The 115,343-nt window shown below is 33.7% G+C and carries 102 protein-coding genes, 1 tRNA gene and 1 pseudogene (1 of these 104 running past the window's edge); 29 read left to right on the top strand and 75 right to left on the bottom strand.

Going from position 1 to position 115,343, the window contains the following annotated elements; genetic code table 11:
• The 11 genes from mraY to A9G07_RS08460 form a co-directional block, all read right to left on the bottom strand.
• A protein-coding gene (mraY, locus tag A9G07_RS08510) for a phospho-N-acetylmuramoyl-pentapeptide-transferase (RefSeq protein ID WP_065734813.1) crosses the window boundary here: on the bottom strand, positions 1 to 930 show its 5' portion. The gene continues 153 nt to the left of window position 1, outside the view; the window shows 930 of its 1,083 coding nt (coding positions 1–930); its start codon is at positions 928 to 930; its stop codon lies beyond the left edge, outside the window.
• A gap of 5 nt (positions 931 to 935) precedes the next feature.
• Positions 936 to 2,300 (bottom strand): UDP-N-acetylmuramoyl-tripeptide--D-alanyl-D-alanine ligase, encoded by a 1,365-nt coding sequence (gene murF, locus A9G07_RS08505; protein ID WP_065734812.1) that lies wholly within the window; start codon positions 2,298 to 2,300, stop codon positions 936 to 938.
• Positions 2,297 to 3,844, bottom strand: a complete 1,548-nt coding sequence (gene murE / locus A9G07_RS08500; RefSeq protein WP_065734811.1) for a UDP-N-acetylmuramoyl-L-alanyl-D-glutamate--2,6-diaminopimelate ligase — start codon at positions 3,842 to 3,844, stop codon at positions 2,297 to 2,299. The genes murF and murE overlap by 4 nt, the downstream gene beginning before the upstream one ends.
• 13 nt (positions 3,845 to 3,857) lie before the next feature.
• Positions 3,858 to 5,630: a peptidoglycan glycosyltransferase FtsI gene (gene ftsI / locus A9G07_RS08495; protein WP_081299465.1), complete on the bottom strand. Its 1,773-nt coding sequence runs from the start codon at positions 5,628 to 5,630 to the stop codon at positions 3,858 to 3,860.
• Positions 5,630 to 6,004: a cell division protein FtsL gene (gene ftsL / locus A9G07_RS08490; RefSeq protein ID WP_065734810.1), complete on the bottom strand. Its 375-nt coding sequence runs from the start codon at positions 6,002 to 6,004 to the stop codon at positions 5,630 to 5,632. Before ftsL ends, ftsI begins: the two co-directional genes overlap by 1 nt.
• Positions 5,997 to 6,938 (bottom strand): 16S rRNA (cytosine(1402)-N(4))-methyltransferase RsmH, encoded by a 942-nt coding sequence (gene rsmH, locus A9G07_RS08485; RefSeq protein ID WP_141673911.1) that lies wholly within the window; start codon positions 6,936 to 6,938, stop codon positions 5,997 to 5,999. The genes ftsL and rsmH overlap by 8 nt, the downstream gene beginning before the upstream one ends.
• A gap of 9 nt (positions 6,939 to 6,947) precedes the next feature.
• A complete protein-coding gene (gene mraZ / locus A9G07_RS08480; protein ID WP_065562331.1) occupies positions 6,948 to 7,394 on the bottom strand; it encodes a division/cell wall cluster transcriptional repressor MraZ in 447 nt (148 codons plus the stop codon).
• A 376-nt stretch (positions 7,395 to 7,770) separates the two neighbouring features.
• Positions 7,771 to 8,469: a 6-phosphogluconolactonase gene (pgl, locus tag A9G07_RS08475; protein WP_065734809.1), complete on the bottom strand. Its 699-nt coding sequence runs from the start codon at positions 8,467 to 8,469 to the stop codon at positions 7,771 to 7,773.
• A gap of 14 nt (positions 8,470 to 8,483) precedes the next feature.
• Positions 8,484 to 9,944, bottom strand: a complete 1,461-nt coding sequence (zwf, locus tag A9G07_RS08470; RefSeq protein WP_065734808.1) for a glucose-6-phosphate dehydrogenase — start codon at positions 9,942 to 9,944, stop codon at positions 8,484 to 8,486.
• Positions 9,945 to 10,135: 191 nt separating this feature from the next.
• The gene (gene rplY / locus A9G07_RS08465; protein WP_065562334.1) at positions 10,136 to 10,420 is read right to left on the bottom strand and encodes a 50S ribosomal protein L25; all 285 of its coding nucleotides are present in this window, start codon (positions 10,418 to 10,420) and stop codon (positions 10,136 to 10,138) included.
• Positions 10,421 to 10,606: 186 nt separating this feature from the next.
• The gene (locus tag A9G07_RS08460) at positions 10,607 to 11,479 is read right to left on the bottom strand and encodes a D-hexose-6-phosphate mutarotase (protein WP_065562335.1); all 873 of its coding nucleotides are present in this window, start codon (positions 11,477 to 11,479) and stop codon (positions 10,607 to 10,609) included.
• Between the two features lie 175 nt (positions 11,480 to 11,654).
• Here A9G07_RS08460 and hemW point away from each other — a divergent pair, with 175 nt between their 5' ends.
• Positions 11,655 to 12,788 (top strand): radical SAM family heme chaperone HemW, encoded by a 1,134-nt coding sequence (gene hemW, locus A9G07_RS08455; protein ID WP_065734807.1) that lies wholly within the window; start codon positions 11,655 to 11,657, stop codon positions 12,786 to 12,788.
• A gap of 199 nt (positions 12,789 to 12,987) precedes the next feature.
• Here the strand turns inward: hemW and A9G07_RS08450 are convergent, their stop codons facing one another.
• The 15 genes from A9G07_RS08450 to rpsU all read right to left on the bottom strand — a co-directional run bounded on the left by A9G07_RS08450 (position 12,988) and on the right by rpsU (position 30,367).
• Positions 12,988 to 13,953 (bottom strand): sugar kinase, encoded by a 966-nt coding sequence (locus A9G07_RS08450; RefSeq protein ID WP_065734806.1) that lies wholly within the window; start codon positions 13,951 to 13,953, stop codon positions 12,988 to 12,990.
• Between the two features lie 5 nt (positions 13,954 to 13,958).
• On the bottom strand, positions 13,959 to 14,792 hold the full coding sequence (locus A9G07_RS08445) for a DeoR/GlpR family DNA-binding transcription regulator (protein ID WP_065734805.1): 834 nt from the start codon (positions 14,790 to 14,792) through the stop codon (positions 13,959 to 13,961).
• Positions 14,793 to 15,018: 226 nt separating this feature from the next.
• Positions 15,019 to 16,128: a bifunctional diaminohydroxyphosphoribosylaminopyrimidine deaminase/5-amino-6-(5-phosphoribosylamino)uracil reductase RibD gene (gene ribD / locus A9G07_RS08440; RefSeq protein WP_065734832.1), complete on the bottom strand. Its 1,110-nt coding sequence runs from the start codon at positions 16,126 to 16,128 to the stop codon at positions 15,019 to 15,021.
• A gap of 14 nt (positions 16,129 to 16,142) precedes the next feature.
• Positions 16,143 to 16,595, bottom strand: coding sequence for a transcriptional regulator NrdR (nrdR, locus tag A9G07_RS08435; protein WP_034882816.1), 453 nt, complete (start codon positions 16,593 to 16,595; stop codon positions 16,143 to 16,145).
• A gap of 154 nt (positions 16,596 to 16,749) precedes the next feature.
• Positions 16,750 to 18,039, bottom strand: coding sequence for a threonine synthase (gene thrC, locus A9G07_RS08430; protein WP_065734804.1), 1,290 nt, complete (start codon positions 18,037 to 18,039; stop codon positions 16,750 to 16,752).
• 70 nt (positions 18,040 to 18,109) lie between these two features.
• Positions 18,110 to 19,048: a homoserine kinase gene (thrB, locus tag A9G07_RS08425; protein ID WP_065734803.1), complete on the bottom strand. Its 939-nt coding sequence runs from the start codon at positions 19,046 to 19,048 to the stop codon at positions 18,110 to 18,112.
• On the bottom strand, positions 19,049 to 21,505 hold the full coding sequence (thrA, locus tag A9G07_RS08420) for a bifunctional aspartate kinase/homoserine dehydrogenase I (RefSeq protein ID WP_065734802.1): 2,457 nt from the start codon (positions 21,503 to 21,505) through the stop codon (positions 19,049 to 19,051). It abuts the gene before it with no gap.
• Between the two features lie 318 nt (positions 21,506 to 21,823).
• Entirely contained in the window at positions 21,824 to 22,153 is a 330-nt protein-coding gene (locus tag A9G07_RS08415) for a hypothetical protein (RefSeq protein ID WP_065562343.1), read from the bottom strand.
• A 139-nt stretch (positions 22,154 to 22,292) separates the two neighbouring features.
• Entirely contained in the window at positions 22,293 to 23,045 is a 753-nt protein-coding gene (locus A9G07_RS08410) for an SDR family oxidoreductase (RefSeq protein ID WP_065734801.1), read from the bottom strand.
• Positions 23,046 to 23,204: 159 nt separating this feature from the next.
• Positions 23,205 to 23,657 (bottom strand): universal stress protein UspA, encoded by a 453-nt coding sequence (gene uspA, locus A9G07_RS08405; RefSeq protein WP_065562345.1) that lies wholly within the window; start codon positions 23,655 to 23,657, stop codon positions 23,205 to 23,207.
• A gap of 64 nt (positions 23,658 to 23,721) precedes the next feature.
• Positions 23,722 to 25,236: an inorganic phosphate transporter PitA gene (gene pitA, locus A9G07_RS08400; protein ID WP_065562346.1), complete on the bottom strand. Its 1,515-nt coding sequence runs from the start codon at positions 25,234 to 25,236 to the stop codon at positions 23,722 to 23,724.
• A gap of 68 nt (positions 25,237 to 25,304) precedes the next feature.
• The gene (locus tag A9G07_RS08395) at positions 25,305 to 26,276 is read right to left on the bottom strand and encodes a bile acid:sodium symporter family protein (protein ID WP_065734831.1); all 972 of its coding nucleotides are present in this window, start codon (positions 26,274 to 26,276) and stop codon (positions 25,305 to 25,307) included.
• Positions 26,277 to 26,338: 62 nt separating this feature from the next.
• Positions 26,339 to 28,177, bottom strand: a complete 1,839-nt coding sequence (gene rpoD / locus A9G07_RS08390; RefSeq protein WP_065562347.1) for an RNA polymerase sigma factor RpoD — start codon at positions 28,175 to 28,177, stop codon at positions 26,339 to 26,341.
• An 81-nt stretch (positions 28,178 to 28,258) separates the two neighbouring features.
• Positions 28,259 to 30,037 (bottom strand): DNA primase, encoded by a 1,779-nt coding sequence (dnaG, locus tag A9G07_RS08385; RefSeq protein ID WP_065734800.1) that lies wholly within the window; start codon positions 30,035 to 30,037, stop codon positions 28,259 to 28,261.
• A gap of 114 nt (positions 30,038 to 30,151) precedes the next feature.
• A complete protein-coding gene (gene rpsU / locus A9G07_RS08380) occupies positions 30,152 to 30,367 on the bottom strand; it encodes a 30S ribosomal protein S21 (RefSeq protein WP_034882800.1) in 216 nt (71 codons plus the stop codon).
• A gap of 181 nt (positions 30,368 to 30,548) precedes the next feature.
• Here rpsU and hemB point away from each other — a divergent pair, with 181 nt between their 5' ends.
• On the top strand, positions 30,549 to 31,565 hold the full coding sequence (hemB, locus tag A9G07_RS08375; RefSeq protein ID WP_065734799.1) for a porphobilinogen synthase: 1,017 nt from the start codon (positions 30,549 to 30,551) through the stop codon (positions 31,563 to 31,565).
• Between the two features lie 306 nt (positions 31,566 to 31,871).
• The gene (locus A9G07_RS08370; RefSeq protein WP_065562350.1) at positions 31,872 to 32,744 is read left to right on the top strand and encodes a hypothetical protein; all 873 of its coding nucleotides are present in this window, start codon (positions 31,872 to 31,874) and stop codon (positions 32,742 to 32,744) included.
• Between the two features lie 28 nt (positions 32,745 to 32,772).
• On the opposite strand, the gene nudC is transcribed toward A9G07_RS08370, so the two are convergent.
• The 6 genes from nudC to epmB all read right to left on the bottom strand — a co-directional run bounded on the left by nudC (position 32,773) and on the right by epmB (position 37,232).
• The gene (nudC, locus tag A9G07_RS08365) at positions 32,773 to 33,573 is read right to left on the bottom strand and encodes an NAD(+) diphosphatase (RefSeq protein ID WP_065562351.1); all 801 of its coding nucleotides are present in this window, start codon (positions 33,571 to 33,573) and stop codon (positions 32,773 to 32,775) included.
• Positions 33,574 to 33,634: 61 nt separating this feature from the next.
• A complete protein-coding gene (gene yidC / locus A9G07_RS08360) occupies positions 33,635 to 35,263 on the bottom strand; it encodes a membrane protein insertase YidC (RefSeq protein WP_065734798.1) in 1,629 nt (542 codons plus the stop codon).
• On the bottom strand, positions 35,263 to 35,583 hold the full coding sequence (gene yidD / locus A9G07_RS08355; RefSeq protein WP_081303400.1) for a membrane protein insertion efficiency factor YidD: 321 nt from the start codon (positions 35,581 to 35,583) through the stop codon (positions 35,263 to 35,265). Before yidD ends, yidC begins: the two co-directional genes overlap by 1 nt.
• Positions 35,556 to 35,906 carry a ribonuclease P protein component gene (gene rnpA / locus A9G07_RS08350; protein WP_065562353.1) on the bottom strand — a complete coding sequence of 117 codons (351 nt, stop codon included), beginning with the start codon at positions 35,904 to 35,906 and terminating at the stop codon, positions 35,556 to 35,558. The genes yidD and rnpA overlap by 28 nt, the downstream gene beginning before the upstream one ends.
• 11 nt (positions 35,907 to 35,917) lie before the next feature.
• On the bottom strand, positions 35,918 to 36,058 hold the full coding sequence (rpmH, locus tag A9G07_RS08345; RefSeq protein WP_025314679.1) for a 50S ribosomal protein L34: 141 nt from the start codon (positions 36,056 to 36,058) through the stop codon (positions 35,918 to 35,920).
• Between the two features lie 148 nt (positions 36,059 to 36,206).
• Positions 36,207 to 37,232 (bottom strand): EF-P beta-lysylation protein EpmB, encoded by a 1,026-nt coding sequence (gene epmB / locus A9G07_RS08340; RefSeq protein ID WP_065562354.1) that lies wholly within the window; start codon positions 37,230 to 37,232, stop codon positions 36,207 to 36,209.
• A gap of 32 nt (positions 37,233 to 37,264) precedes the next feature.
• On the opposite strand from epmB, the gene efp reads away from it, so the two are divergent.
• Positions 37,265 to 37,831, top strand: a complete 567-nt coding sequence (gene efp / locus A9G07_RS08335; protein ID WP_034882790.1) for an elongation factor P — start codon at positions 37,265 to 37,267, stop codon at positions 37,829 to 37,831.
• A gap of 160 nt (positions 37,832 to 37,991) precedes the next feature.
• On the opposite strand, the gene trmL is transcribed toward efp, so the two are convergent.
• From trmL to thiI, 4 genes are all read right to left on the bottom strand, one after another.
• Positions 37,992 to 38,477, bottom strand: coding sequence for a tRNA (uridine(34)/cytosine(34)/5-carboxymethylaminomethyluridine(34)-2'-O)-methyltransferase TrmL (gene trmL, locus A9G07_RS08330; protein WP_141673912.1), 486 nt, complete (start codon positions 38,475 to 38,477; stop codon positions 37,992 to 37,994).
• Between the two features lie 18 nt (positions 38,478 to 38,495).
• Complete coding sequence (cpxA, locus tag A9G07_RS08325) at positions 38,496 to 39,869, bottom strand: envelope stress sensor histidine kinase CpxA (protein ID WP_141677497.1); 1,374 nt, start codon at positions 39,867 to 39,869, stop codon at positions 38,496 to 38,498.
• Between the two features lie 31 nt (positions 39,870 to 39,900).
• Positions 39,901 to 40,620, bottom strand: coding sequence for a response regulator (locus tag A9G07_RS08320; RefSeq protein WP_065734796.1), 720 nt, complete (start codon positions 40,618 to 40,620; stop codon positions 39,901 to 39,903).
• 126 nt (positions 40,621 to 40,746) lie between these two features.
• Entirely contained in the window at positions 40,747 to 42,195 is a 1,449-nt protein-coding gene (thiI, locus tag A9G07_RS08315) for a tRNA uracil 4-sulfurtransferase ThiI (protein ID WP_065734795.1), read from the bottom strand.
• Between the two features lie 175 nt (positions 42,196 to 42,370).
• On the opposite strand from thiI, the gene secG reads away from it, so the two are divergent.
• The 12 genes and pseudogenes from secG (at position 42,371) to A9G07_RS08260 (ending at position 50,540) form a co-directional block, all read left to right on the top strand.
• On the top strand, positions 42,371 to 42,757 hold the full coding sequence (gene secG, locus A9G07_RS12145; protein WP_065734794.1) for a preprotein translocase subunit SecG: 387 nt from the start codon (positions 42,371 to 42,373) through the stop codon (positions 42,755 to 42,757).
• Between the two features lie 7 nt (positions 42,758 to 42,764).
• Positions 42,765 to 42,850 (top strand) — tRNA-Leu (locus A9G07_RS08305).
• A 186-nt stretch (positions 42,851 to 43,036) separates the two neighbouring features.
• The gene (locus A9G07_RS12220) at positions 43,037 to 43,381 is read left to right on the top strand and encodes an integrase arm-type DNA-binding domain-containing protein (protein ID WP_065734793.1); all 345 of its coding nucleotides are present in this window, start codon (positions 43,037 to 43,039) and stop codon (positions 43,379 to 43,381) included.
• Positions 43,375 to 43,650, top strand: a pseudogene (locus A9G07_RS12215) (integrase); the annotation flags it as partial. The gene A9G07_RS12220 and the pseudogene A9G07_RS12215, both read left to right, overlap by 7 nt.
• 818 nt (positions 43,651 to 44,468) lie before the next feature.
• Complete coding sequence (locus A9G07_RS08290; RefSeq protein WP_065734791.1) at positions 44,469 to 45,425, top strand: hypothetical protein; 957 nt, start codon at positions 44,469 to 44,471, stop codon at positions 45,423 to 45,425.
• A 135-nt stretch (positions 45,426 to 45,560) separates the two neighbouring features.
• Positions 45,561 to 46,196 (top strand): hypothetical protein, encoded by a 636-nt coding sequence (locus tag A9G07_RS08285; RefSeq protein ID WP_065734790.1) that lies wholly within the window; start codon positions 45,561 to 45,563, stop codon positions 46,194 to 46,196.
• Positions 46,197 to 46,580: 384 nt separating this feature from the next.
• Positions 46,581 to 46,781, top strand: coding sequence for a helix-turn-helix transcriptional regulator (locus A9G07_RS08280; RefSeq protein WP_065734789.1), 201 nt, complete (start codon positions 46,581 to 46,583; stop codon positions 46,779 to 46,781).
• Between the two features lie 219 nt (positions 46,782 to 47,000).
• The gene (locus tag A9G07_RS08275) at positions 47,001 to 47,771 is read left to right on the top strand and encodes an antA/AntB antirepressor family protein (protein ID WP_065734788.1); all 771 of its coding nucleotides are present in this window, start codon (positions 47,001 to 47,003) and stop codon (positions 47,769 to 47,771) included.
• 222 nt (positions 47,772 to 47,993) lie between these two features.
• Entirely contained in the window at positions 47,994 to 48,365 is a 372-nt protein-coding gene (locus A9G07_RS08270) for a toprim domain-containing protein (RefSeq protein ID WP_065734787.1), read from the top strand.
• Between the two features lie 264 nt (positions 48,366 to 48,629).
• Positions 48,630 to 48,797 (top strand): primase-like DNA-binding domain-containing protein, encoded by a 168-nt coding sequence (locus A9G07_RS12210; RefSeq protein WP_081303399.1) that lies wholly within the window; start codon positions 48,630 to 48,632, stop codon positions 48,795 to 48,797.
• A 94-nt stretch (positions 48,798 to 48,891) separates the two neighbouring features.
• Positions 48,892 to 49,308, top strand: a complete 417-nt coding sequence (locus A9G07_RS08265; protein ID WP_065734786.1) for a hypothetical protein — start codon at positions 48,892 to 48,894, stop codon at positions 49,306 to 49,308.
• Between the two features lie 788 nt (positions 49,309 to 50,096).
• Complete coding sequence (locus A9G07_RS08260; protein ID WP_065734785.1) at positions 50,097 to 50,540, top strand: hypothetical protein; 444 nt, start codon at positions 50,097 to 50,099, stop codon at positions 50,538 to 50,540.
• A gap of 365 nt (positions 50,541 to 50,905) precedes the next feature.
• Here the strand turns inward: A9G07_RS08260 and mukB are convergent, their stop codons facing one another.
• From mukB to mukF, 3 genes are read right to left on the bottom strand one after another with little or no spacing between them, the layout of a single operon-like run.
• The gene (gene mukB, locus A9G07_RS08255) at positions 50,906 to 55,324 is read right to left on the bottom strand and encodes a chromosome partition protein MukB (RefSeq protein WP_065734829.1); all 4,419 of its coding nucleotides are present in this window, start codon (positions 55,322 to 55,324) and stop codon (positions 50,906 to 50,908) included.
• A gap of 2 nt (positions 55,325 to 55,326) precedes the next feature.
• Positions 55,327 to 56,052 carry a chromosome partition protein MukE gene (gene mukE / locus A9G07_RS08250; protein ID WP_065734828.1) on the bottom strand — a complete coding sequence of 242 codons (726 nt, stop codon included), beginning with the start codon at positions 56,050 to 56,052 and terminating at the stop codon, positions 55,327 to 55,329.
• 43 nt (positions 56,053 to 56,095) lie between these two features.
• Positions 56,096 to 57,418 carry a chromosome partition protein MukF gene (mukF, locus tag A9G07_RS08245; protein WP_065562362.1) on the bottom strand — a complete coding sequence of 441 codons (1,323 nt, stop codon included), beginning with the start codon at positions 57,416 to 57,418 and terminating at the stop codon, positions 56,096 to 56,098.
• A gap of 292 nt (positions 57,419 to 57,710) precedes the next feature.
• Here mukF and A9G07_RS08240 point away from each other — a divergent pair, with 292 nt between their 5' ends.
• Positions 57,711 to 58,436 (top strand): DUF4198 domain-containing protein, encoded by a 726-nt coding sequence (locus tag A9G07_RS08240; protein WP_065734784.1) that lies wholly within the window; start codon positions 57,711 to 57,713, stop codon positions 58,434 to 58,436.
• Positions 58,437 to 58,485: 49 nt separating this feature from the next.
• Here the strand turns inward: A9G07_RS08240 and uriT are convergent, their stop codons facing one another.
• On the bottom strand, positions 58,486 to 59,874 hold the full coding sequence (gene uriT, locus A9G07_RS08235) for a uridine transporter UriT (RefSeq protein ID WP_065734783.1): 1,389 nt from the start codon (positions 59,872 to 59,874) through the stop codon (positions 58,486 to 58,488).
• A 569-nt stretch (positions 59,875 to 60,443) separates the two neighbouring features.
• Here uriT and pntA point away from each other — a divergent pair.
• Together pntA and pntB are read left to right on the top strand one after the other, a co-directional pair.
• Positions 60,444 to 61,976: a Re/Si-specific NAD(P)(+) transhydrogenase subunit alpha gene (pntA, locus tag A9G07_RS08230; RefSeq protein WP_065734782.1), complete on the top strand. Its 1,533-nt coding sequence runs from the start codon at positions 60,444 to 60,446 to the stop codon at positions 61,974 to 61,976.
• Positions 61,977 to 61,991: 15 nt separating this feature from the next.
• Complete coding sequence (gene pntB, locus A9G07_RS08225; RefSeq protein WP_065562366.1) at positions 61,992 to 63,386, top strand: Re/Si-specific NAD(P)(+) transhydrogenase subunit beta; 1,395 nt, start codon at positions 61,992 to 61,994, stop codon at positions 63,384 to 63,386.
• 66 nt (positions 63,387 to 63,452) lie between these two features.
• On the opposite strand, the gene A9G07_RS08220 is transcribed toward pntB, so the two are convergent.
• The 3 genes from A9G07_RS08220 to oxyR form a co-directional block, all read right to left on the bottom strand.
• Positions 63,453 to 64,481 carry an alpha/beta hydrolase family protein gene (locus A9G07_RS08220; RefSeq protein ID WP_065734781.1) on the bottom strand — a complete coding sequence of 343 codons (1,029 nt, stop codon included), beginning with the start codon at positions 64,479 to 64,481 and terminating at the stop codon, positions 63,453 to 63,455.
• A gap of 99 nt (positions 64,482 to 64,580) precedes the next feature.
• Complete coding sequence (gene fabR / locus A9G07_RS08215; RefSeq protein ID WP_065562367.1) at positions 64,581 to 65,225, bottom strand: HTH-type transcriptional repressor FabR; 645 nt, start codon at positions 65,223 to 65,225, stop codon at positions 64,581 to 64,583.
• Positions 65,226 to 65,256: 31 nt separating this feature from the next.
• A complete protein-coding gene (gene oxyR, locus A9G07_RS08210) occupies positions 65,257 to 66,180 on the bottom strand; it encodes a DNA-binding transcriptional regulator OxyR (protein ID WP_065734780.1) in 924 nt (307 codons plus the stop codon).
• A 410-nt stretch (positions 66,181 to 66,590) separates the two neighbouring features.
• Between oxyR and pcnB the strand changes: the two genes are divergently transcribed.
• The 6 genes from pcnB (at position 66,591) to sppA (ending at position 75,181) form a co-directional block, all read left to right on the top strand.
• Positions 66,591 to 67,892 (top strand): polynucleotide adenylyltransferase PcnB, encoded by a 1,302-nt coding sequence (pcnB, locus tag A9G07_RS08205; RefSeq protein ID WP_065734779.1) that lies wholly within the window; start codon positions 66,591 to 66,593, stop codon positions 67,890 to 67,892.
• Between the two features lie 74 nt (positions 67,893 to 67,966).
• Positions 67,967 to 70,348 carry an LPS assembly protein LptD gene (lptD, locus tag A9G07_RS08200; RefSeq protein ID WP_065734778.1) on the top strand — a complete coding sequence of 794 codons (2,382 nt, stop codon included), beginning with the start codon at positions 67,967 to 67,969 and terminating at the stop codon, positions 70,346 to 70,348.
• 62 nt (positions 70,349 to 70,410) lie between these two features.
• Positions 70,411 to 71,724 (top strand): peptidylprolyl isomerase SurA, encoded by a 1,314-nt coding sequence (gene surA / locus A9G07_RS08195; protein WP_065562371.1) that lies wholly within the window; start codon positions 70,411 to 70,413, stop codon positions 71,722 to 71,724.
• Positions 71,717 to 72,514: a 16S rRNA (adenine(1518)-N(6)/adenine(1519)-N(6))-dimethyltransferase RsmA gene (gene rsmA, locus A9G07_RS08190; protein ID WP_065734777.1), complete on the top strand. Its 798-nt coding sequence runs from the start codon at positions 71,717 to 71,719 to the stop codon at positions 72,512 to 72,514. Before surA ends, rsmA begins: the two co-directional genes overlap by 8 nt.
• Positions 72,515 to 72,518: 4 nt before the next feature.
• Positions 72,519 to 73,331: a bis(5'-nucleosyl)-tetraphosphatase (symmetrical) ApaH gene (apaH, locus tag A9G07_RS08185; protein ID WP_065734776.1), complete on the top strand. Its 813-nt coding sequence runs from the start codon at positions 72,519 to 72,521 to the stop codon at positions 73,329 to 73,331.
• A gap of 32 nt (positions 73,332 to 73,363) precedes the next feature.
• Positions 73,364 to 75,181 carry a signal peptide peptidase SppA gene (gene sppA / locus A9G07_RS08180; RefSeq protein ID WP_065734775.1) on the top strand — a complete coding sequence of 606 codons (1,818 nt, stop codon included), beginning with the start codon at positions 73,364 to 73,366 and terminating at the stop codon, positions 75,179 to 75,181.
• A 27-nt stretch (positions 75,182 to 75,208) separates the two neighbouring features.
• Here the strand turns inward: sppA and A9G07_RS08175 are convergent, their stop codons facing one another.
• From A9G07_RS08175 to moaC, 4 genes are all read right to left on the bottom strand, one after another.
• On the bottom strand, positions 75,209 to 77,023 hold the full coding sequence (locus tag A9G07_RS08175) for a sulfatase-like hydrolase/transferase (RefSeq protein ID WP_065734774.1): 1,815 nt from the start codon (positions 77,021 to 77,023) through the stop codon (positions 75,209 to 75,211).
• Between the two features lie 192 nt (positions 77,024 to 77,215).
• On the bottom strand, positions 77,216 to 77,659 hold the full coding sequence (gene moaE / locus A9G07_RS08170) for a molybdopterin synthase catalytic subunit MoaE (protein WP_256122116.1): 444 nt from the start codon (positions 77,657 to 77,659) through the stop codon (positions 77,216 to 77,218).
• Between the two features lie 4 nt (positions 77,660 to 77,663).
• Positions 77,664 to 77,909 (bottom strand): molybdopterin synthase sulfur carrier subunit, encoded by a 246-nt coding sequence (gene moaD / locus A9G07_RS08165; protein WP_065734772.1) that lies wholly within the window; start codon positions 77,907 to 77,909, stop codon positions 77,664 to 77,666.
• Positions 77,910 to 77,913: 4 nt separating this feature from the next.
• The gene (moaC, locus tag A9G07_RS08160) at positions 77,914 to 78,399 is read right to left on the bottom strand and encodes a cyclic pyranopterin monophosphate synthase MoaC (protein WP_065734771.1); all 486 of its coding nucleotides are present in this window, start codon (positions 78,397 to 78,399) and stop codon (positions 77,914 to 77,916) included.
• Between the two features lie 188 nt (positions 78,400 to 78,587).
• On the opposite strand from moaC, the gene priA reads away from it, so the two are divergent.
• Positions 78,588 to 80,744 carry a primosomal protein N' gene (priA, locus tag A9G07_RS08155; protein WP_065734770.1) on the top strand — a complete coding sequence of 719 codons (2,157 nt, stop codon included), beginning with the start codon at positions 78,588 to 78,590 and terminating at the stop codon, positions 80,742 to 80,744.
• Between the two features lie 45 nt (positions 80,745 to 80,789).
• Here priA and A9G07_RS08150 read toward each other — a convergent pair whose 3' ends face one another.
• The 21 genes from A9G07_RS08150 to accD all read right to left on the bottom strand — a co-directional run bounded on the left by A9G07_RS08150 (position 80,790) and on the right by accD (position 106,400).
• Complete coding sequence (locus A9G07_RS08150) at positions 80,790 to 81,101, bottom strand: ComEA family DNA-binding protein (protein WP_065734769.1); 312 nt, start codon at positions 81,099 to 81,101, stop codon at positions 80,790 to 80,792.
• Between the two features lie 152 nt (positions 81,102 to 81,253).
• Positions 81,254 to 83,125 (bottom strand): SurA N-terminal domain-containing protein, encoded by a 1,872-nt coding sequence (locus A9G07_RS08145; protein ID WP_081303397.1) that lies wholly within the window; start codon positions 83,123 to 83,125, stop codon positions 81,254 to 81,256.
• Between the two features lie 127 nt (positions 83,126 to 83,252).
• Positions 83,253 to 85,688 (bottom strand): endopeptidase La, encoded by a 2,436-nt coding sequence (gene lon / locus A9G07_RS08140; RefSeq protein WP_065734767.1) that lies wholly within the window; start codon positions 85,686 to 85,688, stop codon positions 83,253 to 83,255.
• A 163-nt stretch (positions 85,689 to 85,851) separates the two neighbouring features.
• On the bottom strand, positions 85,852 to 87,117 hold the full coding sequence (gene clpX / locus A9G07_RS08135; RefSeq protein WP_065734766.1) for an ATP-dependent protease ATP-binding subunit ClpX: 1,266 nt from the start codon (positions 87,115 to 87,117) through the stop codon (positions 85,852 to 85,854).
• A 19-nt stretch (positions 87,118 to 87,136) separates the two neighbouring features.
• Positions 87,137 to 87,739 carry an ATP-dependent Clp endopeptidase proteolytic subunit ClpP gene (gene clpP, locus A9G07_RS08130; RefSeq protein WP_305054763.1) on the bottom strand — a complete coding sequence of 201 codons (603 nt, stop codon included), beginning with the start codon at positions 87,737 to 87,739 and terminating at the stop codon, positions 87,137 to 87,139.
• A gap of 89 nt (positions 87,740 to 87,828) precedes the next feature.
• Positions 87,829 to 89,130, bottom strand: a complete 1,302-nt coding sequence (tig, locus tag A9G07_RS08125; RefSeq protein ID WP_065734764.1) for a trigger factor — start codon at positions 89,128 to 89,130, stop codon at positions 87,829 to 87,831.
• A gap of 105 nt (positions 89,131 to 89,235) precedes the next feature.
• Positions 89,236 to 90,264, bottom strand: coding sequence for a UDP-3-O-(3-hydroxymyristoyl)glucosamine N-acyltransferase (gene lpxD, locus A9G07_RS08120; protein ID WP_065734763.1), 1,029 nt, complete (start codon positions 90,262 to 90,264; stop codon positions 89,236 to 89,238).
• Positions 90,264 to 90,752: an OmpH family outer membrane protein gene (locus A9G07_RS08115; protein ID WP_065734762.1), complete on the bottom strand. Its 489-nt coding sequence runs from the start codon at positions 90,750 to 90,752 to the stop codon at positions 90,264 to 90,266. Before A9G07_RS08115 ends, lpxD begins: the two co-directional genes overlap by 1 nt.
• A gap of 41 nt (positions 90,753 to 90,793) precedes the next feature.
• The gene (bamA, locus tag A9G07_RS08110; protein WP_065734761.1) at positions 90,794 to 93,223 is read right to left on the bottom strand and encodes an outer membrane protein assembly factor BamA; all 2,430 of its coding nucleotides are present in this window, start codon (positions 93,221 to 93,223) and stop codon (positions 90,794 to 90,796) included.
• 25 nt (positions 93,224 to 93,248) lie between these two features.
• A complete protein-coding gene (gene rseP, locus A9G07_RS08105) occupies positions 93,249 to 94,559 on the bottom strand; it encodes an RIP metalloprotease RseP (protein ID WP_176713958.1) in 1,311 nt (436 codons plus the stop codon).
• A gap of 13 nt (positions 94,560 to 94,572) precedes the next feature.
• The gene (locus A9G07_RS08100; protein ID WP_065734760.1) at positions 94,573 to 95,409 is read right to left on the bottom strand and encodes a phosphatidate cytidylyltransferase; all 837 of its coding nucleotides are present in this window, start codon (positions 95,407 to 95,409) and stop codon (positions 94,573 to 94,575) included.
• The gene (locus tag A9G07_RS08095; RefSeq protein ID WP_065734759.1) at positions 95,403 to 96,128 is read right to left on the bottom strand and encodes an isoprenyl transferase; all 726 of its coding nucleotides are present in this window, start codon (positions 96,126 to 96,128) and stop codon (positions 95,403 to 95,405) included. Before A9G07_RS08095 ends, A9G07_RS08100 begins: the two co-directional genes overlap by 7 nt.
• A 47-nt stretch (positions 96,129 to 96,175) precedes the next feature.
• Positions 96,176 to 96,808, bottom strand: coding sequence for a cAMP-activated global transcriptional regulator CRP (gene crp, locus A9G07_RS08090; protein WP_034903327.1), 633 nt, complete (start codon positions 96,806 to 96,808; stop codon positions 96,176 to 96,178).
• A gap of 85 nt (positions 96,809 to 96,893) precedes the next feature.
• Positions 96,894 to 97,100 (bottom strand): YheU family protein, encoded by a 207-nt coding sequence (locus tag A9G07_RS08085; protein ID WP_065734758.1) that lies wholly within the window; start codon positions 97,098 to 97,100, stop codon positions 96,894 to 96,896.
• Positions 97,101 to 97,226: 126 nt separating this feature from the next.
• On the bottom strand, positions 97,227 to 98,333 hold the full coding sequence (locus A9G07_RS08080; RefSeq protein ID WP_065734757.1) for a hypothetical protein: 1,107 nt from the start codon (positions 98,331 to 98,333) through the stop codon (positions 97,227 to 97,229).
• Between the two features lie 117 nt (positions 98,334 to 98,450).
• The gene (locus A9G07_RS08075; RefSeq protein WP_065734756.1) at positions 98,451 to 101,126 is read right to left on the bottom strand and encodes an inverse autotransporter beta domain-containing protein; all 2,676 of its coding nucleotides are present in this window, start codon (positions 101,124 to 101,126) and stop codon (positions 98,451 to 98,453) included.
• A gap of 457 nt (positions 101,127 to 101,583) precedes the next feature.
• Complete coding sequence (gene purF / locus A9G07_RS08070) at positions 101,584 to 103,098, bottom strand: amidophosphoribosyltransferase (RefSeq protein WP_065734755.1); 1,515 nt, start codon at positions 103,096 to 103,098, stop codon at positions 101,584 to 101,586.
• 18 nt (positions 103,099 to 103,116) lie between these two features.
• Positions 103,117 to 103,602, bottom strand: coding sequence for a CvpA family protein (locus tag A9G07_RS08065; RefSeq protein WP_065562475.1), 486 nt, complete (start codon positions 103,600 to 103,602; stop codon positions 103,117 to 103,119).
• 70 nt (positions 103,603 to 103,672) lie between these two features.
• Complete coding sequence (locus A9G07_RS08060; RefSeq protein WP_065734754.1) at positions 103,673 to 104,227, bottom strand: SPOR domain-containing protein; 555 nt, start codon at positions 104,225 to 104,227, stop codon at positions 103,673 to 103,675.
• Complete coding sequence (folC, locus tag A9G07_RS08055; protein WP_442903364.1) at positions 104,217 to 105,506, bottom strand: bifunctional tetrahydrofolate synthase/dihydrofolate synthase; 1,290 nt, start codon at positions 105,504 to 105,506, stop codon at positions 104,217 to 104,219. Before folC ends, A9G07_RS08060 begins: the two co-directional genes overlap by 11 nt.
• A gap of 3 nt (positions 105,507 to 105,509) precedes the next feature.
• Positions 105,510 to 106,400 (bottom strand): acetyl-CoA carboxylase, carboxyltransferase subunit beta, encoded by an 891-nt coding sequence (gene accD, locus A9G07_RS08050; protein ID WP_065734752.1) that lies wholly within the window; start codon positions 106,398 to 106,400, stop codon positions 105,510 to 105,512.
• Positions 106,401 to 106,707: 307 nt separating this feature from the next.
• Here accD and tmaR point away from each other — a divergent pair, with 307 nt between their 5' ends.
• Positions 106,708 to 107,028 (top strand): PTS system regulator TmaR, encoded by a 321-nt coding sequence (tmaR, locus tag A9G07_RS08045; RefSeq protein WP_065562399.1) that lies wholly within the window; start codon positions 106,708 to 106,710, stop codon positions 107,026 to 107,028.
• Between the two features lie 62 nt (positions 107,029 to 107,090).
• Here the strand turns inward: tmaR and yciH are convergent, their stop codons facing one another.
• The 7 genes from yciH to tmk are packed head-to-tail and all read right to left on the bottom strand — an operon-like array spanning position 107,091 to position 113,714.
• Entirely contained in the window at positions 107,091 to 107,411 is a 321-nt protein-coding gene (gene yciH, locus A9G07_RS08040; RefSeq protein ID WP_065562400.1) for a stress response translation initiation inhibitor YciH, read from the bottom strand.
• Between the two features lie 5 nt (positions 107,412 to 107,416).
• The gene (gene pyrF, locus A9G07_RS08035; protein WP_065734751.1) at positions 107,417 to 108,121 is read right to left on the bottom strand and encodes an orotidine-5'-phosphate decarboxylase; all 705 of its coding nucleotides are present in this window, start codon (positions 108,119 to 108,121) and stop codon (positions 107,417 to 107,419) included.
• Positions 108,122 to 108,151: 30 nt separating this feature from the next.
• Positions 108,152 to 109,327, bottom strand: coding sequence for a hypothetical protein (locus tag A9G07_RS08030; RefSeq protein WP_065734750.1), 1,176 nt, complete (start codon positions 109,325 to 109,327; stop codon positions 108,152 to 108,154).
• On the bottom strand, positions 109,320 to 110,606 hold the full coding sequence (locus tag A9G07_RS08025; RefSeq protein WP_065734749.1) for an SGNH/GDSL hydrolase family protein: 1,287 nt from the start codon (positions 110,604 to 110,606) through the stop codon (positions 109,320 to 109,322). The genes A9G07_RS08030 and A9G07_RS08025 overlap by 8 nt, the downstream gene beginning before the upstream one ends.
• Positions 110,607 to 110,624: 18 nt before the next feature.
• Complete coding sequence (locus tag A9G07_RS08020) at positions 110,625 to 112,025, bottom strand: MBOAT family O-acyltransferase (RefSeq protein WP_065734748.1); 1,401 nt, start codon at positions 112,023 to 112,025, stop codon at positions 110,625 to 110,627.
• A gap of 58 nt (positions 112,026 to 112,083) precedes the next feature.
• Positions 112,084 to 113,076, bottom strand: coding sequence for a DNA polymerase III subunit delta' (gene holB / locus A9G07_RS08015; protein ID WP_065734826.1), 993 nt, complete (start codon positions 113,074 to 113,076; stop codon positions 112,084 to 112,086).
• A gap of 11 nt (positions 113,077 to 113,087) precedes the next feature.
• Positions 113,088 to 113,714, bottom strand: a complete 627-nt coding sequence (gene tmk / locus A9G07_RS08010) for a dTMP kinase (RefSeq protein ID WP_065562405.1) — start codon at positions 113,712 to 113,714, stop codon at positions 113,088 to 113,090.
• A 485-nt stretch (positions 113,715 to 114,199) separates the two neighbouring features.
• Here tmk and A9G07_RS08005 point away from each other — a divergent pair, with 485 nt between their 5' ends.
• Together A9G07_RS08005 and A9G07_RS08000 are read left to right on the top strand one after the other, a co-directional pair.
• Positions 114,200 to 114,685 carry a hypothetical protein gene (locus A9G07_RS08005; RefSeq protein WP_218060044.1) on the top strand — a complete coding sequence of 162 codons (486 nt, stop codon included), beginning with the start codon at positions 114,200 to 114,202 and terminating at the stop codon, positions 114,683 to 114,685.
• A 99-nt stretch (positions 114,686 to 114,784) separates the two neighbouring features.
• Positions 114,785 to 115,315, top strand: a complete 531-nt coding sequence (locus A9G07_RS08000; protein WP_065734746.1) for a hypothetical protein — start codon at positions 114,785 to 114,787, stop codon at positions 115,313 to 115,315.
• Positions 115,316 to 115,343: the final 28 nt, after the last annotated feature.

The raw sequence follows: 115,343 nt of genomic DNA, 5'->3' as shown, positions 1-115,343 counted from the left end.
CGAGCCTACTTGTAAAATTACGGATAATGTCTCTATAACAAAAATTCCACCCATTACTAATAATAAAAATTCTTGTCTCAGTAGTACTGAGATAATCCCAAACACACCACCTAAAGCTAACGAGCCTACATCACCCATAAAAACCATCGCCGGATAGGTGTTAAACCATAGAAAGCCAAGACCTGCACCAATGATTGCAGTACAAACAATCATTAGTTCGCCACTAAATTTGATATATGGAATATGTAAATATGCAGCAAAGTTAACATTACCTGTCGCCCAAGCAACAAGAGCAAAACCAGCAGCTACAAACACAGTTGGCATAATTGCTAGGCCATCTAAACCGTCAGTAAGATTTACTGCATTACCTGCACCAACAATAACCACATAAGTCAGTAAAATGAACCATAACCCTAATTGCGGCATAACATCTTTGAAAAAAGGAACAACTAATACTGTTACGGAACTATCTTTCCCATATGCATAAAGACCAAAAGCCACAATTAATGCAATAACTGACTGCCAAAAATATTTCCACCTAGCAATTAAACCCGCAGTATTTTTACGGATAACTTTTAAATAATCATCAGCGAACCCAACAAGACCATAACCAAGTAAAACAAATAAGGTTACCCAAACATAAGGATTTCGTAGATCTGCCCATAGAAAAACAGAAAACGAAATAGAAGCTAAAATAAGCGTTCCACCCATTGTTGGTGTTCCCTTCTTACTTAAATGAGATTCAGGACCATCGTGGCGAATAACTTGACCAATTTGTAATTTTTGAAGCCAATCAATTACTTTTTGCCCCATAATTAACGAAATTGCCAATGATGTTAATAACGCAAGAATAGCCCTTACCGTTAGATAAGAAATAACATTAAAAAAAGTAAAATATTTAACTAAATATTCTGATATCCACACCAACATAATTTTTAATCCTGACCTGTTTTTAATTGAATTTCTGTGATTAGTTCTTCCATTCTTGCACTACGTGAACCTTTAACTAACATAGTTAAGTTTGGATATTTTTGTAATAACGCTAACAAAAACTCCACTGCTTTATGTTTATCAACGAAATGGTGTCCAACACCACTAAATTGACTAATCAATTCGCTTAAATCACCAACACTGACAACACAATCAATTTTTTGTTGTTTAGCTAATTCACCAATTTGTTGATGATAATTTTTTGCGTTATGTCCCAATTCCGCCATATCACCTACAACTAAAACTCGATAACCTGGTTGAGTTGCTAAAACATTAATAGCAGCCGACATTGACCCAACATTAGCATTATAGGAATCATCCCAAATTAATTGAGTTTGATTTAATTTAATTGGGTAAAGACGCCCTTTCACAGATTTCGACGTTGCTAATCCCTTCTTAACTTCTATTAAAGTTGCACCTACTGATATTGCTAAAGCTGCAGCAGCAATTGCATTAGATACATTATGCTCACCAACTAATGGTAAGGTGATTTCACTCTCACCAATTGGTGTGCACAATGTGAAAATAGTCTGATCCATTACTTTTATATTACTAGCATAAAAATCAGCAGAAGAATTATGTAAAGAAAAGGTCCAAACAGTTTTATTATTTAGCTCTTTTAACCAATTATCAGAACAACTATCTAAATTAATAATCGTGATGCCGTTTTCTGAAAGCCCTTCAAAGATTTCACCTTTAGCTGTTGCTACCCCTTCAAGTGAACCAAAACCTTCAATATGAGCTAAAGCAATATTATTAATGAGTGCACTATTTGGTTTAACTAAACGAGTGGTATAAGCAATTTCACCAATATGATTTGCACCCAGTTCAATAACTGCAAATTGATCTTGCTTTGATAATCTTAATAACGTTAATGGAACTCCAATATCATTATTAAAATTACCTTGAGTATAAAGTGTTTCACCACACTGCTGTAAAATAGTAGCAGTCATTTCTTTCACAGATGTTTTACCTGATGAACCCGTCAACGCGACAATTTTAGCTGAGCTTTGATCTCGCACAAATGAAGCGATTTGACCTAATGCTAAATGGGTATCATTTACTACTATTTGAGGAATATCATCGTCGAGTTTGTGATTAGCAATTACCAAACAAGCTCCATCTTTAATAGCTTGTTTAGCAAATAAATGACCATCAAATTTATCACCCACTAATGCAATAAATAGTGATTTATGAGTAATTTTTCGTGAATCAGTACAAATTTCTTCAATAGTTAATCTCTCATCTTGAATATGATAAGAAGTCCCATTAACTATTTTTTCAACTTGCTTAATATCTAAAGGAATCATGATTGATTCTCTACTCCTAAAATCTGTTTTACGGTTTCTTGATCTGAATAATGATGCTTTGTTATACCTATAATCTGATAATCTTCATGTCCTTTCCCAGCTATTAGAATAACATCATCAGGTTTGGCTTGAGCTAGGGTCTTTGTGATAGCTTCAACTCTATCAGTAATAACTTGTGTATTTTTAACGTCAGTTAGCCCTTCTTGTATATCATGAATAATTTTTATTTCATCTTCAGTACGAGGATTATCATTAGTTAATACAATTTTATCGGCAAACTGTTCAGCAACTTCCCCCATTAATGGTCTTTTACCTGTATCTCTATCGCCTCCACAGCCAAAAATCACCCATAATTTACCTTTGCAATGAATGCGGCTTGCTTGTAATGCTTTTTGTAGAGCGTCAGGTGTATGGGCATAATCAATGATTACCGTTGGGCTATTTTTCACGTGTATCACTTCCATGCGACCACATATTGGCTTAAGATACGATGCCATATTGACTACTGCAAAAAATGGATAATCAAGTGTTAGTAATGTTGCGATTGCTAATAGTAAATTTGATACATTAAATTCACCTAGTAATCGGCTATGAATAATGGCATTACCCCAACTTGATTCCATATAAATTTCGGCACCTTTATCATGATATTCAATCATTGACACACCAACAAAAGGGTTGTCCATCATCTTCAAGCGTCGCAATGACTTAGGTTGGCATGATACTGCAGTCGCTTTTGATAATTTATCAATCCAACGTCGTCCATAAGCATCATCATAATTAATAATGGGTTTTCCTGAACTAGCTACCTGCTTTTCTTTTTCATCAGAACTAAATAGCGACCATTTTGCCTTAGCATATCTATTCATCGTTTTATGATAGTCAAGATGATCTCGGCTTAGATTAATAAATACTGTCGCTGCACAATGTAATTCTTTTACCCGATTCATCGATAACCCATGGGAAGAAATTTCCATTGCCACAACTTGAACACGTTTTGCTACAAAATCAGCTAGATAAGACTGAACTTCTACAGCAGATAAAGTTGTGTTTGGCGAGGGTTCGAGATGATTGTAAACACCATTACCAATCGTGCCTAACAATGCGGATTTTTTATTTAATAAAGTTGCACATTGTGCAATCAACTGCGTAATTGTCGTTTTACCGTTTGTCCCTGTTACTCCAATTACAGATAAATGTTTAGAAGGCGAATGATAAAAATCAGCTGCAATTTTTGATAATTTTTGAGAAAGTTGAAACACACTTATTTGTGGAATAACTTTCTCGTCTTTTTGATTTAGGTAATCAATTTTCAAATCATTTGATTTTCTGTTTGTTTCAGTTAGAACAAGTACAGCACCTGATGAAATTGCTTGAGGAATAAAATCTTTACCATTAACGGTATACCCTTTAATAGCTACAAACACATCTCCTTTTTGCACTTTCCGACTATCAATTACTAATTGATTAAGCGGGAAATCATCTACTGGTAGTTGATTCCCACCTAATAAGTTATATAAAGTTTTAAATGTGCTTGTTGCCATTATTTATTACCTATTAATATACAATCATTTGACCATCAACTTGACGATCTGGTTTTACATTCATTGTTCTAAGAACTCCCCCCATAATACGGCTAAAAACAGGGGCTGAAACAGAACCACCATAATATTGCCCAGCTTTTGGATTATCGATAACAACAACCAGTGAATATTTAGGTCCTGTTGCTGGTGCAATACCAGCGGTATAAGCTAAATATTGATTAACATATCGTCCACCAGATAGTTTTTTAGCTGTACCCGTTTTAACACCTACACTATATCCAGGGACAGAAGCTTTGGTACCACCTCCAGTCACAGCAACCGCTTCCATTAATTGCACTACTGTTTTAGCTGTTTTTTCAGCTACAACACGTTTACCTTCTACTGGCTCGTTAATTTTTAATATTGAAACAGGTCGATAAACACCATAGCTACCGATAGTTGCATAAGCCCTAGCTAGCTGTAGTGGGGTAACACTTAATCCATAACCAAAAGAAAACGTCGCTCTTTCTATATCAGCCCATTTTCTTGTTCTATCAGCAGCAATTGAACCACTCACTTCTCCACCTAAACCGAGTTCAGTTGGTTGTCCTAACCCAAAACGGCTATAAAACTCAACAAGGTCACCTGATTGCATTTGTAAAGCTAACTTACTCACACCGACGTTACTTGATTTTTCAAGGATACCAGCCAAATTTAGGGCTTTTTGATAAGACACATCTTTGATTTCATAACGATTTACCAAAAAAGGTCTAGTATCAATAACCGTGTTTAAATCAGCTATTTTTTTCTCTAATGCAGCCATAACAACTAAAGGTTTAACTGTTGAACCTGGCTCAAATGCATCTGTTATCGCTCGATTTCGTAATAAACTATAATCAATTGAAGATCGATTATTCGGGTTATAGGATGGACTGGTTGCCATGGCCAATATTTCACCCGTGTGAACATCAATTAAAACAGCTGTGCCACTATCAGCTTTGTTAAATTCCACAGCTTGACTAAGTTCACTGTAAACGAGCGATTGTAAACGTTCATCAATACTTAATGTCAAATCAGAAGCAACTTCACTTTCAGTCCTTTCTAATTCTTCTATAACTCTACCAACGCGATCTCGCCTAACAACACGTTGTCCTGATTCACCAATCAGCCATTTATTAAAGCTTTTTTCAATTCCTTCTGAACCTTTTTCCGTTCCATTTTCATCAATGTCAGTTAAACCGATTAATTGTGCTATATTTTCAGCTGCTGGATAATAACGTTTAGATGTTTTGGCAAACGAAATACCAGGTAATTTTAATTGTTTCAAATAATCCGATATTGTTGGTGTAATTTGTTTAGACAAATAAACAAAACGCATTGATGGATTACTCAATTTTTGCTCTAGTGTCGACATTGGAATATTCAATGTCTTTGCTAATCCTTGCCAACGGATATCATTAGGATCAACTCCGCCTTTTTGTACAACAATTTTCGGATCAGCCCAAACATCATACATAGGTACACTAACAGCCAATGCTCTGCCATTACGATCCGTAATCATTGCTCGAGGTGCACTCATTTCTTGATGACGAATTGAGCGTTTATTGGCTTCAGCAATTAACTTATCAGGTTCTATTATTTGTAAAATTGCCAATCGGACAAGTAAACCAATAATTGCTAAAATAATAAAACCATAAACAATATAAAATCGAGTGAGGGTAAAAATTTGTTTTTTACTATTTAATTTATTCCCTTTATTCGACTTTGTAGTATGTTTTACATTATCTCTTTTATTAGCAAACTTCATTATTTACTCTTTATCACAATAACGGTTTCATTTTGCGGTGTCACATATGACATGCCCAATTGATTTTTAGCTTTATCTTCAACACGTTTTGGATCAGCAAGTACATTTTCCTCAATAACTAAATTACGCCATTCACTTTCTAAAACATCTTGTTCGAGTAATAATTGTTCACGTTCAAATAATTGTTTACGGACTTGCTGGGTTATAACTAATACAGCTCCAGCAGAAATAATAATAAAAACCAATAACAATAATGAAATTTTTTGATGGCCGAGCAAATCACTAAGGATTAATCCAAATAAACTTTTGCTGGGTCTTTTTTGATTGTGTATATCTACACTTTTTCTTTGATAAATTTCATTGTTACTATTCATTTTTCCTTTCTGCTATCCTTAATATCGCGCTTCGAGAACGCGGGTTACCATATATTTCATTATTGCTTGGCTTAATTTTGCCAAGTGATTTTAATTTAGCATCACCATATTGTTTAATTTGTTGTTCTGTTAATGGTAAGCCAGCTGGTAAATTAGGACCTTTACTCTGTTTATTTATAAATTGTTTAACAATTCTATCTTCTAATGAATGAAAACTAATAACTGCAAGTCTTCCTTGAGCAGCAAGCACTGACAAACTGCTATTTAAGGCTTGCTCAACTTCTTCCAATTCACTATTTATATAAATGCGAATAGCTTGGAACGAGCGTGTTGCTGGGTGTTTATTTTTGTCTTTTTTCGGTGTTGCTTTTTCAATTAGATTTGCTAATTCTAATGTACGAGTAATTGGTGAAACTTTATTCTGTTCCACAATTGCACGTGCAATCCTTTTGGCAAACTTTTCTTCCCCAAAAGTTTTTAAAACCCATGCGATATCATTTTCATCACTATTTAGTAACCACTCACTTGCAGTTACACCTTTACGGTTATTCATCCGCATATCAAGTGGTCCATCTCGCATAAAAGAAAATCCTCTTTCAGGATCATCTAATTGTGGAGATGAAACCCCCAGATCTAATAAAAAGCCATCAATATTACCTAACAACCCTAAATCATTGATATATTGATGTACATTCGAAAACTCTCCTCGAATAAAAGTAAACCTAGGATCGGTTATATTAAGTGCGGCTTGTTCAGCACGTTCATCTCGGTCAATTGCAATTAGTTTCCCTTGTTCGCCCAATTGTTCAAGAATTAACCTAGAATGACCACCACGCCCAAAAGTACCATCAATATAAATACCGTTTTTTTTTATATTTAATGCAGCCACAGCTTCATTTAACAAAACAGTTTTATGTTGATAATCCATCTTTATTTACTCTTATTAAATTGTTAGACTTTTTAAATTTTCTGATAAGTTTTCAACATCTGTTGATAATGTGGCAATGTCATCACTAATTTGTTGATACCAAATTGCTTCATCCCATATCTCAAATTTATTAGATTGGCCAACAAACATGGTATGTTTTTCTAGTTTTGCATAAGTACGTAAAGTTGGTGGAAGTAAAATACGTCCTGCATTATCTAAATTACATTCCGTTGCATAACCTAATAATAGTCTTTTAATTCTTCGTTCTGCTTCAACAACTGTTGATAATGTTGATAGCTGTAATTCAATTTTTTGCCATTCAGTCATTGAATAAAGTGTCAAACAGGGGTGATATAAACCAATGGTACAAACTAAACCATCAGGCAAAAATTCACGATAACGAGTAGGGATTGCTATTCGCCCTTTGCTATCTAAATTGACTGAAATTGCACCACTAAACATGAAAGCACCGTAATTGTTAATTTTTATTGTTTTTAAATTATTAAAAAATCAATACGTTAATTAAAAACCTATTTTTTACCACTTAACCCCACTTTTTACCACAAAAGTTACAAAAATAATAGATATTTAATCAATTAATTTCTAACAATTTAAGAAATTAATAAGATAATAAGTGAGCACTAACAAATTAAGTGAAGCGCTTAGAAATGGTAAGACGAAATTATTAACAGTGTTTATTAATATCCGAAACAAACCAATAATAAAAAAAGTCACAAATAATCAATTTATTAATGATTAAAAATAGCTCAATAGGTGTTTTAATATAAGACCAGAAATGAGAGCTTTGCCAGTAAAACTGGCAAAGTTGATTGTTCAGTTAAGATGCTGTCCAAAAACCAATTACATTGACTTTGTTTTGTTGCAGTATTGCACGAATTGGCATTTGATTAATATCATCTCCCTTTTCTGCTTGTTGTAATACCTGCATTTTGCTTTCTCCAACTAAATGCAGATAGATATTTTGACTATCTAAAATAGTTGGTAATGTTAAAGTAATGCGGTCTAATGGAGCCGTCAATGGAGTCATTCCAACAACTTTGCGACCTGATTTCATATCCAAACCAGCCCGCAAATTTGCCGCACCAGGGAAAAGTGAGGCTGTATGACCATCTTCTCCCATTCCTAAGATTAAAACATCTAAAGGCATAGGAATTTTATTTAAAATTTTGTCTGTAATTTCTGCACCATCAAATGGATTATCACAACTATTTTTTAAACCTACAAAATTGGCCAATTTAGCTTTATTTTGTAATAAGTAAGTTAACACTAATTTTTCATTACTAGCATCATCGGTATCATCTACCCATCTATCATCTACTAATGTAATAAAAACATTGTGCCAATCTAAATCTTGTTGGCTTAATAGTTTAAATAATGGAATAGGTGTTTTACCACCTGATACAGCAATAGAAGCATGTCCCTTTTTATCAATAGCTTGTTTCAAATCTTTGACAATATAAGCAGCTAAATCTTCAATTAATAATTGACTATTTGGATATTTTTTTAATGTAAACATATTGTTAAATTCCTCTATTCAAACTCATGCCATGAATGACCATCTTTAGTTATCAAAGCAACCGAAGCGACAGGCCCCCAAGTACCAGCAGGATAAGTTTTAGGTGGTTCATTATCTAATTTCCAGGCACTAATAATTGAATCAACCCATTTCCAAGCTGCCTCTACTTCATCTCGATGAACAAATAATGCTTGTCTTCCTCGCATCACTTCAAGTAACAACCGCTCATAAGCATCAGCACTTTGTTGATGAAAAGTTTCACTAAAACTTAAATCTAACTTAGTCGTTTGTAAATTATGTGTACTGTCTAATCCTGGCACCTTATTTAAAATCTCAATATCCATACCTTCATCTGGCTGTAGACGAATTGTTAGTTTATTCTGCGGTAGTTCAGAATAAGACTCACTAAATAAATTAAGGGGTAAAGATTTAAAATAAACTACTACTTCAGAACACTTGCTTGGTAAACGTTTGCCGGTTCGTAAATAAAAAGGCACACCCGCCCAACGCCAATTATCAATATCAACTCGAATAGCAACAAATGTTTCCGTATTACTTTGTTTGTTTGCACCATCTTCTTCTAAATAACCAGGAACATTGATACCATTAACAAACCCTGCAGTATATTGTCCTCTAACAACTTTTTCACGGATATTTGCTTTATTAATTGGACGTAATGCATTAAGTACAGCAATCTTTTCTCTACGCAAGCTATTATCTTCAAGATTTGCAGGTGGAGACATGGCAATCATCGTCAGAATTTGTAATAAATGGTTTTGCACCATATCACGCATTTGACCCGCTTTATCAAAATAACCCCAGCGACCTTCAATTCCTACTTGTTCTGCAACAGTGATTTCAACATGATCAATAGAATTTCTATCCCAAAGCGAAGCAAATACAGGATTAGCGAAACGAAGTGCGAGTAAATTTAAAACTGACTCTTTTCCTAAGTAATGGTCGATACGATAAACTTGTGATTCACTGAAAAATTTTGCAACTGAATCATTAATTTCCTTTGATGATTGCAGATCAAAACCTAGTGGTTTTTCCATTACAATTCTATTTTGAGCCTGATTTAAACCTGCTTCAGCTAACCCTTGGCAAATCGTACCAAAGGCATTGGGATGCATCGCAAAATAGAAAATAGCAGGATGTGACTTTTCAAGCTTATCTTTTAATAAATTAAAACCGGCAATGTCATTAACATCTAATTTATGAAAGTTAAGGCGTTGGCTAAAACGTTGCCAAATACTTTCATCTAGTGGTTCAGTCATAAATGTGGTTAACGCATCTTTTGCAACCCCAGTGTAAGCGGCTTGATCCCAATCAGCTCGACCTACACCTAAAATTTTTGTCTGCTTTGGCAACTTTCCATATTTTTCTAATTGATATAGAGACGGTAAGAGTTTGCGCCTTGTTAAATCCCCTTTAGCGCCAAAAATTACCAAATCGCAAGCTGGGATATCAGACATGAGTTTCTCCTAAAATGGTGTAATCTACAATTTATTTTATTATGTTTGATACCAATATACATCAAGTTAATAGAATAAATTATAACAATAGGTATTTGTCGTTTTAAGACTATAGTAAAAAATAAAAGGTCACCATTTAGGTGACCTTTTATTTAAAGATATTGTTGAATGATTTTTCAACAAACATATGATTATGCGCGTACAAAATCCATGTGAACTAATTTTGGTTTAAATGGATGACGTTGTACTGCTTGCACTTTAGCTTTAACTGCTTTACCGTCAATTTCAATAGTTAGTACTTCAGAATAAAACTCTGGTTTTTCTTGCATATTGAAAATTTGATTGTGATCTAACACAATAGAAATTGCAGGTTCTGTTCCACCATAAACAATTGCTGGGAACTGACCAGCGTGACGCAGGCGGCGGCTCGCACCCTTACCATGCTCTTTTCTAACTTCTGCTTTAAATTTAAACATATTGATTTCTCTTGTTTATTCTAAATAAAAAACCAATTACAGGCGACCCAGTAGTTGGCTATAAAATTGATGCTCTAAAAAGCGCTAAGGATTATAAAGTGTTATGATTGTAAACGCAATCAAATAATCAGTTTAATAAAGATATAGTCTTATATTGATTGCGTTTGCAATATCAAAACCTAATGATTAAATAACTTCAATCTTAAATCCATATGTTGATTTCTGTATTGGCGATAATTTTAACGCCTTATTAATACGACACGTTTCAACACATACCATAGATTGATATTCTTCATCAGCAAAATCCGCCATTGCTTTAGCTTTATCTATCCAAGGATTCCAAGTAACAACATCACTTGCATTAACATTAGTTAATTTAATTGTTCGTTTACCATCGGTAATAAGGATTGAGTCATCCGCATGGGTATAAATGCGATCAACCTCTTGATTAAAGGTAAGTTGCCCTGAAATTGATGGTTTATTTTCAACTGCTAAGCGTTCTTGATAAGAATCGCCTAAACCTTTAACAGTGACATCATTAATATTATTAACTTCAAAATAAGTATGTAATGCACTTGTTGCTTCGAAATCCCCAGTGCAAGATAAATTCACTTCACACGTTTGTCCAACATGAATGGTTAACCAAGCTTGGAAAGGTTTTGTGAAAAACTGTTCTGTTTGCTGATTATTAGTTAATGATAAAGTTAAATTCACTCCATTATTATCTTCTTTGCAAGAATCTAATTTCCATTCAACCAGACGCGCAAAACCATGCATAGGATCACCCAATTTACCAAACCATGGCCAACAAATTGGTACTCCCCCTCTAATTGCAACTTCCTTTTTAAAGTTAGCTTTTTGACTTAACCAAATAACCGGTGTCGGTTCTGTTGAAGGTTGCCAAAATAAAAGATGAGCACCTTGTAACGATACTGCTGCTGAACACGTTTTATGTTTAATCACTATGACAGGCAATTCACCAAATGTACATTGATTAACTGATGCACTCACTGATGTACTTGATAAATCACTATCTAAAATCTGCTTAATAATACTCATATTTACTCCTAACTATCTAATTTGCTTGGCGAACATCGTCTTTAGTCATTAATTGTACGCGCATTATTCGAATTATAAAAACGGAATAAAAGCTTTTTTTACTAAATTGGAGTAATATAGCCAGCTATTTCTTATCAGTTGCTGACACTTTTTTTAAAAATTTGAGGAAAGGTATATGGTTCAATATAAAATCCCGTTGAGTTTATATATACATATGCCATGGTGTGTACAAAAGTGTCCATATTGTGATTTTAATTCACATAACATGAAGAAAACGCCCGATTATTCAGCATATATAAATCATTTAATTAATGATTTAAAACAAGACGTCGTGCTTTCAAATGATCGTTCTATTGACTCTATTTTTATTGGTGGAGGTACACCCAGTCTTTTCTCCGCGGAGTTAATTAATAAATTATTAATGAGTATAAATAAAATTATACCAATTAATCACGACGCAGAAATAACAATTGAAGCCAATCCTAATTCAGTTGATGTAGAAAGATTTAAGGGATATCAACAAGCTGGAATTAATCGAATATCAATTGGTGTACAAAGCTTTCAAGCAGATAAGCTTGCAAAATTAGGACGAGTTCATAATCCGCAAGAAGCAATAGATGCTGGAAAATTAGCACAAAATTTAAAGTTAAAAAGCTTTAATATAGATTTAATGCATGGCTTACCTAATCAAACAGTATGTGATGCATTGAGTGATCTAAAACAGGCAATAGAAATTGCACCGCCACATTTATCTTGGTATCAACTTACAATAGAACCTAACACTTTATTTGGTTCTAAACCGCCTGTTTTACCTGATGATGATATGTTATGGGATATTTATCAACAAGGCCATCAATTATTAACTAAGCATGGTTACCTACAATATGAAACATCTGCTTATGCAAAGGCCAATTATCAATGCCAACATAATTTAAATTATTGGCGGTTTGGTGATTATATCGGTATTGGTTGTGGTGCTCATGGAAAATTAACCCAAAATGATGGCACAATTATTCGCACCGTAAAAACAAAACATCCTAAAGGATATTTAGAAGGACGTTATTTGGAACAATCTTATACTGTCCCTAAAGATGAGTTAGCATTTGAATTTTTTATGAATAGATTTAGATTATTTGAAGCGACACCTAAATCCGAATTTGAACAACGAACTTTTTTACCTTTACACTCTATTGATAAGCAGATATCGACTGCTATTGAAAAAAAATATTTGATTGATAACAACCAATGCTGGCAAATCACAGAGCATGGGAAATTATTTTTAAATTCATTACTTGAAATATTCTTATAACGAAATCAGTTAAAAGATTTACTATTTATTAACAAAACAAATACTAACAATTTAACTAAACCTACGCATATCTTAACTAAAATTTATCTGAAAAGAGTGCATAATATGTACAACAATGCATTTATTTCATTGTTTTCCTATTCCTTATGTTTTCCCAATAACATTGTTATTGGGATTTTTTTTAGGGTTTGAAATAAGATTAATTATTTATATTTTCCGATAAGAATTTTTCAATCGCGATAAGGGATGATGTTCCTTCCATTGGTCCTTTATAAGATGAAGACAACGCATAACAAGCATTTGCATACATTAAAGCCTGTTCAGCACTAAATCCTGACAGTAGTAAACTCACAAAAGTTGCATCGAAGCAGTAATCAGCACCCGAATGGTCAATCGCATCAATACTAAAACCCTTAGAATAAATTGTATTAATATTATTTTTATCATCGCAACAATAATAATTCGCACCATCACTGCCTTTCTTCACCACGAGATGTTTGATACCTTTCTCCAATAAAGCTTTAATCGTTTCTTCATCACTTTCATTATTTTCAGAAAAATACCTAACTTGTGTTTCATTAATCAACATGATATCGGTAAATTCTAATATATAACTAAAAGACTGTTCTATCTCACGAATCTCAGACATTTCTTTATGGAAATTAGGATCAAAAGAAACAGTTCCACCATGGCTTTTAATAAAATTTATTACTTTGCACATCGCATCAATGGCTCGAAATGAATAAAGTGATGAACCCATAATATGTAAATGATTGCAGTCTTTTAATAAAGCTTCATTCACATGATCAAATGAAATTAAGCCACAGGCACTATTTAAAACGTTATAAATTAAACTTCGCTCTTTTGGACCAATTTGCGTTGAAAATGCGCTAGCTGTTTTTACTTTATTGTGAGAAGTGATCCCATTAACATTAACCCCATCTTGTTTAAGTCGGTTAATGCACATTTTTCCAAAAGGATCTTTTCCTACACAACTTAAAAAGATAACTGGAAAACCTAATTTGGCAACTTGATTTGCAAAGATAGCCGGGGCTCCACTAGGGTATGGTCCAATATATTCATTTGTATAATCAAACCGTTGATTGAATTCCTTAGCAACAAATTCAACAAACAATTCGCCCATTGTACAAATTTTAACATCCATGTTAATTAGGCCTCCAATGCATTATGGTAAGTCACAGAATATTTACTTGTTGTATGTTGTTTAAAATTAGAATTAAGCAATAGTTGATGATATTCATTAACAGCGGAGCGGGATAAAATAATAACATCCATGTTTTTTAATTTACCAATAGTATGATTATCATTACTGCTGATTCTTGGTGGTAAAATACCGATAGAATGATCTGAACTTTTTAATATCTGTTGATAAAGTTCTTGATGTTCAATATCTTGAATAGCTAAATAATTGTTAGTATTAATAGCTGCGAATTCGAATATAAAATGTGATATTGGGAATTGCGTTAATATAGATGATGAAAAGTTAGGATGCTGTAGTACATTACCATTTATTAAAAAACCACCAACAAGAATCACTTCTGCATCTGAGAATTCTCTAACCAGTTTCGCGTTATTAATATCATTTAAAATAACTGTTAATGATTTTTTATTATGCAGAAAAGGAATCAATTTTCGAATCAAATGACCATGACTTAAAAAAATTGTATCACCATCTTTAATATAATTTAGACAAGTTTTTACTAAATTAACATCACTATTATCAGTATTAAGATATGATGCCAAACGACTTGGATACACACTATTTGAATTGCTAATAAAATCTTCAGGCGAAATATAGATTGCTCGCCCAAAAAAACGTTTTAAATACCCTTGATGTTCTAAATATGTTAAATCCTGACGAATAGTTACATGAGAAACTTGTAGCATGTCAGATAACTCATCAACTTTTATTTCTCCATTTTTGCGCACAATCGCAGCAATTTCCAATCGCCGCTTTAATTGTGCCGAAGATACTTTAGCCATTTCACATCCTATGTTAAAAGATAAATACCTAACTCAAAAACAGATAAAATTTATCATACAAGTTGTAAACGATAAACCCTAGAAAGGAACTGAACCGATTAAGTAGTGTAAAAATATACTCAGTTTGTACTTTATTTTTAAATTACAGAGATATAGTTAATCGTTAAAATAGAATATTAACAACTCAAAAATTGTTAAATAGCACAATATATTTAAATAAAAGTTATCAAAAAACCCCGTTCCTCAACATTATTTTCAGATCATCTCCCACCATTTCAACAGATTCAAATCGGAACTGAGGTGCTAACGAAAGTTTTTGTAAGTGAGGTAATACAAACATATCTTGTGCATTATGACCAAGTAATTTAGGTGCATAATAGATGATTAACTCATCCACGAGATTTTGCTCAATTAGCGCACCGGCTAAATGAGATCCAGCTTCAACCCATACAGAATTTATTTGCTGCTTGGCTAATATGGATAATAATTCTAATAAGTCGACTTGATGACTGTTTGATGATTCAATGATAAGTTTTGTATTTGGTGATGATATTAGAACATTTTGTTTTCTAACCAACCAAGTTTCACCAGGCTGATTAAAGATATTTTCATCACCCGTCATTTGATTCTTGCTATCGATTATCACTCGTATAGGTTGACGAATTTCGGTAGAAGGGTAAATTTCTTTAATTGAATCAGGTAATTCATTATATCTAACCGTTAAACTCGCATTATCTTCCTGAACTGTTTTTCTGGTACTTAAGATACAACTTGCCTGAGCTCTATATTGCTGAACATCTTGTCTTGCCGCAACGGAGGTTATCCATTTACTTTCGCCTGATGCCATAGCTATTTTACCATCTAAAGAAACTGCCATTTTTAGTTGTACAAATGGCAAACCTGTTCGCATCCGTTTTAAAAAGCCTTTATTAATGGCTTCGGCTTGATCAGCTAACACGCCAACACAAACTTCAATGCCTGCATCAGTTAATCTCTTTATACCTTGTCCAGCGACATTAGGATTAGGATCCTGCATAGCAATAACAACTCGTTTAATTCCCGATTTAACCAGTGCATCTGCGCAAGGAGGCGTTCTTCCATAATGACTGCAAGGCTCTAGCGTTACATAAGCCGTAGCATCTTTAGCTTCATCACCAGCCATTTTTAATGCATAGACTTCTGCATGAGGTAAACCAGCTTTCATATGAAAACCTTTACCAATGATGTGATCATTTTTAACAATGATACAACCGACATTAGGATTAGGGGTAGTAGTGAAGCGACCAAGTTTAGCAAGCTCAATAGCTTGCTGCATATAAAATTGATCTTTATTCATAGTCATAATGAGGATTACTTTTGTTGTAACTTAGCAATTTCATTACTGAATTGTTCAATATCATCAAAGCTAAAATAGACAGATGCGAAACGAATATAGGCAACTTTATCGAGATTTTTAAGCTCTTCAATAACAAAATTACCAATTAATTTGGCCGGTACTTCCCTTTCTCCTGTTGCTCTCAGTTTCGATTTAATTCGAGTAATTGCATCTTCAATTGCATCAAAACTAACAGGGCGTTTTTCTAGTGCTCGTTTTATACCATTGCGGAGTTTATCTTCATTGAAAGGTTCGCGAACTTTATTGCTTTTAATAACATTAGGCATAATTAATTCAGCCACTTCAAATGTCGTAAAACGTTCATTACATTCGACACATTGTCGACGACGACGAACCTGAAACCCTTCACCAACTAAACGAGAATCAATAACTTTTGTATCATCTGCATTACAAAACGGACAGTGCATAAATATATCCTGATAACGTTTTAACTTACATTACAATAGCCGAAATTAGCCATTTAAACAAGTTATCAACAAAGTAATATAAACTAGCTCTATTAATTAACTTGTAATTCAAAAAAGCTAAAAACCGTCACCAATCTGGTGGCGGGAATTGAATTTACCATGTCAATGAGATTAAGAAATCACGTAATTTATTAAAATCATCAGGCATATGGTGAGAAAGTAAAGGCATATCAGCTCGTTCAGCCAGAGGTTGTGGTAGTGAGATTGATCGGCCAAGGATATCCTCAACTACTTCTTTAAACTTAGCTGGATGAGCTGTACCCAAAAATAAACCGTACTCTCCTTCTTGCAACTGGTCTCGTAATGCACGATAAGCAATAGCACCATGAGGCTCGGATAAATATCCTTTTTTATCTAATTCCTGAACCGTTTCTACGGAAACGGCATCAGAAACAGCAGCATGCCCTAATGATTTCAGTACCCAACCTTCTCGTTTATAAATTTCTTCGATTCTTGGCCAGTTGTTTGGCTGACTAACATCCATAGCATTTGATAATGTTGCCACAGTTTTATGGGGTTCCCATTTTCCTGTTTCTAAATAACGTGGAACCGTATCATTAGCATTAGTAGCAGCAATAAAGCGTTTAATTGGTAACCCCATCGTTTTAGCTAGTAAACCAGCAGTTAAATCACCAAAATTACCACTTGGTACTGAGATAACTAATTGTTCGCGTTGTTTTGGCGTAAGCTGTGCATAAGCCTCAAAATAATAGCAAATTTGAGCTAAAAGCCGACTGATATTAATCGAGTTAGCTGAGTTTAAACCAATTGTAGTTTTTAGCTCTTCATCATCAAACGCTTTTTTAACTAAAGCTTGGCAGGCATCAAAATCACTTTGAATAGCAATTGTGTGAATGTTATCGCCTAAAGTACAAAATAGTTTTTCTTGTAACGGACTAATTTTTCCTTCCGGATATAAAATCACTACACGAATATTGGGTAAGTGATAAAACGCATGGGCAACAGCAGCACCAGTATCACCAGAGGTTGCTGTTAAGATAGTAATCTTTTTATCTGCTGCCACCTGGACTAAAGCCTGAGCCATAAAGCGTCCACCAAAGTCTTTGAATGCTAATGTTGGGCCATGATAAAGTTCTAATGTTCCAATATCATCCTCTACTGATTTAACTGGAGCTGGAAATTGGAATGCGTTTTGCACTAATCGATGCATATCATTATCGCTAATTTCTTTGCCAATAAACGCCGATAAGATTTTGGCACTACGTGTGATAAAGTCCATTTTTAAAAGTGCTTCTATTTCTGCAGATGAAAATTTTGGCAATTGTTCTGGAAAAAATAGACCTTGTTCTTTCCCTAAACCTTGTTGTACCGCCTGCGCGAAACTAACTTGCTCTGAATGATCTTTTAAGTTATACAGTTTCATAATGTGTTCCAATTCTTTTATGCTTTAATTGTTTTCTTATTGATTTAATATTATTGTTTTGTTTAATAACTTAAATCTCTCTTGCACCTTGTGGATCTATTTTACAAATATGAGTAAAACCTTCTTCATTTTGTAGATAAGAACTTTTTAACAACGACTCAATCTGCTGTGCAGTTTCAAGGTTGTCTGCCACCACAAACATCGTCGGCCCTGAGCCTGATATACCCGATGCTAGTGCACCAAGTTGTTTGACCTTTCTTTGTGTTTCATCGAAATTAGGTAGCAATTGTTTACGATAAGGTTCTGCAATATTATCAATTAACATTGCTGCTGCAAGTTTTGGTTGTTTAGTATAACAAGCATGTAAAAAACCACCTACGTAACGACCGTGCGCGACACAATCGGCTTTTTGATATTGAGCTGGTAATATTGCTCGAGCTTCAGCTGTAGAAACTTTAATACCAGGATAAGCCATCACCCAATACCAATTTTCAAAATGAGGTATTGACTCACTTATAATGCCCATTTCGTCGAGAATAAGTTGCATTCCACCTAAATAGCAAGGAGCAACATTATCATAATGCACACTACCAGAAATGCAGCCTTCAAGTTCGCCCATCATGGAGAGCAATTCAAATTTATTAAATGGTTCATTAAAAAACTTATTTAACGCAACAAAAGCACCAACAACAGAGCAAGCGCTTGAACCTAATCCAGAACCAATAGGCATGTTTTTTTCAAGCGTCATTTTTATCGGTAATGTTTTCCCCATGGCTTTACAAAAACGCTGCCAACATTGATAAACAATATTTAATTTGGGATCCTTTGGTAAATTTTTAACAAATTGACCTTGGCTGGTAAAGCTAAACTCAGTTGCAGACTCGATAGTAATACAGTCACCCAACATCGCACCACTAATTGGATTGATTGCTGCACCTAAAATATCAAAGCCAACACTAATATTTGCCATTGATGCAGGTGCATACACAGTTAATGATTTTTGACTCATTTAGCCTCCAATTTTTCCAGATGTGGTTCGTAAAATATCGGCAAACACACCCGCAGCTGTAACGTCATTACCAGCACCATAACCACGTAATACTAATGGAATTGGTTGATAGTACCTAGTATAAAATGCTAAAGCATTTTCACCATTTTTAACTTTATAAAGTGGATCATCATTATCAACAGATTCTATCTTAACGCTACATTGGTTTCCATCAATACTACCAACATAACGTAACACTTTTCCTTCTTTAGCTGCCTTTTCTGATTTTTCTTTAAATTGAGCGTCTAATTGTGGTAGTTTTGCCATAAATTCATCGATACTACCTTTAGAATATTCAGCTGGTAATACTGACTCCACTTTAATTTGATCAAGTTCTAGTTGTAATCCCGCCTCCCGAGCTAAAATTAATAGCTTTCTTGCGACATCTGTTCCTGACAAGTCATCTCTAGGATCAGGCTCGGTAAAACCTTTTTCTTTCGCTAATTTAGTTGCTTCTGACAATGACATACCTTCGTCTAACTTACCAAAAATGAAAGACAATGATCCAGATAAAATCCCTGAAAACTTGATTAATTCATCACCCGCATTAAGCAGATTTTGTAAATTTTCTATCACAGGTAAACCTGCACCAACGTTAGTATCATATTGAAATTTTCGCTTACTATTAGCTGCTTCTTGCCGTAAACGATGGTAATAAGCCATCGAACTTGTATTGGCTTTCTTATTTGGCGTTACAACATGAAATCCATTAGCTAAAAAATCGACGTATTTATCTGATACATCGCTACTTGAAGTACAATCGACTAAAATTGGATTGAGGAGCCGGTTATTTTTGGCAAAATCAATAATGCTATTTAGAGTATAATTGGTCTCGCTTTGTTTTATTTGATCGCGCCAATTTGTTAAATCAATACCATCCCGATTAAGTACAGCGTGTTTGGAATTAAATAAACCACAAACACGTAAATCGATTTGTTTGTTTTTAAGCCATTTTTGTTGCCGACCAATTTGATCAACCAATGCACCACCAACACCACCAACACCAATAACAAACACATCTAACATTTTGTCAGTACCAAATAGCATTTGATGCGTCACACGTACACCCATTACGGCAACATCATTATCAACAACGACCGAGATTGAGCGTTCCGATGAGCCTTGAGCAATTGCTACGATATTAATATTGGCTCGGGCTAATGCAGTAAAGAAATTAGCCGATAAACCACGTAAAGTACGCATACCATCACCAACAACTGAGATAATTGCTAATTTTTCGATAACTTCAATTGGTTCAAGTAAGCCATCTTTTAACTCTAAGTAAAATTCTTCACTTAGTGCCTCTTCAGCTCGGTAGAGTTCAGTTTGAGGCACACAAAAACTAATACTATATTCAGATGATGATTGCGTAATAAGTACCACAGAAATACCAGCATAAGACATAGCGGAAAAAACCCGCGCTGACATACCTACCATGCCTTTTAATCCTGGACCTGATACATTAATCATAGCCATGTTATTTAAATTAGTGATACCTTTTACTGGTGTTGAGCTATCAACAACATTAGCGCCGATTAACGTGCCTGCTGCATCTGGATTATTAGTATTTTTAATTAAACATGGAATTTGAAATTGAGCGATAGGTAAAATTGTTCTTGGATGAAGCACTTTTGCACCAAAATACGATAGTTCCATAGCTTCTTGATAAGACATCGTTTTTAGTAATTTAGCATCAGGGACAATTCGAGGATCACAAGTATAAACTCCGTCAACATCAGTCCAAATTTCGCAGCTGTTGGCACGTAAACACGCTGCTAATACTGAAGCTGAATAATCAGAGCCATTACGTCCAAGAACAACTAATTCTCCTTTTTCATTACCAGCGGTAAACCCTGGCATCAAAATTATATTTTCTGGAGGTATATGCATTTCACTGATTCGATGCGATGACTCGACAATATCAACTGTAGACTCTAGATAGTCCCCCTCAGCAATCAGCATTGCCACAGGGTTAATAACTGTTACAGCATGACCTTTCGCTTTAAGCAATTCTTGCATAATTGCAATCGAAAGTTTTTCACCTCTACAAATGATACTTGCATTAATACTATCCGGACATTGACCTAATAGCCGAATACCTTCTAATAGTTGTTTAACGTTATTTAACTCACTTAGAGCAAACTTTTTCATTTCTTCATAGGCAAAATTAGGTACCGCTTTCGAAATACCTTCTAGTAAGTCTGCAAAGATTTTTTCAGCATCGTAGATATTAGTTTGTATATCTTGTTTTGCAATGGTTTTTTCAACCATTGCCACTAGATGATTAGTAATTTTAGCTGGTGCAGATAAAACCGTTGCCGTTTGTTCTTGTTTAGCATTATTTTCAATAATCTCTGCTACACGCAAAAAACGTTCTGCGTTGGCAACAGATGTTCCTCCAAATTTTAAAACTTTCATATCACACCTTACTTATTTTTCTAACTTATGCCAATGATAATTCAAAATGCAATTTTTAAAAAATACTGATAAAACTAATATTTTGAATTCTTTTTACTTTAATTTCTATTTAAGAACTTTTTTATTTCACAAAGTAAAAAACCCGCCTTTTGGGGCGGGTTTTTCGATATTTTTAAGGAAAAATCAACCCGCCCTATATTTCATAATAGTGCCGGTGGTACCAATAATGCCTGAAATCATCATTACCATTTTCATTAATTTTCCTTAACTAAACCCTAAACAAAACAGCCCGACATTTTCATGTCAGGCTGTAAATAATTAAAATACCTTTTTGCTGTTTTCGTATTCATTCACTACCTTATTTAAGGCTTGATAGATACTTTCGGCATTTTGTTTTTGTAATGCCTCATCAAGTATGTTGAGATACGATAACATTAATTTTTGATTGTCTTCAGCAAATTGTGGTGAAACTTCCTGATCTTCATATAACATCACATAAGTGCGAGCAAATCCAAAGATTAAAAAGTAAACCGATGCGTTATTCGGATCTTCTTGGATTAATGACCTCATAGCCTTACGTAGTTTTACATACGAATCGGTACCAGGTAAGCTTGTCGCAAATGTTTTTGTTACTTCTGAAAATGTCATTGCTAAAACCTCAATCAAAATCACAAATAAGAAGAATAGCAATCCATTAACATAAGTGCAAGTCTATTTTGTTTTTCAATTCACTTTTTTGTTATTTTTTTAAAACCTCGGTATCATATAATGGTAATTTAATTTCACCTTAAACTTCTTTGCAAACTGATAACCCTGCCGAAGCTTGTGCGACCGGCATAATTTCAATTGAATTCACATTAAAATGATTTGGTGTATTAACTAACCATGAGACGGTATTGGCAATATCTTCTGGTGTAATAAAATCCACATCTTTATAAACCGCAGCAGCTTTTTCGTCATTACCATGGAATCGGACATTGGAAAACTCTGTTCCTCCACATAATCCGGGTTCGATATTTGTTACTCTGATTTTTTTACCCAATAAATCTGTTCTTAAATTAGCACTAAACTGCTTAACAAATGCTTTTGTTGCACCGTAAACATTTCCACCTTTATACGGATATGTACCGGCAACTGATCCAAGATTAATAATATAACCATAGTTACGCTCTACCATGCCAGGTAATATTTGATATGTTAAATGCACTAATCCAATAACATTGGTTTCAATCATTGTTTCCCAATCATTGTAATCAGCTTCATATGCGGGTGCTAAACCTAAAGCTAATCCTGCATTGTTAATTAATATATCGATAGGCTGAAACTCTTTAGGCAGCTGTAACAAAATTGTTTCAACAGAGTCTTTTTTTGTCACATCAAGAGTTAGCGGTAAAAAATTATTACCTAATTCTTGTGCAAGTTTTTGTAATTTATCAAGTCGTCTGGCTGCACCAATTACTTTATAACCATCAGTAATAAGTTTTCGGCAAATTGCTTTACCAAAGCCAGAAGAAGCACCAGTAACTAAAGCAATATTCATATCCAATCTCCTTCATAATAATTACAAGTGTATACCGATATTGAATGAAAAGAAAAATAGGTGCCCAAATATATACAACTTGTTTGAAAACATAACTATCTAAATTTTAGATAAAAATATATAAAAAACCCGCTACAAGGCGGGTTCATATCGTATGTTTCATTTAGATGGTTCTTCGGATGGCTCATCATCTTTCAAAGGAACAATCAATGTATCGATATGGGTATTATTAATTAGCTGGCGTGCTGAAGACATTAATTTACTCCAAAAATCTTGGTGATGACCACAAACAACTAGATCTGCCCCATATTCGTGGATAGCTTCAATTAATACTTGTCCAAATTCACCATTACCAGAAAGAGTATGTGCAATTGGATAACCTGCATCATCAGCTAATTTATTTAATGCAATATGGGCATCTTCAGTGATACGATCTTTCATATCATTCATATTAATATCAACTAGGCCTGTATAAAGGTCAGAGTAATTGATGCCCACATGAATGAGTGATATTTGAGCATTATATGGTCTAGCCATTGAGACTGCTTTTTCAACAAGAACTTCACTTTCAGGTGATAAATCCACTGCGACTAAAATGTGTTTATAAGCCATAATATTCACTCCTTCCTATTTTGACACTCTAATTAAATTAAGATTTTATACTTCCTTTTTACTACTAAATTAATTTTTGAGCAAGCCAAAAAAGTGACCCAGATAACAAAATTGAAATAGGTAAAGTAAGAACCCAGGTTAATGCAATATTTTTAATCGTTTTACTTTGCACTCCTCCACCATCGACAATCATCGTACCGGCAACAGATGAAGAAAGGACTTGTGTTGTCGATACAGGCATTCCTGTATAGCTTGCTATACCAATTGATAACGCTGTAGTAATTTGAGCTGAAACCCCTTGTGCATAAGTCATTCCCTTTTTACCAATCTTTTCACCAATAGTAATAGCTACTCGCCGCCAACCAATCATTGTGCCAACTGCAAGTGCTGAAGCTACTCCGATAATTATCCAAATTGGTGCATATTCAATTGTTTTTAATAAATCATTATTTAATGATTTTAGGTACTGTTTATCTTCTGCTGATACATTTGGTTGTTTAGCAACATGAGATACCGTATCAGATAAACATAATAAAATACGTCTAGTTTGAGAACGTTGATCTACATTAAGCGAACCATAATCGTTAATTTTATTGAACAAATTGTTAGCAATACTTAACGTAGTGAAGGATCGAGAATAATCACAATGATATTTATTTAAATCATTTTCAGGAGTTGCAGTATCAACTGCTGACTGTTTACCAATTACTGTATTGAGATCATCATTATGAGTGATAAAGTACTCTTCAATATTATGAATCGCATTTCTGGTATTGGTAATTTCATAGGTTGATGCCCCCATGTTAACAATAAAACCAGCGGGTGCAATGCCCATCAATACTAACATCAATAAACCAATACCTTTTTGCCCATCATTTGCGCCATGCGAGAAACTTACACCAGCGGCTGAAATAATAAGCATAATACGAATCCAAAATGGCGGTTTCTTTTTACCATATAGCTTTTCACGCTGTTCTGGTGTCATAAAAATTCGTTCTCTTTTTTTACTACGTTTCTTACCTTGACCTTTACGGGTCCAATATTTTCGTAATAAAAAAATCATTAATCCAGCGATAACAAGACCAACAATTGGTGAAATGATTAATGATAGAAAGATTTGTATCATTTTTGGAATATTAAGTGCATCAATGATTGATGTATCCATAATAAATGCATTGGCCAATGCAACACCAATAATTGCACCAATTAAAGTATGAGAACTAGAGGCAGGAATACCTACATACCAAGTACCCAAATTCCAAATGATAGCAGCAAATAAAATTGAAAAGACCATTGCAAGTCCATGAGAAGAACTTACATTAAGTAATAAATCAGTAGGTAAAAGGTGAACGATTGCATAAGCAACACTAAGCCCGCCAAGTAATACCCCAAAAAAGTTAAACATACCAGCCATAAAAACAGCGAGCTGTTCTTTTAATGCTCTAGTATATATTACTGTCGCAACTGCATTTGCGGTATCATGAAATCCATTAATTGCCTCATAAAAAAGAACAAAAAATAGCGCTAAAACTAGTAATATAATCGTAGAAAATTCTAAATCAGCAAATAGATGAAACATAATATATCTTTCTGTTGTTAATAGCGCTTCTATTATCCTTGAGAATAACCCAATGAGCAAAACAATTTTTATATTTTTCTTTTCGCGTAATGAGAAGCTAAAACAGCGCAGATCATTAATTGTACTTGATGGAAAATCATTAGCGGTAAAATTATTATGCCTGTTATAGACATAGGAAAAATTACACTAGCCATTGGAATACCACTCGCTAAACTTTTTTTAGAGCCACAAAATACAATAGTAATTTCATCCTCTTTGTTAAAACCCAAGAATCTCGAGCTATAAGTCGTAATCAATAACACTATAGTTAATAGGATTATTGAATATACAATGATTTCTAAAAGCGATAAAAAGCTGACTTTCGACCAAATACCATTAACCACTGCATCACTAAAAGCCACATAAACAACTAATAATATCGATATACGATCGGTCTTAGAAATTACACCTTTATATCTATCAACCCATTTACCAATAAAACGTCTTGATAAATGACCGACAATAAATGGCACCATCAGTTTAAGCATAATAGATTCAATGGCATCTAATATATTCATTGAAGCAGCAGCTTGAGTATGAATTAATAATCCAACTAATACCGGTGTGATAAAGACACCTAATAGGGTCGATGCAGAAGCACTACAGATTGCAGCAGCAACATTGCCTTTTGCAATTGATGTAAAAGCAATGGCTGACTGAACGGTAGCTGGTAGGACACAAAGATATACAAAGCCTAAATAAAGATCTTCTGATAAAAAAGTTGGAACCAGTACCTGCATCATCACCCCTAAAATAGGGAATACTACAAAGGTAGTAGTAAATATCAACAGATGCAATCGCCAATTTTTTATACCAACAATTATCGCATCAAACGACAGTTTTGCACCATGCATAAAAAACAATAGACCAATAGCAAAAGTTGTAAGATTTTCAAATAACACTTTTGCTTGTCCTTTACATGGAAAAATACTTGCTGTAGTCACAACGCAAATCAAAGTCAGCAAGAATGGATCAATTTTAAATCGTTGAAGTATATTCATGATATTAGCTTGATAAGTTAAAAAAATCGCCACATAAGTGGCGATTTAGCTAAAGTTATAATTTATTCCAAGAAACTTCTAAGAACATCAGATCGGCTAGGATGACGTAATTTACGTAATGCTTTAGCCTCAATTTGACGGATACGTTCACGCGTTACATCAAATTGTTTACCTACTTCTTCAAGAGTATGGTCTGTATTCATATCAATACCAAATCGCATACGTAAGACTTTTGCTTCACGTGGTGTTAGACCAGATAAAATATCACGTGTTGCACTACGTAAACTTTCCGATGTAGCTGCATCTAGTGGTTGCTCAAGTGCAGTATCCTCAATAAAATCACCTAAGTGTGAATCTTCATCATCACCGACTGGTGTTTCCATTGAAATTGGTTCTTTTGCGATTTTTAGTACTTTACGAATTTTCTCTTCAGGCATTTGCATGCGGTCAGATAACTCTTCTGGTGTTGGTTCACGCCCAATTTCCTGAAGCATTTGACGAGAAATACGATTTAGTTTATTAATTGTCTCAATCATATGCACAGGGATACGAATTGTTCTTGCTTGGTCAGCAATTGAACGAGTGATCGCTTGTCTAATCCACCACGTTGCATAGGTTGAGAATTTATACCCTCGGCGATATTCAAACTTATCAACCGCTTTCATCAATCCAATATTACCTTCTTGAATAAGGTCCAGGAACTGTAAACCACGATTAGTATACTTTTTAGCAATAGAGATAACTAAACGTAAGTTTGCTTCAACCATCTCTTTCTTGGCTCGACGAGCTTTAGCTTCACCAATAGACATTCTTCTATTAATATCTTTGATTTGTTCGATAGAAAGATTAGTTTCTGTTTCAATTTGCTGTAAAGCTTTAATTTGCTCTTCAATTGATGATTCAAATTCTTTTAATTTAGCAGCAAATGCACCTTTACCAGTACTCGCTTTTTTATACCAGTCCATGCTATTTTCATTGCCAGTAAAATGAGTCATAAACTGTTTTTTCGGCATTTTACATTGTTCAACACAAATTCGCATAATAATACGCTCATGAGATCTTACTCGATCCATCATGCTTCTCATATTATTAACAAGAATATCAAACTGCTTGCCAACTAATCGGAATTGTTTGAAAACTTCAGATAGATTTTCAATTTCTTGTTGTGCTTTTTTATGAGCACGTCCATATTTTTTAATTGCAGCAGAAGTTTTATCATGTTGCTCTTGTAATTCAGCAAATTTCGCTTTTGCTACTTCTGGATCGATAGAGACATCATCATCAGCTGAAGAATCGCTTTCTTCTTCACTTTCATCATCACTATCGTCGATATCAATCTCTTCTTCACCGTCTTCCAATTCTTCAGGAAGTTCTTCTTCTGACTCTTCAGCATTCGGATCGACAAAACCAGTAATAAGGTCGGACAAGCGAACTTCGCCGCTTTCGATTAAATTATATTGTTCTAAGAGATAAGTAATGGCTTCTGGATATTCAGATACTGAGGTTTGAACTTGATTAATCCCATCTTCAATACGTTTTGCGATATCAATTTCGCCTTCACGGGTTAATAGTTCAACCGCACCCATTTCACGCATATACATACGTACTGGGTCAGTAGTTCGACCTATTTCTGATTCTACATTAGATAAAACTAATGCTGTTGCTGCTTCAACTGCCTCTTCATCTGGAACATTATCTGAAAGTAATAATTCATCTGAGTCTGGAGCTTCTTCAAGTACTTGAATCCCCATATCATTGATCATTTGGATAATATCTTCAATCTGATCTGAATCAATGATTTCTTCAGGCAAGTGATCATTGACGTCAGCATAGGTCAGGTATCCCAGCTCCTTACCCCGTATAATTAGGAGTTTTAACTGTGATTGAGAATTTTGCTCCATAAAGTATCACCATTTAGTTATTCGGTCATGTGTATTATATGTGCAGAATAAAAAGTATTTTTCTACACATACCCTATATATTTAGTCTTTTTTTGATAAAACAAGTATTAGTGTCGCTAATTCTTTTTTCTCTGCGGTACTTAATCCGGAGACTCTCTCTTTTGCGATCAGTTCATCTTGCCTTTGGGCGAGTATATTATCATATAACTCTTTTAAAGTATTAGAAAAAATTGATTCTATTTCATCATCTTGGTAATGGTACTCCCAGGTTGCTAAACGACTTAGCTGTTTATAATATGGTCGGTTAATACATTCAGTTAATATTTGTGCTGTAGTTATATTTGGATATTGTTGGCATAATTCAAGTAGTTCAATAAATATATCAATTCCCGCTAAGTTAACTTGCCTCATAACGTTAATATCAGATACCATCTTAGCTAGATTTGGATATTGAAGTAACAAACCAATTAAAATCCGCATAGTGGTCAATTTCATTTTTGGCACAGGTGCTGAATCAATAGTTCTATTTTCGCTTATATTATTATTCGCGATTAATTGTTCAATTTGGGATAGATCCAATAGCCCCAAATAACGCCCTAATTTTTGAAGTAAGTTAAGTCTAAATACTTTTGCTTTTACCTGTTCAAGTAAAGGAATAGCAAGTGAACTCAATTTAGCTTTACCTTCAGCTGATTTTAAATCGACCTGTTTTAATAACTCATCGAACAAAAATTCAGATAAGTTAGGCGCCTTTTTTATGTAATCTTCAAAGCCATCTTTTCCAACTTTACGCACGTAACTATCTGGATCTTCATCTTGTGGTAAAAAAGCAAAAGTTATATCTTTACCATCAATCAAACAAGGTAGTAATACATTAAGCGCTCGCCATGCAGCATTTCGCCCGGCTTTATCACCATCGTAACAAAATATTACGGAATCTGTTGCTCTAAATAGAAGCTTAATATGCTCTTCTGATGTTGCTGTTCCTAAAGCAGCTACAGCGTAATCAATACCGTACTGTGCAAGAGAAACAACATCCATATAACCTTCAACAATTATTAATTGCTTTAAATTACGATTAGTTTCTTGAGCTTCATAAAGTCCATATAATTGAAAACCTTTATGAAAAATAGGAGTTTCAGGTGAATTTAGATATTTCGCCGACTCATTGAAGATCGTCCTTCCACCAAAAGCGATAACATTACCTTGTCTATCGCGAATCGGGAACATGATACGCCCACGAAAGCGATCATATCGATTACCTATATCGTTATTGACAGACATCCCTGCCTTGTCATATAGCACCACTTCATTTTCAGTCTTAACTATATTTTGAAAAGTTAGTTGTTTTGAATTAGGTGCATAACCGATTTTATACCTAGCTATAATCTCTGCGTTTAATCCACGTTGTTCAAGATACTTTTGAGCATCTACCGAAGTCGATAATGCTAATTGCTGCTGGTAGAAATCAGTTATTTTAGACATCAATGAATAAAGATCTCGACGAACATTACGAGATTCAATTTGCTTTGATGCATCAGCTTGATTATTTTCGTTATCCGTGTATGGAACACGGATTCCTTGCATACTAGCTATCTCTTCAATTGCCTCAGGAAAAGACAATCGCTCATATTGCATCAAAAAATTTACTGCAGATCCAGTAGCGCCACATCCAAAACAATAGTAAATCTGCTTTTTTTCGCTTAATGAGAAAGAAGCGGTTTTCTCATCATGAAAAGGACAACAACCAAAATAGTTATTTCCTTTTTTTTTCATTTTAACGCGCTTACCTATCACATCAAGGATATTTGTGCGGGCAAGCAAATCTAAAATAAAATCGCGAGGAATAAGACCTTTCATGATAAAATTCAACCATTTATGGCATTACACAAAGACAACAAGCCGTAGTAAAAGTACGGCTTGTTAAAATTTTTATATTAAAAAAATAAATAAATTAAATTTTCAGTATAAATATTAATATAGACGAGTGCGACGAGCGTTTTCTCTTTCTAATTTCTTAGCGTGGCGTTTAACAGCAGCTGCTTTTGCGCGTTTACGAATAGTTGTTGGTTTTTCGTAAAATTCACGGTTACGAACTTCAGCTAAAACTCCTGCTTTTTCGCAAGAACGTTTAAAACGACGTAATGCTACATCGAAAGGTTCATTTTCACGTACTTTAATTACTGGCATGTGCCTCTCACCTCAAATTTGGTTAATATCACAAGGGACTAAAAATTAGTGCGCAATTTTACCTCTAAATCATATAAGTTGTAAAGTAAAATATCGTATAATTACGACATAACAAATTATTTGCTAATCTTACTTTTGAGTCAGATAATAAGACCGTTTAATCAAAAATATAGGTATTTATATGTCATCAGTCTTTACCGGTCAATATCCCCAAAGACGATTACGTCGTAATCGTGCTCATGATTTTAGTCGTCGCCTAGTTGCAGAAAATCGTTTAACAGTTGATGATTTGATTTATCCAGTATTTATCGTTGAAGGGAAAAATATTATTCAATCTGTATCATCAATGCCCAATGTTAAAAGAATGAGCGTTGATGTATTAGTGAAAGAGGCAGAGCAAGTTGCCAAATTAGGCATTCCTATATTGTCTTTGTTTCCTGCTATTGAGCCTTCTCAAAAATCACTGTTAGCTGAAGAAGCTTATAACGAAAATGGATTAGTTCCTAAAGCAATTAGGGCACTAAAAAAAGAGTTACCAGAACTCGGAATTTTAAGTGATGTTGCACTCGATCCTTATACCACTCATGGCCAAGACGGTATTATTGATGATAGTGGTTATGTTTTAAATGATACATCTGTTAGTACTTTGGTTAAACAAGCATTAGTTCAAGCTCAAGCAGGTTCTGATATTATTGCACCCAGTGACATGATGGATGGTCGAATTGGCGCAATTCGTAATGGGCTTGAATCACATGATTTTATTAATACGCAAATAATGGCTTATTCAGCAAAATATGCCTCTAGCTTTTATGGACCATTTCGTGATGCTGTAGGTTCAGCAAAAAACATTAAAGGTGGTAATAAAAAAACCTATCAACTTGATCCGGCCAACGCTAATGAAGCATTACAAGAAATTTACCAAGATTTAAGTGAAGGTGCTGACATGGTAATGGTTAAGCCTGGGTTGCCTTACCTAGATATTGTTCGTAAAGTAAAAGACACTTTTGCGGTACCAACCTTTGCCTATCAAGTATCTGGAGAATATGCAATGTTGATGGCCGCAATTGGAAACGGTTGGTTAGATGAAAAATCTGTCATCATGGAATCATTACTCTGTTTTAAACGCGCGGGTGCAGATGGGGTTTTAACTTATTTTGCCAAACAAATAGCTCAATGGCTCAATAACCCAGAGCATTGATGGTTTTATCTGATTCATATCAATCGGCAACTTATCGCAGATTGATATGATCAATATTTAAATTTTCTTACCTCATCATTTTTTTCGAAGTAATCTGTTAATTTAAAAATAAAAATTCTGAAGAAAACTATATCTTTGACCTCCAATTTGCTAATATTTGTAAAGCTTATCTATAAGAAACGAATACAAATGAAATTCAAATTTATGCTCTAAACAGACTAAGATTGCAATAAAATACTGAAGTTGATTAAGCTTTTTTATTAGATATAAATAAAACTCTAACTCTAACATTAAGAGACTAATATTATGAAAAATTATATCTATCTATTCTTTTTGACTATTTTTTTATTAACGGGATGTGATAATCAAAAAAAGGCAGAAACAAATGCCGCCTCTAGTACAAGCAAAAATCAAGAGGCCCAAACTGAGAATAATGCTGTAAACAAAAATATAAATAATGAATTTAAATCCCAATCATCAATATTGGTAAGTAATAGTTATCTTTTTCATACCGAACCAGAACTCCTACCTCATAAAAAACTGATCAAACACCAAAAAATCCAAGGACCGACAGAAAAAACGATCAATTATAATGCTCAAGGTTATGTACAGAATTATGATCTTGAAGGTTTATATGGCGAAATAAACTATGATACAGCCAAATATATTTATGGCATGAAAGATGTTAGGAATAATTACGATGTTTCTTTTGACGATTCAAAAAATATTATTGGTATGAAAGATGATAATGGTGACATTGTTGCCATTAATGAATTTGATGAACAAGGTCATTTAGTTGAAACAACCTTATCCAACTTTGCCGATAATAATATTGTTTTTAATAGTAAAATTATTTATAACGGCGATCTGGTTGAACAAGTTTTATATAATGCTTATATAAAATCAGATGAACGAACTAAACTGCCCGTTTTAGTGAGAGAGAAAGATATAGTTTATAACACTAATAATCAGCTCGAAAAAACAATTACTAGAACATATAAATTATCAGCAAAAGGTAATGTAATCATCAATGATAAAAATGAACAAGAGTTAGAATCAACTGAGACTTGTACCTATTTCGCTTACAACGAAAATAACGACTGGACTAAAGCTGTTTGTGAAACAGTAGGAGAAGGTTCAAGTAAAATTGATTTAACCAGAACCATTGAATATTTATAAATTGTTAATTAAGTGAATATGATGAATTTTACTCACCAAACTCATCATATTCACGACAAAGTATAATTGTATCTTCAATCAAACGTCTTGCTATCGTGCCATATTCGGGTATTTTAGGTAATTGAGAATAATGATACCAATTTGCCTCGACTAACTCATTTTTATCGATAGTAATTTCACCACTCTCATAATCAGCTAAATAGGCCATCATCATGGAGTTAGGAAACGGCCAAGGTTGTGAACCAATATAACGAATATTTTTAATTTTTATTTTTGACTCTTCGTACACTTCTCGGGCAACCGTCATTTCCATTGTTTCACCAATCTCTGTAAAACCAGCTAAAACGGTATATAAATTTTCTTGATTATGCCTAACATGTTTTGCCAATAAAATTTTATTTTTATCTCGAATAGCAACGATAATTGAAGGGGAAATTTGTGGGTAATAACGTTGGTGACAATTACTGCATAAACAACACCACTCTGTTTTACTAATATGCATCTCATGACCACAATAACCACAATATTTATGAGAACGATAAAACTCAGACAATTGTACCGCCCTGCCAGCCATATTAAATAATGATTGATCAGCATTATTAAGTAAGGGGCGAATCGTTGACATAGAGTTTTTCATTTCTTGGCAAATCAACCAAGCGGTTTGCCCATTCCACTCACCAATTGGTTGAGCTAGTTTGTTGGTAAAACCTAATTCACTAGCAATACCATGAGGAACTTCGCCATTTGGCAACCATAATCGCCCATTTTGACTAACAAACCAATAACCTTTTTCGTTACCAATTAAATTAAATTGTTGTTGTATATTCATCACATCAATACCAAAAAATAACTATTAAAAAGGAGGATCTTAATCCTCCTTTTTGGCAATACTATTTCTTTTTCTTTTCGTGTAGACCTTTTTTCTCAAGCTCCCAGTAAATTATACGTTGCTGAGCAATCGTAAATAAATTACTTACAATATAGTATAAAACTAAACCTGATGGGAACCATAAGAAGAATACCGTAAAGATTAATGGCATATAAGTCATTAATTTTTGTTGTAAAGGATCGGTAACCGGTGTTGGTGACATCTTCTGAATTAAGAACATAGTTGCACCCATTAACAATGGGAAAACATAATATGGATCTTGTGCAGATAAGTCATGGATCCAAAGAGCGAATGGAGCATGACGTAGCTCAACCGTATTACCTAACATGTAAAATAATGACAAGAAGATAGGCATTTGAATCAATAATGGTAAACAACCACCAAGAGGATTAACTTTCTCTTGTTTATAAAGTGCCATTGTTTCCATACTCATTTTTTGTCTATCATCACCATAACGCTCTTTTAATGCTTGTAAACGAGGTTGCAATAACTTCATTTTAGCCATTGAACGATATTGTGCTCGTGTTAATGGGAATAAAATACCACGCACAATAAAAGTGATCACAATGATCGAAAAGCCCCAGTTTCCAATAAAACTATGGATAAATTTCAATAAGTAAAAGAGTGGTTGAGATAAGAACCATAACCAACCATAGTCAACGATTAAATCAAGATGATTAGCTGTTTCTTTTAATTCACTTTGAATTTCAGGACCTAACCATAATTTGGCATTAATTAATTTCGTTTCACCTGGTTGAATAACTGTTGTTTCACCTTTAAAACCAATTGTTGCTTGTGAATTGTTAGCTGTTGCACGTGAATAGAATAAATTATTTTGTTCCTGCGTAGGAATCCAAGCTGAAGCAAAATAGTGTTGCAACATAGCAATCCAGCCAGTTTCAGTTTTGACTTCTAAAGCATCATCTTTGATATCACTGAAACTATATTTACTATAATTAGTGTTGGCACTGGAATAAGCTGTACCGCGAAATGCGCTTAGTCCTAATCCGCCACCGCCTTCAGTAACGGCATCTTTAGGGAGTTCAATAGTCTGCTTCAACTGACCATACATTGATACTTCTAACGGATTTTGGGTTTGATTGTTCACGTCATACTGTACATCAACAGCATAATTACCACGATGTAAGATGTAATATTTAGTATAAGTTACACCATTAACTTGATAGGTAAATGGAACCTTCAACTCATCTTGACCATCAGCTAAAACATATTCAGATTGATCAGTTTGATATAATGGTCTTTTTGACCCTTGAGTTGCATTGTCTGGACCATCTTTACCTGTTAACCCACTTTCAGCAATGTAAATAAAATCAGGTTTAGAAGTAAGTAGTTGGAAAGGTGTACCTGAATGAAGAGACTGCTCATATTTCAACAATTGAGCAGATTGCACATCGCCACCATAGGTATTAACCGTTAATGACAATACATCAGATTTTATTGTGATAGTTTTACCTTGCACTGAATCCGCTGTTGAACTATCTTCACCTATTTGTTGTGTCAATTGGTTAGCAACTGGGGGTTTTGGTGCATGATCATCTACCCACGCTTTCCAAATCAGGAAAGAAACGAAAAGTAAAGCAATGACTAATATATTACGTTGAGATCCCATTAGTGTTTTTCTCTATTGGTTTTAGTTTTCTTAGGAGGAACAAAATCTTCACCTCCTTCATGTAAAGGGTGACATTTTAATACACGTTTGACCGTTAGCCAACCACCTTTTATCAATCCGAATCGCCTTAATGCGATTATGGCATACTGTGAACAGCTGGGAGTAAAGCGACATTTAGGACCAAATAACGGACTAATGATACGTTGATATAAACTAATAACAAAAATAAAAACATTAATAATCAAATATTTAACTGCATAAACATGCTGTTTGACAATTAATATTAATTTACTTAGTTTTTTTTGATGATTTGCTGACATAGTTTATCTAATGTCTCAACTAATTGTTGATTATTCAATTGTATAACAGGCTGTTTAGCCATCAAAATAAAATCGATATTAGGAAACTGATGTTGGTTGTGACGAAAATATTCTTTGACTAACCGTTTAATACGATTACGCTCATGGGCTCTTTTAACCTGTTTTTTAGCTATAGCAAAGCCTAATCTGGGATGACTTAGATTATTTTTACGTGTAACTAGAGTCAGGAAAGGCGAACCTGCACGAATAGATTCTTGAAATACATGATTAAAATCAAAGGGAGTTAACAAGCGTAACTCCCGAGGAAAAGTGAGTTTAGTCACTCAACTTTAAATTAGCTAGCAACAGTTAAACGAACACGGCCTTTAGCGCGACGGCGAGCAAGAACTTGACGACCGTTTTTAGTAGCCATACGAGCACGGAAACCGTGAGTTCTATTGCGTTTTAATACTGATGGTTGAAATGTGCGTTTCATGACGATTTATATCCAAATCTAATTTATCAACAAGTTGTAGAGTATAAACTCCACAGCATTAATTAAAGAGGTCCGAATTATAGAGTCTATTTTATTTTTCGTCAACGGGATTTTGAAACATAAATTGTAAGGACCTTTTCAAATTTCATTAATCACTAATAGCTAAAACTCGCTTACTTGCTTCACCACCAACTTCACGCGCTAATTTTGGAACTAAATAACCCGATAGTTTTTTTGTCAATTGCCGCATGATTTTTTTGGCCTCATCATCATCGACTAAAAAATGAGCCGCACCTTGTACTTTATCTAATAAATGGATGTAATAAGGTAAAATACCAATTGAAAATAACTTATTACTTAACTTCGCTAGCACATCAGCATCATCATTAATATTTTTTAATAAAACACTCTGATTTAGTACTGTTACCTCACTTTTCTTTAAATCTTTGATGGCATGAGCTACATTATTATCAATTTCATTCGGATGATTAATATGGGTAACTAACACAACTTGTAAACGTGTTTTTGCAAATAATCGACACAACTCAGAAGTAATACGATTAGGTATCACCACCGCTAAACGACTATGAATACGTAAACGCTTAATATGACGAAATTTCTCTAATTCAGCTATTAAAAAAGCTATTTCATGATCTTTTGCCATTAAAGGATCGCCCCCCGAAAGAATAATTTCATCAAGTTCGGTATGCTGTGCAATATACTCTAATGCGATACTAATATTCTTTTTGTTACTTTGATTATCATGATAAGGAAAATGTCGCCTAAAACAATAACGGCAATTAATCGCACAAGCAGTTTTAGTCATTAATAATGCGCGATTATGATATTTATGTAGTAATCCTGGAATATTGTTATGTTGCTCATCAAGAGGATCTTTAGTAAAACCCTGTACGTTTATTAATTCCTGTTCATCACAAAGTACTTGAAGCAGTAAAGGATCTTGAGGATCACCTTTTTTCATTCGATTTATAAAAGCCATAGGCACACGAAGTGGAAATTGCTTTCTTGCCTGTAACATGGGTAAAGAAATTTCCTCAGAATCTAAATCCAGACAATGATAAAGCTTTTTGATATCTGTCACTACATTAGCGAGATCAAAAATCCACTCATCTTTATTTGGTTGTTCAACATTTTGCTGTATAATATGGCTCATTTTTGTAATTCAGAATGATAGTTGGAGCTTTTATGGCATCTTATAGTACTAATGAGTTTAAAGCTGGTCTTAAAATAATGCAAGATGGCGAGCCGTGTGTAATTGTTGAAAATGAATTTTACAAGCCAGGTAAAGGACAAGCAATTAACCGTGTAAAAATTAAAAAATTACTTTCTGGTAAAACTGTTGATAAAACATTTAAATCAGGAGAATCTGTTGAAGCGGCTGATGTCGTTGATATGAACTTAACTTATCTTTATACCGATGGTGAGTTTTGGCATTTTATGAATAATGATACATTTGAACAACTTTCTGCTGATGCAAAAGCTGTAGGTGACAATGCTAAATGGCTAGTCGATCAAGCGGAATGTATTTTAACCTTATGGAATGGTCAACCAATTGCTGTTACTCCACCAAACTTTGTTGAATTAGAAGTTATTGAAACTGATCCAGGATTAAAAGGTGATACAGCGGGAACTGGTGGTAAACCAGCTACATTATCAACTGGTGCAGTTGTACGTGTTCCTTTATTTGTGCAAATTGGTGAAGTACTTAAAGTTGATACACGTTCAGGTGAATACGTTTCTCGCGTTAAATAGTAATTCATCAAAATAATTATTTAAATAATGAGGTCGATATGACCTCTTTTTTTAAGTAAAAAAATTTAAGTTAAATTTTTGAGTTGAGGAACGGGGTTTTTGAGTTAAACATCTGCAAAAATTTTTCATTTATTTGGTAATTAAAAATCAAAATTTAAATTTATTTAGCCCCGATATAATTAAGCTGTCGCCATGACTCATAAACAACTACTGCAACTGAATTAGACAGATTCATACTTCGGCTATTAGCAACCATTGGAATCCGAATTTTTCTATCTTGCGGCAATGCATCAAGAATTTTTGCTGGTAAACCTCTCGTTTCTGGACCAAACATCAAAAAGTCAGCTGATTTATAATTTACTTCACTGTGTGGTTTTTGACCTTTTGTCGTTAAGGCATAAACTTGAGAAGCTAAATCAAGTTGGTTCTCATCTAAAAAGCACTCAATATTTTTATAACGTTTTACATCAACAAATTCTTGATAATCTAATCCTGCTCGTCTCAATTTTTTATCATCCCAATAAAATCCCATTGGCTCAATAATATGTAAATTAAAACCAGTGTTAGCACACAAACGAATGATATTACCAGTATTAGCAGGAATTTCAGGTTCAAATAAAACAATATTTAAAGATGCATCTGACACAATTATTTCTCTTAGCTGTTAATATTTTTGAAGAGGTAATACTATCACAATTCTAAGTCCACCTAAGTGGCTTTTCTCTGCTTTAACAGTGCCATTATCTCGAGTAATAGCGTTAGAAACAATGGCTAAACCTAAACCTGTGCCACCTGACTCACGATCACGAGCTTCATTAGTACGATAAAACGGTCTGAATATTTGCTCTAACTCACTATCAGCAACACCTGGCCCATCATCATCAATAGTGATAATTGCAGTTTGTTGTTGAATAACAAAATTAACATCAATTCGCTGATTTGAATAACGAAATGCATTCCTTACTACATTTTCAAGCGCGCTACATAACGCCGTTGGATAACACAAAATTGTATTATTAGTTGGGGGAGTAAGAATTGAAAATTGTTTTGAAATTTGATTAGCTTCAAAAGTCGCATTATCTAAAACATTTTTAAATAATTCATCTAACTGTTTATATTCACGAACTTCGTTATTATCATGCTGATTCCTTGCTAATGACAATAAATCACCAATCATTGAATCAAGTTTTATCGCTTCATCACTTATTCGTAAAACTTCGTTACTTTCACCTTGTTTACGACGTAGCAGTGAAGTTGCTAATTGCAATCGAGTTAATGGTGTCCGCAATTCGTGAGAAATATCAGAAAACAATTGTTGCTGTAACTCTTGCATCCTTTTCAACTCTCTAAGCATGCGGTTAAAACTTGCCCCCACTGCTTTATATTCATACGATCCAACTTTTTCGAGTTCAGGCCACTGTTGTAGATTACCTTTGGCTACTTGCTCAGCAGCCAACCGCAATCCACGTGCTGGCCTAGCAATACTCCAAGATAGCCACAACAAGAATGGCGTACTTGCCAACATGGTTAATGTCAAAAGCAAGAAAGGATGATCAAATATTAAATTAACAAATTGAGACTGAATATCCGATGCAGGTTGTAATAAAAATAATTGATAGTCTTCATTAGCATAATGAAGCAAGAAAGGACCAATAATTTCTTGGTTATCATAGATTTTCTTAGCTGGATCATCAACATCGTGGGATTTTTCACTAAAACTTTTTACTAAATCAATATTATTAGTATCTGCTGTGATAATTTGTTGATTGGGTGTAACAATAAATAATAGTTGCCCAGCCTTTTGATGATTATCCATTACAACAATGAATCTCATCCACCAACGGAAACTATCTTTAGGTATCTTGGTTAAATCTTTTTCGATTTCTTTAGCCAGTAGATTGCCACTTTCTTTATCTTTATTGGCTAAATAGGTTAAATTTCGGGAGTCTAGCTTTGGCAAGGCCATTACCAGAATAAGAAAGAAAGCAATAGTAAGTAAGAATATTGTGAAAATTCTAATTGTTAGGCGATCAAAGATCCACATATACTCTTACCATATGAAGAAATAGCTAGTTTTGTAATACATCATCATTTTGATCTACAACAAACAGATATCCTTTTGAACGTAATGTTTTAATCCATGGTAAACCATCGCTACGAGGAGGAAGTTTTTTACGCAAATTAGAAACATGAACATCAATTGAACGAGCTAAAGGTAAAAATTCTTTACCTAATACGTTTTCGCTTAAATCATCTCTTGAAATGATTTTTCCAGCATTTTCAAGTAGTTGCAATAATATTTGGAATTCAGTACCCGTTAATTCAATATATTTATCATCAAATGAAACAGATTGCTGTTTTCGATTAACGGTAAGTTTATCAATGGTATATTGAACTGACTTCTCACCAGAAGTTACAGCCATATTATCCCAACGTTTCCTACGTAATAATGCGTTGATACGAGCAATAAGCTCCCGATCATTAAATGGCTTTAAGATATAATCATCAGCACCAAGCTCAAGCCCAATAATTTTATCAAATTCGTTATCTTTAGCTGTTAAGAAAATTACTGGAACGGTATATTTATTTCTCAGTTGAGATAATACACTTAGCCCATTCATTTCTGGCATCATAATATCAAGTAATATTAGGTCAATGCTACTATCAAATTTATCTAAAGCCTGAACACCATTATTAGCTATTACGACTTCAAATCCTTCTAATTCTAATAATTCACATAACATTGAGGCAATTTCTGGATCATCATCAACTACGAGCAATTTGTTCATTACTACCCTCATTAATTAAGAAATTTATAACTTTTATATTGGTTTTTGATTATTGTAAATTTATTTTATATTTTTAAAAATATTATATAGATAAAATGAAAGAATGTCGTAAATAATTGTTAAGATTTATAGTTTAAACACTTTTATATTACTAAATCCTTGTTCAATAAGATAAAGTGCTTGTAATTTACTCATAATACCTTTAGCACAATACAATAAATATTGTTTTGATTGATCTAGATCGCCAAATTGCGTCGCCAATTTATAAAAAGGGATGAGCTTAACATCGACATTTTCAATTTCTAATGGGTTATCCTCTTGTTCCTCTGGTGAACGAATATCAATTATAATTTGATTCTCTTCTAATGTTGAAACCATATCGACTTGTGTAATTGTGTTGTCAGTCTGTTTAGCAATTTCACGAATATCAATATTTTCGGCTTCTTCAACTGCTTTATCTAATATAGAGAAATCAAAATGTTGTTCTTCCTCTTCTATTTTCTCTTTCACCGCTTTTACAGTAGGATTTTTTGATATCACACCACAAAATTCTGGCATTGTCTTAGCGATATCTTCAGTACCGATTTGACGAGCAAGGTTAATTATAGTTTCTTTATCATACGTTATTAGTGGACGTAAAACTAAAGTATCACTCACATTATCGATCAAACGTAAATTAGTTAAAGTTTGGCTTGATACTTGCCCCAATGCCTCGCCAGTAATCAACGCTTCAACATTATAACGTCGAGCAACCATTGAAGCAGCACGAATCATCATCCGTTTTAAAATAACGCCCATTTGCCCATCGTCAATTTTCTCAAGAATCTCACCTACTACATTCGAAAAATCAATGGCGATAAAACGAACTTTATGAGAAGAACCAAATCTCTTCCACAAATAATGAGCCATTTGTTTAACGCCAATTTCATGAGTTTTTCCACCTAAATTAAAGAAGCAATAGTGGACTCGGCAACCTCGTCGAATAAACATATAGCTCGACACACCAGAATCAAATCCGCCAGAAATAAGAGAAATAACATCTTCTTGAGTTCCTGTAGGAAAACCACCAATTCCTGCATGGCGCTCTTTAACTAATAATAGCTTATCTTTATCTATCTCAAGATTAACTGTTACATCCGGACGGGTTAATTTTACTTTAGCTGTCGAAACATGTTGATTTAGCCCACCACCAACATAACGCTCTACATCAATTGAAGTAAACTCATGCTTACCACGACGTTTTACTCTGACACAAAATGTTTTATTCTCAATTAAAGGGGCAAAATGATTAAACGCTTTTTCATATATATCATGCAGATCGACAAAACTAAGCTCCTCAACTACTAATATATGGTGAATACCAGGAATTCGAGTTAATAGTTCTAAGATTTGACTTTCACTATTTACAACTTTAGGGCGAACTTCAATAAAATCCCAATGACGAATAACTGCAACATCATCAATTGAATGTTTTAAAATATTACGGATATTGCTCGTTAATATTTTAATAAAACGTAAACGAACAGATTCACTTTTGATCGTGATTTCAGGAAAAAGTTTAACTATAAATTTCATACAACAGAATTTGCGAGACTAAAAATGGCGACATTATACTTATTTTTCCCTAAAAACGTACAATTGATTATGATAAATACAGAAAATAACAAAATATACTTGCTTGTTGCTCACTCTTTCGCTAATATTTCGCATCAATAAATTCTGTTCTATAACATAAAATTGACAGGTTGAAATGTACGAACTATTAATTATAGGTTATTTAATTATCGCACTTGCGATAATCGTTTTAGTGTTAATACAGCGCGGAAAAGGTGCTGACATGGGCTCGTCTTTTGGTGCGGGTGCATCTGCGACTCTATTTGGCTCATCAGGTAGTGGAAACTTCCTTACACGTACAACGACAATATTAGGTGTATTATTCTTTGCATTAAGTATTATTTTGTCTAATATTGGTAGCTCAAAAACAACTAATATCAGCGATGATTTCAAAAATGTTGGCGATAATACAACTACACAGCAAAGTACAGAAGACTCGAACAGTAATAGGCAAGTAATTCCAACTACTGATCCAGTTATACAGCCACAGAGTATTAATCCGACTTCAGATATTCCAGAATAAAAACGGCGCCGTGGTGGTGAAATTGGTAGACACGCTATCTTGAGGGGGTAGTGCTCTAAGGGCATGCGGGTTCAAGTCCCGCCCACGGCACCAATTCAATATTCAGTAACATTATTTAAAATTCTTTAAACCACATCAAAACCTGAATAAACAAGGCTCAAAGCCTGTTTTGCTATTTCGTAAGCATCAGTAAGATACATTTACAACAAAAAAATAATGGGGGTATATTTGGGGGTAGGATAAAGTGCCTTTATAATTAGATACCCCCAAAGGTGAAAAATGGCTATTAAAACTACCCCTTTGACTGATACACAAATAAAAGCATTAAAAGCCAATAGTAAGGATAAAAAGTATTTTGATGGTGGAGGTCTTTTTTTGTTAGTCAAATCGTCAGGAGCTAAATTATGGCGATTTAAATATAAAAAACCCATATCAAATAAAGAGACATTATTATCTTTTGGTAAATATCCAGAAGTTTCGCTACAACAAGCGCGAAAACAACGCGAGGAAGCACGCGAATTAATTAAGCAAGGCATAGACCCCCAAGAACATAAAGCGGAACAAGAACAACTTAAGCAAGAAGCAATCTGCAATACATTCTACTCCATGGCTGAACGGCAATAAAGCGCATGGGTTACAAAGATAAATTAGTCGCGCATGGATTGAGATCGTTAGCAAGTACTACCTTAAATGAACAGGGCTTTAATTATGACGTAATAGAAAGCGCATTATCGCGCGTTGATAAGAACGCAGTTAGGCGAACTTATAACCGAGCAGAATACGAACAACAAAAAAGAATCATGCTTGACTGGTGGGGTGACTTTGTCGAGCAAGCCAGTAAAGGGAATGTCTCACTATCAGGTAACCGCAATTTAAAGCTAGTTAATCATTAATTATACCGCGTTACATATCCTACCTCATATTTGAGTTACGCTTTCAATTATTAATAAGATCCACTCCTCAAATGTGAGTGTTGCTTTTTCAAATATTACCCTTTACATATGCCAGTTATTAAACTGTTTTTTATACTTACTCCCCTATTATTCTTAACTTTTCATTAAAAGTGTTCACTACTATTTGCATTCAAATATAATCTTAATCCTATAGTTATCAAATTGATTTATATAATATTATTAAACAGCTATTAATATAGTGAAAATGAATAAATAAAATTTAAAAAAATTATTTCAATTCGCGGTGCTGGTGCAGCACAAAAATGAGGGTAAGGGGTGTGAAAGATTAGAGTTATAGAAATTTACTTCCCCTCCCTACTTGGCTTGAAGAATTTAAGGACATGTTAGAAGCAATATTATTACTTTGATTGCATGAGGTGTTTTTATAAATAACACTTTTAATTAACATAACTACATCTAGACTGATTAGAATTATAATTTTTGTTAGCCCATAAAAATAAGACTGATGAATTGTTATACACAAAGGTAAGCACGGAAAACATACTTAATAAATGCGAACTAAATATTGCTTACTTGAGGGTTGTTTTTCAAAACAATTATTCACAATAAAAATAGGTATACACTCAGGTATCGAGTAAAAAGGCTTTAAAATAATGGATACTAATGGAAGTCATTGCTTAAGTAAATCATTCCTTGATTATAAATGTATATTGAAAGTATATGATTATGCAATAAGTATATTACTATCCTGAGATTGGTTAAGAAATAAATTGTTATACTTTATTGGAGCTATACTTATGCAGAAAGAGTTTTATGAGTATGATCGATATGTAACCATTTTTCACTATAATAAATGGGACAAATTTTTTACACATAAAGAAGATAATTACTATCAACAAAAAGGGATTGGACTTCCTACAAACTCAACTGATATAGAATTACCAAGTCAAGAATTACCAAAGGGACAGATATATGTTTTTGAAAATGATCAATGGATTGTAAAAGAGGATATATTCCCCAGAACTAATTTGATTGAAGAAAATTATATTTACAATAAGGAATGTTCAATAAAACAATTTCAAATTGAATCATATAGTTTTCTTCAAATGCCAAAATATGAAGAAATAGAGAGATTTACCAATCCAGAATTGCAGTCTTTAATGATTGTTAATAAGCATTTATTAATTCAACACGAATTTATAGATATTGTAAAATTTCATGAAGAAAATATAAAAAATTTACAAAATCCATATCAACTAACGCAACAAGAACAAAATCCATTAATTCTTTATAGGTTAAAAACAGAAGGATTAATACTTTCCATTAGAAGCTTATTTGATGAGCTGGTTCAATTGACATATGTTACTTGTTATAAAAGCCTATTCAAGGCAAGAAACAAAATTGAAGTGGATTGTATAGGAGACCTATTTTCAACTAAAAAAGATAACATTTATCCGCTTTGTAAACAGATTATCATTGGTAATGGTATTGATTATTATGAAGATAATACTGAGTTTTTAAAAACCATTAACAATCTTTTTAATTCAATTAAGCATAGCGTTCTTCATTATGAGGCAATGTTATTATATTCAGATATTCCTAATGTTGTTTCTTATTATAAAAAAAGTAATGATTTCTCAAAAAATGATGTTCTATTTTTTAATCACTCCTTATCTCAAATAATGTTTGGATTTCAAAGTAATTTTAAAAGAATCATTAACAATCAAAAAAAGTACTTGCTTAGTACAAAATAATTAAATGTATACAAACACAGTGCTATAATGTAGCTAACTGAATATTATAATATTATTTGCATCTAGGCTGATCCCCGAATATTCGCAACTCTAGCGAACTGGCGCAAATTTCTATTAGGGGCGTGAGGAATGTAAATGGTTAGTTTTGCTAAGATGGGAGTATTCGAGCAAGCTGTAAAATTACCTATAATCGAAACAAAAGAGCTTGCTTTATTATTATGTGGTTTAGAACCATATATGAAAATAAAAGACATACCAGCAGAAATGATAGCAGACTTTAAAGCTTATAAAAATCATATTGAACGGTGCTTATATGCGTTAGATTTACGTTATCGTAACAACGTTCATGCAGATATAATGTTTGTTATTGCTTACCCATTACTTGATGAAAATAATACGCCAGAACCAGTTAAAAAACGTGCTTTAACAGCCATGATTAGATTAACAAGAACACAAAAATGGAGAGAAATGTTAAACACGATAGGCGGTGATGAATTATTAGAAATTGGAATTGAATTATCTAAAAGCCAGAGAGGGCAATATAAGAAAGATGAAGAACAGGTAAACATTTATAAAATGACAGGCATTTTATTAAAATTATTAGCCAAGAAACAAGGTAATGCTTATGGTACTGTAGATAATCCTAATATAGCTACAATAAAAAAAGAAATTGATGAATTAGCAAAAGCTCATAATTTGAGTTTAAATGGATTATCCAAATCATCATTTTATGAAAAAGCAAAAGTAGCACTTTCTTATACATTAGATTAGCATTTCAACTCAAATGACCTACGGCTTAGAAGTCCGTTGGTCATCCCTTTCTATTATTAGCTATCTTATTGAAAATAAAATTATTTAATATATCCGAATTATTCTATTTATCTATTTATGCCTTAAATAAAATAAAAATTTATAAAAAAACGTGAAAGATTATAAACGACCGATAACGCTCTACAACGATTATGTACTATTTATTCCAAGATTATTCAATTAATTAATTGTTTTTATTAATATTATCATCGGTCAAGTTATTGGCGGAATATGTATTATTTTGGCGGAATTATAAATATTTTAAAGTAATTCCTATCTTAATGGATGACTAAGTATTTATACAGTAATATAGTGTCAAATACTGATAAATTGAGGAGATAATTAATGAATAACAACATTCTATCCAAAAAAGAAGTAAAAACCTTACTTCACTTCATAAGTGACACTAGCCTTTATAGGCTAGAACAGAAAGATGAAACCTTTCACCAAAAAATCAGAATAGGTTTACGCCGTGTTGGCTATCGAGCAGATGAAATTTATTCTTGGCTTGAATCTCGCAAAGTAAAACATCGCGAGGTGACATAATGGAGATAAAGCAAAACCCTTTATATGACGAAATAGTAAAGGGCTTCGATTGGAACTTAGACGCCTCCAATCATAGCCAATCTTGCTATAAGTGTCTACATAAAAAGATAACCATTTAGTTAATTATTTAAGAACAAAGCGCATTTTTGCGCTGACGGTATCCCCTTGCCTAAATTTAGCTAAATGGGGGATTTTCTGACACATTAGGAGTTATAGAAAATGACAGATTTTAATAATTTAGTACCAGTAACAGAAACGCAATTAAACGGCAAATTACAGCAAACAGTTAGCGCAAAGGATTTGCATAATTACTTAAACGTAGGAAATGATTTTTTAACCTGGATAAAGGGAAGAATAAAAGAATATGGGCTTATTAACAATGATGATTTTTTAATCTTTGATTCATCAGAATTTAGGAATCAAAGCACAAATAACGAGCAACAAATAAAATGGACAAGTGAGCGAGGTGGAGATCGTAAAAGTACAGATTACATCCTGACAATCGGAACCGCTAAAGTATTAGCAATGATTGAAAACAACGAAAAAGGTAGAGCAATAAGAAAGTACTTTATTCGTTGTGAACAACATCTTAAGGAAATTGAGCCTGTAATCGAAAAGAAAGAGCTCAAGCGGTTAAAAGCACGCATTGAGGTGGCAGATTATACCCGTCCTATGCGTGATGCATTAACTTTACAAAGGCTATCACAGGGTAAAAAGACTAAAACATATCACTACACTAATGAATTTAATATGATTAATAGTATTGTGCTTGGTATGACTGCGAAGGATTTTAGAAAAGTACATAATATCACTGGTGATATTCGCGATTATCTTAATGAACAGCAGCTTAATCACCTAGCCTACCTAGAAAAATCAAATATTACACTAATTGATATGGGGTGGGATTACGAAAAACGAAAACCAGAGCTTATCAAGCTATCAAAAAACTATATGATTCGGTTATTGGGCGATGAAGCATTATGTCCTTAAAAGCTAATTTAAACAATTTGAAAGCCCTAGCAATAGGGCTATCTATATCCCATAAATAATTACTTAGTAGATCATTATGGCACGATTCACGCTATCCAAAAGGTGAAATTTTTCTTCTTAGTTGGCAATGAAGATTTTTCTACTATCAATAGCCAATCAGATAGCTACTTTTTGGGAATAATTTAATTTTTCGACATTTTGGCAAGCAAACTTTAGTTTTTATTGCAAAAATCCTCTTATATCCCATATGAGATTTTTATCTATGAGGGCTTAGCCACAGGGATTTCGATAGCGGAATTTAAACAACAATCTGTTGTTATATCAGCCATTGAAGCAGGTAATCTTATTCATGTCGCTAACTCTATCCGTGAAATAAATCCTACCTCTAAAATCATCATAGCAGGCGATAATGATATAGGTAATGACAAAAACACAGGTAAAGAAAAAGCGATAGAAACAGCTCAAGCAATTAATGGCTATTACTTAATACCTGATACCGATTTCAAAGCTGATTGGGACGATTTCAGGCAACAATTTGGACTCGAGAAAACCTTAGCTTCATTTAATGCAAACCTTATAAAACCTGAGTTATAAAACTTGTCAAAATTTGTCACACAAAATTATGACATGTTGAGAAATGCTAAGGTAAAAAAAGAATTATCAGGCATGAATTTATCGCAAATGGCATCCACTCAACGCACTAACCTGATAAGAAATAAACTCGCGATTAAACGCGAATCTGATCATTTTGTGGATTTTTGTAGTTATCTTGATGTCCTTGATTATCCCAATGGGATGTTAATCGGCAATTAAGGCATAATACCATTTAATCCAAAGAAATATTGCTAGCATACTTATATTGAGTATGTCCAAAACACAGAGCATAATAATCCACTGTCCTTAAGTGGTTTTGGTACTTCATTAAATTACGTGATAAATGAAAATAGAAAGACCTATATCAAAAAAAGAACTAATACAGGTATAAAAACTAATTCAGAAATAAACTTAAACATAAGCAAAGACTAGTTACCAAGAGCAGAAGAACCTAGTTAGTTGTTATTATTTGTTATAATATAAACCGCTTAATTTGAGCGTTTTTTATTTATAAGGAAATTTAGATATGAAAAAAATAAAAATCTTTGGTAAAGAATTCAAATTAACAAGCTCTTTTAAGGAATTATTACCAGAATTAGATAACACCATAATATATACTGATAAATTTATTGAGGCAATTAGAAATTTAGGCGTGTGTATTTTAATAGCTACAATTCTAGCGTCCTTTTTACCACATTCTTTAGGAAACTTCATATTTACTCCATTATTGTTGGTTACCTGTTTCATATGGTCTATTAATGTTTTTTTTAAATGTATAAAGTTTTATATAAAAAGAAAAAATATTGATATGGACAAAGAAAGATCATTTGTAAATCTTTTCATAATTTCTGTAGTAATTACGGGAATTTTTTTCATTTTGTTAATGTTTGCATTAATTCCATCTTTGCAAACAATTGTTCGTATTCTTTCAACACGTAATTAAAACAAAAGGTGTACACTTGCATAAAAATTCATACAACATAAAATCAATTGTTAATCAAATGTTGTATCTAATGCTAGTGAAAACTAGTGTACGCTGTTGCGCTAAGTGTTCACTAGCTTGAAGCCTTATAAGGAAAGAGGGTTGAAAAATGCGCGTATACTTGTGAATACTTTTTTATAAAATTTTATTTTTATGGGCGGATGGGTAAATTTCCACAGATTTTAGTCATCCAAACCGCTCGCCCTCTTTCATTTTAACGCTAACCCGATTTTTTTAATTTTTATGCTTTTTGTAGAAGGATAATAATATCTAATTTATGGGGTCATTTTTCATTTTGGGGGTACAAATGGGGGTACGCAAAACAAATAAAAAAGCATCAACCTTTATCACAAAATATTAAAAAGATGCTTTTCAAGTCCCGCCCACGGCACCAATTCAATATTCAGTAACATTCTTTAAAATTCTTTAAACCACATCAAAACCTGAATAAACAAGGCTCAAAGCCTGTTTTACTATTCTGCAAGTATCAGTAAGTTACATTTATAACCACTTTTTAATTATATGTTTATTTATGTAAATCTTGTATAACTAAAAATTTTATAACGACAGAAAAACCGTCAAAAAAATAGTAATAAATAAAATAATTAGAAATACCCTTTGACTGAAATTGAAAGTCTACATATTGATAAGGTTTGATAGAAAATGAAAATTTCATTAATGCAAAGTTTAACATCTAGTTGATATTGAAGAATAATTCTCATATTATTATTCAAAAACAAAGGAATGTTATGAAAAATTTTATTCTTATAAGCATGGTTAGTCTAATTCTATTCGGTTGTGGTGAGAGTGATAATAAAGTTCTCAAAGAATATCTTGTGGGCGATTGGCAATGCACTGCGATATATGGTATAGGGCTAAATGTATCCCCAGAAGAAGAGCTTAAACATACCACTGAGCCTGAAGATTTTACAATGAAATTTAGAATATTAGATGATAAGTTTTACGAAATTAAAAATGATGGAACAAAACAAACTATCGATGTCAACGGCTTTAACAGTACAGTAAATGAAATATGTTATGAATCAAATTGCACTCTGAAACAATCTTTAGAAATCAAGGATAACGACTCATTTAACATCATAATAACGAAACGCATAAAAAAACTCAATAATCACACAGATACTATTGATTTTAGATCTAAAATCGAATCAGTTTGTAATAGAATAAAATAAGTATCAGGAATAACACTTTAATTTGCTTATAGATACTTTAATATTTATTAGTAACAAATTTTGAGCAACTATTATTAATAGATAGGATACATACATTAGTGAAAAATTTGGCCATTGGCTAATTATGCTGCATATGTTATTGTTCTGAAGTATTCATGAGGTTTAAAAAAGCCGCCACCCATTCACCAATTCAATATTCAGCAGGATTCTTTAAAATCCTGTAAAGCACATCAAAAAGAGTATAAATAGTTTGTAGCCTATTTTGTTTTTTTAAACGATGCAAATACCAATCATACTTTTTGATTAGATTGAACGCTACCATATATCGCCGACATAAAGTCGGCGAATTAGTTTGTTAAATTAAATTATGCAAAGCCTTTTAAACCAACCACATGAACATGTTCTTGGTTATTAATGACTTTACGTACTAATTTATACGTTGTGCCTTTTTCCGGACTGATATTTTCTGGCGCTGCAATAATAAGTTGCATTTCCAATCTTTCGCAAAGTTCAAAGAGCGTTGCAATTGATTTAGCATCAAGTCGGGCTGCTTCATCTAGGAATAATAAACGACAAGGTGATATGTCTTTATTACGCAAGCGTTTAGATTCTTCTTCCCAACTTTGAATCACCATCAATAGGATCGACATACCTGTACCGATTGCTTCACCTGTTGATAATGCACCACTTTCAGCACGTAACCAGCCATCAGCGCCACGATTAACTTCAACATCCATTTCCAGATAGTTTCGATAATCAAGCAATTCTTCACCTATATTTTGCGCAGTTCGCTGCCCCATATCAATATGAGGATTCAAGCGTTGATAAAGTTTAGCTAATGCTTCTGAGAAAGTAATACGATTATTACTAAACAGATCTTGATGCTCGTTTTGATCATCAGCTAATGCTGCTAATAACGAAGAGTGAGCTTCCCGGATACTAACATTAAGACGTACACCATTTACCTGACCAAATGCCACCGCTTGCAGACCTTGATTGAGCATACGAATACGGTTTTGCTCTCGTTGAATAGTTTTACGAATAATATTAGCCACACTTTTTGAGCTAATTGCCAATTGCTGTTCACGTGAGGTAAGTTCTTCAGTTAATCGTGATAACTCAATTTCCATTTGCTCAATAGCTTCAATTGGGTCATCCGTTTTAACAATATCTTGACGAATTCGTTCACGAAGATGTTTATAAACCGCAATATAAAATTGTATTTTACGCTCTGGTCGTTTTGGATCTTCGGATAATCTTAATACATCACGTAAATGTTCATTATCATTTACTGCTAGACGCAATGAACCGAGTGCCTTATCTGACATAGAGCGCAATTCATCAGCACTTAGATAAGCTAATTCTCGACGATGTAACCTTCGTTCAACGCTATTTTCTTTAACTAATCGTAAAACTAAACACCACCCTGCTTTCGCTTCCACAACTTGTTCACGTAATTGTTTATAATCACGTAGTGTTTGTGCTAAACGTTTTTGCATTTGTGTCATTTCGCTTTCGCACATAATAAGTTGTTTTTCAAGCGATGTGCATTGTTGGCGATTACTGTTAAGTTTTTGATGAATTTCATCACGACGAATACGTGCTCGTTCTTCGGTTGCTGCATCCGCTTTAACACCTATTTGTTCAACCTCTTTATGCAACTCATTAAGCATGTCACGTTTAGTTTCAAATGCACTTTTTAAAGAAGCAAGAGTTTGATTATATTGATTGTATTTATCTTGGTACTGTTGCATCTGGCTACGTGCTTCAGTACGCTGTGCTTCAACCACCTCAAGTCGAGAACGTAGTTTTTCATTCAAATCACTATTTTCATTTAGCATTCCAGCCGAATCTTCATAGCTAAAATGCGCACGGCGTTGCATGACTTCGGTTAAGGCAAAAACTTGTTGACGAATAGTTTGTTGCTGAGCTTTGATAGTATTATATTGCTCACGTAGTGATTCATTCTGTTCAGGATCACTTTGTAACACAGCAATAATTGGTTCTAATTCCGAAACAGTATGACGATGACGACTCACATATTGCGCAGCTTCTTGCGCTTCAGCCACTTGTTCACGTAAATCATCAACTCGATCGGCTAAATCATCATCAGCCAATAAATGCATCTGAGCAACTAATCGATTAACTGTAGCTAGCTGCTCTTTACAAATTGCCACTTGCTGTTGGTTTTGTTTATCAATGCTTTCTTGTGCTAATAATTGGCGTTCAATTTCATTGCGTCGTGTTGTTAGTTTTTGTACTTCGGCTTCTGGATCGATATCAAAAGCTACAGATAAATATTCACCAATAAACTGCCCAACATTTTGCTCAATACGTTGCAATTTTTGAAGGTCAAACGAAATTGTTGCATAAAGTTCATGTAGCTCATCACGTTCAGCTGATAATTTCTCAAGATGTATTTCACGTGCAGCTCGACCAAACAAAGGAACTTTAGGAAAACTTGAGAAACGCCATTGACGATCACCTGTTTTAACAAGAACCGATTTATTCATCTCTTCACAATCAAATACGCTATCATCAAATGATGATGGATCACCTTCGATAAAATAGATATCTTCAGGATAATCTTCTTCACTGCTAGTAAGGCTTTCGAGTTGTGCTTTGACTAATGATAAATCCGGTACCACAATGGCTTGCCTTGACGGACCATACAATGCTGAAAAATAAGGTGCATCATCAATTGTTACATCTTCATAAATTTCAGAAAGTAAAACACCATTGAATCGTTCAGCTAAAACAGATAAACGTCCGTCATCAACACCACTTGGTTGATTAAGTTGTTCTATTTGCGTATCAAGTTGATTTCGTTTGAAGTTTATTTGATCACGCTGAGTAACTAAAGCACGTTCCTGTTCAAGCAGTTGTTGCATATGCTGAGTAACTGATTGACTATTAGTAAAAGTTTGTTGTGTTTGTTCTTGCAATGCTATAAGTGCATCTTGAGCTTTTAACCATAATGGGGCTTTTTGACGATAGTCACTTATTTTTGTTTGTATTTGCTCAAATTCTTGCCTAAATTCAATTCGTTTTTCACTTGATTCGTTAGCAAGCTCGGCATTTTGATCCAATTGAACTTCAAGTTCTTGTTTTAATTCATCAAGTTCATCATAATTGATTTGACGACCAAAACGCTTACAGAATTGAGTTAGTAATGATTCAGCTTCTTTTTGTTCAAAAAAGCGTTGTTCTAATTCATCTAATTGTAGCTGTAAATGTTCTGCTTGCTCAGCTTGATAACATTGTGAAGGCCATTGTTTTAATGCTTCTCTAGCAGCACTCCATGCTTCACTTCGTACTACATCGCCAACCAACTTAACAACTAGTTGATACGCTCTATCAAATTGACTTATTGCAGCATCAGAAACACTAACTCTCTGCTCCAATTCTAATAATTTTTCAGTAACTTCTTTTTGTTTTTCTTGAAAAACTTCATAGTGATTTTCAACATTGCTTATACCTAATTTAGGCAATTGGCATAGTTGTTGGGCATTTTTCAGAGCTTGAATTGCTTGCTGATATTGAATAGCTCGAGTTTGTTGTACATCCAAAGCTTGTTGATAATCTGCTAATTGAGTTTTAATCTCATCAACTTCTTGTTCTGTCTGTTCAACTTGATCTCGGTAAGTTTGATACTGTTCATTTGCTTCAAATACAACTTCATTTTGCTCTTCAAGTTTTATATTAAGATCATCTAAATCTGCTTGATAGCGGTCAATTTTTTCTTGTTGACGCAAAGCAGTTTGTGCAAGATTAAGATGATCATTTGCTGCCTGAAGGTCGGTCTCTAAATCGCCTTGAGCATCTTGATATTCTTTAAGCTCTTTTGCCATCTCAACTTGTCGATACTGATTACTGATAAGCAGATCTTGCGTTTTGAACATATCTCGACGTAGTCCTAAAACGGACTCGATATGAACTCTACGCTCATTAGCATGACGCATATAATCAGCAGCCACATAATTTGTAGATTCAGTAATGAGATGTTTGAATAAATCACGATCTGATTGTGTAACTCGAATAGCTTCAAGTGTCATCCGATTTTCACGAAGTGCTGCTTCCATATCTTGGAATGCTTTTCTAACACCACTATTTTCTGGTAATAAATAATCACGTAATGATCGGGTGATAGCACTAGAAATCCCACCATAAAGAGAAGCTTCAATTAAACGATAATATTTACTTCGATCAGATGAAGAACGTAACCTTTTAGGTAAAATACCAAAATCAAACATAACTGAATGATAATCAGTAATGGAATTAAATTGCTTAAAGATAACCCCTTCCATTGATTCAATCTTATCTTTTAATTCTGGTAAAGATAAAATTCTAGCCTGTTTTTCATTTAAGCGCTCTGTTACTAATTCTGTTGGAGTAATATTGACAGGCAAACCTTGTATTAAAAAAGGTTTAATATCAACTTTTTTATCACGACCAGCAACCTGCTGCAAACGCACACCACAGATAATCCGTTGATTACGAGAATTAATTACATCCAGCATCGAGTAACACACGCCTGGCTTTAATTTACCATGTAAACCTTTATCTCTAGAACCCGAAGTTGCTCCAGCTTCAGTTGTATTTCTAAAATGTAATAAGGTTAAATCTGGGATTAATGCAGTGACAAATGCTGCCATAGTGGTTGATTTACCAGCACCATTACCACCAGAAAGTGTGGTGACAAGCTGATCAAGCTCAAACGTTCGAGCAAAAAAACCGTTCCAATTAATTAAGGTTAATGAGTGAAATTTACCGTGTCTCATTATCATTATTCAATCTCCTCATTAACATCTTCATCATCACTATTATCATCATCTAATATAAGTGATGATTCAATTTTAATCGCTTCACCATCGCGAATCAGGCGTAATTGTGCTTCTTGAGCATCATCACTGCTACGCACATCAGCTCCGAATCGGAATATAGATTCATTAATACGAAAACGGCTACTATCATTACCTACAATAAAGAAGATCATACCAAGTCGACGTAATCGATTTAATGCAGTTTTTACTTTATCAAATAATTTTTGGCGATCTAAATCCGAGCCTGTAGAACGCTGATTGACTAGTTTCAATAATTTACTTTCATCCGCTAATGAAACAAGCTCATCAAAAAGTTCTTGTAAGGTAAAAATGCCTTCATGTACTAATCGCTCTGGACTTAAATAGAGATAACAAAGCACTTTACCGACTAACATATCAAGTTCAGATAATACTGAACGTGGAATCAGAGTAGTTGAACGAGGACGAAGATAGAAAAATCCTTCCGGTGCGCGAATAAGCTCAACATTATAACGTTGATAAAACTGTTCAAGCTCAAGTTGGAAATCCATTAAAAAAGCATGATTATCAAGCTCATCGATACCAATATGACGACCTGACCTTAATAGACTGTCAAGTTCCGGAAATATTGGATTGGCAATAGCTTGAGCTAATTTTACCGGCATAAACTTATCTATCGACGCTTGAGAGCTTGCTGCAATACGCCCCATAACCTCATCAAGATGATGGGAAGTTTGTTCTATTTCTAAATCATTAATATCTGTTGATGACATGTGCTTGTACCTTAGCTCCATAATCGTTAATAGGTTTCCATTCGGCTGGGATACCGAGTAAATCGCCTTCGGCAACACCTAATCGAATAGCCTGATCAATAAACAATCTTGCAATATCAAAATGTTGTTCACGTGGGAACTGTGCTAAATAGCTATGAATTGCATTACTCATATCAAGTGGTTTATTTTCTTGTTTAAAGATCAATAAATTTTGTTCTATATGCGAAATAATATGTTCTTGAATTTCTTCAATCATTTCAAACTCAAGCTCGGATGGTAATTCACCCGTCACTTCTGCTTCATGCAGTGCTAACTCTTCATCACGCATATCAAGTAAACGCTCAGCATTAGCAAAAGTGAGTGACCATGGTAAATCAAAATAGCTTTGAATCGATTTACGTAATCGCTGAGAAAAAACTCGATTCTTATCTAAATCGATTGCTGTACGAATAAATTTATGAACGTGTCTATCATAACCAATCCATAGGTCTATTGCTTTTTGTCCCCAGCCAATAATTCGGTCTAGTTTTCCTTGCAGATCCATAACAACATTGTTAATTTTATCAAGATCTGGATTATCTAATGTGGCATCTTGTATCAGAAGCAAACTGGCTTGTAGCTTATCACCTGCTGCTGCCAACGTATCTTGCAGCTCACGCAATGTTTGTGATGTTTCGGTAAGTAAACCTTCACAACTACTGATGGCTGCTTGCCAATCTTGACTTAACAATGCTGAAATATTTTGTTTAACTTCAGCTTGTTGTTCATCCATTACTCTCTGAGTGATATCAATACTGTCAAAAATTTCTGCAACAGAATATTTCAATGGAGCAAAAACATTTCGATGCCAATGTAAATCATCGCCACCTTCAAGAGCCGCATCTGCTGCACGCTTTAATTCTTGTGCAACAATAGAAAGCTGAATAGATAAGCGTAAAGTCGAAAATTCTCGTTGGCGTATATAGTAATCAGAAATGCCGATTCCTAGTGGAGTCAAACGATAAATAGAATAACCATCGGTCATTTCGCTAGCAAAGCGAGTAATTAAACGTTGGCGCACTAGATCATTAATGGCATTGTTAGCTCGAACAGTAATAGTATCTTCACTTTGCTCAAAGATCTGAGAGACATGTCTGAATCCGTCAATTAATTCAGATTCAGTCATTTCGCCATCAAAGCGCTCACTGTTTAATACAGCAATTGCTAATAAAAAGGCTAATCGCTCAACAGGTAGAGCAATCGAAAAATCATTCTTTTTTGCCCAAGAGACCAGTTCTGGCACTGATTGGGAAAAATCCATCATAGTGATTCCTTAATTAAAGATGCACACGACATCTTAAAATAATATGAGAAACACAATATATTGTGTTATGGACAAAATTTTATCGATTATATAACAAATTGTAGTAGTTAAAAATAGCTAAGTTTAGGATTTATTATTAGATGTGATAACCAATATTTAATTTTCTTAAATAAACTTGTTACCAAGACAAAAAAGACCAATTTATTAGCCAATTAACTTTATATTTAAATTGACTTATATAAATATAAAAATGATAATAATTATCGTTTTCATTTAAAATATTGAGGTATCTATGCGTAAAGTATTATTATCAGTTTTATTGGGGACTTTAATGGGTTTAATTTCACAATCCGTGACAGCTCATGGTATATGGATTACTGATCGAGTCGATCAAAAGCAGATTATTTTAGGTGAAGGACCTTTAGATAATGGCTATCAACCTGAAATGGTGAAAAAAGTTAAAGCTTATAATAGTGATTGGTCGGTACTATCCGTTTCAAAAACAGCACATAATAACTTTGTGACCATCGAACCTGCAAAAGATACAGCTGTAGTAACAGTTGATTTTGATTATGGTTATTGGACAAAAAATTCGGATGGTAAATACGTTAATTTGCCGATGAATCAAGTTAAAGGTGCAGATAAGGGCACTCATGCCATAAAATATAGTGTCAACTATTTATCATCCGTTAACAAACCCAAAATAATAGAAGATATTCCACTACAAATTGTTCCTTCTATTGACCCAACAAAATTAAAACGAGGCGACAATTTACCGATAACCGTTTTCAAAGATGGTAAACCACTAACCAATACACCTGTCATCATCGATGTTGTAAATAATTTAGACAAAACAGTGAAAACTGATGATAAAGGCCAGGCTACTATTATTGTACCAAATCAAGGTTTAAACGTTATAGGTGTTGAAATTGGTTTCCCGCTTAAAGATAGTCAATTAGCTACCCAAGACAAATTTTTTACTACATTAGTTTTTACATTAATTCCTGAAGAAGATTAATTTATATATAAAAAACGGGATCATTATCCCGTTTTTTATAATTATCTTTTTAAACTTCAGCACTAATCGGACGAGGTATAAGAAAACTACAAAATAGAGCTAACACCGTAATGATTAAACCTAACAACATACCATTAAAGTAACCATCAATTGTGTTTCCATTTATCATCTGAATTGCTGGCAATAAAGCAAAACTCAAACCAGCACCTAAATTAAATGCCCCTGCATTCATACCAGGTAAAAATCCTGGATTATCAGTAGGAGATAAGACGATACCTAATCCATTTAAAATGATATTAGCCATTCCAGCATAAAAAATACCTAAAACAATCACGCCAACCGATAAAATAGGTAAAGAATGAATGCCATAAAACATAATAACCAAAATACCAATAATACACCCCACTAAACCTAATTTGAGCACTTTATTATAGCCCATTATTGGTGCCAATCTTCCTGAAAATGGCCCAACAAACCAACCAATTAAAGCATAAGGCGTGAGAAAAATTAATGATGCCCAATCTGCGTCTAACCCAAAACCTATTTCATGATTTTGGGCAATTGACATCACTAAACCATTAACGATGGCAAAAATCCCAGTCATGGTTAATGTGGTTGTTAATAACAACGCCCAGGTGGCACGTTTTTTCAAATGATTGATTGTGACTAAAGGTTGCTTACTTCTTTTTTCTACATTCCAAAATAAAATAAAACATAAAAAAGCCAATAAACTTAAACCACTAACAATCAGCCAATTAGCATTGTCAAGTTTACCGGCTTCATTAAGTGCAAGTAATAACGCAGCTATTGTTAAAACAATTAACAAAACGCCTAACCAATCCATCTTGGTACCTTTAGAGGGCTGAGATTCTGACGCAAAACGATGAACAAAAAAAGTCGAAATTGCTGCAACAATAGCTATAATCCAAAATACAGACCGGAAGCCAAAATGCGTAGCAAGTAAACCTCCCGCAATAGCATCAACACCAGCAATGCCACCATTTACTGCTGTTATGATACCCATTAACATACCATATTGCTTAACGTCTTTTACTTCAAAACTTAACATTAACAAACATAATGGAACCACTGGCCCTGATACACCTTGAATAATGCGAGCAACATACAAAACTTCAATATTCGGCGCAATAGCAGCAATGACTGTACCTAAAGTCATTATAATCAACATGGCTGTTAATACTTTTTTTCGCCCTTTTATATCACTTAATCGGGGCAAGAATAGTGAAAATAGTGCAGCTGCTGTAAAAAAAGAAGTTTGAGATAGTCCGACAGCTGCATCATTAGTTCCTAATTCTTTCGCTATAGTAACTAACACTGGGCTTAACATACTTGCATTAAGTTGAAAAGCAACACATGCAGCAAGCAAAGCAACCATTAAAGCCAAGATATTATTTTTTTTCTGGCTTAGATCTGCCATATATTTACCTCATTAAATGTTTCAATTGATCGGCATTTGAATATCATTAATAACTATACTCAAATGAGATGATTCTTTATTTGTATTTATTTGTATCTATTTGATATATAATTAAATATCAATAATTTTATTTTCTCACGTATAAAACCAATAAAAGGTTATTATCAGAGATAGTGCTGTCGTTGATGTTTTCAGCTGACTATGAAATATTAATTAAAGTTCAAATTAACCTTGTTGAATTATCAGATAATTGCAAAACTTAGTCTGATAACTCACTCACCAATTGAAATATCTAATTAATATTTAATCATAGGTAGAAAAAACAATTTTTTTTGGCAAACAGAGGTGTTCTTAATGGCGATTAAGATAGTTCACTTTTAAAACAAACTATTCACACTGATTACAAGAGAAATATTCTAATTTCAATTCTCAGATTTAAAATCCACTTATTATTAAATTTAATATTAAGATTTCGATAATAAAAAATAAATTACCTACTCGCACTGTCGCTAATTTGTGCTAAAATCGGGAGACATGAATAATCTTTTTTAACATAAGGATGTAACGTAATGCATATCGGTATACCAAAAGAACGGTTAGCCAATGAAGCTAGGGTTGCAGCAACACCTCAAACTGTTGGACAACTATTAAAACTTGGATTTACAGTTTCAGTAGAACAAGGTGCTGGACACGCTGCTCATTTTGAAGACCAAGCTTTTATTGATGCTGGGGCCACTATTCAAAACACAAAGGATATTTGGCAAAATGATCTTATTTTAAAATTTCACGCGCCAACTGATGATGAAATCGCTCTGATGAAAGAGGGATTAACACTCATTAGTTATATTTATCCAGCTCAACATAAAGAGCTTTTAGAAAAACTTGCCACTAAAAATATTACTGTAATGGCAATGGATTGTGTGCCTCGTATTTCACGAGCTCAATCACTAGATGCATTAAGTTCTATGTCTAACATTGCAGGTTATCGCTCTGTTATTGAAGCTGCGAACCAATTTGGTCGATTTTTTACCGGTCAAGTCACTGCTGCAGGTAAAGTACCACCAGCAAAAGTATTGGTAATCGGTGCTGGTGTTGCTGGTCTTGCAGCAATTGGTGCAGCAGTTAGTTTAGGTGCTATTGTTCGTGCATTTGATACACGTCCAGAAGTTGCTGAACAAATCAATAGTATGGGTGCTGACTTTTTAGAATTAGATTTCGAAGAGGAAGCTGGTTCTGGAGATGGCTACGCAAAACAAATGTCTGCAGCCTTTATTGAAGCTGAAATGGCTTTATTTGCTGAACAAGCAAAAGATGTTGATATTATTATCACTACAGCATTAATTCCAGGTAAACCTGCGCCAAAACTTATCTCTAAAGAGATGGTTGAGTCAATGAAACCAGGTAGTGTTATTGTTGATTTAGCAGCCTTAACTGGTGGCAACTGCGAATTAACCAAACCGGGTGAAGTATTCGAAACAGATAATAATGTTAAAATAGTTGGTTACACAGATTTAGCTAACCGAATGCCGGCACAAGCATCACAACTATATGGAACTAACATTGTTAACTTATTAAAATTACTCGCCAAAGAAAAAGATGGTAACATCGACATTAATTTTGACGATGTTGTGATTCGTGGCGTAACTGTCGTTAAAGATAAAGAAATAACATGGCCAGCTCCACCAATTCAAGTTTCTGCACAACCACAGAAAAAAGCGGTTGAACCTATCGCCAAACCAGAACCAACACCAATGCAACCTGCAAAAAAATTTGGCATTTTAGCTTTATTGATTATTGCTTATTTCTGGTTAGCTAATGTGGTTCCTGAAACCTTTTTAGGACACTTCACTGTATTTGCTTTGTCTTGTGTAGTAGGGTATTACGTAGTATGGAATGTAACTCATTCATTACATACACCATTAATGTCAGTTACTAATGCTATCTCTGGTATCATATTAGTAGGTGCAATACTGCAAGTCGGTGATGATAATGGCTTAACTACGGCAATTGCCTTTGTTGCTATTTTAATTGCTAGTATCAATATTTTTGGTGGATTTTTTGTTACACAAAGAATGCTAAAAATGTTTCAACGTGGCAAGTAAAGGAGATTATTGATAATGTTTAGTCATGGAATAATTCAAGCAGCCTATGTTCTTGCTGCATTACTTTTTATATTTAGTTTACGAGGACTATCAAATCAAGAATCAGCCAAATCTGGAAACATTTATGGCATGGTTGGTATGGTAATTGCACTTATTGCTGCTATTGCAAGTATTAAAGGCGGACTACACTGGATCATTATTGCTATGGTCATTGGTGCAGCTATTGGTCTTTATCTTGCTAAAAAAGTAGAAATGACACAAATGCCAGAGCTTGTTGCACTACTCCACAGTTTCGTTGGTATGGCCGCAGTTCTCGTTGGTTTCAATAGCTTCTTAGATTCTAATATTATGGTTTTCACTGGCAGTGAACTTACTGTACATTTAGTAGAAATTTTTATTGGTATCTTTATTGGTGCAGTTACTTTTTCTGGCTCAGTCGTTGCATTTGGAAAACTAAATGGACGCATTAGCTCTAAACCACTTTCTATTCCTTATAAACACTACTGGAACTTAGCGGCAATCGTTGTTTCAGTAATTTTGATGTTTACTTTTATTGGTGTGAAAAGTGGCGCAGGCGCACTTGTTAGTCTACTTGTTATGACTATCATCGCATTAGTATTTGGCTTCCATCTTGTGGCATCAATTGGTGGTGCAGACATGCCAGTAGTTATTTCAATGCTTAACTCATATTCTGGATGGGCAGCAGCTGCAGCAGGATTTATGTTAGGTAATGATTTACTTATTGTAACCGGTGCTTTAGTTGGTTCTTCAGGGGCAATTCTTTCTTACATCATGTGTAAAGCAATGAATCGCTCATTCATCAGCGTCATTGCCGGTGGTTTTGGTAGCGATGGTAGCGCATCAAGCTCTTCAGAAGAAGAACAAGGTGAATACCGTGAAATGCAGCCAGCAGAAGTTGCTCAAACATTAAAAGAAGCACGTTCAGTTATTATCGTACCAGGTTATGGTATGGCTGTTGCTCAAGCACAAGGTGCTGTAAGCAATATTACTGAAAAGCTTCGTGGTATGGGTATAGAAGTCCGTTTTGGTATTCACCCAGTTGCAGGGCGTTTACCTGGTCATATGAATGTATTATTAGCCGAAGCAAAAGTACCTTACGATATTGTATTAGAAATGGATGAAATCAATGATGACTTCCCTGATACAGATGTTGTTTGGGTAATTGGTGCAAATGATACAGTTAACCCGGCAGCGGAAGAAGATCCAAACAGCCCTATCGCAGGTATGCCTGTTCTTGAAGTTTGGAAAGCAAAAACGGTTATTATATCCAAACGCTCAATGAATACCGGATATGCAGGCGTTCAAAATCCACTATTCTTTAAAGAAAATAGTTATATGCTATTTGGTGATGCCAAAGATAGTGTTGAAAAAGTTTTACAAAATCTTTAATGACGATTAGTCTTTAGTAGATACAAAATATTACTGCGGCTTTAGCCGCAGTATTTTTATAAGATGTTAAGGGTTTAAATTTTTTTGATCTAAAAAAGTAGTAATTTGATTAATTATTTCATCATGAATTTCGGTTCTGGTTCGTTCCCCGCCATCTTTACAAATGATACTTTCGCCTTTAGCTTCTTGCTCTAATATTTCTATCGCCTGTGGTTTACAAACTTGTATAAAACTAAAATGCATCGCATCTGGTATAACAGTATAAGTAGATAATGATTTTAAAAGAAACCGTCTTAAATAGCCTGATTCAAGTTCTACATTCATATCACCAACATCAACACCAGCTCCAATAATCAAAGAGGGAATATTAATATTTTTCAGACTTTCGGGAGTAAAACCTCTGACTAACCCTGCATCTAAAGAGATAAATGATTTTATTCTTGAATCTAACATACTTTGAGTTAATTTTGGGTTATCAAGACCTAGTTCATTTACTAATTGGCAAGCTTTCAATTGTGAATTTTCAGTACAATCTTCTTTAAATAGATCAATATCAAATCTTGCACCAGCAAGCGCTATTACGGTCCAACCGCCAAGGGAATGCCCAATGGCTGATATTTTATTCATATCAATATGGTTAGCCAATAGCTTATCTTCTTTTAAAATATCAATAGTTTTACTTAGGTCTTCAGGACGTAGCCATAATTTTCTTGATTGATTAATATCTTTATTAAAAAAAGTTGTTCCTGGATGATTTGGCGCAGCAATAATATATCCCTTACCTGCAAGTTCATAGGCAAGCCAACTTAAATTTTGCCAGCTACCACCGTAACCATGAGAAACAACGATTAACGGAAGTTTTCTGGAATCATTGATAGGTATTGCGTTAGGGACAACTTCAGAACCATAAAAAACAACATTATCGCCTATAAATACTGTTTTCTGTTGATTAGTAGTTGGATACCATATTGCAATGTTAAGAGGTCTACCATCTTCTTCTCCATAATGGATTTCCCTAAATTCAACATTTGAATCTGCATAACAAAAAAATGAAATTGAATATATGAAAAAAAACAGATAGTACACTTTAGTCATTAACTTATTCCCTATATAACTGCATCATATAAATAATATTAATCAATAAGATAGGTTTTGATAATAGTGAGTTAAAATAACGATTTCAACTTACAATAATTATTCATTATTATTTTTGATTTTTTCTTTATGATAAAGGTAATAAGCGCCACGAGAAACCATACGAAGTTGAAATATAAGATCTTCAATTAGTTCTTGGCGTTGTACTATGTCGAAATCAATTGCTTCCGCGCCAGCATTAAATGCGATAGTCACCATTGCTTCGGCTTGAGCTTCATTATAATGATGTGGCATTTGGTTGGCATTGTCTAAATAATCAACAAGCTCCACAATAAAGTGCTGAATTTCGCGTGCAATTGCCGATCTGAATGCTGAAGAAGTCCCGGCTTTTTCTCTGAGCAACAATAAAAATACTTTAGGGTTTTTATCAATAAATTCAATAAAGGTGGTTACCGAAGTTCGAAGAACACTCCCCCCCTTTTCAATACGTTTTCGAGCTTGGCGCAATAATTGACGAAGAGTTAAACCGCTCTCATCAACCATCGCTAAACCTAACTCATCCATATCACGAAAATGGCGATAAAATGATGTAGCAGCTATACCTGCCTCACGGGAAACTTCGCGCAGACTTAAACTTGCAAAACCTTGTTCCGCGTTGAGTTGATGAAACGCAGCATCAATTAAACTTCGACGAGTTCTCTCCTTTTGCTGCGCTCTAACTCCACAGGTTTTAACATTTTTCATTTTTTAAATTCTGCGCTATAAGAAATATAAATTATTTCTGGCCTAACAGTCGTTCTTTTTCAGCAAAGACTTTTGGCATATGGTCACGAATAGTTTTAGCGATAGTTTCATAACGAGAACGTAATGGAGAACCAGGTCGATAAATTAAAGCGATGCTTCTTGTTGGGACAGGATCAGTACATGGAATATAGCAAATATTATCACGAGTACGTTCATTTGGAGCAGCTAACTCTGGAAATAAAGTAATTCCACGTCCTGCTGATATCATACTACGCAATGTTTCTAAACTCGTCGCTTTAAATTGTTTATCTTCATCAATTCCTACCTGAAAACAATACCCCATAGCATGTTCGCGTAGACAATGACCATCCTCCAACATTAAAAATTTCTTCCCTTTCAGACTAGAAAGCTTAGCTGTCTGTTTACTAGCTAATTCATCATTTGCAGGAACGGCTAAAAACATAGGTTCATTGAATAAAGGTAGTTCAATAAATTGTGCGGTTTCTTTTACTTGAGCGATAATAGCACAATCCAATTTTCCACTTTCAAGTTGAGCAACAATATTGGCAGTTTGCGCTTCATGTAAATAAAGTTCTAGTTGAGGAAAGGATTCATGTAATACGGTAATCACATGTGGTAATAAATATGGAGCGATAGTCGGAATTAATCCAATATGCATAGGACCCGCCATCTCTTCCCCTTGACGACTAGCCATCTCTTTTAAAATCTGTATATTACGTAAAATTTCTTTAGCTTGCTCAACAAGCATCATGCCAGTTTGAGTAAATAATACTTTACGACTAGTACGTTCAAGTAACATTACGCCTAATTCGTCTTCAAGTTTTCTGATTTGACCACTTAGTGTTGGTTGACTAACATTACAAGCATCAGCTGCTTTACGAAAATGCCGGAATTCAGCTAATGATACAAAATATTCCAAATCTCGAATATTCATAGAGTCCCCAATAAGTTATCAGTTAATATTTTTATACTCTTAATTGTAAACCAAATTAATAATTATTTTTATCAAAAATCTTTTTTTAAAAGAGTATAAGTTTAATTAAATCAATTAGTCATTAATAAAATAAATAAGATAATCTATTTTGAATTAATTTTTATAAAGTTAAAAAATAATCTAACTAATTGTACTATATAAATTACTATTGTTGATAATTATGTTCAAAAAATCAAATAAAATATTTAATTAATATGAAGAAATTTCCTTTATTTTACTTGGTATAACTATTTCAAGAAAAATGGAAAGTTAGATTTAATTGCGATATAATCGCGCGCTATATTTCAGTATAGACCATTATTAATTCGAGGTGCGCTATTTTTAAACAAGTTTCTCGCTTTTATCGTAAAATGTTCCATCACAAAGAGCGACAAGAGTCGCATTATATTTCCATCTCACGTAATGAGCATAATATTTCTCGTAAGAATATAAGCGAAAATGCGTTGAAAGTACTTTATCGATTGAATAAACAAGGATATGAAGCCTATCTCGTAGGTGGTTGTATTCGCGACCTTCTATTAGGTAAAAAACCTAAAGATTTCGATATTGCGACAAATGCTACACCAGAACAAATTCAAAAGATTTTTCGAAATTGCCGCTTGATAGGTAAACGCTTTCGTTTAGCTCATATTATGTTTGGAAAAGAGATAATTGAGGTTGCAACGTTCCGAGGTGATCATGATGATCAGAGTGAACAAAAGAACATATCAAAACGATCACAAGCAGGTATGTTATTACGAGATAATGTCTATGGAACGATAGAGCAAGATGCCGTTCGTCGTGATTTCACAATGAATGCGCTTTATTATAGCGTCAAAGATTATACAATTCGTGATTATTGTGGTGGACTAAAAGATTTACAAAATGGCATTATTCGATTAATTGGTGATCCACAAACAAGATATCGTGAAGATCCAGTCAGAATGTTAAGGACAATCCGTTTTGCAGCAAAACTTAACATGAAAATTGACCCAGCTACTGCTGAACCAATAAAAAAACTGGCTCCATTATTAAATAATATTCCTTCAGCCCGTCTTTTTGATGAATCGTTGAAATTACTACAATCAGGATATGGTTACGATACTTATATATTATTAAAGCAGTATCATTTATTTAAACAATTGTTTCCAGTGGTTGAACGTTTATTTACACATGACCATGAAGGAAATATGGAAAAAATGATTGCTCAAGTGTTAAAAAATACTGATTACCGTATAGCAAATGAGCAACGCATTAACCCTGCTTTTTTATATGCAGCATTTTTTTGGTATCCAATTATAGAACAAACTCAATTAAACTGCATTGAGAGCGGTTTGCAATATTACGATTCTTTTTCTATGGCAATTAATGATGTACTAAATGAGCAATGCCGTATTATCGCTATACCAAGACGTTTTACAGCGGTTATGGGTGATATGTGGCGATTACAATTAAGAATGAAAAAACGAGAAGGAAAGCGTGCATTTGTCATTTTAGAGCATCAGAAGTTCCGAGCAGCTTATGATTTATTAGAAATGCGAGCTTCAATCGAAAAAGGTGAGCTTTTAGATTTAGCTAAGTGGTGGGATGAATTTCAACAAGTATCGACTGAAAAGAAAATAGCCATGGTAAGACAACTTGGTAAAACGAATAAACGACGGACTAAACGTTAATTTTCATTCGCACTTTTATAAATAACCGCTATAATGTTTCAATTAAAATAATCATAATCATATTCTAATCATTAATGAAAAAATTATCGCTTTCTCGTATTGCTATAGCTGTAACATTTTCTTTGTACAATTATAGCAGTTATGCAATAGATTTACCCCAAAATGACACTACTAATCCGCAGTGTCTTGTTGGTGTACCTAAATTTGAGCGACCAATTGTTAATGGAGATATAAATACATTACCTATTAATGCAGAGGCAGATGAGTTTGAAGGACTTTATCCTAATTTAGCTATTTACAAAGGTCGTGTTTATGTAGAGCAAGGCAATCGTACAGTTTTAGCTGATAAAGTGACGATTGACTCAAAAGATGCAAATAATCGGATGGTTACACTCGATGGTGATATCACTTATCAAGATAATATGATACAAACCAAAGGTAACCACGCATCGATGAATCTAAACAACAATGATGCCAATATGAATCCAAGTGAGTATCAATTAGTTAATAGACTTGGACGAGGTGAAGCCGATGAGATCAAACTTGATAAGAATCGCTATGTAATTCTTAAAAATGGTAGTTTTACCTCCTGTCCTGTAGGAGATAGTGCTTGGAATATTACAGGTTCAACAATTATTCACGATAATGAAGAACAGTTGTTAGAAGTTTGGAATGCGGTATTTAGAATAGAGAAAGTACCTGTTCTTTACTCACCTTATTTACAATTGCCTACAGGCAATAAAAGACGATCAGGGTTGTTAATTCCTAATTTTGGTTACGATAGTGTTGATGGTATCGATTTTTCATTACCGTATTATTGGAATATTGCACCAAATTATGATGCGACTATAACACCGCGAATACTACAACATCGTGGTGTACAGTTACAAACTGAGTTTCGCTACTTAAATCAATTAGGATTAGGGACTTTCGCTTTTGACTGGTTACAGCATGATAATCAATACAGTGACGATAGAAAAAAATCAACAAATGGTAACAGATACGATAACAATCGTAATCGATGGTTATTCTATTGGAAAAACGACGAATTAATTAACTACAATTGGCGTTTTATAGCTGATACGACTCGAGTCAGTGACAATCAATATTTAACAGATCTCAGTTCTAAATATGCGTCTCAAACAGCTGGATATCTGACTCAGTTTTATAAATTAGCATACAATGATGAAAATTGGGATGTTGCTTTAGGTTACAAACACTTCCAACCATTCCACTATGATATTCTTTACCAAACTCAGCCTCAATTAGATATCAACTATTATAACTACGAGCTGGGACCATTAAAATTTAAGACTTTTTCACAACTTTCTCATTTTATAAATTCAACAGATAATGAACCCGAAGCTTGGCGAGTCCATATAGAACCAACTATCAATTATACAGTTACAAATTCTTGGGCAAATTTATCTGCAGAAACTGGTTTTATGGCAACTCATTACAACCAGAAAAACATATTTAAATATAATAATAATCTTGAACACATAAAAGAAGGGATAAAGTTAGATCGCACTGTAAATCGTTTTATACCGAAATTTAGTATTGATGGTAAAGTAATTTTTGAAAGAGACTTTGATCTAATCGATGGGTATAGCCAAACACTCGAACCTAGAGTGAAATATACTTATAACCCTTATCGTAACCAATCAAATATTGGAAATTACGATTCCACACTCTTACAAGCTGATTATATTGGTTTATTTAGAGATCAAACATATAGTGGTTTAGACCGTATTGCATCAACAAATAAACTTTCAACGGGTGTAACTACACGTTTTTATGATAGTAACAAAGTTGAAAAATTTAATATGTCCTTAGGGCAAATTACCTATTTTACAAAATCTAAAACCGGTGATCACAATAATGAATTAGATAAAAATTCTGATACGGGTAGTGTCACTTGGGCAACAGATAATTTCTGGCGAATTAGTGACGATATTATTTTCCGAAGCGGGATTCAATACGACACCCGTATCGATACTATTTCGCTAGCCAATACAACGTTTGAATATCGACCATCGGGTGACAAATTAATTCAATTATCTTATCGTTATGCCAATCGTAACTATATTGACACTGTAGATGACAGGTATAAGTATTCCGCATATAAAGGTTACAAACAAGATCTTTCTCAAGCCGGCATTATGGTTAGTTGGCCACTATCTGAAAAAGTGAGTGCTGTGGGATCTTATTATTATGATATTAAGCAAAAACAGATTTCAGACAGTTTTATTGGGGTAAATTATAGCGATTGCTGTTGGGGAGTAACCGTACAATATGGACGCAAATTAACCGACTGGGATAACACAGAACATATAAGTAAATACAAAAACAAACTGTCAATTAACTTTGAACTTAAAGGTTTAGGAAGTAATCGTGACACGCAAGCCAAAATGTTAAACTTTGGTAAATTACCTTATACAACAACATTTGAATAAACATACTAATAAATTTATTGTGGTAAATTTAATACCGCAACAACATAATGAGTTGAGTAAATATGAAATTATTAAAACTTTTTATTGCATTAAACTTGAGTGTTAATTTAGTACTCTTTACACCTTTTTCAGCAAATGCTGCTCCAAAAGTGGTTGAACAGGTTGCAGCTGTTGTGAATAACAACGTCATTTTAGAAAGTGATGTTAGTGACATGCTCAAAACGATTAAAGCGAGCGCCGATCCTAAATCTTTACCTAATGATAAAATACTTAGAAAACAAATTATTGATCGCCTTGTTGTTGAAAAATTAATTTTACAAAGAGCGGCAAAAGCAAAAATTACTATTAGTGATGATGAAGTTACCGCCGCAATCGATAGAATAGCAGCTGAAAATGGTATGACAATAGATCAACTAAGAAGCAGATTATCAACTATGGGCATGAGCTATAGCACTTATCGTGATCGTATTCATACTGATATGCTAATAGAACAAGCACGCCTGCATGAAGTTCGACCTAGAATCAAAGTCTCTAACAGAGAAGTAGAACATTTAACCAAAACAATAGCTAACCAACCAACTAACAATATTGATGTTAAAATTAGTCATATTCTAATTACTATTCCAGAAAAAGCGTCTAAACAACAAGTTGATAGTGCTACCAATAAAGCGATGGACATCATCAATCGAGCAAAAAAAGGGGAAAATTTTGCTAAATTAGCCGCGTCATACTCAAATGATGATCTTGCTTTAAAAGGTGGATCAATGGGCTGGAAAAAGTTAAATGAGTTACCTACTATTTTTGAGGAACGACTAATTCGAGCGCCAAAAGGAAGTATTATAGGACCAATTCGCTCTGGAGTTGGGATTCACATATTAAAAGTTGACGATAACCGTTCTGAAACACCACAAAAAATTACACTTCAAGAAGTTAATGCTCGTCATATTTTAATTAAAACCAACGTATTAGTTACCGATCAGGTGGCTAAACAAAAATTAATTAACATTCGCAAAGCCATTACCAGCGGAGCAACAACTTTTGCTGCAGCAGCAAAAGCTAACTCAGAAGACACAGGTTCAAAAGATAGTGGTGGTAATTTAGGATGGAATAGGCCAGAAGTTTATGATGAAGGTTTCAGGACTGCATTATCACAATTGAAAAAGGGTGAAATCAGTCAACCAATAAAATCATCTTATGGTTGGCATATAATCCAACTAATTGATACCAGACAAACTGACGGTACAAACTTAGTTAAAAAAGATCAAGCTTATCGTATGATTTTCAATAGAAAATTTGCTGAAGAAGCACAAGTTTGGATTCAAGAGTTAAAAGGTGATGCATATATCAAAATTACAGGTGAAGGTAAGAATGAATAATCGTGTTCATCAAGGTCATTTTGCCCGTAAACGATTTGGTCAAAACTTTCTACATGATAATTATATTATTGAAAGTATTGTGGCAGCCATACAACCTAAGAAAGAAGAAGCACTAGTTGAAATAGGACCAGGGCTTGCCGCATTGACAGTACCTGTAAGTAAATTGGTAGATCATTTAACTGTTATTGAGATTGATAGAGATTTAGCTAGCCGATTAGTTGAAAATCCTTTTTTACAAAATAAAATCAGTGTGATTGAACAAGACGCACTAAATTTTGATTTCAACAAATTGTCCGATACATTAGGTCAACCTCTGAGAGTTTTTGGTAATTTACCTTATAATATTTCGACACCATTGATGTTTCACTTATTCGAATATGCACCAATCATTACTGATATGCATTTTATGCTGCAAAAAGAGGTTGTTACTCGTTTAGTTGCTGCACCTAACAGCAAAAGTTATGGTCGATTGAGTGTTATGGCACAATACTACTGCCAAATCATCCCTGTTTTAGAAGTACCACCTACAGCCTTTAAACCAGCACCTAAAGTTGATTCAGCTGTAGTTAAACTAATACCTTACAAAGAAAAGCCCTATTTAGTTAATGATATTAAAGTACTATCACGTATTACTACCGAAGCTTTTAACCAAAGACGTAAAACAATTCGTAATAGCTTAAGTAATTTATTTAACAGTGAGCAAATAGCTGAATTAGGTATTGACCCGAATTTACGTGCGGAAAATTTGACAGTACAACAATATTGTCTATTAGCAAACGCTTGGAAATAACCTTATGGCAAATCTAATAATTGGTGATATTCACGGCTGTTATGATGAGTTTATGCGACTATTAGAGAAAGCTGATTTTTCATCATCAGATACCTTATGGCTTACTGGAGATTTAGTTGCTAGAGGACCAAAATCACTTGAAGTTCTTAGATTTGTAAAACAAAACAGCGAACAAATAAGATTAGTTTTAGGTAACCACGACTTACATTTACTCTCAATTTACGCCAATGTTACACCATCAAAAAAGAAGGATAATCTTGACGAACTCATCCACGCTGATGATTTCGATGAACTAATGAATTGGTTGCGTAAACAACCATTAATTCAAATAGATGAAAAATTAAAACTTATTATGACTCATGCCGGAATATCTCCACAATGGGATCTTGAAACATTGAAAAAATGTGCTAATGATCTTCATCAGGTTTTAAGTAGTGACTCATATCCCCTCTTTCTTGACAAAATGTATGGTAACTTTCCTGATGAATGGTCATATGAATTACAAGGGTTAGATCGATTACGCTTTATTGCTAATGCTTTAACAAGAATGCGTTACTGTTACGAAGATGGACGGCTTGATTTTTATTGTAAAGATCAACCAGATGAGGCCCCATCGAAACTTAAACCATGGTTTTCATTACCAAGTAAAATTCCGCCAGAATATAGTATTGCTTTTGGTCATTGGGCAGCATTGAATGGAAAAGGAACACCTGAAAATATTTACGCACTTGATACAGGGTGCTGTTGGGGTGGCAAATTAACATGTTTACGATTTGAAGATAAAAAATATTTCAAAAAGAAAAACATGAAAAATTAAAAATAAAAGAATAATTAAAGGGTTATTTTATTATGTCTGTACTAACTGTTATAAAATCAATTTGGAAAGGTATCAATTTAATTAGAGAAATATTTCTTAACCTAATTTTCTTAATCATAATCCTATTGATCTTGAGTGGTATTGCATTTTTTAAAGAATCACAAAAGCAAGACATCATTCCTCAATATGGCACATTAGTTATAAATCTTGAAGGCGTTATTGTCGACAATTCACTTTATAGTGATGAATTGTATGAAATACAAAATAAATTATATGGTAAAAGAGTAAATCTATCACGTGAAAATAGTTTATTCGATTTAGTGCAAAAAATATCACAAGCTACATCAGATCCTAATATAAATAGCATAGTCCTAAAATTGGATAACTTTGTCGGAGCAGACTTGAGTTCTTTGCAATATATTGGTAAATATTTAAACAGATTCAAAGAGGCAAATAAGCCTATTTACGCTATTGGTTCAAGCTTCAATCAAAGCCAATATTATTTAGCGAGTTATGCTAATAAAATCTATTTAACCCCATTAGGTGCAGTTAATGTTTTTGGATTATCCGCCAATAATTTGTACTACAAAACATTATTAGACAACTTAAAGATTAATACTCATGTTTTCCGTGTAGGAACTTATAAATCAGCTATTGAGCCATTTATCAGAGATAATATGTCAGAAGAAGCAAGAAGTAACACTTCTCGTTGGTTAAATTTAATGTGGAATAACTACCTTAATGACATTTCTGCAGAACGCAAAAAAGCACCTACACAACTAGTTCCTTCAGCCGATAAAATGTTATCAGAACTAAAATCTGTTAATGGTAATATGGCCCAATACGCTTTAGCAAACGGTTTAATTGATGCGATAAGTGATGAATTTGATTTTGAACTTGAACATAAAATAAAACAAAAAGTCAGTATCTATGATTATAGACTTAAGGAAAATGCTGAAGAATCAAACAAAGAACCAAAAATAGCTGTCATTTTTGTGAATGGAACTATTACTAACGGCGCAAATAGCAGTAATGTAGCTGGTAGCCAAGATATTGTTAAACAATTAAGAGATATTCGTAATAAATTACAAAGTAATAACATACAGGCTGTCGTACTCAGAGTAAATAGTCCAGGAGGAAGTGTCGAAGCTTCAGAAGCAATTCGCAGTGAACTAGAAACTTTACGTCGTTACCAAATCCCGGTTGTTGTTTCTATGGGCGGAATGGCTGCTTCCGGAGGATACTGGATATCAACAGCTTCTGATTATATTGTCGCTAGTCCGAATACGATTACAGGTTCTATAGGTATTTTTGGCATTGTACCAACTTTTGAAAATTCACTTTCTCATATTGGTGTTTATAACGATGGGGTTTCAACCTCACCATTGGCAAATAACAGCTTAACTCAAAATTTATCCGATGAAATGAATCAATTTATTCAAATGAATATTGATAATGGTTACTTTAATTTCATCTCTTTAGTAGCAAAAGCTCGTAATATGACCTCAGAACAAGTAGATCATATAGCTCAAGGGCAAGTTTGGCTCGGCTCCGAAGGAAGTAAAAATGGCTTAGTGGATAAGTTAGGGGATTTTGACGATGCGGTTGATATGGCTGCAACATTAGCCAATATTTCTAATTATAAAATAGATTGGCAAAAGCCTGAAGGCAGTTGGTTCAATGCACTTTACTCAGATATGTTTGCTATGATGCCAAAATCAACAGCAGAGGTATTTTTTGAGCATATCCCAGAAGTAAAACAAATTAAGCAACAAGTTTCACTATGGGATAAGTTCCAAGATTCACAAAACCGTTATATTTACTGTCTAAACTGTGCTGATGTTCGATAATAAAAATCCACCTTACGGTGGATTTTTTTATTTTTGTGTCTGGAAAAAATAACGCATATCATTCATTGCCGCTTGGATTGTTTTATAATCAGGTGTTTTATCGACCTGATTATTATGACAATCAAAATAGTGGCTTATACCAAGACGATTAACAAAATAGATGTTGTCTCTAGTCCGAACGGCATAAGAACTATAATTTGACATTAATAGCCAATCTCGATCGATTATTGGGCTAAATAAATCATAACCTGTCGAATAATCTGAAATATCATTTTCCACATGCAAATAATGTCGCATTATTGTTGGAACGACATCTTCATGACTGGTGAATTTATTTATATTATCTGTGATATATTTAAGATCTTTTGCCCCAACAATGATAAAAGGTACTTTAGTTTGAGCATCAGTATAGTTACCATTATGTCCCCAAAAACCCAGTTTATTGTCATTCATTTCTTGTGAATGGTCACCTGTTATAAAGATTAACGTATTATCTAGCGAGCCTGATTGCTTAAGTTCATCATAGACCTTTTGAAGTAAATAATCATCATAGTAGACACTTTGTTTATAACGATTAAAAATGGGAACAGGATCTGTATCATTGCTTAATGCCATATAATTTAGCTCGCCAATTGGGTTGAATTTAACTTCAAAATAATTGGGAAAATCATAAGCATGTGGTGCATCAAAAAATAAAAATGAAAAACTTGGTTTAGATGTATCTCTAGTCTTATACCAATTTAGCCAATCATCAGTTAACTGTTTATCTCGACTCGATGCAGATCCATCTTTACTACTAATTCTTAAGTTTTTAATGGTTAAAAATGCCGTACGATCGAATTCTGGCGCAGTAACTTTGGCTGAAGTAAATATACCTATATTATAATTTTCTTTTTGCAATGTTGTTATGAATAACGAGGGAATTCTATTTCTTAAAAAAGCATCCCAATACGTGCCGGGGATACCATAAAAAAGTCCAAAAATACCAGTTCGAGTTGCATTTCCTGTTGAGTAATGATTATTAAAAATTATTCCATTATTCTGTTTCACAAAATGGTAAGTATTGGGTGAAATTTCTTGACTAAAAGTATCATAACGCCAAGAATCTAAAACAATAAATATAATATTGGGTGTTGTAGTATTATGAGGGTTAATCATCAGCTCATTTTTAGGATAATAGATAGTTGCGTGTTGGCTCTCCTTTTCTATAAGTGTCTTACGTTGCCCTGATTTATCAAACAATCCCATTATCTTTTTCGAGGTAAATGGACGATATAATGGAATATATTCTTTAACAATCATGATGGGGGAATAGGCGTAATAAAACGCAACCATATGGATTAAATGACTAATAAAAAAACAACCGAAGAGAAATACTGTCGATACGATTAATGTTCTTGAACGTTTTTGGCTAAATTTTTTATCTAACAAATAAAGAATTAAATATTCTGCTCCAAAAGATACTAATATTAACAAAAACATCAAAACATAAGTGATCGTTGAAAAATCGACAACTTGCCCCGAGAAAACCATTGATAGCACAGATTCATTGATATGAAATCGATACTGTTGAAAGACAATAGTATCAATATACAGCATAATCTGTAACAAACTGAATAAAGCAGCTAAACAAATATTACTTAACGTTCTCTTCACCCAGATAAACGGAAAACATAAAATAAAAAGTAATATATAAATAGAGAAAAAATGCCCTAACACGGCAAATAAAGAAAAAAAGCTTCCATCCCAACTAAACGATGAACCAGGCACTAAAAAATATCGGATAGTAATGATAGATGAGATAAAAATATTTATTAATACGAACAAATAGAGTTTTTTCATATAGCTCCACGAGCAATAGGATTAAAAATTTTTAATAATAGCGATTTTTCTACTTAAAATTAGTACTTTCCTCAAAATTTTTAACAAAAAAAGATAAATATGAAGAGATTAATATAAGCTTAACAAAAAAGGCTCTTTTTTGAGCCTCTGAAGACATTTTGATGATGAAATCTATTATAGACTAAATTAATATTAAAACCATTTCTTCAAAGCTTTTATATCGGATTGCTTGGCTTCTACCCAATTTTCACCATTAGAAGTCTGTTCTTTTTTCCAAAATGGAGCCTCATTTTTTAGTACATCCATAATAAACTCCGCAGAAGCAAAAGCATCACTGCGGTGTGCCGCACTCACACCAACAAAAACAATACTTTCATTTGCATAAATTTGACCGACACGATGGACTATTGCAACACGATTAATCGACCATCTATCTCGGGCTTGATTAATAATATTGCACAGCACCTTTTCAGTCATTTCAGCATAATGCTCTAACGTTAAACTTATAACTTGGTTTTCAAAACTACGCACCTTACCCATAAAAGTCACTACAGCACCATCTATAGGCGATTGATATAGCCAAGTTATTAATGAATTCACATCAATGGGAGATTGGTCTACCTGAATAATGTTCACGCTGTTAACCACCTGTAACTGGAGGGAAAAAAGCAATTTCATCACCCTTTTGAATGACATAATCATAGTCAACCAAAGTCTGATTAACTGCACATAATACTGTTTTTTCTTTTAAAGCTAATACCCACTTATCACCACGCAAACTAAGGTGATCTAAAAGTTGATTGATTGACATTCGCTCTAACGATAATTCAAGTTTTTCAACCCCAATTAATTCTCTAATTTGTGCAAAAAAAATAATTTTGTTCATAGTATCACTGCTCTGCCGCATTAAATTGGCCCGATTTACCACCAATTTTATTCAGTAACCGAACTTGATTAATAACCATATCTTTTTGATTAGCTTTACACATATCATATATCGTTAATGCAGCAACTGAAGCAGCAACTAAGGCCTCCATTTCGACACCTGTTTGGCCCCTTAGCCGGCAAATTGTTTCAATCCTAATGCTGTGATTTTCAAATACAGGTTCAATATTGACTTCAATTTTACTTAGAAGTAGTGGATGACAAAGTGGAATCAAATCCCATGTTCGTTTAGCCGCTTGAATACCGGCAATTCTTGCAGTTGCAAAAACATCACCTTTATGATGTTTCCCTTCAATAATTAGGTTAAATGTTTCAGCATTCATTAATACTATTGACTCGGCTCGAGCTTCTCGTAAAGTTAACTTTTTTTCAGAAACATCAACCATATGTGCATCACCATGTTGATTAATGTGTGAAAATGATGCTGACATTTTTAACTACCTTTAAATATTATGCTTTAACTTGCCGTTCAAGATAACAAATTTTGTTTATGGATACTACTATCATATAAATAAAGTTTTTAGATAGTTAACTCAAAAATAATTAAATTCTCTATGTAACTTTTGCGAGTTAAATAAAATCTGCGTACAATATCAATTTTTAATAATAGTGATTGTTAATGCTGATTGCCCATGTAGCCTTACCGGTACCCCTTTATCGACTGTTTGATTACAAACTAACAGTACCTGCTGAAATTGGTGCGCGGGTTAGAGTGCCTTTTGGTAAAAGGGAAATGATTGGAATAATCATTAAAATTGATCAGCAATCGACCTTTGATAGCGAAAATTTAAAATCAATTACCGCAATTATTGATACCAAAAACCCCTTTCCTCAACCAATTTGGCAGTTATTGAATTGGGCAACAAGTTATTATCACTTTCCAATTGGCGAAGTCATATTTCATGCCATGCCAGTTCTATTAAGGCAAGGTCGTCAAGCTATCAAGGATGATATAAAACAGTGGCAATTAACACCTCTAGGGCAACAAATTGATTTAAGCTTATTATCACGTGCTCCAAAACAAAAGTTATTATTATCTTCACTTAGAAACAACTGTTTAAATGAAAACCAATTTAGTTCAAATTTATATCAAGAATTACAAAAAAAACAGCTTATAGAATTAGTTTATCAACAACCTGACAATATTTGTTGGCAATACTCGACCAACCCAACATCGATCCAATTAAATGATGAACAATCTAATGCCATAGAGACTATTAATAAACAGAATAAACAATTTGGTGTATTTTTGCTTGATGGTATAACTGGTTCAGGAAAGACTGAAGTTTATTTAAATATAATTGCAGATGTGTTATCACAAGGTAAGCAAGCTTTAGTTTTAGTTCCTGAAATTGGTTTAACACCTCAAACAATAAAGCGTTTTAAACAGCGCTTTAATGCTCCGATTGATATTTTACATTCCGGGTTAACAGACAAGGAACGTTTAGATGTTTGGTTAAGAAGTAAAGAGGGTGAAAATGCCATTGTCGTTGGTACCCGTTCTTCGCTTTTTACCCCCTTCAAAGATTTAGGTATCATTATTATCGACGAAGAGCATGATAGTTCTTACAAACAACAGGAAGGATGGCGTTATAATGCTAGAGATCTAGCAATTATCCGAGCTAGAATTGAAAATATACCTATAGTTTTAGGTTCTGCAACGCCTTCTCTTGAATCGATTAATAATGCACAAACTCACAAGTACCAGCATCTCAAGCTTACTCAAAGAGCGGGTAACGCCCAATTAGCCAAACAATCTATTTTAGATATTCGCGGCATGGCTTTAGCTTCAGGTTTATCTCAACCACTTATAGAAAAAATAAAAACGCATTTAAATAACAATAACCAAGTGATGTTATTTCTTAACCGTAGAGGGTTCGCACCATTAATAATTTGCCATGATTGTGGTTGGATAGCGGAATGCCCACGTTGTGATCGCCCTTATACTTATCATAAAAAGCAGAATAAACTGATTTGCCATTATTGTGATACGCCAAGAGAAGTACCAAAACAGTGTCCTAAGTGTGGTTCAACCCAGTTACTACCAATTGGATTTGGTACAGAGCAACTTGAAAAACAGCTTAATATTTTGTTCCCAAATATAAAAGTTACCCGTATTGATCGCGACACGATAACCAAAAAAGAAGCATTGAATACCTATTTAAATGATATTCATAAAGGTGGAGCTCATATTTTAGTCGGCACACAAATTTTGGCTAAAGGTCATCACTTTCCTGATGTGACGTTAGTTGGCATAGTTGATGTTGATGGAGCCTTATTTTCAAGTGATTTCAGAGCAACTGAAAGATTTGCTCAGATTTATACTCAAGTATCAGGCCGAGCTGGTCGTGAAACAAAAGCTGGTGAAGTGATTCTACAAACCTATCATCCAGACCACCCTTTATTAAATACTTTATTAAATGAAGGTTATCAGGCATTTGCAAAACAAACATTAATTGAACGTCAACAAACTTTACTGCCACCATTTAGCTATCAAGTGTTAATTCGTGCTGCTGACCGAAATAATTTACAGGCACCAAAATTTTTACAGCGTATCCATGATTGGTTAAAGTCCAATTATGACCATAATTTATGGCAACTTGGTCCAATGCCTGCTAGTCAACCTAAAAAAGCGGGTTATAATCGTTGGCAATTATTGTTACAACATACGAACAGACAATTATTACAACAAATATTAGACAATCTTATAACTGAACAGTGGAGTGAAGCATCAAACGTAAGATGGAGTATTGACGTTGATCCAATTGATAATTAAAAAATATCTTCCAACAGATAGATTATCTGTTAGAAGATAGAATATTTATAAAGTGATTTTTCCTATATTTTTATCCAGCGTTGCTTGACCAATACCAGAAACTTCTTTTAATTGTTCTATAGAGACAAAAGGACCAAATTTTTCTCGATACTCAATAATTTTCTTAGCTTTACTCATCCCAATGCCAGTTAATACTTTACTTAGCTCTTCAGCTGTTGCTGTATTAATATTGACTTGTACAATTTGCGCTTCTTTTTGCGCTTCTTTTATAGTGACATCTGTTTTCGAATCAGCAAAACTAACTGTTGAAAAAAGTAAAGATGAAAATAAAAGGCATAATAGTGTAAAAATTTTCATTTAAATTAACTCCAAAATAATTATGCAACTAAATTTGCTTCATAACTATCTCATGGAATTAATTTGCTAAATTTTAATATTCATAAAAATGCGAAAAGCCACCAAAGTGGCTTCTCTTTTTTTGATTTATCACCAAAATTTCTCGATCTTTATCACAAATTTGCATCAGGCATGATTTCAATCTTCACTTTAGAACGAATATCATTTGCAAGATAATGATAAGTGTCAGACATAGATAATGGTAATAATTCTGGTGAAATATCTTGATACTCCTTAGGCGTATCAACTTTAATTAAGGTGAAAATATAAGCAGTATTATTTTCTAAATATTCCACATTAAACTCATCAGATTTAACACCTGAAATTGGTGGTTCTAAACTAAAAACCATATCAACTACTTTTTTATCTAAATCTGTCGAATCTCTGTGCAAAACATATTTCTTACTAAAGCTTACTTTATCTGAATTTCCAGTAGTATTTAACTCATTTAAAAGGCTTTCAACATTAGCTTTAAAACGACTCTCGGAGATATCTTTAGATAGTTTTTTATTAATGTCTTCTTTAACCTCATCAAAAGGAGCTATCCCCTCTGGGTGATAGTCAGTAACTTGAATAATAAAATCATAACTACCATGAGATCTTTCAACTGGAATTAAGTCTGATAATTTAAGAGTCGGTTGCCCATTAGCGATCATTTCTTCGCTAAAGACTAAATCACTAATTTCAGGATGAATCATGATTGTAGACATATCTTTATAAGTTGTCCAATCAGTTGTTTGAACTTCAAGACCCGTTTTTTCAGATAACTCTTCAATTGATTTAGGTGATTGAGATAAGGCATTTTTCATTTTATCTTCAACAACATTAAATCCATTTTGTAATTTTTGTTTAGTTAAATTTTCGTAAATTAAAATTGAAGCATAATCAAAATCCATAGCCTTTGCTGGTACCTCACCATCAAGTTTAATTATGATAAAGCCATCATCAGTCGGAATTGGATTTGAAATTTGATTAACTTTTTTCAAGTTTGCTTTTTTAAAAAACTCAGGCAGAGAATCATCATCAACAAACCAACCTAAAGAACCATTCTTACCATAAGCTGAAATATTATTATTGTTTTGATTTAGACCTTCAGCTATATTTTGAAAATTTACGCCTGAAGATAACTCTTTAACGATCTTGTCAGCTTGCGCTTTGTCTGTAACAAAAATAGCACTAAACTCTTTTTTTGCTGGGTAGGTATATTTTTTTAAATTTTGTTCATATTCTTTTTTTACATCATCATCAGTAACGTTAATGGTTTTAGCGATGTCATCTTTTGAATTATAAATAAATTTTAATTTTACTCGCTCTTTCCTCATAAAATCATTTTTATGTTCATCATAATATTTTTTCTCATCTTCTTCGGTAATATTAATGTCTTTCATATCATCTATTGAAGAATCAATCTTAGTAGCATAGATAGTTCTTGTCTGATTTTTTAACAAGGAAATTTCAGATTCAGAAGGTAAAACAAAGCTAGAAGTGACTAATGCATCCATAACTTGTTCTTGTTGTAACGATGTTTTTAATAAGCTTGCATAACTTTCAGCAGTAAAACCGTTTTCAGCAAGTAGATTTAAATAATTTTGATTATCAAATTTTCCATCTATAAAGAAAACTTTCTGCTTTTTAATAAAATTTTTTACGCGCTCGTTACTGATTGTGGCATGAATATTTTTTGAAAATTGATAAGCTAAATAATTATCTATTTGCTGAGATAACACTTTTCTTCGGATTATTTTGGTAAGCGAAGCATCACCACCTGTAATTTTATTTAATTCTTGCTTTACTTGAGACTCAAATTGAGTTTTACTGATCCCTTCTCCGTCGACTTTAGCAACGTACAATTGCTCATCATTTGTACTACCGCCACCACCAAAGCCTAAAAATCCAACACCAGTAAAAATAAAACATAAAATAATAATAGCAAAAATTATTTTAACAACAAGACTGTTTGCAGCTGTTCTAATTTTTTCCATCATAGCTTGTCATTCTCCATATACCTGAATTTTAATTTCGCAAGTATATCACATTTGCCAAAATTGGCTATTATCTAATTAAAAGTCGAAAAAAAAGCCAACATTAAGTTGGCTTTTTGATATGTTTATTTTAGTTCAATCGAGTTGAAATATTTGCTGTGTTTTTAATTTTTTTAACAGATTTTTTAACTGGCGACTTTATTTGAACTTTTCCCTTAACTGGCTCAATACCAAATGGATTATTTTGCAATGCAATCGTCAATACGTCATCTATCCATTTAACAGGTTTTATATCAATTTCAGCTTTAACATTTGCTGGAATCTCTTCGAGATCTTTAACATTATCAATAGGAATTATAGCTGTTTTTATACCACCTCGGTGAGCAGCCAATAATTTCTCTTTTAATCCACCAATTGGTAATACTTCACCTCGTAGCGTAATTTCACCTGTCATGGCAACATCAGCACGAACAGGGTTACCCGTTAAAGTAGATACTAATGAAGTACACATTGCAATACCTGCACTTGGACCATCTTTAGGTGTAGCACCATCAGGAACATGCACATGTATGTCACGCTTTTCATAAAAATCGCTATTAATACCCAATTTTTCAGCGCGCGAACGAACAACCGTAAGTGCTGTTTGAATGGATTCTTGCATAACGTCACCCAGTGAGCCGGTATAAGTTAATTTTCCTTTACCTACAACACTCATTGATTCAATGGTTAGCAAATCACCACCGACTTCTGTCCATGCCAAACCATTCACTTGACCGATCCGGTTTTCACTTTCGGATATACCATAATCAAAACGCTGTACACCCAAGTAATCTTTTAAGTTAGTTTGAGTTACACTTACTTTACGCAAACGCTTGTTTAAAGCCAATTGTTTAACGACTTTACGGCAAATTTTAGCAATTTCTCTTTCTAAGCTTCGGACCCCTGCTTCACGAGTGTAATAACGAATAATGCCAATTACAGCTGAATCATCAATATCAATTTCATTTGCTTTTAGGCCATTATTAGCAATCTGTTTAGCGATTAAATGTTGTTTAGCAATGTTCAATTTTTCATCTTCGGTATAACCAGATAGCCGAATAACTTCCATTCTATCAAGTAGTGGTGCTGGAATATTCATTGAATTAGCTGTCGCTACAAACATGACATCAGATAGATCATAATCAACTTCTAAATAATGGTCATTAAATGCATTATTTTGTTCCGGATCCAGAACTTCTAGTAATGCCGATGCAGGATCACCACGCATATCAGAAGCCATCTTGTCAATTTCATCTAATAAAAATAGTGGGTTTTTTACACCAACCTTTACCATGCGCTGAATTAATTTACCCGGCATTGAACCAATGTAGGTTCTTCGGTGTCCTCGTATTTCGGCTTCATCGCGCACACCACCTAAAGCCATACGAACATATTGTCTTCCCGTAGCTTTAGCAATGGATTGACCTAATGATGTTTTACCAACGCCTGGAGGCCCGACTAAGCATAAAATTGGGCCTTTAACTTTATTTACTCGACTTTGTACAGCCAAATACTCTAAAATTCGGTCTTTTACACGATCCAGCCCATAATGATCTTTATCTAAAACTTTTTGTGCAGCATTAATATCTTTTTTTACTTTACTGCGTTTATACCAAGGAACTTGTAGCATCCAATCAATATATCCGCGAACAACAGTTGCTTCGGCAGACATAGCAGGCATCATCTTAAGCTTATTAAGCTCAGATAGTGTTTTTTCCTTTGCCTCTTTTGGCATTTTTGCTTTAGTAATTTTTGAGTTTAGCTCTTCAAATTCATCAGGTTTGTTATCTATATCACCTAACTCTTTATGAATAGCTTTAATCTGTTCATTTAGATAATATTCCTTTTGCGCTTTTTCCATTTGTTGTTTGACGCGTTGACGGATATTTTTTTCAACTTGCAACAAGTCAATTTCTGATTCCATTAATGAAATAAGCAACTCGAAACGTTTTTCTAAATCAGCAGTAACTAAAATTTCTTGTTTTTGTTCAACTTTTATATATAAGGTAGCAGCTATGGAATCTGCTAATTGAGATGATTCTTTAATTAAATGAATTGAATCAACAACCTCTTGAGTGACTTTTTTATTAAGTTTCGCATAATCATCAAAATTTGATAATAAGACTCTTATCATCGCTTGACTAATATTATCAGCTTCCTTAGCTTCTTTTAGCGGTTTAATATTTGCAATTAAAAAATCATCATCTTTTCGTTCAATAATATCAACAATTTTAGCTCGCGCGACACCCTCAACCAGAACTTTAACTGTACCGTCAGGTAACTGAAGTAATTGTAAAACATTGGCTATAGTACCGACTTCATACAAATCCTCTACATCAGGTTCATCTTGTGAAGGATATTTTTGTGTTACAAGAAAAACTTGTTTATCCATCTCCATTGCACTTTCCAAACAACGGATTGATTTATTACGACCAACGAAGAGAGGAATCACCATATGTGGAAATACAACAACATCACGCAATGGTAAAATAGGCATAATCATTTGTTTAGTTTGTTTTGTCTTCATTTTATTCTCTCGGTAGTACAAACTTATCTGTCTTATATTGGGGTGATTTTAAGATATTCAAGCTTATCCTGTTTTAAATACGTAGTACAATAAATGTACATACGTATTTCATTTTTTTATATAAATGCTACTTACCAGTTTATATAGGATAATTGCTTATCTATTATGCAGATAGTTCTGTATCCTCACGAAAAATCAATTTAGGTGATTGCAAATGATTTACCGTATCTTTCTCAACAAGTACTTTTTTTACGTTTTGCATTGATGGTAAGTCATACATTGTATCTAACAGTATATTTTCGACAATTGAACGTAATCCTCGAGCACCTGTTTTACGTTTCATCGCATTAATTGCAATGGCATCTAGAGCTTCTTTAGTAAATTCCAGTTCTACACCATCCAACTCTAATAAAGCATTAAATTGTTTGGTTAAAGCATTTTTAGGTTCGGTTAATATATTAACTAAAGCATCTTTATCAAGTTCTGATAACGTTCCAATAACAGGTAATCGACCAATAAATTCAGGTATAAGACCAAATTTAACCAAATCTTCTGCCTCTATCTGAGCTAATAACTCAGATTCTGTCGCTTTATTCTTAGTGCTTTTTACATCAGCACCAAAACCAATACCTGTGTTGGTAGAGACTCGATTTTCAATAACTTTATCTAATCCACTAAATGCGCCCCCACAAATAAAGAGGATTTTAGAAGTATCAACTTGTAAAAATTCTTGTTGTGGATGCTTACGTCCGCCTTTAGGAGGAACAGATGCAACAGTACCTTCAATAATTTTTAATAAAGCTTGCTGAACACCTTCACCAGAAACATCTCGAGTAATAGATGGATTATCTGATTTTCTAGAAATTTTATCAATTTCATCAACATAAATAATCCCACGTTGCGCTTTTTCTACATCATAATCACAACTTTGTAATAATTTCTGAATAATATTTTCAACATCTTCACCCACATACCCTGCCTCAGTCAATGTGGTTGCGTCAGCCATGGCAAAAGGGACATCAAGAAAACGCGCTAATGTTTCAGCTAATAATGTTTTACCACTACCCGTAGGACCAATTAATAAAATATTGCTTTTACCTAACTCAACATCACTACGGTTAGAATAGCTACGTAAACGTTTATAATGATTATAAACAGCAACTGATAATACTTTTTTAGCCCGCTCCTGACCAATAACATATTCATCAAGATGAGCTCGTATTTCGTGCGGTGTCGGTAATGGTTTACTAATAAATTCTTCATGTGAAAGAAAACTTTTCGTTTCTTCTTTTAGAATATCATTACATAGTCCAATACATTCATTACAAATATAAATAGATGATGGCCCAGCAATTAGCTTACGGACTTCATGTTCACTTTTGCCACAAAAAGTACAATAGAGTAATTTTTCTGAGTTTTCTTTATCCACTTTCTTTACCTATTTATTATTAAGATCGTTTACTGTATATGGCGTCAACTAATCCATATTCAACTGCTTTCTCGGCTGACATAAAGTTATCACGATCTGTATCTTTTTCAATTACACTAATATCCTGACCAGTATGCATTGATAAAATATTATTTAATCGGCTTTTAACCTGTAATATTTCTTGAGCATGAATTTGAATATCTGACGCTTGTCCTTGAAAACCACCTAATGGTTGGTGGATCATGACGCGTGCATTAGGCAGGCAAAAACGTTTACCTTTAGTACCAGCAGTTAAAAGTAATGAGCCCATTGAACATGCTTGTCCAAGACAAATAGTACTCACATCTGGTTTAATAAATTGCATCGTGTCATAAATAGCCATACCAGCAGTCACTACTCCACCAGGGGAATTGATATATAAATGGATATCTTTTTCAGGATTCTCAGCTTCAAGAAAAAGCATCTGAGCAATAATCAAATTTGCCATATTGTCTTCAACTTGCCCAGTTAAAAATATAATTCTTTCTTTTAATAATCGTGAGTAAATATCATAAGCTCTCTCGCCACGAGAACTTTGCTCAACAACCATTGGAATCACACTCATGTATGGTTCTAAAGGCATTTTCATCTCCTAATTAAACAAAATAGCCCAAACAATTGATCCTTATTTGGGCTTATAATGAATTTTAATTAAATAAAGTGACAAGCTGCTTAAGCAACTTGTTGATTCATTAATTCTGAGAATGAATAAGTCTTATCTGTCACTTTTGCGCTAGCTAATAATAAATCAACTACTTGATCTTCAAGTGCAACAGAACGGATATTATCCATTGCTTTCTTATCTTTACGATAATAATCAACCACTTCTTTAGGATCTTCATAAGCAGTTGCAATTTCATCAATTAAAGATTGTACTTTTGCTTCGTCAGCCTTTAACTTGTTACTTTCAATGATTTCGCTAAATAATAATCCAACTAACACACGGCGTTTAGCTTCTGCTTCGAATAACTCTTTAGGTAGATCCATTGATTGTTTAACATTACCACCAAAACGAGTTAAGGCTTGTTGACGTAAGACATCAATTTCTCGATCAATTAAAGCAGATGGAACTTCAATATCATTATTTTTTACTAAACCATCAATGACTTGTGTTTTGATTTTATTACGAATTGTTGCATTAAGTTCACGTTGCATATTTTTACGGACTTCTGCTCGTAAACTTTCAACTGTGCCATCTGCAATACCAAATCTTTTCACTACTTCTTCAGTTAGTTCAGGTAACTCAAGTTCTTCAACTTTTTTAAGTGAAGCTGAAAATACTGCTGGTTTACCTTTTAAATTCTCAGCATGATAATCTTCTGGGAATGTAACATTAATATCAAATTCATCTCCAGCTTTGTGACCGATGATTGCATCTTCAAAACCAGGGATCATTCGACCTTGTCCTAATACAAGTGCAAAATCATCAGCTTTACCGCCTTCAAATTCAGCACCATCAACTTTACCTAAAAAGTCAAGCGTGACACGATTTTGTTCTTTTGCTGTCTTTTTAACAACTTTCCAAGTACCTTGTTGTTTACGTAAGGTTTCAATCATTGTTTCCACATCAGCATCAACAACTTCAGCTACTGGTTTTTCAACTTCGATTTTATCTAAATCTTTGATTTTAATTTCCGGATAAACTTCAAATTCAACAGTGAAAGTATAATCTTCACCATTTTTATATTCTGTTGGAATATATGTTGGCGCACCAGCTGGATTTAATTTTTCTTGGATAATAGCATCAATGAAATTACGTTGCATCAAATCACTTAGAGCGTCTTGTAAAATAGAAGCACCATAGCGTTGTTCAACAATTTTTAAAGGTACTTTTCCTTTACGGAAACCATCAATACGGACTTTTTTTGCTGTATTGATAAGTTCTTTATCAACTGCTTTGGTAATATCTTCTGATTTAATTGTAATTGATAAACGACGGCCTAAACCTTCTGTTGTTTCTACCGAAACTTGCATCTTTATACCTCGGAATTATTGAATATATTTGCTCATAATTATAAATTGATTAATTGAGCTAATTAAATTTATAAAATAGGGAAGCATTATACCGACCGTAATCGTCTACGTCGAGACATTTAATAGCTTCTTCTCAAGTGCTTTCAAACGTTTATTCATTTCATCAATATGTAAAACTAATGAAGCTGTTTTACGCCATACTTTATTTTGTTGTAATGGAATACCCGATGAATATACACCCGGCTCAGTAATTGGTCTCATAACCATACCCATTCCAGTCACAGTTACTTGATCACAAATTTCCATATGGCCGTTAATAACACTCGCACCACCAATTAGGCAATGGCGTCCAATCTTTAAACTACCCGCCATAATAACACCACCAGCGACAGCAGTATGATCACCAATAATATCGTTGTGCGCAATTTGACATTGATTATCAATAATGACGCCATTACCGATGACAGTATCATCTAAAGCACCACGATCGATTGTTGTTGATGAGCCGATTTCAACGTTATTACCAATTACTACTCGACCAAGCTGAGGAATTTTTATCCATTTACCTTTGTCATTTGCATAACCAAATCCATCTGCACCTATTACTGTTCCTGATTGGATCAAACAGTTTTCACCAATAATACAGTTATGGTATATAGATACATTAGACCATATTTTTGTGCCTGCACCGATTTGAGTATCTTTCCCAATAAAACAGCCAGCACCAATACAACAGTTATCACCAAGATTTACACCACTTTCTATAACAGCATTTGGACCAATTGATACATTTTGTCCAAGCTTAGCAGTAGGATCAATCACCGCTGATTGTGCGATACCTTTAGCGGGTAACGGTGTCGTATCTAAAAGTTGTGCTAATTTTGCATAAGTAAGATAAGGATCTTTAACAATCAAAGCAGCCCCATTCCAATATTTAAGGCTATCTTCTGTCATAACAACTGCTGAAGCATTACAAGTTAATAAATTGTTTTGGAATTTTTTATCCGACAAAAAAGTGATTTGACCTTCTGTGGCACTTTTCATTGATGCTACACCGGTGATAGTTAATTCACCATCACCATATAATGTAGCATCAAGCTTGTCAGCTAATTGCTCTAAACGAAAAGCAAACATTATTTTTTAACCTTCTCCAAAACTTTGTCAGTAATATCTACAGCGTCAGAGGCATATAAAACCGTATCTACTCTTAAAATAAGATCATATTTTTCTTCAGCAACGATGGTTTTGACTGCTTCTTGAATTTTGGTTAGTAATTTACCAGCTTCTTTTGTTTCGCTATCACGATATTCATTTGAGAAAGCTGTGGCTTTATTCTGAAAATCTGCAATAGTTTTATTTAATTTAGTTTTTTCAGAAGATGACAAAGTTAGCCCTTCTTTCTTTAAACGTGCAGCTGCTGCATCAGCAAGCTTTTGTTCTTTTTCTAATGCTTTAGCTCTCGCTTCAAATTTTTGGTTCAATTCTTTACCGATTGCTTCTCGTTCTGGCATACGATCCATTACAGATTTAATATCGATAACACCAATTTTAGTTTCAGCGTTTGCAAAGCCTGTAAAAAGTAGAGCAATACTGATGCCAACAACAGATATAATTTTTTTCACTTTATTCACCTATGTGTATTTTAGTTATTAACAACATGGCATTACCATGTTGAACCTATATTAAATTGGAATTGCTGAGCTGAATCACCATGATATTTCTTTAACGGCTGTGCATAAGAAAATACCAATGGTCCTAATGGCGACATCCATTGAACAGCAAGACCAGCAGACATTCTAATATCAGATGGGGAACTATAATCAGGAATATTTTTGCCTTTTAGATCCCATTCACTATCCCAAACCGTTCCTGCATCAAAAAATACTGATGTTCTAATACTATCTGCATATTTTTCACTTGCAAATGGTGTTGGGACTATTAGCTCCGTACTTCCGAATGCTAAGGCATTACCACCTATTGCATCTTTAGAACTAGTACATTGAGCTGTATCGCCTAAGGTTCTACATCCCTCTACGCCTGTTTTAAAATATACTGCTTTAGGGCCAACAGTATTTGCTTTAAAGCCACGCAATACAGTTGAGCCACCTGCATAGAAATTCTCATAGAACGGTAATTCTTTTCCACCTAATCCAGCACCATAACCTAATCGGCCACGAGCTAAGAATACCCATTTATGATCGGTATCAATTGGATAATAATAAGTAGCATCACTAACCATTTTATAGAATCTATTGTCAAATACTGGCACTGTCGCTTTCAAACTGGCGGTAAGTTTTAACCCATCTGTTGGGAAGTAACCACGGTCTAGTGAGTTATATGTCCAATAGGCGTTCAATAACAAATCATTGGTGTCATATGAATAAGACTTATCTTTATCTTTCATATTTTCACCCATTGATTCAAAATAACGCCACATATTATACTGAGGTTTCATATCAGTTAATTTATGATTAGCGTATTCTGTGCCAAAACGGACAAAGTTATTTTCACTAATCGGGAAGCCTAAGTCTAAATTAGCCCCCCAAGTTTTACTTGAATACTCAGATTCATCATCATCACTATCAGTTTTATAAGTATTGTAGTAAACGCTACCACCTAAACTGACACCATCAACAGTAAAATAAGGATTAACAATCGAAACAGATGCAGTTTTATCACTGCTGGTTGTATTAATATCAAATGAAACGCTATTACCCGTTCCTAACCAGTTATCTTGAGAAATTCCAGCATTAAAACTTATACCACTGTCTGAGCCAATACCCACGCCAAATTTAATACTACCCGTATTACGTTCAGCTACTTTATAAATAATATCAACTTGATCATCAATGCCAGGAACTCGTTCAGTATTCGCTTCAACACTTTCAAAGAAACCTAATCGATTTAAACGTTCTTTACCAAGTTCAACCAAACCATTACTTAACCATGAGCCTTCCATTTGACGAAGTTCACGACGAACCACACTCTCACTTGTAATTGTATTGCCGACAATTTTAATATTGCGTACGTAAAAACGTTGCCCTACATCAACTAATACTACTAATTTAACAGTATGTGATGAGTCATCCATTTCAGGCTGAATAGCTACTTGAGGATAAGCATAGCCAAAATTAGCCAGCAATCGCTTAATATTATCCTCAATATCCGTTATTTTTTTACCATTATAAAGTTCACCTACAGTAAGCTTTTCTTTGGCTAGTTTTTGTATTGCCTCTTCATGTCCTGCAAAGTTACCTTTAAAATCAAAATCGGCTAACTTATATTGTTCACCTTCATGAATATTAATAGTGACATAAATCCCTTTTTTATCTGGCGTTAAGCTAACTTGTGTAGACTCAATATTAAATCGAGCATAACCTCGATTTAAATAAAAGCTTTGCAACTCATCTAAGTCCGATGCCAATTTTTGCTTTTGATATTTACGATCACCAAGCATATTCCACCAAGGCACTTCATCACGTAATGAAAAACGTGAAATAAGCTCTTCAGATGAAAAAGCTTTTGCACCCACGATATTTATTTGATCTATTAAAGCAGATTTACCTTCAGCAATAACTAATTTTAAATCAACACGATTTCGAGATAATGGTGTTACGACCGCTTTGATTTGAGCATTATATTTACCAACACTATAGTAAAAATCTTCTAGACCCTTCTCGATGCCTGAAAGCATTGTACGATCTAATGCATCGCCTTCACGAATACCGGTACTATCTAAATTCTTTTTCAACATGTCATCTTTGACAGATTTATTTCCGGAAAAGGTAATACTTGCTATAGTTGGGCGCTCTTGGACATGAATAATTAATCTGTCGCCATCACGAGAAACAGTAATATCATCGAAATTACCGCTGGCGTAAAGTGATTTAATAATGCGGCCTAAATCAGATTCATTCACATAGTCACCGACTTGAACAGGCATTTCAAGCATTGCAGCACCGATTGTGACTCGCTGCAAACCTTCAAACTTGATATCCTTAACCACAAAATCATCAACACAAAATGCATTGGAACTATATACTGCTGTGGTACTAAACAGCAAAGATGCTATAAGTAATTTATTTATTTTCATCGTATATATTTATAACCTCATCCCATTACAATCGTAAAATATCATTAAATAGTGCAATTCCCATTATTACCATTAATAAAACAAATCCGATACGAAAAAAACGCTCTTGTGCTTTATTTGATAAGGCATTTCCTTTTATTTTCTCAAAAAATAAAAAAAGCAACTGCCCGCCATCTAACATAGGTAATGGAACAAGATTGATAACTCCTAAACTTATACTAATAAAGGCTAGAAAATATAAGTAAGGGGTAAATCCATAACTTGCTGTTTGCCCTGCGCTTTTTGCTATTGTAATTGGTCCTGATAAATGTTTTAGACCAATCACTCCTGTTACTAATTGATAAAGAGAGCGAACCGTTAACTTAGTCGTTAACATTGTTTGTTTCATCGCTTTATCGAATCCATTAAAAAAATCATATTTTTTAATTACTGCATCAGATGTCGGATAGAAACCTGCAACACCTTCCCCATTTCTATTTCTTTTTGGCTCAAGTGTAAGATCGACGTCTTTATTGTTCCTACTTACCTTCAGTTTTATAATTCCAGCTTTTTTTATAGTATCAGTAAAATCATTCCAATTTTGATAAAGGTGCTCATTATAACTGATTATTTTATCACCTACTTTTAAACCAGCTTGAGCCGCTGCTGAATCGGGTACAATTTTACTCACAATTGGATAAATTTCCAATTGTTTAGGTATAAATCCAAATGCTGCGATTGCAGATTCCTTTTCAATATCAAAAGACCAATTACTAATATTAACATCCCGACTAACTTCTTGTTGCTCAATATCAGTACGATAGGTAACATTAATATTGCTTTTACCTAAAGCAGAAATCAATGCTGCATTTACATCATTCCAAGTGTCTATTTTAGCATTATCTATCATTCTTAACTCTGCATCTGCTGGCATATTTATAGATGCAGCTGGTGTTGAAGGTATAATACTTTTTATTTTAACAGGATAATCAACCACACCCGTCAAAAAAATAACCCAATAAATAATTAATGCTAAAACAAAATTAGCAAATGGCCCTGCAAAAATAATTGCAGCCCGTTGCAAAATACTTTTTTTATCAAAAGCGCGTTTTTCTAAATTGGGGGATAATTCACTCGTTTTGCTATCGAGCATTCTAACATATCCGCCAAGTGGAATCATAGCGATAACTAATTCAGTTCCATTTGCAAATCTATGCGACCATATTTTTTTTCCAAACCCGATTGAAAAACACTCTACATGCACTTTACATAGCCGAGCAACAAAAAAATGCCCAAACTCATGAACTGTAACTAATATACTGATCGTAATAATAAATAACAACAGTGACCAAAGCAAAATCAGTAACCCTTTAGAATAAATGCAAAGATAATACAGCAAATACAGGAACTGCCGACGTTAAACTATCAATACGATCTAAAATACCACCATGTCCTGGGATAAGATTTCCACTATCTTTAATTCCTGCTTCACGCTTAAACATGCTTTCAGTCAGGTCACCTAATACCGAAGCCAAAATAGCCAATAGGGAGCTAAATAAAAATTGAGTAAAATTAATATTAAAATAACCAGTTAAGTAAGCGATCACACAAACTAAAGTTGCTAAACTGACACCACCGATAAAACCTTCTACCGTCTTTCCTGGTGAGACTTTAACAGCTAATTTCCGTTTACCAATCGCTCTTCCAGCAAAATAAGCACCTGTATCGGTTGCCCATACTAACACAAATACATAGAGCAACCAAATAGCCCCAGTATAACTATTAACACTGTAATTAATAGTTCGTAATTCAAGCATTCCTATAAAAAAAGGGACTAAGGTAAAAAAAGCAAACAACAGCTTAATTAATGATGATTTAGACCAGTATTTTGCTGAGTTAGGATAACCTACAACTAATAACAAAGCGGTTAACCACCAAATAACTGATAAGCAAATTATTAAAGCAAATAACTGACTTTTTAGTGTTGACTCAATGGGGATGAAGTAAAGCAAAACTATTGAAAAAACAATAAAAAACAAAAGAACTGTTTTCTCGGTTCTTTTTGCTAAAAAATTACGCCATTCCCATGCTGCTAATGCACAAACAGCGATGATTAAATAAGAAAATATCGATAAAGGTGCAAAAAATAGTGCAATAATAACAAGGGGAATAAGTACGATGGCAGTTAAAATACGCTGGATTAGCATGAAAGGTCCTCATTTAGAACGCCACCAAAACGCCGTTCTCTAGTGTTAAAAATATTTATCGCTTCATCAAATGATGCCTGATTAAAATCAGGCCACAATGTGTCAGTAAAATACAATTCTGCGTATGCACATTGCCATAATAAAAAATTACTAATTCGGTATTCGCCACCGGTGCGAATAACTAAATCAACTTCAGGTAAATCATTCATACAAATAATCGAGCCAAAATATTCCTCATTGATATCCTGTGGCGTTATTTTACCATCTAAAGCTTGTGAAGCTATTTTTTTAGCTGATTCAACAATATCCCAACGACCACCATAATTAGCTGCAATATTCAAGGTAAGGCCAGTATTATCTTTGGTTAAAAGCTGAGCATTAATAATAAGATTTTGAAGATTTTGATTAAATTTTGATATATCACCAATGATATTTAATCGAACATTATTTTTATTTAAATTTTTAATTTCGCGATTTAACGCATAAATAAACAGTGAAATTAAAGCAGTAACTTCATTAGCTGGACGTTTCCAATTTTCACTACTAAAAGCATATAAAGTAAGCACTTTTACATCTAATTTTGCTGCATATGTGACAATTTTACGCACCGCTTTTAAACCAGCTCGATGGCCTTTAGCGCGTAATTGATTTCTTTGCTTAGCCCATCGACCATTACCATCCATAATAATCGCCACATGGTTGGGAATATATTGTGTCATGTATAATCTCGTTATATATCTATCATATTAATGATAATTTCGATAAATCAACGGGTGCCATAAACAACTATCGTCTTACCATGTGCTGAAATTAGGTGTTGATCTTCAAGCATTTTTAAAATTCTTCCAACGGTTTCACGTGAACAGCCGACAATTTGCCCAATCTCTTGGCGGGTTATTTTTATTTGCATACCATCTGGGTGAGTCATCGCATCAGGCTGTTTAGTTAAGTTTAATAGTGTTTGTGCAATTCGGCCAGCGACATCTAAGAAAGCTAGATTACTGACTTTTTCTGATGTAACTTGTAACCGGCTTGCCATTTGACTAGCTAATCGCATTAATATATCTGGGTTAACTTGCACTAGCTGTTTAAATTTTTTATAGGATATTTCGGCCACTTCACAACTTGTTTTTGCTTTAACCCAAGCACTACGTTCTGTACCTTCTTCAAAAAGACCTAATTCACCTAAGAATTGATTTTGGTTTAAATACGACAAAATCATTTCATTACCTTCATCATCTTTAATCAATACCGCTACAGATCCTTTTAAAATATAATAGAGAGTTTCGGCTTTTTCACCTTGATGAATAAGGGTGCTTTTAGCTGGATATTTATGAATATGGCAATGAGATAAAAACCATTCCAATGTTGTATCTGATTGCTGTTTACCAATCATTATTCCTTCCTCTCTATTCAAATTACTACAGTAACACTATAACAAAGTTACAGAATAAATCATATACTCACTAAAATGATTTTAATCATTATTTAATAAATTTAATGTCTACTGTTTCATGTAATTCAGACCAAAAAATTGCAGCTGAACCATTAATTAAATGTAGTTTTACATCATTCACTTTATCTTCAAGTGATTTTTCTTGCTCACCATAATCAGTCCCTTCACGTAAAACAAAGTATTCTATTAGATTGTTTAATGTAGTTGAATCAAGAGATTGCCAAGGAATTATCATAATTATATTTGCTGAGTTAACTTACATTAATTTATTTTAACAAGTTAATTATAAGAAGTGCATACGGAATATTAAATAAAAAAACCACTCAGTTGAGTGGTTTTAATTAGTTTCATTAAATAATGATTAGTTTGCAGTAACTTTAAGTTTGAAGCCTTGAATACCTGCTTTATAGCCATCGCCATTATTTAAGCTACCGTATACTGTATTATGTTTTACACTACCAGTGCCACCTAACTTAAGCACGCTATAACCCTCTGAGCTAGCATCTGCATCTCCAGGTTGTACAGCAGTTAGAGTATCAGCAGCATTTTGAGCTGTTTCATCTGATGGAAGTGCAGCAGCATTATCACCCTCTAGACTCCATGTAAATGTGTAAGATGCTGATTGGTTTGTATCTCCTCCAGTACCAGTAGTGAAGTTAGGCGTTGTGCTAGTACTAGTTGAATCTGCTTTCAACCAAACAACAGCCGCTAGTTTATCACCATATTTTGGTATTTCAGTAGAAGATCTATCAGCAAGGTTATGCGCGAAATCTACACTACCTGAAGTAGTATATTTAAATATACCTAACATTGTAGAACCAGGATATTCAATAGGGCCTCCAGGGACATCAGGATCTTTATCACCAGGACCGTGTGGATCTGTACCTGGATCTGGAGGATTAGAACCACCAGTACCTGGAGTAGTAGTACCATCCCAAATATCACTTACCCATAACCATTGATTTTCTCTTGGAGCACCATAAGGAGTAATTTCTTCAAGTTTGAAACCGATTTTTGTAGCACCCGCCATAGAAGGAGTAATTTGGAAAGAAATATGACCTTCTTGACCATTGACTGCAAAATCTTTAGTTATATCTGTAATTTCAGTCCAAGCAGTAGCAGTGCCGATTTTAGCATAAACTGTAAGTGTATTTGCTACAGCCTTTTTAGTAGTTGAATCTTCATCTCCATCTGCATCTACTAAGTCATAAAAGATATGAATGTAATTACCAACTTTAGCTTTTTCATTACGACCAAGAGATGTTGCACCTGTTGTATCATTTGAAATACGAAGAGTCAAAGATCTTTCAGCTGGGGCGCCACTATGTGAACCTTTTGACCAAATTACTGGTGCATTACCTACTATTGAATTTTGAGTTATTGCTGGATCTAATGCATAAGCACTGCTAGCAGCATAACCTGCTAAAAACAAACTTAATGCAACTTTTTTAATTGCTAATTTTTTCATGTTTAACTTCCTATTTTCTCTAATAAATTAACATGTTATATTTATATAAATACACCGTTTTTATTGGTGTTGCCTTTTAAATCACCTTCGATAATTCGAAGATGATTAAAAACTTTTTTAATTAACTGAAACTTGTAATTTAAATCCTTGATCTCCAGCACATGCTACTGGTGATGCTGTTACCTGGTTTAGATCTAAATATGTAGGAGCTCCAGCCACAGCAGGAATACTTGTGCCTGTTGTTGCATAACTAGTCATATTAGTTCTAATAGTGTAAGGTGCATTTGGTCCCATACTTACATTAAACCAAGGGCCATTAGGACTATCAACATAACTTGGTAATGTTGTCATTGCACTTCCAGGACACGCCGGGCTATTTGAACCAACAAGTGACCAGATAACAAATGGGTTGGTAATTTCTACAGCTTCAGTATCATCGACATAAGCTTTTACGGTATATTCAGTACCTACATACCATCCAGTAATACCTGGTTCAAAATCAAGTACGTTTCCATTTTGTCTAGCAACTAAAGTGCCATCACTACGATATACTTTAATGTAGCCCGCTCTACCACCACCAAAATTAACCGTAGCTTTGTTGAAAGACTGACCATAACCATCTAATTTGATAGAAAAATCAACTGCTCCATCAAAGTTTGACGCAACGTCGATGGTATAAGTATCACCAATAGCTGTTGTGCCTGCTGCGGTAGAAGCATTTGCTGAAATGCTGTCACCCATTTTGACTTTTTCAAAAGATTTAACAATGACACAACGTTCTGAGGTAGGGCAACTTCTTACCGTACCAGAAGTACCATCAATCAAAGTGACTTTTGTACCATTACTGGTTGCTGTCCATAAATCAACTACTGAGGATTTGAATGTATTGCCTACTTTAGACATCAATGATTGGTCACTAAAACCATCATAACCATCCCCAAAGCTTCCACTTCCAGTAGGTGTTCCAGGGGTAACCAAACTAGCTAATAGCGTTACTGAAGCTGTACCATCAGCTGTATTTTGCACAGAAGTTGCTGGATCTCCTGAGCTATCAACCGCCCAAACACCTATTTTACGAATACTTAAATTAGGAAGAACTTCAAACGAAACTGAATTAGATGTTGCTGATTTTCCTTTGCTATCAGTAACCGTTACTGCTAGGCTATAAACGCCATTTGTACTAATTGGCAATCTGTTCCCATTTCGATCTACATAACTAGGTGCAACAATCTTCCAATTCTTAACATCAGCAGGAGGTGTTAACCATGAAGAGCTAGTACATACTCCCGCAGCAGAACACAAGAAACCACCACCATTATCAATATCTTGCATATTGCCTGACCAAGCTAAGCTTGATATACCTTTGGCGTTATGAACACCTATAACTAGATCATGAGTAGTACCTTCGAGTAATTGAAGAGAATCTAACCCTAAATCAACAGTCATTTTCTTTTCTTTATATTCAAGAACGATATAGTTATTACGATCAACTAAATCATATCGACTGCCTTTTAAAGAACGAGCCGCTTGAACCATATCCGGATCTAGCTGATCTTTTAACGGTGTACCAATACGATAATTCATGGTTAATTCAGCAGATGTGACTTTTTTACTATCCTGTCCGCGCTTATGTTGAGCTTTAACGGTAAATAAAGGAACCGGGGTATAATCCAATCCGACTGTGATCGCTCTTGGATCTTTTTGTAAATTATCCTTACCAAATAAAGCAACCTTATCACCATAGTATTGTTCATACATAAGTGATCCGCCTAAATGAGGATATTGAGGTAAATAGCCCTGAAAGCGAATATCAAAACCTCTAGCAGCTCGTTCTAAATAGTCATCAAAGTCTCTTGAATCTTTCCAATCAGATAATGGATGATAATAGTTAGCTGCGAACTTCATATAATCAGTCCAAGCTTCAGCACCTAGGCCTAAACGATTGTGTGAACGTTGGAAATCATGATCAAGAAAGGCGTTATATCCTAATAACCATGTATTATCAGCAACATCCCAACGTTGACCAATACCAAAGTTACCAATATGACGATTATGTTCATATTCTTGGAATGATAACTGACTAAAAATCAATGTGCTGTCAGTATCAATCAATGGGCTAAATAATTTAACATTGATATTATTGAATTCACCCTTATCGCCTAAATCGAACTGTAATTGAGCAGTACCAAAACGCCCTAAAAAATTTTGAGCAGCGCTACGAAGAGGATCGACTACTTGTGAATGAATACCATTGCGAACATAGTTTTCAGCATAATCTTTACCTTTGTTTTTCAAATGGCCAGAGATACCGCCATTATCTGCTGAAGTAATATTTTTCCAATCTTGAGTTGCAAGAGTTTGCAAGGTGGTAGCAACTTGGCTTGATAGTGCATCTTTGTCTTTTTTTACATCGTAACTATCATCAGAGCCTAGCGAAGGTAAATTTGAGTATTTATCTTTTTTATTATTATTATTTATTGCAGGTAATAAAGGAGAATTTTCAGGTAAAACTAGTCGTTCATCGACTTCAACCATATCTTTTTTATCGAAACGACCTGCATTCATAGCTCGTAATTCAGAAATTGAAATATTGCTTAATAATGCAATTTGGTACAAACTGCGTTTTTGATTATTAATCATTTCTCGAGCTTTAGTACCATTTTTTAATTCAATGATTTTATTACTATCAACCTCATTCGACGATAGCTGAGTATCAATAGCATAAGCATAATTCCAACTTAACGTAGCTATTACAAATGCTGAGATAACTCTTAATCTAAGATTCTTTCTCACCGTAGTCATTCCTTATATCTCACTAACTTTACAAATGCATCGTATTTATTTACGTTGTAAGTAAAGTTTTTATTATTTAATGTGTTGTTTTTAATATGCGATTTTAAAACTAAATATTATTCGCCTAAAAACTAAAACTTCTTTACAAAACAGCTAAGTTTAGGAGGATTTTATTACATAAATGTAATTTATAAAACTATTTTGTAACTTTTTTTGACATCTTTTTGTAAAGACGGTTTTTTGATATATTAATCAACAAGTTAATTAATTATATTTTTGTTTAAAACTTACTATTTTTATTAATTAATCAATTTTATATTACTTTTTAGTAATAGAAATCAAACAACAATATGTCAATTGTAAAGAAGAAAGGCTAATTTTGGGGATGAAAATAAGCTTGAACTGTTCACTTCAAGCTTATTTATGACTTTAGGTTATATTTTAGAAAATTAAATGACTAGTATTGACCTTCATTATAAATTTCAAGATTTTCAGATTCTGGCGTGATTGATTTGTTTTCAGCTCTGTGATGCTCTAGCGTATCAAAATAATTATCATCAATTCCTTCAGTAACATATTTTCCATCAAAAACAGAACATTCTAGATGATGAATATTAGGATTTTGCTCTTTAATACAATCAATTAAATCCGAAAGATCTTGAAATATTAATTTATCTGCTCCAATTTCTTTGGCAATTTGACCAACAGAGCGGTTATAAGCTATAAGTTCACTAGCAACTGGCATATCAATACCATAAACATTAGGATGTCTAATTTCAGGCGCTGCCGAAGCGAGATAAACTTTTTTAGCACCAACTGAACGCACCATCTCAAGTATTTTTTCCGATGTCGTTCCTCGAACAATAGAATCATCAACTAGAAGAACATTCTTACCTTCAAATTCAATACGATTAGCATTTAGCTTTCTTCTTACTGAAAGTTTTCGTTCCGCTTGACCTGGCATGATAAAAGTACGTCCAACATAACGGTTTTTAACAAATCCTTGTCGATAGGGTTTATTCAGAATTCTAGCAATTTCAAGCGCGGCATCACATGATGTTTCAGGAATAGGAATTACTACATCAATATCAATGTCTTTCCATTCTCTAGCAATTTTTTGACCTAGTTTCTGTCCCATTAATATACGGGATTGATATACTGAAACACCATTCATCAATGAGTCAGGGCGGGCAAAATAAACATATTCAAAAATACATGGATAATATTGAGGATTATTTGCACATTGTTTTGAATAAAGTTGTCCATCTTGAGTAATATAGATAGCTTCACCTGGTTCAACATCACGCATAAATTCAAAATCGAGAATATCTAAAGCAACACTTTCCGATGCAACCATATATTCTGTCTTTTGATTATCAAGCACTTTTTTACCTATCACCAAAGGACGAATACCATATGGGTCACGAAATGCGACTAATCCATGTCCAATAATCATTGCAACACATGCATAAGCACCTTTAATGATTTGATGTACCCGATTGATAGCGGTGAAAATATTTTCTGCAGTTAATGGATAGGTAGGGAATTTATCAAGTTCGCTAGCAAAAATATTAAGTAATACTTCTGAATCAGAGCTTGTATTAATGTGGCGTCTTGCTAATTCAAATACTTTATTTCTTAATTGGTCAGTATTAGTTAAATTACCATTGTGTGCAAGTGCAATACCATAAGGTGAATTGACATAAAATGGTTGCGCTTCTGAAGGACTTGAGCTGCCCGCAGTGGGATAGCGAATATGCCCTATTCCTAAATTACCTTGTAAACGCAACATATGATGTTCTTGAAATACATCTTTAACTAAACCATTTGCTTTACGTAAGCGAAAACGATTTTGCTCGTCGATAGTTACAATCCCCGCAGCATCTTGTCCTCGATGCTGCAAAACAGTTAAAGCGTCATAAATAGATTGATTAACTGTACTGCATCCTACAATACCAACAACACCACACATACAATGATTACCTCAAAGTTATTGAACTAAAAATGAAGACGACTGCTGTATAAAATCAAAAAACCAACGAATAATAAAATGAAAATGCGGAATTAGCTGCGATTGCTCCCATTCAGGAGATTGGGATAACGGTGTGAAAGTATCGACAAAAAAGAGCACTGCCGCCACAACTAAAATACCCCTTAATACACCAAAACAAATACCTAATACGCGATCTGTACCTGATAGTCCTGTTTTTTGAACCAATTGCCCAATAATATAAGAAACAATGGCACACACAATTAGTGTAGCAATAAATAAAATAGCGATAGCTACAGCAATACGAATTACATCACTATCAAAATAAGTTAAGTAACTAGTGATATGCATGTAAAAACGACTTGCTATAAAAAAAGCCAGAACCCAACTTATTAGGGATAACGCTTCTTTAACAAAACCTCTAATAATACTAATTAGTGCAGATAAAATAATCACACCAATAATCGTATAATCAACCCAATTCATCATAATAACTCACAATTTTATATTAATATTTTTATTTAATGTTTGTACTCATTAAAGAGTAAAATAATTTTTAATTTGTAACAATAACACCTTTTAATTTTGTTAAATTGTTTAGGTTACTAAGCAACTGCTCTGCTTGCTCTTTTTTTGCATAAGGACCGACCTGTAATTTTATTAATTGATTAGGTCCTGGATTACTTGGAATGATTCTAACGTCATAATTGTTAAGCCTTAATAATGCCACTAATTCCTCAATTTTTTTCTTATTTTTCAATGCGCCAAGTTGAATCATGTAGGGCTTATCTGTTTGTTCAGAAATAGATGAAGCATCGCTATTATCATTATCAGGTGATGCTAAAGGGCTAGTATATTGATCAGAATCAGGTGTATAAGATTGTTCAAATCCTGAACCACCATTAATAGTTGACTCATTTTGTGATGTAATCACTTGATTTTGTTCATTTACTACTTCTGGTTGTAAAATAGGAATTGTAGGCGTATGTAAATTAGATTTATCTGTAATGATATTAGGTGCAATTATAGCAATAGTTAGCAATAATGTAGCAAAACCAACTAGTTGATTCCTAATTTTATTTGAAGTAGTTTTCTCTTGATTAGTATCCATGATTACATTTGCCTAATTTATCTAAAACGGCAGATACAGTATAAAATGAACCACAGACGACAATAATATCATCTTCTTTTGAATCTTGCATGGCCTTTTGGTATGCATTATCAACTGATTCAAACGTAGTTATATTTTCTACTTTATTATCTTGCAAATACTGCTTTAATACCTCAGCATTACATCCACGCTCACCGTAAAGTGAAGCACAATACCATTGATCAGCATTTAATAAAGATAGAGTGCTTTTAATATCTTTATCTTTCAACATACCAATGACAAACCTAATCTTACCAATAGTAGGTTGTTTCTTTACCAATAACTTAATTTGGTTAGCTAAATAGTTAGCAGCATGAGGATTATGTGCAACATCAACAATTACAATTGGTGATGTCTGTATTGTTTGAAATCTTCCAACTAAATTTGTTTTTTTAAGACCCTCGATTATTTGATTCTGGTCAATTGAAAGCGAAGAATAAGTTAGTGCTGCTATTGCAGTAGCAGCATTAGCTAAAGGCACATTGGGAATAGGCAATTGATCATACTGTTTTAACGGTGAAATGAATTGCCATAATGAATCATCAATTTGTTGATATGTCCAATCTTTATTAACTACATAAATAGGACAATTCACCGTTTTAGAAACATCTATAATAGATGATGGTATCTCTGGCTCACCAACAATAGCAATACTATTGGGTTTAAAAATACCTGCTTTTTCTCGACCAATACTTTCTCGAGTATTGCCTAAATATTCTACATGGTCGATACCGATTGTAGTAATAATTGCTATATCAGCATCGATAATATTGGTGGCATCAAGTCTTCCACCTAAGCCTACTTCTAGAATAACTACATCCAATTGAGCCTGTTTAAATTGATATAATGCAGCTAACGTTGCATATTCAAAATAAGTTAAGGAAATATTTCCTCTCGCTTTTTCAATTTCAACAAATGCATCAACTGTGTCTTGTTCTTTTGACTCTTGATTATCTATTCTAACCCTTTCAGTAAAACGCACTAAATGAGGAGAGCTGTAAACTCCAACATGCTTATTTGCAGCAAGTAATATCATCTCAAGCGTGCGGCAAGTCGTTCCTTTGCCATTAGTCCCTGCCACCGTAAAAATATAAGGGGCTGGCTGCAAAAGATCTAGACGCTCTGCAACTGTTCTAACACGCTCAAGTCCTAAATCAATGGTCGTTGGATGTAATTGTTCCAAATAAGAAAGCCATGTTTCAAGATTAGACATGGCATCAGGAATTTCAGTTCGCATGATTAATTAAATATTCTCATCATTAACGATAGAATCAAAAGGAACTGGGAGTTTCATTAATTTAGCTAACAGACCTGCAATTTTAGGGCGCATATCACGACGATCAATAATCATATCAATTGCACCTTTTTCTAATAAGAACTCGCTACGTTGGAATCCTTCTGGCAGTGTTTCACGCACTGTTTGTTGAATTACTCGAGGCCCCGCAAAACCAATTAACGCTTTAGGTTCAGCAATATTAATATCACCTAGCATCGCTAGACTAGCAGATACACCACCCATTGTTGGATCGGTCATCACAGAAATATAGGGTAAACCTTCATCTTGCATTTTTGCTAAGATAGCACTCGTTTTTGCCATTTGCATTAATGAAAATAATGCTTCTTGCATTCGGGCACCACCACTGGTAGAAAAACAGATTAATGGGCATTTATCTTCAATTGCCTGTTCTGCGGCTCGAGTAAATAAAGCACCAACCACAGACGACATCGAACCACCAATGAAAGCAAATTCAAAGCAGGCAACAACGACTGGAATGCCCAGTAATGTGCCTTTCATTACTACCATCGCTTCTTTTTCATGTGTTTCTTTTTGAGCGGCAGTTAAACGATCTTTATATTTTTTGGTATCTTTAAACCTCAAAATATCTTTAGGAGCAAGTTCTGAACCAATCTCTACATCAGAACCTTCATCTAAAAAACGATATAAGCGAACTCGGGCAGGAATATGCATGTGATGATCGCATTTTGGGCAAACTTCTAAATTACGATCAAGTTCAGCTTGATAGATAACCTGCTCACAATTACTACATTTGGTCCAAACACCACCTGGAATATTTGCCTTTTTATGATCTGACGATATATTATTTTTACTCAGAATTTTTTCAATCCAGCTCATTATGATTCTCTCATTTGGTACTCTTTTCAATTAACGACACATTGTATAATACTTTGCAATAATTCTTAATAGTTGTTTTTATTTTTATCGCAATTAGAAGGAAAATCGATAAATTTATCGACAATTTTATAAAAATATTATTATTTCATACTTCAAAAAATTTGATTTAAAACAAAACTCAGCAAGCTTGATTGATATTTAAATTTAACATTTTTCAATAAAAGTATATTTAGTATGACCTTAAAAAATTATTGGTATATAATTAACTCAGAATCGTTTTCCATTTTTTAGAAATAAGGGGTTATAGATGGACAAGGAAAAATCAGCCGCACCATCATTTCAAGATGTACTTGAATATATTCGTTTATCACGTCGTTTAAATAAATTAAAACGTGAAATTTCAGACAACGAGAAAAAAATTCGTGATAACCAAAAACGTGTGCTATTACTTGAAAATTTAAGTGATTACATTAAACCTGATATGACTTACGAAGAACTTCAAGCTATTATTGCTAATATGAAGAGTGATTATGATGATCGTGTTGATGATTATATAATCAAGAATGCTGAAATTTCTAAAGAAAGACGTGAAATCAGCAAAAAAATGCGTAGTTACCGTTCTAATTAATGTTTTTATGAATAACAACGCCCTTTTTCTCAATAGGGCGTTATTACTTTATTTTTAATCAATTAACCGCCAGCAAATTTGACTTTAAAACCTTTATCTTCTAATAATGATTTTAATAGTTCACGTTTGTCGCCTTGAATTTCAATTTTCCCGTCTTTAACTGAACCACCGCAACCACAACGCTTTTTCAGCTCAGCTGCTAATTGCATCAACTGAGAATCCTCTAAATCGAATCCCTCAATAACACAAACTCCTTTACCTTTACGCCCTGATGTCTGGCGTGAAATACGGATAAAACCATCGCCTTTAATACGAGGTTTAGCAGCCTGCTTTGGCGTAATTCGACCATGTTCAGTTGAATAAACAATAGCGTTATCAGACATAATTATTAACTCTTTGATAAATCTAGTGTTGTTAGAATAGCATGTAATGCTTTGGTTGGGTCTTCCGCTTGAGTAATAGGACGCCCAATAACTAAATAATCTGAACCAGCAGCTTGTGCGCGTTGAGGTGTCATAATACGGCGCTGATCATCAGGTGTTGATCCTGCTGGACGAATTCCTGGAGTAACTAATTTAAAATCACTTCCTAGTCTAGTTCTAAAACTTTGTACTTCTTTAGCAGAACATACAACTCCATCGAGTCCGCAATTCTTTGCCAGTAATGCCAGCTTTGTTGCTTGCTCTAATGGTGAAACGTTAATACCTATTTCTTTAAGATCAGAAGACTCCATACTCGTTAATACAGTCACTGCGATTAACATTGGTGCATCCTTACCGTATGAATAAAGCGCATCTTTTGCTGCTTCCATCATACGAGCGCCACCACTAGCGTGAACATTTGTCATCCAAACACCTAAATCGGCAGCTGCAGCTACTGCTTTAGCAACAGTGTTAGGAATATCATGGAATTTAAGATCCAAAAAGATATCAAATCCTTTTTGTTTTATTTGCCTAATAAAGTCAGGACCTGCATGAGTAAATAATTCTTTGCCTATTTTAAGACGACAATCTTTTGGATCAACTTGGTCTATAAAGTTCCATGCTGACTTAGTATCTGAAAAATCAACAGCAACAATGATTGGAGATGACATAACTTATTTGTTCCTTTTTAATTATATATTCTATCTTTTCTTCTTAATGAACTCATTAAAACCTTTATAGAAAATTTTAGCACTTTCTTTGTAGCCTTGTAAGGTTTGATGTACTAAATCTGGTCGAGTCAGTCCACGTTTTTGCCAAACTTTAACTGAACCAGCACCTCCCATAGCTGCTTGCCAATTCCAATATAGCGTCCTTTCAGATTTAGCTACTTGCTTTTGAATACTCATAATTGCTAAAAATGATTTAGGGATACTATTTTCATTTACCATTGTATCTGGAGGTGTCATCAATAAAATGGCTGCATTAGGTAATGCTCTACGAATTTGGCGAATATTATTCACTAAGTTTTTGCGGTAATCATTAACATCTAAAGTTTCATCAAAACTTTCATTTGTTCCGTATTCAAAAATAACTAAATCACTTTTTGAAGCAGATAATTCTTTCAACCAACTTGAACCCCATTTTTGCCATATGCTCTGTTTAGCGCCATTAGTTGCAATTGAAGATACAATAACCCCTGATTTTTTTGAGCGATTTAACCAAATTCCTCCAATTTCAACATCGCGGTTTCCTTTAATCGTAAAAGGGTTTTTAGTCACAAATGACACCGTTTGCCAAACTCTACTTTTGGGTAAATAACTTATATTTATTTTTTTACCGTCAGCATCATAAATACTCAATAAATTAGGGGTATTCTTCAATGCTTTGAAGGTTAATTTTACTTGCCAATTTTTGTTATCTAAACTTTTTGGTATTATTTGTATAGTGGCTGAATCGTTAGTCGCTTTTGCAATAAATCCACCCATTGGAAAATCTACGTCACTTACTGTACGGCTACTTATTACACGCCAATCTTTTACTTTCCAACCAACTGCTGTATGATTTTGACCTTTAATGGCAATAGGTGTAATCCAACCAATTCCGGCATCACCGTATTTTTGTTGCATTAATGTTCGAAATTCACCAGTAAAAAAATCTGCTGCTGAATGCGAATCTCCAAATTGTGTAATATTAACGACTTGATTGCCATTTTTATTTCTAGCTAATGAATTTAACCGTTGAGCTAATTGTTTTGCATTTGGGTCACCAAAGTCAACAACAGTCGATTGTGCATCAGTTTTACTTTCTGCTACACTGCATCCTACTGAAACAGTGATAGTCACTATAGTAATAATATACTTTAAAAGTTTAATCACTATCGTCATCCTCAAATTGTTTAAAAATGATTTTATCCATAATTGCTTTAGCTAAAATTTTTTGGCCTATAGGTGTAAAATGGATTCCATCATCAACTCTAACTTTTATTTTATCTTTATTCGATTCAATAAAACTATTAAATGTTTCATAAGTACAACCTAATAATTGATTGGTTGTTAAAAAGTGTTGTTGTCTCTTTTCTACTTCAGACTGATACAGCGTATTTAAATAAACCATTCCTAAATTTAGTTGCGGCTTGCGCATACAAGGAGCAGCAAGCCAAAGCACTTGAACATTATGTTCACTAGCACTATTTAAAATTGTGGCGATACGTAAACGGTATTGTTCTTCCCACAACTCGGATTTAAATTTAACGTATTTAGCATAACCTTTTACAGGAAAGTCCCAAGGATCATTAGGTCCTAAAAAAACAACAAGTAACTTGATAGAAGGATCGGCAATTAAATTATCATTGATTGTTTTTGGCCAATTGAAAGCCTTTGGATAAGCGAGCCCAGTACTTTGTTTGCTTAGATTTACACTTTCTATTTTATATTGTTTAAATAACATTTTTTTAACATATGGTGCAACGCCTTGCATCAAAGAGTCGCCAACAAACAATACTTTGTCATTTTGAGTTAATACAATCGGTAACGGCTCATGAATTAATGGAATATTTTGAATTTTAGGTGCTTCATCTTTAGCTTCGGTATCTATCTGTTCAGTTACTGGCGTTCCATCAAACCTAGTTTTGCTTAATTTAGTATTTTCTTGCTTAATTGATATTGGTTGAACATGAATTTTTTGCCTTTTTTTATCTTTTTTAATATTAATCATTTCGGATGGTGAAATAACTAACACATTTTTTACTGGTTGGTTTAAATGTGACTCATCATCAATGGAGCTAATGACATTATTTTGATCAATAACTACATCTTTCGAATATTCTTCTACTCGACCATCAGAATCGTCTAGATCCATTTTTTGGGTCATACTTCCTGAATTAAATAGATCATGATGATACGTTTGTTGCCAATAAATTAATACCGATTTGTGATAAATTGCTATTAATGCTATTGCGGTAATCAATAGCATAATAAAAACATATTTAGGTGAAAGTGATTCTTTTTGAGTTATTGCAGCTTCTGATACTTTAGTCTTAGCATTATGCTCTCTTGATTGCTCATGTAAGCCATTTTCGAACAAATCAATTTGTTGCCTATTTTTTTGAGGCCTATTTCTTCGTCTATTTTTTGATAATGTTTTTTTATATTTCATTTTTATTGTTCTTCATAATCAAAAATTAGCATAAATAAAATTTGGCACTCCAGATGGTGCAAAATAGATAGTTAGCCATAATATAAATATAAAAATGATAGGCAAATAAATCCGATTTATTTTGCTAAGTTGTAAAGCGCACCAATCAGGAATATTTTTAAATAATGGGTATAACAAAAATATGACACATATACTTAGAAATACCTCAATATAATGTGACTCAATTAAAAAGTTATGGCCTAGAGCCGTTAAATAATCTAATGCGTCAGGTAAGCTTGCACAATAAAAAAATAACCAAGTAAAACAGATATAATGCCAAGTAATTAATCTAGCAATAATTGGGGAACGTTGAGTAATCCAACCTCTTCCCATATAACAATCTAATATATTAAGAACAATAATCCCCAAACCATGACATCCTCCCCAAATAACAAAATTAATCCCAGCTCCATGCCATAAACCTGACAATAACATAGCTGACATAACATTAATTTGAGTGCGAATAAAACCACGACGATTGCCACCAAGAGGGATATAAATATAATCGCGGATCCAATGAGATAAACTAATATGCCAACGTTCCCAAAATTCGCGGACATTACAGGCTAAATAAGGAAAGTTAAAATTGATAGGAAGTCGAAAACCTAATAATAAAGCAATACCTGTAACAAGGTCGGTATAACCAGAAAAATTCAGGTAAATTTGTATAGCATAACCGTATAAGCCTACCAATAAATCAAGAGTACTGTATTCTAATGGATTTGAAAAAATCGGAGTTATCCAGTTTTCGCTAATTAATCCACCTAAACAATAAACTTTTATCACGGCCAGAATAATTAACGTAAATGCCCGAAAGGGTTCTAAAATCTCTCTAGGTTGACTCACCACAATTTGTGGAATAAATGTTTTTGCTCGATTAATTGGCCCCGCAATTATACAAGGAAAAAAGGATAAAAATAAGGCAAAATCCGAGAATTTAGCAACAGGTAATTCTTTCTTTTTTATCGAAACTAAATAGCTTACCGAGTGGAACGTATAAAAGGAGATGCCTATTGGTATAAAAATGGTTATTGCTGGCAATAATATAGATAAATTTAGATAGTTAAGCAATGACTGTAATTCATATCGAAAAAAATCAAAATATTTGAACAATGCTAAATTGATTATTGCGACACTTAATCCTAAAACCAGCCATCTTTTTGCGTGTTTTTTAGACGTTGCAATCATTATTGAAAAGAAATATATCACGCTAGTGTAGCTAAAAAGGATAACAGCAAATTGAACACTATAACTAGCAACAATAAGGTAACTTGAAATCAAAAGTAAATTATTTTGGAATTTTGGTAATAATCTAAAAGACCAATATAAAGCAAAGAGAACTACAAAAATTAGACCAAATTCAATTGATAAATAACTCACTGCAATCCTTTCATATGTAAATCTACTATTGACCTAAAATTTTATTATTCTATAAAGTCTATTTCTGATACCCAATTAATTGTGATTGAGCAAGAACATTATAGACAATCAACTCTTTATTTAACCCATTTATCGATAACAATAAGTTTCTTGCTTGTAACCACAGTTGATAAAGTGAAGTAATTTCATCATTACTTTTTGTGGCAAGTAGTCTAACTAAGGGAACTTGATCACGATTCACAATATATCGACCAGCCTTCTGTTTCGCTTTTAATGCATCACCTAGCAAGGCACAAAACCAAGTGATTCGCTCCAAAAAGTCCTCATAATTAAATGTTTTTGCTAATTGCCAAAAATTGTTTTGGGGTAAGACATGTAACAAGTTTTCACAGAATAATTTTCGCTGTTGCCATTTTTCGGGTTGCAATAAAATAGCCGCATTAAGTGGCGCATTTTCACTCAATAATAAAGCTGTAGCAAGTTCATTATCACTATACAGATTATCGTGTTGTTTTTTTAGCCAACTAACAGATTCTTCTAATTTTGGTATTGATAAAAAATAACAAAAACAACGGCTATGAATTGTAGGTAAAAATTGACTATTATGGTTATCACTTAAAATAATATAGGTATTTTCTGGAGGTTCTTCTAACGTTTTAAGCAATGCATTTGCAGCGGCTTCTGTCATAAAAGCAGCATGTCTAATCCAGATGACCTTATTACCTCCCTGTTGGGATTTTTCATAGATTTTTGTAGAAATATTCCGTATTTGATCAATACCAATCGATTGTTTTCCCTGTTCATTTGTTATTTGGTAATAATCAGGATGATGTTGAGATAAAAATAACTGACAACTATGACATTTACCGCATGGTTCCAACTGTTTTGAAGATTGACAGAGTAATCGATTAGCTATTAAGTTGATTAATTCTTCTTCACCACTACCTTGAATATAATTGATTAACAAAGCATGATGAGCGCGATGATTAACAATCGTTTCTGCTAACTGTTCAAAAGGTAATTTAAGCCATGGATATTCGTTGAAAATCATAAAATCGAAACCTAATTTGTTAACCATGAATTTAATGTTGTTTCAATTTGAGCTGTCACTTCTGTAATTGATTTTGATGCATCAATAGTAATGATAGTGTTATCATTTTCAGCTAACTCTAAATAACGCTGACGAATTCGCTCAAAAAAAGGCAGTGATTGTTGTTCAATACGATCAAGTTGCCCTCGAGATCTTGCCCTCATCAATCCAAGTTCTGGAGAAATATCTAAATACAACGTTAAGTCTGGTTTAAAATTACCTAAAACCTGAGAGTGTAGTGTTTCGATAAAAACTCTGTCTAACTCTCGTCCGCCACCTTGATAAGCTTGAGTAGATAAATCATGTCGATCACCAATGACCCATTTCCCCATTTTCAGTGCAGGCTTAATCACGTTATCGACTAATTGAATACGCGCAGCATATAACATAAGTAATTCAGCTTTATCAGTTAATGGCTCATTATCTAAACCATTTTTAATAATATTACGCAATGCTTCAGCAATCGGTGTACCACCCGGTTCACGAGTAAATTGCAGATCGCAAATATGATGTTGATTCAAAACACGCGCAACAGTATTTATGGCAGTCGTTTTACCGGCGCCTTCCAAACCTTCGATGACAATAAATTTGCCTGTCATACTTATTTCCTAAACTAATTAAGCTGATGAACGAGTAAACATTGCGCTATTGTACGCTATTTTTACCAATTATTTTAGTTCGTATCGTAAATACCTTGTTAATACTTATCAAATATGAGTACTTTTTAATATACCGACATAGTAAAACTATCCTGTTTAATTATTAGCGATTCGTCTATAAGATCAAAATAAAAATAGTTTGAAGTTGTTCATTAATAGGAAAATCATTGAGTATATGAACTTTGTATTTATTACCTTCTAGAAAAGAGATATCGATTGATATTTTTCACTCACTTATCATTTGTTTAGTAAACAATTCATAGTATTATGAATTAGTATTTAACACTGTGTTGCTAGAGAAAATAAAGTTTTTAGATTATAAAATCATTAGGCGGATTTCCAACCATACCTGAACAAGAATATAAAACAAAATTAATCTGGAATGCCAAAGAATGAAAAAAATACTCCTACTATTAGTCGCATTTATGTCAATAGTAACATTAACCAGTTGCAACAAAACACCTTTAGAAAAGGTTTTAAAAGATGTAAAAAACAATCATCCTAAAACCATAACCTTATCTGATTATACCAATTTTAAATGGGATGAAGTTTGGATAATCAGTGGCAGTATTAGTGGACGGTATATCATATTAATGCGAGAACATAATATTGATGTCAAAAAAGTAGAAAAACCTAAAAGGAAATATGGAAAATATCAAGAGCTTTCTAAGACTGTAGTGTATGTATATAATAAAAAAGTTGTCTATTACGAATTTCCTCCGGATAACAGGGATAGGGAGTTTTCTCTTTTAGGTTTTGTAGAACCATATGCACTTTTAGATTTTAACTTAGAAAGAGGACAGATAATGGTTGTTTCCAGTAATAATTCTGAGTTTGAAGTAAAAGATAAAACATTAATCCCCATTAAGCCAATTAAGATCTATGAAAATATGGATAAAAAACTGAAATAAACTGCTAACAAATTGTTTTAAACAATTTAGAGGTTAAACAAGAAGACATAGTCTGGTTTATGGCCATACCTAAAGCAAAAAAATATTAAGAAATTAGAAATGAATAAAATAATAATACTATTAGTGATAACATTCATATCAATAGTAACATTAACCAGTTGCAACAGTGAAAGACCTTTAGAAAAAGCATTAAAAGATATAGAAGAAAATCACCCTCAAACCATAAAACTCTCTGATTATACCAATTTTAAATGGGATGAAGTTTGGTTAATCAGTGGCAGTATTAGTGGACTTTATATTACATTAATGCAGGAACAAAATATTGATGTCAAAAAAGTAGAATTTTCTGATGAGAATCCTGACTTTGGAATAGCTCAACATCTTTCTAATACAGTTGTATACGTATATAATAAAAAAGTTGTCTATTACGAATTTCCTCCGGATAACAGGGATAGGGAGTTTTCTCTTTTAGGTTTTGTAGAACCATATGCACTTTTAGATTTTAACTTAGAAAGAGGACAGATAATGGTTGTTTCCAGTAATAATTCTGAGTTTGAAGTAAAAGATAAAACATTAATCCCCATTAAGCCAATTAAGATCTATGAAAATATGGATAAAAAACTGAAATAAACTGCTAACAAATTGTTTTAAACAATTT

The organism is Gilliamella sp. wkB72, from assembly GCF_001693745.1.
Classification (GTDB): domain Bacteria; phylum Pseudomonadota; class Gammaproteobacteria; order Enterobacterales; family Orbaceae; genus Gilliamella; species Gilliamella apicola_E.
Note: the sequence above shows the minus strand (reverse complement) of the source record. Positions and strands in the feature narration are given on the sequence as shown.

What these genes read in the sequence shown, in the direction of transcription:
- A9G07_RS08060 (WP_065734754.1), bottom strand. Translation starts at nt 104,227, where the DNA reads ATGGATACTAATCAAGAGAAAACTACTTCAAATAAAATTAGGAATCAA.
- A9G07_RS08320 (WP_065734796.1), bottom strand. Translation starts at nt 40,620, where the DNA reads ATGAACAAATTGCTCGTAGTTGATGATGATCCAGAAATTGCCTCAATG.
- hemB (WP_065734799.1), top strand. Translation starts at nt 30,549, where the DNA reads ATGTCATCAGTCTTTACCGGTCAATATCCCCAAAGACGATTACGTCGT.
- A9G07_RS08275 (WP_065734788.1), top strand. Translation starts at nt 47,001, where the DNA reads ATGACAGATTTTAATAATTTAGTACCAGTAACAGAAACGCAATTAAAC.
- A9G07_RS08260 (WP_065734785.1), top strand. Translation starts at nt 50,097, where the DNA reads ATGAAAAATTTTATTCTTATAAGCATGGTTAGTCTAATTCTATTCGGT.
- oxyR (WP_065734780.1), bottom strand. Translation starts at nt 66,180, where the DNA reads ATGAATATTCGAGATTTGGAATATTTTGTATCATTAGCTGAATTCCGG.
- yciH (WP_065562400.1), bottom strand. Translation starts at nt 107,411, where the DNA reads ATGTCTGATAACGCTATTGTTTATTCAACTGAACATGGTCGAATTACG.
- A9G07_RS08000 (WP_065734746.1), top strand. Translation starts at nt 114,785, where the DNA reads ATGAATAAAATAATAATACTATTAGTGATAACATTCATATCAATAGTA.
- tig (WP_065734764.1), bottom strand. Translation starts at nt 89,130, where the DNA reads ATGCAAGTTTCGGTAGAAACAACAGAAGGTTTAGGCCGTCGTTTATCA.
- dnaG (WP_065734800.1), bottom strand. Translation starts at nt 30,037, where the DNA reads ATGAAAGGTCTTATTCCTCGCGATTTTATTTTAGATTTGCTTGCCCGC.
- A9G07_RS08175 (WP_065734774.1), bottom strand. Translation starts at nt 77,023, where the DNA reads ATGAAAAAACTCTATTTGTTCGTATTAATAAATATTTTTATCTCATCT.
- A9G07_RS08095 (WP_065734759.1), bottom strand. Translation starts at nt 96,128, where the DNA reads ATGACACAATATATTCCCAACCATGTGGCGATTATTATGGATGGTAAT.
- clpP (WP_305054763.1), bottom strand. Translation starts at nt 87,739, where the DNA reads ATGCCTTTAGAACCATACATGAGTGTGATTCCAATGGTTGTTGAGCAA.
- secG (WP_065734794.1), top strand. Translation starts at nt 42,371, where the DNA reads ATGTACGAACTATTAATTATAGGTTATTTAATTATCGCACTTGCGATA.
- murF (WP_065734812.1), bottom strand. Translation starts at nt 2,300, where the DNA reads ATGATTCCTTTAGATATTAAGCAAGTTGAAAAAATAGTTAATGGGACT.
- A9G07_RS08150 (WP_065734769.1), bottom strand. Translation starts at nt 81,101, where the DNA reads ATGAAAATTTTTACACTATTATGCCTTTTATTTTCATCTTTACTTTTT.
- thrA (WP_065734802.1), bottom strand. Translation starts at nt 21,505, where the DNA reads ATGAAAGTTTTAAAATTTGGAGGAACATCTGTTGCCAACGCAGAACGT.
- thiI (WP_065734795.1), bottom strand. Translation starts at nt 42,195, where the DNA reads ATGAAATTTATAGTTAAACTTTTTCCTGAAATCACGATCAAAAGTGAA.
- A9G07_RS08265 (WP_065734786.1), top strand. Translation starts at nt 48,892, where the DNA reads ATGAAAAAAATAAAAATCTTTGGTAAAGAATTCAAATTAACAAGCTCT.
- rsmA (WP_065734777.1), top strand. Translation starts at nt 71,717, where the DNA reads ATGAATAATCGTGTTCATCAAGGTCATTTTGCCCGTAAACGATTTGGT.
- A9G07_RS08025 (WP_065734749.1), bottom strand. Translation starts at nt 110,606, where the DNA reads ATGAAATATAAAAAAACATTATCAAAAAATAGACGAAGAAATAGGCCT.
- hemW (WP_065734807.1), top strand. Translation starts at nt 11,655, where the DNA reads ATGGTTCAATATAAAATCCCGTTGAGTTTATATATACATATGCCATGG.
- A9G07_RS12220 (WP_065734793.1), top strand. Translation starts at nt 43,037, where the DNA reads ATGGCTATTAAAACTACCCCTTTGACTGATACACAAATAAAAGCATTA.
- A9G07_RS08220 (WP_065734781.1), bottom strand. Translation starts at nt 64,481, where the DNA reads ATGACTAAAGTGTACTATCTGTTTTTTTTCATATATTCAATTTCATTT.
- lon (WP_065734767.1), bottom strand. Translation starts at nt 85,688, where the DNA reads ATGAAGACAAAACAAACTAAACAAATGATTATGCCTATTTTACCATTG.
- A9G07_RS08145 (WP_081303397.1), bottom strand. Translation starts at nt 83,125, where the DNA reads ATGATGGAAAAAATTAGAACAGCTGCAAACAGTCTTGTTGTTAAAATA.
- A9G07_RS08395 (WP_065734831.1), bottom strand. Translation starts at nt 26,276, where the DNA reads ATGAATATACTTCAACGATTTAAAATTGATCCATTCTTGCTGACTTTG.
- holB (WP_065734826.1), bottom strand. Translation starts at nt 113,076, where the DNA reads ATGATTTTCAACGAATATCCATGGCTTAAATTACCTTTTGAACAGTTA.
- purF (WP_065734755.1), bottom strand. Translation starts at nt 103,098, where the DNA reads ATGTGTGGTGTTGTTGGTATTGTAGGATGCAGTACAGTTAATCAATCT.
- lpxD (WP_065734763.1), bottom strand. Translation starts at nt 90,264, where the DNA reads ATGTTTGCTTTTCGTTTAGAGCAATTAGCTGACAAGCTTGATGCTACA.
- pgl (WP_065734809.1), bottom strand. Translation starts at nt 8,469, where the DNA reads ATGTTTACATTAAAAAAATATCCAAATAGTCAATTATTAATTGAAGAT.
- A9G07_RS08285 (WP_065734790.1), top strand. Translation starts at nt 45,561, where the DNA reads ATGGTTAGTTTTGCTAAGATGGGAGTATTCGAGCAAGCTGTAAAATTA.
- A9G07_RS08415 (WP_065562343.1), bottom strand. Translation starts at nt 22,153, where the DNA reads ATGACATTTTCAGAAGTAACAAAAACATTTGCGACAAGCTTACCTGGT.
- nrdR (WP_034882816.1), bottom strand. Translation starts at nt 16,595, where the DNA reads ATGCACTGTCCGTTTTGTAATGCAGATGATACAAAAGTTATTGATTCT.
- A9G07_RS08370 (WP_065562350.1), top strand. Translation starts at nt 31,872, where the DNA reads ATGAAAAATTATATCTATCTATTCTTTTTGACTATTTTTTTATTAACG.
- A9G07_RS08085 (WP_065734758.1), bottom strand. Translation starts at nt 97,100, where the DNA reads ATGATAATTCCTTGGCAATCTCTTGATTCAACTACATTAAACAATCTA.
- epmB (WP_065562354.1), bottom strand. Translation starts at nt 37,232, where the DNA reads ATGAGCCATATTATACAGCAAAATGTTGAACAACCAAATAAAGATGAG.
- rpmH (WP_025314679.1), bottom strand. Translation starts at nt 36,058, where the DNA reads ATGAAACGCACATTTCAACCATCAGTATTAAAACGCAATAGAACTCAC.
- yidC (WP_065734798.1), bottom strand. Translation starts at nt 35,263, where the DNA reads ATGGGATCTCAACGTAATATATTAGTCATTGCTTTACTTTTCGTTTCT.
- tmaR (WP_065562399.1), top strand. Translation starts at nt 106,708, where the DNA reads ATGGACAAGGAAAAATCAGCCGCACCATCATTTCAAGATGTACTTGAA.
- moaC (WP_065734771.1), bottom strand. Translation starts at nt 78,399, where the DNA reads ATGTCAGCATCATTTTCACACATTAATCAACATGGTGATGCACATATG.
- moaD (WP_065734772.1), bottom strand. Translation starts at nt 77,909, where the DNA reads ATGAACAAAATTATTTTTTTTGCACAAATTAGAGAATTAATTGGGGTT.
- uspA (WP_065562345.1), bottom strand. Translation starts at nt 23,657, where the DNA reads ATGGCTTATAAACACATTTTAGTCGCAGTGGATTTATCACCTGAAAGT.
- sppA (WP_065734775.1), top strand. Translation starts at nt 73,364, where the DNA reads ATGTCTGTACTAACTGTTATAAAATCAATTTGGAAAGGTATCAATTTA.
- mraZ (WP_065562331.1), bottom strand. Translation starts at nt 7,394, where the DNA reads ATGTTTAGTGGTGCAATTTCAGTCAATTTAGATAGCAAAGGGCGAATA.
- fabR (WP_065562367.1), bottom strand. Translation starts at nt 65,225, where the DNA reads ATGAAAAATGTTAAAACCTGTGGAGTTAGAGCGCAGCAAAAGGAGAGA.
- A9G07_RS08450 (WP_065734806.1), bottom strand. Translation starts at nt 13,953, where the DNA reads ATGGATGTTAAAATTTGTACAATGGGCGAATTGTTTGTTGAATTTGTT.
- rplY (WP_065562334.1), bottom strand. Translation starts at nt 10,420, where the DNA reads ATGTTTAAATTTAAAGCAGAAGTTAGAAAAGAGCATGGTAAGGGTGCG.
- nudC (WP_065562351.1), bottom strand. Translation starts at nt 33,573, where the DNA reads ATGAATATACAACAACAATTTAATTTAATTGGTAACGAAAAAGGTTAT.
- priA (WP_065734770.1), top strand. Translation starts at nt 78,588, where the DNA reads ATGCTGATTGCCCATGTAGCCTTACCGGTACCCCTTTATCGACTGTTT.
- A9G07_RS08080 (WP_065734757.1), bottom strand. Translation starts at nt 98,333, where the DNA reads ATGAAAAAATTAGCAATTAAAAAAGTTGCATTAAGTTTGTTTTTAGCA.
- uriT (WP_065734783.1), bottom strand. Translation starts at nt 59,874, where the DNA reads ATGGCAGATCTAAGCCAGAAAAAAAATAATATCTTGGCTTTAATGGTT.
- A9G07_RS08410 (WP_065734801.1), bottom strand. Translation starts at nt 23,045, where the DNA reads ATGAATATTGCTTTAGTTACTGGTGCTTCTTCTGGCTTTGGTAAAGCA.
- yidD (WP_081303400.1), bottom strand. Translation starts at nt 35,583, where the DNA reads ATGTCAGCAAATCATCAAAAAAAACTAAGTAAATTAATATTAATTGTC.
- mukF (WP_065562362.1), bottom strand. Translation starts at nt 57,418, where the DNA reads ATGATGGATTTTTCCCAATCAGTGCCAGAACTGGTCTCTTGGGCAAAA.
- pitA (WP_065562346.1), bottom strand. Translation starts at nt 25,236, where the DNA reads ATGTTTCATCTATTTGCTGATTTAGAATTTTCTACGATTATATTACTA.
- rpoD (WP_065562347.1), bottom strand. Translation starts at nt 28,177, where the DNA reads ATGGAGCAAAATTCTCAATCACAGTTAAAACTCCTAATTATACGGGGT.
- ftsI (WP_081299465.1), bottom strand. Translation starts at nt 5,630, where the DNA reads ATGAAGTTTGCTAATAAAAGAGATAATGTAAAACATACTACAAAGTCG.
- surA (WP_065562371.1), top strand. Translation starts at nt 70,411, where the DNA reads ATGAAATTATTAAAACTTTTTATTGCATTAAACTTGAGTGTTAATTTA.
- mukE (WP_065734828.1), bottom strand. Translation starts at nt 56,052, where the DNA reads ATGGGGCGTATTGCAGCAAGCTCTCAAGCGTCGATAGATAAGTTTATG.
- thrB (WP_065734803.1), bottom strand. Translation starts at nt 19,048, where the DNA reads ATGAGTCAAAAATCATTAACTGTGTATGCACCTGCATCAATGGCAAAT.
- A9G07_RS08240 (WP_065734784.1), top strand. Translation starts at nt 57,711, where the DNA reads ATGCGTAAAGTATTATTATCAGTTTTATTGGGGACTTTAATGGGTTTA.
- efp (WP_034882790.1), top strand. Translation starts at nt 37,265, where the DNA reads ATGGCATCTTATAGTACTAATGAGTTTAAAGCTGGTCTTAAAATAATG.
- thrC (WP_065734804.1), bottom strand. Translation starts at nt 18,039, where the DNA reads ATGAAACTGTATAACTTAAAAGATCATTCAGAGCAAGTTAGTTTCGCG.
- pntA (WP_065734782.1), top strand. Translation starts at nt 60,444, where the DNA reads ATGCATATCGGTATACCAAAAGAACGGTTAGCCAATGAAGCTAGGGTT.
- A9G07_RS08460 (WP_065562335.1), bottom strand. Translation starts at nt 11,479, where the DNA reads ATGAGTATTATTAAGCAGATTTTAGATAGTGATTTATCAAGTACATCA.
- pcnB (WP_065734779.1), top strand. Translation starts at nt 66,591, where the DNA reads ATGTTCCATCACAAAGAGCGACAAGAGTCGCATTATATTTCCATCTCA.
- A9G07_RS08445 (WP_065734805.1), bottom strand. Translation starts at nt 14,792, where the DNA reads ATGGCTAAAGTATCTTCGGCACAATTAAAGCGGCGATTGGAAATTGCT.
- murE (WP_065734811.1), bottom strand. Translation starts at nt 3,844, where the DNA reads ATGGCAACAAGCACATTTAAAACTTTATATAACTTATTAGGTGGGAAT.
- A9G07_RS08100 (WP_065734760.1), bottom strand. Translation starts at nt 95,409, where the DNA reads ATGCTAATCCAGCGTATTTTAACTGCCATCGTACTTATTCCCCTTGTT.
- accD (WP_065734752.1), bottom strand. Translation starts at nt 106,400, where the DNA reads ATGAGCTGGATTGAAAAAATTCTGAGTAAAAATAATATATCGTCAGAT.
- pyrF (WP_065734751.1), bottom strand. Translation starts at nt 108,121, where the DNA reads ATGTCATCTCCAATCATTGTTGCTGTTGATTTTTCAGATACTAAGTCA.
- zwf (WP_065734808.1), bottom strand. Translation starts at nt 9,944, where the DNA reads ATGTCTGATATCCCAGCTTGCGATTTGGTAATTTTTGGCGCTAAAGGG.
- ftsL (WP_065734810.1), bottom strand. Translation starts at nt 6,004, where the DNA reads ATGAATAGTAACAATGAAATTTATCAAAGAAAAAGTGTAGATATACAC.
- A9G07_RS08290 (WP_065734791.1), top strand. Translation starts at nt 44,469, where the DNA reads ATGCAGAAAGAGTTTTATGAGTATGATCGATATGTAACCATTTTTCAC.
- A9G07_RS08005 (WP_218060044.1), top strand. Translation starts at nt 114,200, where the DNA reads ATGTCAATAGTAACATTAACCAGTTGCAACAAAACACCTTTAGAAAAG.
- A9G07_RS08280 (WP_065734789.1), top strand. Translation starts at nt 46,581, where the DNA reads ATGAATAACAACATTCTATCCAAAAAAGAAGTAAAAACCTTACTTCAC.
- lptD (WP_065734778.1), top strand. Translation starts at nt 67,967, where the DNA reads ATGAAAAAATTATCGCTTTCTCGTATTGCTATAGCTGTAACATTTTCT.
- bamA (WP_065734761.1), bottom strand. Translation starts at nt 93,223, where the DNA reads ATGAAAATAAATAAATTACTTATAGCATCTTTGCTGTTTAGTACCACA.
- apaH (WP_065734776.1), top strand. Translation starts at nt 72,519, where the DNA reads ATGGCAAATCTAATAATTGGTGATATTCACGGCTGTTATGATGAGTTT.
- pntB (WP_065562366.1), top strand. Translation starts at nt 61,992, where the DNA reads ATGTTTAGTCATGGAATAATTCAAGCAGCCTATGTTCTTGCTGCATTA.
- tmk (WP_065562405.1), bottom strand. Translation starts at nt 113,714, where the DNA reads ATGACAGGCAAATTTATTGTCATCGAAGGTTTGGAAGGCGCCGGTAAA.
- rpsU (WP_034882800.1), bottom strand. Translation starts at nt 30,367, where the DNA reads ATGCCAGTAATTAAAGTACGTGAAAATGAACCTTTCGATGTAGCATTA.
- A9G07_RS08065 (WP_065562475.1), bottom strand. Translation starts at nt 103,602, where the DNA reads ATGAATTGGGTTGATTATACGATTATTGGTGTGATTATTTTATCTGCA.
- ribD (WP_065734832.1), bottom strand. Translation starts at nt 16,128, where the DNA reads ATGAATAAAGATCAATTTTATATGCAGCAAGCTATTGAGCTTGCTAAA.